Genomic DNA, 111081 nt, shown 5'->3' on the forward strand with positions numbered 1-111081 from the left:
ACCCGGCCCGCAGGGTGGGGATCCCGCGCCGCGTCAGCAGGCGCCCGCGCCGGTGCCCGCCGCTGTTCCGCTCGCGCCCGCACCGCCGTCGCCGCCGCCCGCGCCGCCGTGGTTGCAGCGCCTCTCCACCCCGCCGCCGATGCCGATGCCCCTTCCCGGGGCGCCGACGGCGGACTGGACCGGGTTGTGGGGGATCGCCGGATTGCTGCTGATTCCCGCCGCGGGCGCGGCGTTGGGCTACCGGCAGGCACGCGCCGCGCAGATGGCCGACCGGATACACCGGCCCTGAGTTCAGCCGCGCAGGTCCTTGCGCAGAATCTTGCCCGACGCCGACTTGGGCACCGCGTCGATGAACGCCACCTGACGCACCTTCTTGTACGGGGCGACCTGAGCGGCGACGAACGCCATCACCTCGTCCTCGGTCAGCTGTGCGCCGGACTGCTTGACCACGAACGCCTTCGGCACCTCCTCGCCGTCGGCGTCCGTCACCCCGATCACCGCCGCGTCGGCGATTGCGGGATGTCCCAGCAGCAACGCCTCGAGTTCGGCGGGCGGCACCTGATAGCCCTTGTACTTGATCAGCTCCTTGAGCCGGTCGACGATGTACACGCAGCCGTTCGCGTCGATCTGCGCCAGATCACCGGTGTGCAACCAGCCCTCGTCATCGACGGTCTGCCGGGTGGCCTCCTCGTTGTTCAGGTAACCCGCCATCACGTTGGGCCCCTTGAACCAGAGTTCGCCGGTCTTGCTGAGACCCTCTGCGGGCGGGGCGATTTCGTTACCGGTCTCGGGGTCGACGAGCTTGGACGCACCGTTGGAGACCGTCCAGCCGACAGAACTCAGCGGTGCGACCATGTTCATCTCCTGCAGCCCGCCGTCGAACGGCGTGATGTGGCTGACCGGGCTGAGCTCACTCATGCCGTAGCCCTGAACGACGGTGCAGCCCAAGCGTTTGGCGACGGCGTGGCCGAGGTCGGCGTCCAGCGGGGCGGCACCCGACATCACGGTGTTCAGCGATGACAGGTCGTAGTCGTCGACGAGCGGATGCTTGGCCAGCGCCACGGCGACCGGCGGCGCGATGAACGCGATCGTGCACTTGTGCTCGTCGATGTTGGCCAGGAACTCCTCGAGGTCGAAGCTGCCCATGACGACCAGCCGGGCGCGGGCATGCAGGGCGGCGTTGAGCAGCACCGTCATTCCGTAGATGTGAAAGAAGGGCAGCACCGCCAGGATCGCGTCGTCGGCGACCATGCCGTGCAGCGGCCGGATCTGGGCGACGTTGGCCACCAGGTTGCGGTGCGTGAGCATCACGCCCTTGGGGATGCCGGTGGTCCCGGAACTGTAGGGCAGCACCGCCAGATGCGACGACGGGGCGAAGCTGACGTCCGGCGCGGGCAGTCCCGGGCCCATCAGATCGGCGGCGTTGGGATGCCCGGTGGCGGCCAGCCCGTCGCCGTCGAGCACGACGACGTTCTCGGGCGGGATGCCCGCCGCCGCGGCACCTTCGACGGCCTGCGCCAGCAGCGGTGTCACGGTGACCAGCATCTTGGCTTTGGAATCGGTGAGCTGCTTGGCGATGTCCTTCGCGGTGAACAGCGCGTTGACGGTGGTGGCCGTCGCGCCGGCGCGCAGGATGCCGTGAAACGCCACGGCGAAGCCGGAACTGTTGGGTGACAGCAACCCGACGACGTCGCCGACACCGATCCCGCGTCCGGCCAGGGCACCGGCGAACGCGTCGACGCGGGCGATCATCTCGCGGTAGCTGGTCTGTCGACCGGACTTGGCGTCGATCAGCGCGGTCCGGTCGAGGTGATCGTCGGAGATGTCACCGAACAGATACTCGTAGACGCTGGTCGAGGGGATGTCGACTTCGGGAAAGGGACTGGCGATACTCAAGGCGTCTCCGATTCAGTGATGATCCACCGCTTACCGGTCAGCCTACGTCGAGGCGCTTGACGAGCTTCTTGGGCGCAACCAGCCGGTACGACGCGTCGATCAGTTCGCGCACCTCGGTCCAGTCGATCTTGCTCGTCGCGGTGAAATCCAGCCCGAGCCAGCCCGACGGCCCCATGTAGGCGGGGTAGAAGAAGCGGGTGTCCTGCTCGAGCGCGCACCGGTCGCTCTCGTCGACCTTGACCAGGATCGAGTGGGGGTACTGGACGTACCGGCCGGTGCCGGTCTTGGCGCTGCCGCCGTACATCGCGAAGATCTTCGGCGCGCAGAACACCGGCCGGCCCCACGAGATCTTCTCGAACGCCTCGGGGAAGCTCAACGCGATCTCGCGCACCTGCGCCAGCCCGAGGTCGTCGTCGCGGAACATGATCGGGTGCGGCATGCAGGTCAGGGTAGCCGCCCCGGGACCGACGCTATGGTCGATTCGGCGGGCGCAAACCAGCCAAAGCGTCGGTCTGGAAGGCGACGGTCGAGCCGGGGCGTCCGGTCACGTCGTGGGCCGCAAACTCTCGACAAGTGTTGCGTTGGCCATGCCTCCGCCCTCACACATCACCTGCAGGCCGTACCGCTGTCGGCTGGCGATCAGATGGTGGACCATCGTCGTCATCAGGCGTGTGCCGGAGGCTCCGAGTGGGTGCCCGAGTGCGATCGCGCCGCCGAGCGGGTTGAGCCTGTCGTCGTCCACCCCTGTCTCGCGCTGCCAGGCCAGCGCCACCGACGCGAACGCCTCGTTGACTTCGAAGTGTCCGATCTCGTCCAGTGAGACGCCGCTGCGCTCGACGATTCGGTTGGTCGCCGGTATCGGACCGGTCAGCATCATCTGCGGATCGTCGCCGACGACGGCGAACGAGTGGAATCGTGCGAGGGGCTCGAGGTTCAGCTCGGCCGCCTTCTGTTCGCTCATGACCAGCATGGCGCTCGCGCCGTCAGACAGCTGAGACGAGTTTCCTGCCGTCACATGCCATTTGATCTGCGGGTAACGCTCGCACATCTCCTCGGAGTGGAACGAGGAACGCAGCTTGGCCAGCCCCGTCGCGGTCGTTTCCGGGCGGATGGTCTCGTCCGACACGATCGGCGCGTTATCCGGCTGGGCGCGCACCGGCACGATCTGACTCCTGAAGGCACCGCGCTCGGCGGCATCGGCGGCGCGCTGATGAGACTGTGCGGCAAAGGCATCGAGGGCTTCGCGGTCGAGGTCCCACTTGGCGGCGATCAGCTCGGCGGCGATGCCCTGCGACACCAGGCCCGGGGCATACCGCTTCTGTACCGACGGGCCGTGCGGATCCTTACCCATCCGCGCGGACCCCATCGGCACCCGGCTCATCGATTCCACGCCACCCACCACGACGATGTCGTAACTGCCCGCGATGATCCCTTGTGCGCCGAAGTGCGCGGCCTGCTGGCTGGAACCGCACCGGCGGTCGATGGTCACCGACGGGACGTGTTCGGGCAACCCGGCGGCCAGCCATGCGAAGCGTCCCGGGCAGCCGCCTTGTTCGGCGGCCTGACTCACACAACCGATGAGCACGTCGTCCACGCTGCCCGGATCGACCGACGGGTTGCGCTCGAACAATCCGCTGAGCACTTGACCGAGCAGTTCGACGGGGTGGATCTCCGAGAGCGCACCGCCTGGCTTGCCCCGGCCGACCGGGGATCGAACCGCGTCCACGATGACCGCGTTGACCATGTAGTTCCTCCTCAATTCAATTACCTACCCGGTAGTATGCACGGCTGCGGTTGGCATTCAAACCTACTGAGTAGTATGGTTCTGCCATGGCTTCCGACGCTGGACCGCCCGCAGCTTCCGTTGTCGACGTATTGGCGCTTGGCGCCCGCGAAATCCACCGTGCATCTTGGGTTTTTACCGGCTTCAACCTGCCCGTCCTCGCGGCACGGGTCGCGCGGCGACGCGTCGACTCGACGTTCGTCCAGCTGCTCGAGGCCGGGGCGGCGCTCGACCGAGACACCGTAGAGCTGGTCACCAGCACCACCGACTTCCACGCCTACGCGGATGTGACGTGCTATCGGGGCGCCACCGCCGATGTCCTGCTCACCCTGATCCCGCGGTGTGACCTGGTCGTCCTCGACGGTGCCACGATCGACCTGAGTGGCCGGACCAATGCCCACGCCATCGGACCCACCGCCCATCCGAAGGTGCGGCTGCCCGGTGGCGGCGGGGCACCGGACGCCGCCGCCCGGGCGACCGACCTTCTCTTCCTCAACGCGAACGACGACGTACACCGCATCTGTGCGGGGGTGGAGCATATTTCCACCAGTCCTGCTGCAGCACAACGGATTCGACTGGTCACGCGGTGGGGTGTACTGCGGCTCGGCGCTGAGCCGGCGATGGAAGCGGTCCTGGACGGCCCCGGGGTCGATGCCGCGCTCACCTACCTCGCCGCCCTCGGAGTGGACACCGCCGCGGCGGCCGAGGCCACCCCGCCAAACGAAGACGAGCGTGCCGACGCCATCGCGGTGCTGCACGAGGCCGCGGCCAAGGGTTACGACATGGCGGCGCGCGCCATCAAAGACCTACCGACTCCGGTTGACCGATGACCGCGGTGAATCCCCCCGTACTGAGCGTCGCGGACGCCGTGCGTGAGCACGTGCGTGACGGATCTTGTGTATACATCGGCAATTTCGGCGCCCAACTCTACGGAGTGGCCCAGGAGATCATCCGGCAGGGCCGACGTGATCTGCACATCATCACGGGATCCGGCGGCATCATGGTCGATCAGCTGCTTGGTGCGGGCGCGGTGTCGGTGGTGACGTTCGCGCACTGCTGGAACGCGATCGGCCCGGCTCCGGCCTGGAACTTCCGTCGGCTCGCCGAGAGCGGCGCGAACCCGGTCCGGCTGCGCGAGGTCAGCCTCGGGATTCTCGGGGCCGCACTACAGGCCGGCGCCTGGCGGGTGCCGTTCGCCCCCGTCGGCATCGCCGCCGACACGGGCTACCGCACTGAGGACTGGACCGCCGGCATGCTGGCGACCGTCGAATCGCCTTTCGGGGCCGCCACCGTGGTCGAGGCGATCGTGCCTGATGTCGCGTTCGTCCACGCCGACCGGGTTGACATCCGCGGCAACGGAATCATCGACGGCCCATACGGCGAGGCCGTCATCGCCGCACACGCCGCGCGCGGGACTGTGCTCGTCGGCGAGGAACTCATCGACCCGGGCACCGCGATCGGGGAGGCCGCGATCCCTGGGGTGCTCGTCTCGGCAATCATCGAGGCGCCCGGTTCGGTGCGGCCCGACGGAACGTCCCGTGGCTATCCGCGCGACGTCGACTCTTTCAAGGCATACAGCGACGCTGCCGCCACCCGGGCCGGCTTCCAAGCATGGATGCAGCGCACGCTCGCGGAGCTGCCATGAACCCCGAATCCTCGTCCATCGCCTCAGGAGGTATTGGTGCACTTCGCGTTATCTGAGGATCAGCTGTTTCTGCAGAAGACTGCCGAAGACGTCAGCAGGCAGCTGTTCGGCGATGAGCAGGTGCGATCAGCGCTGACCGACGACGGCACGCTGCGTTCCCGCGCGTGGTCGGAGTTCGCCCAGCTGGACCTGCTCGGGCTGCTCGTGCCCGAAAGCGCCGACGGTGCAGGTGCATCGCTGACCGACGCATGTGTGGTCGCCGAAGTGCTGGGGCGGCACACCGCGCCGATACCCTACGTCGGGACCGCCGTCGCGGCGGCCGCGCTGCTTGTCCACGGCGGTGGTGACTCCCAGGTACTTGCCGACCTGTGCGCCGGAGCGCCGGTCAGCGTACTACTCGACAATGAACTTGGTTGGCCGACAGGCGAAGCCACCATCTCGCTGGGCTGGGGTCTCGGGGCGCAGGGGGTGGTGATCGTGGCGCCGGACCAGGCCGCGACTGTCGCGCTTACCGGTGTCACGGCGATCGACGCCGCTGACCCGCTGCAGCCGCTTTACGCGATCGACGGCGTCTCGACGATGCGCGGCGAGAGTGAGGGGCTGCGCCGGGCACGCGCGATGGCCTGGGTCGGTGCGGCGGCCACCCTGACCGGGCTGGCCGACGGTGCGCTGCGCCAGGCCGTCGAATACGCCAAGCAACGTGAACAATACGGCCGACCGATCGGCTCGTTTCAGGCCATCCAGCACATCTGCGCCGATATGCTCGTCGCCGTCGAAACCGCCCGCTCGGTCACCTACGGCGCGTCGTGGGAGGTCGAACACGCCCCGATCGCTCAAGCTGAACGCGCCGGCGCGGCCGCGAAGGCACACGCCGCCTCTGCCGCGCTGCGCACGTGCGAGAACGGGATTCAGGTGCTCGGCGGAATCGGCGTGACCTGGGAACACGATGCGCACCTGCGGCTGCGCACCGCCCACACCTTCGCCGACGCATTCGGCTCGGTCACCACCCCGCTGGCGCTGCTGGCCAAATCCGCTTTCGACGCCGCAGCTTTCGAGCCCGACACCAACTGACCGAGGAACTTCATGGACCTGCTTGACACTCCGGCCGAAGCCGACTTCCGCAACCGCCTGCGGGATTGGTTGCGCGACAACGTCCCCGATGCTCCCGAACCACCCGCGCTGGCCGATCGCTGGCCGATCATGCGCGCGTTTCAGAAGAAGATGTACCAGGGTGGCTATGTCGCGCTGTCTTGGCCCAAGGAATACGGCGGGCAGGGACTCGGGCTGATGGAAGAGGCGATCCTCAGCCAGGAGCTCGGCCGCACGAAAGCACCGACCACGCTGCCGATTTCGCATCTTGGGCGACCACTGCTCAGCCACGGTACCGAGGCGCAGCGTAAGCGGTATCTGCCCCCGTTGCTGGCCTGCGACGAGATCTGGTGCCAGGGCTTCTCGGAGCCGGGTGCCGGCTCGGACCTGGCGTCGCTGCGCACCCGGGCGATCCGCAGCGGTGACGAGTACATCGTCACCGGCCACAAAACCTGGACCAGCCTGGGCGCCTACGCCGACTTCTGCCTGCTGTTGGCTCGCACTGACGACAAAGTGGCTCGGCACCGTGGGATTTCAGCCTTCATCCTGCCGCTCGACCTGCCGGGAGTAGAGGTCCGTCCGATAGTTCTCGCTAACGGTGACGAGGAGTTCGCCGAGCTCCACCTCGACGGGGTACGCATTCCGGCCGAGAACATGCTGGGTGCGTCGACCGACGGGTGGAAGATCGCGATGGAGGTCGTCTCCTACGAACGCGGCGCTGTCGATATCGGCTACCTCTCCAAATTCGAGCACGCCTTCGCCGAACTTGTCGATCAACTGCGCGAGCGCCGCGATGAGCCGGCCGTGCAGCAGACGCTCGGCCGTATCGCGGCGAACCTTGAGGTGCTGCGCATGCACAGCCTGCGCAGCCTCAGCGCACGGGTCTGTGGCGGCGCACCGGGCCCGGAAAGCTCCATCGACAAGCTGTTGATGACCGAGGTCGAGCAGCATCTGATGGGCGCGAGCCTGCAGCTGCTGAGCGACCGGACGACCCGACCCCATGCCGAATGGTTCGACCGTTACCTATACGCAAGGGCGGGCAGCATTTACGGCGGCTCGGCGCAGATCCAGAAGAACATCCTGGCGCAGCGAATGCTCGGCCTACCGAAGGAGGCGATGGCGTGACGGCGGCGCTGCTGCCGCCGCCGGCTCCCGAGGCGGCCGCCCCTGAACTGCGCGCGCAGGTCCGCGACTTCCTGGCCGCCGAACGTGACGCCGGCACATTCACCCCGCGCTGCGACGCCTGGTTGGCGGGCTGGGATCCGGAGTTCAGCCGTAAACTGGCCGAACGCGGATGGCTCGGAATGACGTTGCCCAAGGCCTACGGCGGACACGAACGCTCAACGCTGGAACGCTACGCCGTGACCGAAGAGTTGCTTGCCGCGGGCGCTCCGGTGGCCGCGCACTGGATCGCCGACCGTCAGATCGGGCCGTCGCTGCTGCGCTATGGCACCGAGGAACAACGTCAGCGCTACCTGCCCGCGATCGCGCGCGGTGAGTGCTTTTTCGCCATTGGGATGAGTGAACCCGACTCGGGTTCTGATCTGGCGTCGGTGCGCACCAAGGCCACTCGGGTCGACGGCGGATGGCGCCTGGACGGCACCAAGGTGTGGACTAGCGGCGCCCACCACGCCCATGCATTCTTCGTGCTCGCCCGCAGCACACCGCTGGCCGAAGCCCCGAACCGGCACGCCGGACTGTCGCAGTTCGTGGTGCCGCTGGACTCCCCGGGCGTCGAGATCCGTCCGATCCCACTGCTCACCGGCGAACGCCACTTCAACGAGGTCCACCTCGACGGTGTTTTCGTACCCGACGCTATGGTGCTGGGCGCCATCGGTGCCGGCTGGCATCAGGTCACCTCCGAATTGGCGTTCGAACGCAGTGGTCCCGAACGGTTCCTGTCCACGTATCCGGTGCTCACCGCACTGGTCGACGCGCTGAGCCAACGATCCGGCCCGGAGCACAGCATCGCACTCGGCGGTCTGATCGCGCGGTTATGGACGCTGCGGCGGATGTCGCTGGCGATCGCCGCCTCGCTCGCCGACGGGGTGGCACAAGAAGTACCCGCCGCGCTCGTCAAGGACCTGGGCACCCGGTTCGAGAACGAGGTGGTCAACGCCGCACAACTCTTGCTCGCCGTCGAACCCGACCCGGCCGCGGACGGGGTGGCGCGGCTGCTCGCCGAGGCCGTGTTGCACGCGCCCGGCTTCACGATTCGCGGTGGAACCAGCGAGGTGTTGCGCTCGATGGTGGCGCGGGGAATGGGGTTACGTTGATGGATGGCGGCACCGGAGACGTCGACAACGTCCAGCTGCGCGAGCTCGGCACGGTCGTCGAGGAGCTGCTCGCCGAACGGGGTGACCCGCCCGACCAGCAAGGCTACGACCACTCGCTGTGGAATGACCTCGTGCACAACGGGTTTGCCCACGTCGGCATCCCGGAGAGCGCAGGTGGCAGCGGCGGTGGGCCGCTGGAGGCGGCGGTGGTGTTGCGCGCGGTAGGACGGCAAGCTGCCGCGGTGCCGCTGGCCGACGCTGTGCTGGCCGGTTGGCTGTTGGCCGCCTGTGGCCGCGATATCCCCGACGGGCTCGCCGTTTTCGCGAACGGAGAGCTGACGACGGTCGACGATGGCGACGGCACACGGGTGACCGGACGGCTGGTCCGGGTCGCCGGTGGCCGCGATTGCCACACCGTCATCGCGTTCGCTGAGACCGGTCGTGTTGGATCCGAAGTGGTGGTGGCGATCCCGATGGAAGCGTGCTCCATCATCACTGGCCGCAATCTGGCCGGCGAACCCCGTGACGACCTCATCGTCGATACGGTGCTGTCGCCGTCCGCCGTGAGCCCCGCGCCCAGTGGCGCTGTTGCCGAATTGCGGCTTCGCGGGGCGCTGTCCCGCGCGGTGTTGTCGGCGGGGGCGATGGCCGGCCTGGTCGACACGACCGTGCGGTACGTGCTGGAGCGCCAGCAGTTCGGGCGTCCACTGGCGGCGTTCCAGTCCGTGCAACAGAGTGTGGCGCTGCTCGCCGCCGAGGCGGCCGCGGCCCAGGCTGCCGCCGATGCCGCCGTCCGCATCGGTGTCGAACACGGGTTCAGCTCGCCCACAGCGAAATTCGCGATCGCCGCGGCAAAGGTCCGGACCGCAGAGGCCGCAACCGCAGGTGCCGCGGCCGCTCATCAGCTGCACGGTGCCATCGGCATGACGCTCGAACATCCGCTACGTCGCCTGACCGCCCGACTGTGGTCTTGGCGCACCGAGTGGGGTGGGCAGCAGGAGTGGGCCGAGTATCTCGGCCGAACCGCGACGGTGGCCGGCGGCGTCGGCCTGTGGGCTGCGCTGACCGATGCGTGACCGCGACCGAGCGTCGAACCGAGGAGGAGATATGGAAACCCCGACTCTATCGATGAGGGACAAAGTCGTGCTTGTCACCGGCGGTAGCCGGGGACTCGGACGCGCGATGACTTTGGGATTCGCGCGCGCGGGCGCCGACGTCATCATCGCGAGCCGGAAGCTCGACAGCTGTGCGGACCTCGCGGCCGAGGTGGTGCAGACGACCGGGCGTCGCGCCGTACCCATCGCCGCCAACGTCGGCCGCTGGGAGGATTGTGACGCGTTGTATGAGGCTGCTTACCAAGCGTTTCCGCGAGTGGACGTCTTGGTGAACAACGCCGGGATGTCCCCGCTGTACGACAGACCTAGCGAGGTCACCGAGACCCTCTACGACAAGGTGCTCGGCGTCAACCTGCGCGGGCCGTTCCGGCTCACCGCGCTGTTCGGCGAGCGGATGATGACTGACGGTGGCGGATCGGTCATCAACATCTCGAGTGTCTCTGGCGTCAACCCCGGCGCCAACGTCATTCCCTACGGCGCGGCGAAGGCGGGCCTCAACTCGATCACGGTGTCGTTCGCGCGCGCGTACGGCCCGCAGGTCCGAGTCAACTGCATCATGGTCGGTCGGTTCCGCACCGATGTCAGCAAACACTGGGACGAAGCCGCCACCGCAGCCGAAGTCGAGCAGTACGCGCTGAGACGGGTTGGTGAGCCCGACGAGGTGGTCGGTACGGCACTGTATTTAGCTTCCGACGCCAGCAGTTACACCACCGGCGCGATCCTGCGAGTCGACGGCGGGACCCCGTACTGACCCACCCGGGAAAGGATTACAGCATGGCAAGTGCTATCGAAGAAACCTACGACGTCATCGTCGCCGGCTCCGGGGCGGGGGGTATGACCGCCGCATTGACGTCGGCGCTGCGCGGGCTGTCGGTGGTGGTGCTCGAGGCAACCGAGTATTTCGGCGGCGCGACGGCGGTCTCCGGCGGGGCGATCTGGTTGCCCGCCAACCGGTACTCCATCTCGCGGGGTATTTCCGACACGGTGGCGGACGGGCGTGCGTATCTCGCGGCGACCGTTGGTGATACCGTCAGTGAGGTCCGCCGCGACGCTTACCTCCGCGACGGGATGGCCATGGTCGACGAGTTCGACGCGGCGACCAAATGGATTCGCTGGAGCCCGGATTCGATTCCTGACTACCGGCCCGAACAGCCGGGTGGCCGACCTGAAGGCAGATCCATCGAGGCGCAGATGATCGACGGCAAGCTGCTGGGCGCCGAACTGGGTCGACTGCGCCCGCCGTCACCAGCGATGGCGGTCAAGGGCCTGACCGTGACCGCCGAGGACTTCGTCTCACTTAACATGATGATGCGCACCAAGGCCGGCCGGATCAAGGTGCTGCAGGTGGTCCGGCGCTCTTTGGTCGCCCGGCTACGCGGACAGCGGCTGCTCAGCATCGGCCAGGCGCTGGCGACCCGGTTGCGGCTGGCCCTGCGCGATGAGCACGTCCCGGTCTGCTACTCCGCGCCGCTGCAGAATGTCGTCATCGAAGACGGCAGGGTCGTCGGGGTCCAGACCTGTATCGCAGGGCGGCCCAGGACTATTCGGGCCCGGTGCGGTGTGGTGATCGCGACCGGAAGCTTCAGCAAGAACCAGCGGATGCGGGACAAGTACTTGCCACAGCCGTCCCGTGCCGAATGGAGCCTGGCTCCCGAGGACGGCCAGGACGGATCCGGCATCCTGGCCGGTATCGCTGCCGGAGCCGCGGTGGCGCGGATGGATCGGGCGTGGGGGCTGCCCAACGTCATGGTTCCCGTCCCGGGCGGAGGTCTGCAACCGAGGGTCACGCTGAGTGAACGCGGCCTGCCCGGCACGCTGGTGGTCAACAGCCGGGGCGAGCGCTACGGCAACGAAGCGGTCTCCTACGACGACTTCTGGGACACGATGTATGCCTGCGATGACGGGACGGACGGCGCACGGACCGTTCCGTCCTGGTTGATCTTCGATCAGCGCGCCAAGAACCGTTACATTTTCTTCGGCATCGTTCCACGCCAGCCGTTTCCGCGATCCTGGTATGAGACCGGATATCTGCGGCGCGCGGACGATGTCGCAGCGTTGGCCCGCTCGATCGACGTGCCGGCCGATCGGCTGACGGCGACCATCGAGCGTTTCAATCGGGACGCCGATGCCGGCCGCGACAGCACGTTCGGACGCGGTGAGAGCGCCTACGACCGGTACTACGGCGACCCGACGCAGCCGCACGCCAATCTCGCCCCGCTGGACAAGGGGCCGTTTTACGCGGTGGCGCTGTATCCGGGTGATTTGAGCACCAAGGGCGGCCTGGATATCGACGAATATTCTCGGGTGCTGCGCCCCGATGGCACCGTGATCGACGGACTCTATGCCGCCGGCAACTCGTCGGCTGGGGTGATGGGGGAGACCTACCCCGGCCCCGGTGCGACGATCGGCGCCGCGATGGTGGCCGGCTACGCCGCCGCCAACCACATGGCCACGATCGCGCCCTAGCGCGATCTCGCCGATCAGCCGGTCGGTAACCGCAGCACCCGGCGGGCGATGATGTTGCGCTGAATCTCCGAGGTGCCACCGGCGATGGTCTGGCCCGGTGCGGCGAGTAGCCAATTGCGCCACCGTGTGCACGCCTCGCCGGTGACCAGGTCGGGTCCGAGGGCTTCTTGTGCGAATACCGTGATGTCGCGTTCCAGCTCGGTCGCGGTGAGCTTGAGCAGCGACGTCCGAGAGTCGTCGGTTGAGGTGACTACTGACAGCACGCGAAACCACTGCAGGCGCAACAGCTGGCAGCGGGACCACAGGTCTGTCCAGCGGCGGCGGACGCTGTCAGTCGGCGAAAGGTCGCGGCCCTCGACTACTGACCAAAGCTCGTCGAGCAGCTGTACGAAGCGAACAGCGTTGGCTCCGATCATCATTCGTTCCCGGCCCAATGTCGACATCGCCACCCGCCAGCCGGAACCGACCGCGCCGAGGACATCGTCGGGACCCACCGACACGCCATCGAAGTAGACCTCGTTGAACTTGACCTGTCCGTCCATCTGTCGCAGTGGCCGCACATCGATGCCGGGTCGGTCCATCGGCAGCAGGAAGAATGTCAAGCCGTCGTGCGGGCGATCGCCGGTGCCGGTGCGGGCGAGCAACAGACCGAGATCGGCGTAATGGGCACCAGATGTCCACACCTTCTGGCCATGGACGCGCCACCCGTCTCCGTCGGCCTCCGCGCGTGTCCGCAGCCCGGCCAGGTCCGATCCCGCTTCCGGTTCGGAGAACAGCTGGCACCAGATCTCGTCGGCGCGCAAGATTGGTGGAAGAAATCGCTGCTGTTGGCTTTTGGTGCCGAACTTGATGATCATCGGCCCGGCCAGCTCCGGTCCGAAGAGGTTGATCTGCAACGGCACCCCCGCGCGCGCGGTCTCCTCGGCCCAGATGCCCTGTTCCATCGGGGTGGCTTCGGTACCACCGGCCGATCGGGGCCAGGACAACCCGGCCAAACCGGCGTCCAACAGCGAGCGCTGCCAGGCGCGTGCGGCGGGCAGGTCCTCGCGGGTCGGGGTGGCTCCGTAATCTCGCAGCCCCTCGGGACGCGGCGCGCTGTCCAGCCATGCACATACGCGGGTGCGGAATTTTCGCTCAGACTCCGAGAGGTTGAGATCCATTCTGACATCATACCCCGTAGGATGGTCGTATGGACTTCACCTTTGACGACCAACAGCGCGAACTCGCCGATGTCGCGCGCGACTTCTTCGTCGCCGCCGGGCCGGCCGATCGGGTCGACGCCGGCCCGGCGGCGGCCCGCCTAGCATGGGACAACGCCGTTGCGAGCCTTGGTATTCAGGCTCTCGGCGTACCGGGCGAGCTCGGCGGTCTGAGCGGTGCGGTTGAGCTCGCTGCCGTCTTGGAGGAGTCGGGACGAACGCTGTACCCGGCGCCGTTACTGACATCGGTGGGCTACGCCAACGGCTTGCTGAGCTGTGTCGGGGGCGCGGCTCACGATTTGCTGCGTCAGGTGGTCGACACCGGCCGCGCCGTTGCCGTCGTCGACCATCCGTCGGTTGCGCTCGAGGACGGCGTCGTCGTCGGCGTCGCATCCGCGGTCGTCGACGCCGAAACCGCCGACGAGCTCCTGGTTCTGATCGGCGGGAGCATCGTGCACATCCCCGGGGATGCGCCACGGCTAAGCATCGAGGCCCAGGATGGTATCGACCCCTCGCGGCGGGCCGCCCGGGTGCGCTTCGACGGCGTACCGGCCACCGTTCTCGCCGTCAACGCCGACGAAGCTATCGCCACAGCACGTGCCCGGGCCCAGGGGTTGGCGGCGGTTGAGGCAGTTGGCGGCATCCGGGCAACCCTGGACTCGGTGATCGAACATGTCTCGACCCGAAGGCAATTCGGTGTTCCGGTGGGCTCGTTCCAGGCCGTCCAGCACCGCGCGGTCGACATGCTGCTGGACCTCGACCGCGCCGCCGCGGCGGCCTATCACGCCGCCTGGTGCGCCGACGCGGATCCGGCGAGCCTGGCCTGGGCCGGACCGCTCGCGCTTCGGGCCGCGGCGGCCGGGTACGGAAGGGTTGCCCGAGGCGCGATCCAGCTGTATGGCGGCATCGGGTTTACCTGGGAACACCACGCGCACCGGCACTTTCGTCGGGCGGTGGCGCTCGCAACGCGGTTTGGGGCCGCTGATCAGCAGCTCGACCAGGGGTTCGCCGCGATCAAGGGCTGAGGCCGGCTCGGCTGCAGTGGGGTCGGGACGTCGATTTCGGACCGCGCTTGCTCCCAAACAACCTACTAAGTAGTATCCCCTGTCATGCCTTATAGCCACCTCGCACCCGCACTCCTTGTCACCGGAGATGGCCCCGTGCGGATCCTGACGATGAACCGCCCGGATGACCTCAACTCCTTTGATGACGATCTGCACCGCGCGATGCGTAAGGTGTGGGACGCGCTGATCGACGATGAGGACGCACGCGCGGTCGTTCTGACCGGCGCCGGACGCGCCTTCAGCTCGGGTGGCTACCTGCCCAACTTCGCTCGCAACAACAAGGATGCGGTGGCGCGCCGCAAGGATATTCGCGAGGCCGAACGACTCGCGAAGGCCATGCTCGAATGCGAGCTGCCGGTCGTCGCGGCGGTCAACGGGTTGGCTGTCGGCCTCGGCGGTTCGCTGGCGATGATGTCCGATCTGGTGGTCATGGCAGAAGACGCGTTTATCAGTGATCCACATGTCAGCGTCGGGTTGGTCGCCGGCGACGGTGGCCCGCTGACCTGGCCGTACATGATGAGCCTGCTCAAGGCCAAGGAGTACATCCTGCTCGGTGACCGCATCACCGCCCGCGACGCCGAACGTCTGGGTCTCGCGAACCGAATTACCACCCGGGACAAGGTCGTCGAGGAGGCGCTGGCCCTGGCACACCGGCTGGCCGGCCAGCCGGTTCAGGCGCTGCGCGACACCAAGCGGGCGCTGAACATGCACCTGCTGAACGCGGCGAACCTGATCCTGCCGTTCGCACTGGCAACCGAATCGGAGTCGTTCACCAGCGACGACGTTCGGCGCAGCGTCGAGAAGTTCACCGGCAAGGGAGCTTCCTGAATGGGTGGCACCGGACCCAGCGCGGCCACCGACGACCTGGTCTCTGTTGCCGCCCTTGACGATTGGCTCGGCGAGCGGCTGCCTGGACAGGGTCCGTTGACGGTTGAGCGGGTCACCACCGGCCACTCCAACGAGCTGTTCACGATCAGCCGCGGTGGCCCGACCTGGATGCTGCGTCGCCCACCGCGGGTGGCCAACGCGCCCACGGCGCACGACATGGTGCGTGAGTACCGGGTGCTCGAAGCGCTCGAGGGCACCGATGTGCCCCATGCGACACCGCGGGGCTTGTGTGAAGAAACCGACGTCATCGGGGCCCGGTTCTATCTGATGGACCAAGTGCCCGGTGTGCCGCTGTATCACGAGTTGCCGGCCCAGCTCGCCGAAGAGCGGACCGGGATCGCTTATGCCGCGATCGATGCGCTGGCCGCACTGCACCGGCTGGACTGGCGCGGGGCAGGTCTAGACGGCTTCGGCAAGCCGGACAACTACACCGAACGTCAGGCGGCCCGGTGGACCAGGCAGCTGACGTCCTACGCATTCCGCGAGCTGCCCGAGCTCGGCGAGGTCGCCGGCTGGCTGGAGCAGCATTGTCCCGGTACCCACGGCACCGCCCTGATCCACGGCGACTACGGCCTGCACAACCTTCTTTTCGCCGCGCAGCCGCCGGCCACCGTGTTGGCCATCGTCGACTGGGAGACCGCCACGATCGGCGACCCGCTAGCCGATCTCGGCTATTTCCTCGCCAATTGGCTGGAGCCGCACGAGATGGAGCAGTGGGGTGCCCTGGGATCTCCACACGGCGTCGACGGCAACCCCAGCCGGGGTGAACTCATCGAACGCTACGTCCGCGGCAGCGGAATGGACCTGGTAGCCGATGACTTGATCTGGTTCCGGGTGTTCGGCCAGTTCAAGCTGGCCGTCATCTTCGAAGGCTCTTACGGCCGTTACGTCCGGGGGGAGTCCACCGACTCGTTTTTCGCCACGCTGGAGCACCGCGTGCCGTTGCTCGCGCGTCACGCCCTGGCCATCGCGACGGGCACAGCCTAGAGAAAGAAGGTCTGCCAAATGTGGGATTTCTCAACTGATCTCGAGATCGAGAAGGATCTCGACTGGATCAGGGCGTTTGTCAAGGACGAAATCGAACCGCTTGAGACGCTCGAGTTGGACGACGCCGCAATGGCCAGGGCGATGGAACCGCTCAAACGCGAGGTAAAGGACCGCGGGTTATGGGCGGCGCATCTGCCGCCGGAACTGGGTGGTCAGGGTTTTGGGCAGGTCCGGCTGGCGTTGATCCATGAGGTGCTCGGTCGTTCGCACCTCGCCCCGATCGTATTCGGCAATCAAGCACCCGATTCCGGTAACGCCGAACTGCTGGCGGTGGCGGCCACCGCCGAGCAGAAGGCGGCATGGCTAGATCCGTTGCTAGCCGGTGCGATCCGCAGCTGTTACGCGATGACAGAGCCGGGCGCCGGGGCGGATCCCACCATGCAGACCACCACCGCCCGGCTTGATGGTGACGAGTGGGTGCTCAACGGCCGCAAGTGGTTTGCCTCCAATGCCTCTATCGCCGATATCTTCATCGTGATGGCCGTCACCGATCCGGAGGCGGCCAGACATCAGCGGGCGTCGATGATCCTGGTGCCCGCGGGCACCCCGGGAATGATCGTCGAGCGCGACATCCCGACGATGGAACACCCGTATGAACGCCCGCCCGCATATGGCAACCACTCCGAGGTGGTCTTCGACGGTGCGCGGGTACCGGCTACAAACCTGCTCGGCGAGCGTGGCCGCGGCTTCGCCCTTGCCCAGACCAGGCTCGGACCCGGCCGCATCCACCACTGCATGCGGTGGTTGGGGCAGAGCGAGCGCGCGCTGGAAATGCTTTGCGAACGCGCAGTTTCGCGCACCATGCACGGATCGTTGCTCTCCGAAAAGCAGATGATTCAGGACTGGGTGGCCGAATCGGTGGCAGAACGTCAGGCTGCACGGCTGATGACCCTGCACGCGGCGTGGAAGATCGATACCGAAGGCGTCCGGGGGGCGCTCACCGAGATCGCGATGATCAAGTTCTGGGGCGCCCGGGTGCTCTACAACGTGATCGACCGTGCCATTCAGGTGCACGGCTCGCTGGGGTACAGCTCCGATCTGCCGCTGGAGTTCATGTACCGCCAGGCGCGGGCCGCGCGTTTGTATGACGGACCCGACGAGGTGCACAAGGTAACCGTGGCCCGGCGCACGTTGCGCCAGTTCGAGCCGCGTGAGGTACCCACCGAGCATGTCCCGACCCGGCGTGTCGCGGCGCGCGAGCGGTTCGCCGCGCTACTCGACGCGGCCGCGGCGAACGCCTGACGAGCCACAACAAACAGTAGAGCCGCCCCGGGCTCGGCCCGGGGGCGGCTCTGCTGTCCAACCGCTGGTGGGTCAGCGAGCCTGCCAGACGGGTGCGCGCTTTTCGGCGAACGCCCGAGCGCCTTCGGCGGCGTCGGCCGAGGCGCGCACGGGTGCAACGATCTCCTCCTGGCGTGAAAAGAGTTCCGGTTCGGACCAGTCGACGGACTCGGTGACGACACGCTTGGACGCCCGGGTGGCGAGCGGGCCGTTGGCAGCGACGACGGCGGCCAGTTCGCGGGCCGCGGCACCGGCTTTCCCCGGCGCGGTCAGCAGGTTGACCAGACCTAGCTGGGCGGCGCGGGCAGCATCGATCGGTGCGCCGGTCAGGATCAGCTCCATCGCCAGATGATGGGGGATCCGGCGTGGCAGTCGCACCAGCCCGCCGCCATTGGCGGTGAGTCCGCGGGTGACTTCCGGCAGGCCGAATCGGGCCGCCTCGGACGCCACGATCAGGTCGCACGCCAGCACGATCTCGAAACCGCCGCCGACAGCGGGTCCGTCGACCGCAGCGATCAACGGCTTTTCCGCCGGCTGTTTGACGATGCCGGCGAACCCGCGCGGTTCCGGCCGCGGCACCTCACCGCGCGCGAACGCCTTGAGGTCCATGCCCGCGCAGAACGACGGTCCGTTGGCGGTGATCACCCCCACGCGCAATTCCGGATCTCCATCGAGCCGATCCAGTGCCGCCGAGATTTGCTGAGCCATATCGAGATTGACAGCGTTGCGCGACTCCGGCCGGTTCAGGGTGATGATGAGAATGCCATCGTCGGCCGTGACGAGCACCGGATCGGCTGCCGGGGCGGTGCGATCCGCACTCATCGGGGCGCCATCCGGATCGCACCATCGAGCCGGATGGTTTCGCCGTTGAGCATGTCGTTCTCGACGATATGCATTGCCAGAGCGGCGAACTCGGACGGATCACCCAACCGGCGGGGGTGCGGGACGGCCGCTGCCAGCGACGCCCGGGCGGCGTCCGGGACTCGCGCCAGCAGCGGGGTGTCGAAGATGCCGGGTGCGATGGTGCACACCCGGATCTGCTTCGAGGCCAGGTCGCGGGCGGCCACCACGGTCATGCCGACGATGCCGGCCTTCGAGGAGGCGTAGGCGGTCTGACCGATCTGGCCCTCCCAGGCGGCGACCGAAGCGGTCAGAACGCACACCCCGCGGTCGCCGTGTTCGGACCGCTGCGGTTCGTTTCGAGCCATCGCCGCGGCAACAAGGCGCAACGTGTTGAAGGTGCCGACCAGGTTGATGCTGACGGTATCGACATAGTCCTCCAGGGAGCCGGGCTCGCCGGCACGGTCGAGCACCCGCACCGGCCCACCGCGTCCCGCGCAATGGACCAGGGTGCGCAGCGGCGCGAGATCCACAGCGGTGTCCACCGCCGCCTGGACCTGCTCGGCGTCGGTGACGTCGGCCGCGACGAAGGTGGACTTTCCGCCAAGCTCGCCCGCCACAGCTGCGGCCGCGCTGGTGGGCAGGTCGACTATCACGACGTGCGCGCCGGCCTCTGCGAGTCGCTGAGCGCTCGCCCTTCCCAGACCGGACGCGCCCCCGGTGACGATGGCGCTGGAGCCTTCGATGTGCATTTTGGTTCTCTCCTTCTGTGTGGTGCGCTCTACGCATTGATTCAGCCGACAGCACTATGAACCTACTGAGTAGTATGTCATGCAGACTCGTCCGCCCACACAACGAGGCTGCCCGGACCCTAGGGTGCGGGATGGCTACCGCGGATGCGGGATGGTTACCGCGGACGGCGGCTAAACCTCGGCTAAACCCCGTCGGGTGTGCGTGGAGCGAGGCCGTTGATGACGAACTCGGCGAGCGAGGAGGCGATGGTGCGCTTCTCCTCCTCGGTGCGCGCGGTTCGCGGGCTATACCACATGCTCATCCAGTTCAGGGTGCCGAGCACGGCCTTGGCCATCAGGTCGGAGTCTTTGGCCCCGAACTCGCCGGATTTCATCCCCTCGGCGATGACTTGCTCGAACTGCGATTCGTATTTGCGTCGCAGCTCGAGGATTTCGTTGATGTCTCGCTGACGCGTGCGACCCTCGCTCGCCAGGCTCATCTCGAGGTGTCGAGCGGCAAGCCCCATGAAAGTTGGCTCGGACATCATCAGCATGGCGTGTGCCTCCGCCATTTTGCGTAACTTGCCGGTCGCGGATGTCTCGCCCGCCACCGCTTCATCGATGGCGCGAAACGAGAGCTCGATCGCGCGCTTGTGGATGCCGACGAAGATCTCGCCCTTAGTACGGAAGTAGTGATAGACGCGGCCTTTGGTCGCGTTGAGCCGATCGGCGATGTCGTCGATGGAGGTGGCGGCGTAGCCGCGGGCGGTGAATGCATCGGCGGCGGCGATCAACACTTCGTTCCGACTGGCGATCTGTCGGGCGGTCAGCTGGCGCATCAGAACCCAGCGCTCCCTTCGGGGTCGATGGTTCGGAGCACGTAAATCGTGCCAAAGTAATGAGCTACTACTGGGTAGGTGCCTGATCACTGTACCGCCTGGCTGGGCACTTGGGCTGGAGGACTTGATGTGACCTAGCCCGTGGCGCGGTCGAAAGGTGGCGGGTGTTGCGGGTGGGCGCCGGGATGAACACCTCAGCATCATACTTGGTAGTATGCATCTGCGACCTCGGCGCAGAGGTCACGGAAGGAGCGACACATGACAGGTCGGGTGCAGGGCAAGGTTGCCTTTATCACCGGAGCCGGGCACGGGCAGGGGCGCTCGCATGCGGTGCGACTGGCCGAAGAAGGCGCCGACATCGTGCTCGTCGACGCATGCACGACGATCAACGAGGCGGTCACCTATCCGATGGCCACCACCGAAGAACTGGAATACACGGCCAAGCTGGTCGAGAAGACCGGTCGCCGGGTACAGAGCCACGTGGCCGACGTCCGCGACTTCCAGGCGCTGAAGGCGGCCGCCGACGCCGCGGTCTCCGAATTCGGCGCGATTGACATCCTGTGCGCCAACGCCGGAATCATCTCCTGGCACTGGTCGTGGGAAATCCCCGAAGACGCCTGGGATGACATCATCGACGTCAACCTCAAGGGCGTATGGAACAGCGCTCGCGCAGTGATCCCGCACATGATGAAGGGCCGCCGCGGCGGGTCGATCATCGCCACCAGTTCTGCCGGCGGTATTCGCGGCCTGCCGTACACCTCCCACTACTCGGCCAGCAAGTTCGGCGTGGTCGGGCTCGCCAAGGCGCTCGCGAATGAGTTGGGCCAGTACAACATTCGGGTCAACACCGTGCATCCCGGAACGGTGTTGGGCGAGGGCGACTTCGTCAGTTCGATGGGCACGCAGGACAAGGTGCCGTGGCAGTTCTTCGCTGACTTCCCCGAGTACGCTCCTAATCCCGGTCACATGCGCGATCCGCAAGCTGGCGAGGAGATGCGCCACGCCCCCCGCCCCGGCGTCCATCCCAACGCGATCTCCGAGGCGGTGCTGTGGCTGGCGTCGGATGCGGCCCAACACGTCACCGGCGTTGCACTTCCGGTCGATGACGGTCAGGTGAACCGGCAGTGACGCAGGGAGTTAACGCGACCGACAACTCGCGTCCGCTGGTCTCCGAGATCTATCTGGGCACGCGATGGCTTGGCACCGGCTCCGGGGGCGTCCACCAGCACATCAATCCGGCCACCGGTCGCCCGCAGGCCGATGTCCCGCTGGCCGGCCGCGCCGAGATCGACGAGGCGGTCGCGGTCGCGCAGACGGCTTTCCGGAAGTGGCGCCAGTGGCGGCCCGAAGACCGCCGCAGGCTCCTCACCCGCATCGCCGCGCGCATCCGCGAACACGAGGACGAACTCGCCGTCATGCAGGCGATGGAAAATGGCCTGCCGGTGTCGGCCGCCAAGGCGGTCTTGGTCCCGCACGGCGCGAACTGGTTCGAGAATGCGGCGGGTTGGGCCGACAAGCTCGAGGGCACGGTCGTCCCCACTGCGCCCGGGGAGACCATGGACCTGACCCTGATGGAACCCATCGGGGTCGTCGCGGTGATCCTGACCTGGAACGCCCCGATCGGTGGCTGGGGCATGTGCGTGGCCCCGCCGCTGGCCGCGGGCTGTTGCGTGATCCTCAAACCCTCCGAGCTCGCCCCGTTCACATCGACCTTCATCGCCCGGTTGTGCGAGGAGGAGGGTATGCCCCCGGGCGTCATCACCGTGTTGCCGGGCGGTCCGGAGGCGGGGGCGGCCCTGGTCGAACACCCCGGGGTCCGCAAGATCAGTTTCACCGGTGGCGGACCGACCGGTCGCCGCATCGCCGCGGCGTGCGGTGCGCAGCTCAAGCCGGTCCTGCTCGAACTCGGCGGTAAGTCCGCCAACATCGTTTTCCCGGACGCCGACCTGGCCAAGGCCGTCGAGACCGCGGCATCGGTCGTCTTCTCGGCGGGGCAGGCCTGTACCCTGCCGACGCGCGCCATTGTGCACGAGTCGATCTACGACGAGTTCACCGCGATGCTGGCCGGAGCGCTGGCTCAGGTACAGGTCGGTGACCCGCTCGATCCGACGACGGCGATGGGACCGGTGATCAGTGCCGCGGCCAGCGACCGCATCCTCGGCATGGTGAACCATGCCACCCGCGACACTGGCGCTGAATTATTGGCCGGCGGCAACCGCAAGGGCGACGAGCTCGCGGCTGGGTACTTCATCGAGCCCACCCTGCTGGGCAACGTCGCCCCGGACAGCGAGGTCGCTCAGGATGAGGTGTTCGGTCCGGTGACCGCAGCCATCCGGTTCTCCGACGAAGACGAGGCGGTGGCCGTCGCCAACGGCACCCCCTACGGTCTGGCCGGATACCTGCACACCCGCGACCTGGCCCGCGCCCTGCGCGTGGCGTCCGCACTCGAATCCGGCACCGTGGCCGTCAACGGCGCTGGTGCGCCGGCCGGTCCGGGCGCACCGTTCGGCGGGGTGAAGGAGAGCGGGTACGGCCGGGAAGGGGGCAGGCTGGGCGTTGCGGAATTCCTCCAGCACAAGACCGTGTCGATTGCACTGTCCTGATTCCGCATGCGCGGCCCCGCCAGGGACAACGACGTTTATGGCGGGGGCCGCCCCTTCCTGGAGAAGCGATGACCCAAACATGCTCTGCCGCCGCGTCTTTGACCGTCGGCCTGGCGTTGCAGCTCACCGACCAGTCGATCGGCCCGGCCGACGCCGCTCGCGAGGCAGAGCAGCGCGGGTTCGGCTCGATCTGGATCGGCGAGCACACTCATCTGCCGACCGACACCGTGCACCGTTACACCCAGGGCCGGTTCAGTGGACACAGCCGACCCGAGGGCCACGTCCCAGAGGTCTACAAGCGGTTCATCGACCCGTACATCGGCCTTACCGCGGCCGCTGCCGCCACGACCAGTTTGCGGTTGGGGACCCTGGTTGCGTTACCCGCAGAACACAACCCGCTGATCCTGTCGAAGGTGATCAGCACCCTCGACATGGTGTCCGGCGGCCGTTTCGAATGGGGGATCGGGTTTGGCTGGAACCCCCTCGAAACCGCGAACAACGGCGTCGCCTTCGCCGACCGCCGCGCAGTATTGCGGGAGAAAGTCCTCGCGATGCGGCGGCTGTGGACCGAGGAGGTTGCGTCATTCGACGGCACGCACGTCCAGTTCGGCCCCACATGGTCTTGGCCGAAGCCGATGCGCCCACCGGCGGTGCTGCTCGGGGCGAAGCTCACCGCGTCGAACATCCGGTTCATTGTCGAGTTCGCTGACGGCTGCCTTCCCGTTCGAGCTATGGGCGAGCAGACGCTGGCCGAGGACCTCGATCGGCTCCGGTGTGAGTGGGAGGCGGCCGGCCGGGAGCCCGGGGCGCTGTCGGTAAGCCTGGTGGAGGCGACGGGGCTGGCCGGGGGGCGGCGCTCCCTCGACAACTTCCGCAGCGGGCTGCCCTCGGCGGGGACGGTCGAGCGCTACCGCTCGCTCGGCGTCGGGCGATTGCTGCTCGGCGTGCCTACCGGGGACCTCGACACGTACCGTCGCGCGCTCGACGCGATTGTGGCGGCGCGGCGGGACTGGCCCGTCACCTCGGCGGCCTACCCGATCGGTTGACGGCGGTCCGACCGGAATCAAGCAATCTTTACACCAGTCCGCCACGTCATGGTTGACGTGAGGCAGCAAATACTAAAAAGCGAGTTGAGAAGATACTACCGAGTATGATATTAATGATCGTATGGCTAAGTTATCGCGGGGGATCGGCGGGCTCTCGGTGAGTCTCGCGGACGAGCAATGAGCCGGCTCCTGGAAGGCGTGCGCGTCCTGGAATGCGGCGTGCTGCTCAACTGCGACACCGTCGGCATGCGGCTCGCGGACATGGGGGCCGATGTGATCAAGATCGAGCAGCCACCCGTGGGTGACTATCTGCGCGACATCAACGGCGTCCTCGCCCCCCGCCGGAGCCCGGTGCACCTGCACGTCAACCGCGGTAAGCGGTCGATTGCGCTGGACCTCACCGATGGGAACGACCTTGGCACCTTCTGGCGTCTGCTGGATACCGCGGACGTCTTCGTCGACGGTCTGACCGCCGGTACCGCGGACCGGCTCGGGATCGGCTACGCCGTTCAGCGTGCTCGGAGACCGTCGATCGTCTACTGCCAGTACACCGGATTCGGTGCGAGCGGACCGTACAGCACGGTGCCGACCCACGGTCAGATGATGGACGCGCTCGGCGCCGGTCAGCCCCGCGCGCTCGACGTGGACGGCTTCATGGGCCCACTCACCACTGGCGGGCCCAACGGGCGCTCCGGCGGTGAAGGCACCGCGGCCGGCGCGATGTACGCGACGACTCACATCCTGGCCGGGATCATCCAGCGGGAGCGGACGGGGGAGGGCTGCTATATCGACGTGGCCGCTAGCGACGCCGTCGTCGCCCAGGCGTGGGGCACCGTCGCGAGCGCGCTCAACGCGCACCGGGTGATCGACCCGGAGAACGTTCCCGAACAGCAGCAGGCGGTGTACCGCGGCGCGAAGTACCAGTTCTACGAGACCGCGGATGAGTTGGTGGTGCTGTTCTGTGCCATCGAGCACAGGTTCTGGGACGCCTTCTGTCGAGCGACCGGCCGAGTCGACCTGCTTCCCCGAAAAAACGAATCCACGCCAGTCGATTTCGGTCCTGACGAGCAGTTGCGGCGCGATCTGCAGGACCTGTTCCGGACCCGGACCCAAGCCGAGTGGATGGAAATCGCAGTGGCACAGCGGATTCCAATTGGTCCAGCTCCGCGCGATTTCGACGAGATGCGCCGCGACCCGCACGTCGCGCATCGGGGAATTGTGTTCGAGGCGGTCGACCCGGTTGCTGGCCCGTTCACCTGCACCGGGGAGGGCGCGATCGTGGCCGGACAACCGTTTGTCGCTGCCCCTGCCCCCGCCTACGACCAGCACGGTGACGAGATCCGCCGGGAACTCGACAGTGTGGAAGTCTCCACGCGGTGATGTCCACCGCCAGAAAGGAGTGCAAGATGATGTTGCGCCGAAACGATATGACTCGAACGGCGGTGGGGTGATGGCAATCAACTTTCCCCACACCAAGATTCCCACGGGCTGGTACCAGGTCGGCTGGTCGTTTGAATTCCCGCTCGGTGAGGTCCGCCCGCTACGCTGCTTCGGCACCGATCTGGTCGGCTACCGCGGCACGTCTGGCAAGATCGTCGTGCTCAACGCGCACTGCCTGCACATGGGAGCGCATCTAGGCCACGGCGGTGTGGTGGTCGACGACGACATCCAGTGCCCATTCCACGGCTGGCGCTGGAACGCCGAAGGGCGCAACACCCACATCCCCGATGGTTCCCCCCCAAAGCGGGGACACACCATGCGGTGCTGGTCGGTGACCGAAAATTGCGGCGTTGTCTTCGTGTGGTACGACGTCGACGGTAAAGAGCCCACTTGGGAGGTTCCCGAACTGGTCGACGATCCCGATGAGTTCTATCCGATCGACCGCGCATCCCGGCATTGGCAGGTGCGGGTCCATCCCCAGATGGTGGCCGAGAACGCCATCGACAGCGGGCACTTCTCCTATGTTCACCGAGCGGGCTCCAATCCGGTCATTCTGGATATGGACGACCGCGGACCGATCCTGCACGTGTCGCAGAAGATGGAGTTCGGCAGCAACAAGAAGTCGACCTGGCTGACCCCGGATGGGCCGATCACCGGGTCGCTGGAGATCGATCTGATGGGAATAGGCTTGTCGCGAACGCTTTTCGCCGGCGCTGACAACGCCTACACCCTGGTCGGGGTCACTCCGGTAGACGGCGAGGTATCCGACTTCCGAATGACCACGTGGGCTCCGCGCACGGCCGAGAGTGACGAACCCGACGATTTTGCGCAGCGCCGGATCAACGAGCAGTTCACCCAGGCCCAGCGCGACTTCCCGATCTGGGAGAACATGATCTATATCGACAAGCCACCCCTGACGCGGACCGAGACCCGGCCGTACCGGACATTCCATGAGTGGGCCGAACGCCTCTATCCCCAGGGTGACCGGCTGGAGGCCGCCGAGTAGCGCTGAGCCCGTTCCTATTTCGGTCTAGTGAACTTTCTGCCACCGATCCACGGCAGCCGCTGCGGAACTATGGAGTCATAGGAGACGAAGATGCCTAACCAAGCCACCGCCGTCGTCGACTCGATGATTGCCGCTTTGCTCGCAGGCGATCTTGTCGGTATGACCGCGAACTTTCATCCGGAAATCACCCTGCGCGAAGCGGATTGTCTGCCCTACCCGGGTGTCTTCACGGGCATAAAGGCGTTCCGCGAGGATCTGCTCGGCAAGCTATTGGCTGGCCTCGATCTGGAGGTCGAAGAGCGGGAGGTGCTCGACGCCGGCAACGGCATCGTCGTCGTGCGGATGTGCGGGCAGTTCACTTCCAAGCACACCGGGCGGTCCGTTCAGATGCCGATGGTGGAGATCTACCAGGTGGTCGACGGAAAGATTGTCGACGTCGACATCTACTACAAGGATGCTGCGGCGATCAGCAAGCTGTACTGGGAACGGTGACAAGCTAGTTGCGTTGAGCGGCGGCCAGCCGCCGGGCGAACTCCGTCGAGTGCAGCGACACGGCCTGCGGTCCGAGTTGGACATCGACCGCCAGTGCGTGTTGCTCGGTGTCGATGACGCCGGGGTTGGCCGTCGCCCGCATGGATGCCTTCGTCGCGATCACCACTTCGCGCGGTGCTTGGGCCGGGCCGGCGGCCAATTCCCTTGCCGCAGCGACCGAGTCGTCGGATACGGCGAGTGCCAGTCCGAAGCGCACCGCTGCGTCCGCATCGAAGCGCATACCGAACAGCATTGATGCCCGCGCCGCCTGCGGTCCGACTGCCCTCTGCAACATCCAGGTGGCCCTGCCGCTGGGATGGATTCCAAGTTGCTGAAAGCGCGGGTCGAAAGCGCGGAAGGGCCGGCGATGCGGACGTCGGCTGCCTGCGCGAGGTTCAGCCCGGCGCCCGCCGCCGGCCCGTTGGCCGTGGCAATCGTCGGTAGCCAGCAGTGGGCGACGGCGATGAAGCCGTCGTAAAGGCGCGTGAGTCCGCCTCTGCGCCTTCTACTGCAGCACGAAGCGCCGCTGACATCTCGAAGGTGACGGCATTGCGGCGCTGTGGGTCGTTGACCGTGATGAGAGCGATGTGTTCATCGACGACCGTTAAAACGGTATCAGGCACAGTGCTGACCTAACCCTTTGGTTATCAAGGTATTTCATCCGGAGTGATATCCGCGATTCTCAATCAGATGTCAGCTGCTCAGGCCCCTGCCGAGGTGTGGTCACCGCTCCAACGTGAGGCCCGCGGCTTCGCGATCCCAGGTCTGTGGCGTTAGCCCGCGTTCGCGGAGCTGGAACTTCTGCACTCGACCGGTCGGTGTGTGCGGAAGCTCGGTAACGAACTCGACATAGCGAGGAACCATGAAGTAGGGGGCGCGATCGTTGACGAACCGCAGAAGTTCCTCTGGGGACACCTGGTGTCCGTCCCGGACGATGACGCAGATTTTTACCTCGTCCTCCCGGTCGTGATCGGCCGACTGCACGCCGTGCGCGGCGACTTCGGCGACCGCGGGATGGCGGCCGATGAGTTCTTCGAGCTCCAACGAAGGGATGTTGCGGCCCTTGTAACGCATGTAGTCACCCGCGCGATCGACGAAGAACAGTTCGCCGTTCTCGTTGAAGCGTCCTAGATCGCTGGTGTGGTACCAGCCGTCACGCCAAGCCTTCGCGGTGCCCGCCTCGTTGTGGTAGTAGCCCCGGAACATGATGTTGGGCTGTCGCGGACGGACGCAGATCTCGCCGACCTCACCGACCGCCGCCGCCTGGTCTTTGTCATCGCGCAGTGTGACGTCGATGTCGTCGCGCGGGAAGCCCTCGCCGGCGAGGTCGCCCTGACGGTCGGGGTCTGACACACACACCGGCATGATTTCGCTCTGACCGTAGCCACGCCAGATCCGTTCGAGCCCGAAACGCTTGCGGAACGGCTCGCTGACGTCGGCCGGCAACGGGAGCAGCCCCGCCACCCGGGCCGGATTGTCGGCGTCATCGTCGCGCTCGTCCTGCTGCCACAGGAACATATGCATCGACCCGAGCGTGAGCAATTGCGTTGCACCATAGCGGCGCACCCGATCCCAGAACCGAGAGACCGAGAACTCTTTGTCGATGGCGATCGGCAGTCCGGTGTACATCGCCTGGAAGACGTTCAGCGACCAGCCTCCGGAGTTGAAAAGCGGGACGCAGCAGTAGAAGACGTCGTCGGATCTGACGTCGCGCGCTCTGGTGAATATCCGGGCGGCGGCATACCACGCCCCGAAGGGCTGCATGACTCCCTTGGAACGTCCCGTGGTACCGGAGGTCCACATCACCGACGAGATGGTGGCGGCATCGGCGGAAGTGTTCGGCTCCTTGCCGGAGCCGGCAGCGAGCTCGGACATCAATATCGATCGAGGCCGCAGCACTTCATCGGGAACGGCTTCGACGTCACCGTTGACCACGACCCGTTCGAAACGCCGGGCCAGGCCGTCCTCGGTGGCGCGCCCCAGCAGCGACTCATCGACGAGCAGCACTTTCGCGCCGCCGTCTTCGAAGGTGCGAGACAACCATTCGCCCCGATAGCTGGTGTTGCTGGGCACCCACATCGCACCGAGCTTGTTGACCGCCAGTGCGCTGAAGACGAACTCCAGGCTGTTGTCCATCAGCATTGACACCGGGTCGCCGGGTCCGACGCCGAGTGCGCGCAGCGAGTTCGCATAGCGGTTTACCGTGTCGTTGACCTCGGCGTAGCTGTACCGCCGATCATCGCAGGCCAGAAATGGCGCATCGCCGACTGCATCCGCTTGCAGTGCCAATGCGCGTCCGGCAGCGACATTTTCGGACTTAGAGTCGTCAATCCAGTGCATGCTTATCACCGTCTAATCAAAGAATCGCTCGGTCTTTCGGCAAGGCTGCCGTTTCGACCCGGTCGTTCGGCCGGGGTTTGTCGGGCCCCGGGTGTCGGATAGCCGACACCCGGGGGTAATTCGGCGCTTTTCAGCGAATGGTGCCCAGCGCCGAGCTGGCTTGGGCCTAGTCCGCCCAGTACCGGATGGCGCGTTCCGGACAGTTCAAGGCGGCGGCAATGACCTTGTCCTCGAGCCCCTCGGGCACCGGCGTGTCCTCGGTGTATGACAGGCCGGTCTGCGGATGACTGAGGAAAATCTCCGGTAGTGCCCGATGGCACAGCGCATGGCCCTGGCATACCGACTGATCGACCTCGACGTACAACTTACCCACTTCGGTGGTGGCTTCCATGGCTAACTTCTGTGTCCCTTCCTCGGCGCTGAGTTGGCGTCGCCAACCCGCAGTCTGGCATGTGCTCGTTGACTGCTCACCAAATGAGCTCAAGATTCTTCAGGCTCCGAGAAACGCCCACTTCCCATGGCGTCGGCGAACCGGGACGGATGGAGAACTTCGGAATACGGCGGAACCACTCTTCCAGGGAGGTCTGGATCAACAGGCGGGCGACATTCGACCCGATGCATCGGTGTACACCCATGCCGAATGCTATGTGTCGGTTGGGAAAGCGGTCCAACACGAACTCCTCGGCATTGGGAAACTCCGCCTCGTCGCGGTTGGCCGCCGCCCAAACCAGCGCGACTGGGCACTTCGCCGGTATCTGTTGCCCTGCCACCGTCACTGCCTGGGTTGTGGTGCGCTTTTCGGCTTGAGTCGGCCCGAGGTAGCGGAGCAGCTCTTCCATCGCCAGCGGTATCTTCGCCGGGTCTTCGGCCAGCTGCGTCTGGATCTCGGGCCGTTGCGCGAGGAACCAAAACATCCCGCTCAAAGCCGCGCCAACGGTGGGCGGACCGGCGTTGAACTGCAGCAGCATCGTATTGAGTATTTCGGTCTCGGTTAGTTTGCGACCGTTGATCTCGGCATTAAGCAGGTATGTCGGGATATCGTCGGCGGGGTTCTCGCGGCGGTGGGCGAGCACCTTCTTCGAGTACTCGATGATCAGGCCGGCGATGCGAGCGGACGGCTCGCCGATACCGTGGATGAACGTCTGCACCGAGTTGCGCAGGTTCTGGGGCCAGTCGTCGGGCCCTTCCGGATCGAGCTTGACGCCCTCGAGTGGAGTGCCCATCCACGGAGACCGGTACATCCCAACGATCGGATAGAGGTAGGCGTAGTCATTGACGAACTCACACGAGTCGCCCGTGGCGATGGAGTCGATGATGTCGCGGGCGATGCCTCGCAGCTCCGCTTCCATCTCGTTGGTCTTCTTCGGGGTGAACAACGGAGCGAGGATTTTCCGATACTCCTGCAGTTGCGGTGGGTCGTACTCGATCGGGATGAACCGTTCGGGGTTGCCGGTGGCCGGTATCGTGATCCCGCCGGCGGAACTGAAGGTCTGCCAGTCGCGTGCTGCCGCGTGCACATCCTCGTAGCGGGCAAGCGCATAGAACCCGCCCTCCTGCCTCTCGCTGTACGTGACACCTGCATCCCTCAGTGCCCGATACATCGGGAAGGGATCCTGCAATGCGTCATGGTCAGCGGGGTCGTAATCCAACGGCGAGACAGCTGATGCGGTCATCAGATGCTACTCCTAGTTCTCAGATGGGGCGGGGCCGACAGTGTTGACCCGCCCGAACGGTCTGTCATGCAGCGGACCTGTCAGCCGGTCCATCCGTCTGGACCCGGGGACGAAGTTATCATACTGAGTAGTACGGCGCTAGAGAATCGACTTACTGGGGCGGATCGCATCCAACATGCGGACCATGATGGTGCTCGATGCGATTGAGATCGCCCGCTGGCCAGGTGAAATATGTTGACCGCTTGATATGTCACTCCGACGCCGGGTCCCGATTCATCGCTATTCGCTACGGTGAACGCCTTGCCGAGATTGGCGCGGCGCCCTCTGTTGGATCCGCCGGAGACAGCTTCGACAACGGCCTCGCGGAGCCGATGAACGGATACTGCAAGTGCGGGCTGATCTACGGATCAGCCCGCACCCGCCCTGGAAGACCGTCGAGGATGCCGAATTGGCCATCCCGAGCTGGGCGCACCGGCACAACACGGCTCGGCTCGTCCACTACCAGAGTGGCATCGCCAATATGAAGAAGATCCCAGCCGGGATATGTCGCGGACCGATGCTGATGAGCGCCTGAGTCGCTCGCGCAACAGCAGGCCGATCTCGGCTAGCGGCGAATCGGTTGAGACGTACTACTCGGTATGATAACTTGCCTCACGAATGTGACGCAGCGAACAGCCATCGGAACCGACTACGACAGCTATCAGGAAATTCGGACATCGGTCGGCTACTGGCCGGCTGGGCGACATCGTATGTCGCCCAAGGCATTCGAGTAATCGAATCCATTTACGAAGCAGTTGGAAGAAGGGAACGCGTTAGTGGCCATTTTCGGCAGCCGGGGGGTTCGGTCCTCTGACGCCGTCCTCGCCGAGTCCGCTCCCGGCTCGGCCGGCACCTCGGGCGGAGATGGCGACAACCAATCGGGGCCCGGGTTATCGACGTCGTCTGTCGATACCGCGCCGGCGCCACTCGCCGCGCGGCTGGTCGGAGACCGACAGATCTTGACCAGGTTCGGCGCCACGCGGTCGGCCAAACCGTTTCGGGCCTTGGGCGAATTCTTCGCGATGTCGTTGGACACGCTGGTGCTGATTCCCAGGAAGCCGTTCGCCTGGCGGGAGTTCTTCCTGCAGTCGTGGTTCGTGGCGCGGGTGTCGATGCTGCCCACCGTCATGTTGGCGATCCCGTTCACCGTGCTGTTGATCTTCACGTTCAACATCATGCTGGTGGAGATGGGTGCCGCCGACTTCTCCGGCACCGGCGCCGCCTACGGGACGGTGACCCAGCTTGGCCCGGTGGTAACGGTTCTCGTGGTGGCCGGTGCCGGTGCGACCGCGATGTGCTCGGACTTGGGCGCTCGCACCATCCGAGAGGAACTCGATGCGCTGCGGGTGATGGGTATCAACCCGATCCAGCGGTTGGTGGTACCTCGTGTGCTGGCGGCGACTTTTGTTGCGACACTGCTGTCCTCGGTGGTGATCCTGGTCGGCATCACCGGCAGCTTCTTCTTCTCGGTCTACGTTCAGCACGTCACTCCGGGGGCCTTCGCCGGCGGAATGACTCTGATCACCGGGCCGGGAGATGTCATCGTGTCGTTGATCAAGGCCGGGTTGTTCGGGTTGGCGGCCGGGCTGATCGCCTGCTACAAGGGCATATCCGTCGGTGGCGGCCCTGCCGGTGTCGGCAATGCGGTCAACGAGACCGTCGTGTTCACCTTCATGGCGCTGTTCGCGATCAACATCATCGCGACATACGTCGGGTTGCAGGTGACACTATGACCGTCGCACACGGACCCTTCGCGCGGGTGCGCCGCTGGAGTCAGGGCTGGGCTGACGGGTTGGTCCGGACCGGTGCCCAGGCTCGCTTCTATGCCGAAACCATTCGGTCCATCGGGAACGCATTCGTCCACTACAAGGTGGAGATGATGCGACTGATCGCCCAGATGAGCTTGGGCACAGGGGCGTTGGCGATGATCGGCGGAACGGTGGTGGTGGTCGGGTTCTTGACCGTGACCACCGGCGCGCTGGTAGCGGTACAGGGTTATAGCCAGTTCGCCGACGTCGGCGTGGAAGCCCTGGTCGGTTTCGCATCGGCGTATTTCAATGTCCGCTTGTTGGCGCCGTTGACCGCGGGGATCGCGCTGGCCGCCACGATCGGCGCGGGCGCCACCGCCCAGATGGGTGCGATGAGGATCAACGAGGAGATCGATGCGCTTGAGGTCATCGGGATCCGGTCGATCGCGTACCTGGCGTCCAACCGGGTGGTGGCCGGGGTGATCGTGGTCATCCCGTTGTATTGCGTAGCGGTCATCATGTCGTTTTTGGCCGCCCGCACCGGTACCACCCTGATCTATGGTCAATCCAGTGGCGTCTACGACCACTACTTCAACACCTTCCTGAATCCGCTTGACCTAATTCGATCGTTCGTGCTGGCCATCGCGATGGCGATCGTCATCATGCTGGTGCATACCTATTACGGGTACAACGCATCCGGTGGACCGGCGGGAGTGGGCGAGGCGGTCGGCAGGGCGGTGCGAACCTCGCTGATCAGCACGGCGTTCTTCACCATGTTCATTTCACTGGCCCTCTACGGGCAGTCCGGCAACTTCAATCTCTCAGGGTAACGGCGTGGAACGAAGAAATGGCGATAAGCGCATCCACCTGATGTGGTGGGCGGTAGCGATGTTCGTCGTGATCACGGCGTTCGTGCTGGTCTCGTCGGCGGTGTTCGCCGGGACGTTTCGGTCCTTCGTACCGGTGACGATGACCTCGGATCGTGCCGGTTTGGTGATGGAATCGGGCGCCAAGGTGAAAATGCGTGGCGTCGAGGTCGGACGAGTCGCTCAGATCCGCGGGCACCATCAGGCCGCGCAGCTGATGCTGGAGGTGTTTCCCGATCAGGTCCAACACATCCCGGCCAATGTCCAGGCCGAGATTCGGGCCACCACGGCGTTCGGCGCCAAGTATGTCGACCTGATCTATCCGGATGATCCAAGCCCACAGCGTCTTTCGGCTGGAGCGGTGTTGAAGTCGAGAAATGTCAGCACCGAGGTCAACACGGTGTTCGAGAATGTCCTGGCCGTTCTCGACCGAATCGACCCGTCGAAACTGAACGCGGTGCTCACCGCGGTGGCAGACGGGGTGCGTGGCCAGGGTGAGCGCATGGGTCAGGCCACCACCGACGCCAACCAGGTGCTGCTGGCGTGGAACGACCGAGCCGACACCGTACATCGGAACTGGCGTTCGTTCACCGCGTTCAACGAAGCCTATGCCGCTGCGGCCCAGGACATCCTGCGCATCCTGGACGCCGCCAGCACTACCAGCACCACCCTCAGCGATCATGCCTCGGGGTTGGACGCGATGTTGCTCAGCGTCATCGGGATGACCGACAGCGGTATCGCTTTGTTCGCACCGAACATGGCCAACCTGAAGCATGGTCTCAACGTGCTCGAACCCACGAGCAACCTGTTGATGAAGTACAACCCGGTGTACACGTGCACGCTCACCGGCGCCGTCTTCTTCCTCGAGGACATGGGCGGTTACGCCGCGGTCGGCGGTAACGGTAAGAGTGTGATTGCCGACGCCGGTCTACTTTTCGGCGACGAACCATACAAGTATCCTCAGCATCTGCCCATCACCGGCGCGAAGGGCGGCCCGGGCGGGAAACCGGGTTGCGGATCGCTTCCGGACGCCACTAAGAACTTCCCGGTGCGGGCGCTGGTCACCAACACCGGTTGGGGTACCGGATTGGACTGGCGGCCAAACCCGGGGATCGGCTTTCCCGGCTGGGCGAATTATTTCCCGGTCACCCGCGCAGTGCCCGAGCCGCCGAGTATTCGGAATTACCATGGTGGCCCGGCAATTGGTCCCGTGCCATATCCAGGAGCGCCTCCATACGGTGCCGATCTTTATGCCGATGACGGCACGCCGCTTTGGCCGGGCCTACCGCCGGCACCGCCACCGTCGGACCAACCCCGGCCCGATCCCAACGACCTGCCGCCGGGTGCCGAGCCGTTTGTGCCCGGTTCCGTCCGCGGCGATACCGACTCCGTTACGGCCCCTCCGTCACCGAATCCATGAACGACGATCCGAGAAAGCAACCGTGAGAGACAACCTGACTGGCGCTTTGTGGCGCCTGGGCATCTTCGTGATGGTGTGCGTGTTGGCCGTCTTTGTGACCCTGATGGTGTTCGCGCAGTTGCGATTCCAGAAAGAGGCCGTCTACAGGGCGGAGTTCACCAACGTCAGCATGCTGGAGAGCGGTGACTTCGTGCGGATCGCCGGGGTGGAAGTGGGCAAGGTCAAGAGCGTCACTATCGGCCGCGACGCCGTTGCCACTGTGGAGTTCAGCGCAGACGACAGCGTGCTGCTGACCCAGGGCACCAGGGCGGCCATCCGATATGCCAACCTGATCGGCGACCGCTACTTGGAGTTGTTGGAGGGGGCAGGCAGCGCAGAGCGGCTGGGCCCAGGAGACACCATCCCGGTGGAGCGGACCGCGCCGGCCTTGGATCTGGATTCATTGATCGGTGGCTTCCGACCGCTGTTTCGGGCACTCGATCCCGAACAGGTCAATCTGCTATCCGACCAGCTTATCCGGGCCTTCCAGGACCAAGGCGCCACCATCGGGTCCTTCCTCAACCAGGCGGCAGCGTTCACCAACACACTGGCAGACCGAGATCAGCTGATAGGTCAGGTGATCGCCAACCTCAGCACCGTGCTGGCATCGCTCGGCGACGAAAGCGAGCAACTCGACAAAGCCGTCAGTTCGCTCTCGGAGCTGATGACCGGACTGGAGGCGCGCAAGGGCGTACTGGCCGAGGGGTTGGCCCAAATCAGTACGAATACCGGAGTTCTTGCCCCGTTCCTCCAAGAGGTCCGTGCGCCGCTGCCGAAGGCGGTCCAGCAGACCGACCGCGTCACAACGCTTGTGGTAAGCGACCACGAGTACGTCGACAACCTGCTCGCAACGCTGCCGGACGCCTACCGGGCGCTCGGCCGGCCCGGTCTCTATGGCGATTTCTTCAGCTACTACATCTGCGACTTGGTGCTCAAACTCAACGGTAAGGGCGGTAACCCGGTGTATGTGAAGATCGTCGGCCAATCGTCAGGGCGGTGCACACCGAAGTGAAATCATTCTCCGAACGCAACGTCGTCGTCATCGGCCTAATCGGCATCGCAGTGATGGCGGTTACCGTAGTGCTTGCCGTGCAGTTCAAGAAGCTGCCGTTTGTGACGTCCTACCACGAACATTCGGCCTATTTCGCCGACGCCAGTGGTCTGCCGTCCGGTGCCGAGGTGCTGGTGTCCGGGTTCGAGGTGGGGGAGGTGACCGGCATCAGACTCGACGGAACGCAAGTCCTGGTCACCTTCGGAGTTGACAAGAATATTCACCTGGGCGAACTGACCGAAGCGGCCATCAAGACCAAGAGCCTATTGGGCGCAAAGGTTTTGGAGGTCACCCCACGCGGGGAGGCCGAACTATCGCAGCCGATTCCGGCCGAGCGCACCGTTCCTGCTTACCAGTTACCTGATGCGCTCGGTGATTTGGCGGACACCATCAGCGGTCTGAACACCGACCGGCTCAACGAGTCGTTGACCACGCTGGCCGAAACCTTCAAGGACACCCCGGCGGATCTACGGCTGGCCGTCGAGGGCGTGGCGCGCTTCTCGCGAACTATCAACGAGCGCGACGACGAACTGCGTGCCCTGCTGGCCAATGCGAACAAGGCCACCACGGTCCTAGCGAAACGCGGCGACCAGATCACCGGACTGGTTCACCACACCAACGCGCTGTTGACGGCCCTGAGAACACAGAAGGTCGCGCTAGACCAACTGGGCCGCAACGTGTCGGCGGTATCGCAGCAACTGTCGGGCCTGATCGCCGAAAACCGCGCCGAACTGCGTCCCGCCCTCGAGAAGCTCAACGGCGTCCTCGCGATCGTCGAGAACCGTAAGGCAGAGCTGCAGGAGTCGATCAAACTGGCTAACGCCTATGGCATGTCACAGGGCGAAGCGGTGTCTTCGGGTCCTTTCTACAAGGCCTATCTGGCAAACCTGCTGCCGGGGCAGTTCCTTCAACCGTTCATCGAGGCCGCGTTCTCGGATCTGGGGCTCGACCCCGCGGTGCTGTTGCCGACCGAGCTGACCGATCCGCAGGTCGGCCAGCCCGCGACGCCACCGTTGCCGGTGCCGTATCCCCGCACTGGGCAGGGTGGGGAACCGAAGCTGACGCTGCCCGATGCCATCACTGGGAAGCCGGGCGATCCGCGCTATCCGTACCGCGAACCGCTGCCTGCCCCAGCGCCGGGCAGCCCACCGCCTGGGCCCCCCGCGCCGACCAGCGTGGCGCCGACGACCACCCACCCACCGGTGTATGTGGAGGCACCGAATGAGGCGAGGCCGGATTCCGAACCGGTGACGCGGGAGGATGGACAGTGACCGCTGCAAAACTCCGCATAGCGTGCGGCGTGGCTTTGGTGGCGACCTTGATCGCCGGAATGGTTGTGGTGGTCGTGCCGGCGTTGCAGGCGACCAACCGCATACATCTGACCGCCTACTTCGACAACAGCAACGGCATTTTCCCTGGCGACGACGTGATGATCCTCGGGGTAGCGGTGGGCAAGATCACGGCCGTCGAACCGCAACCCGAGCGGGCCAAGATCACCTTCTGGGTGGGCGATCAGCATCCCCTGCCCGCCGATGTGAAGGCGGTGATCCTGTCGCCGAAGTTGATCACCTCCCGGGCCATCCAACTCACCCCCGTGTACAGCGGCGGACCGAGGATGGGTGATGGCGAGGTGATACCGCAGGACCGCACCGCAGTGCCGGTGGAATGGGACGACTTTCGGGTTCAGCTGGAGAAGCTCAGCGACAGCCTCCAGCCGGTCGGGCCGGGCGAAGCCAGCCCGCTGGGAGCGTTCATCAATACCACGGCGGCGAACCTGCGTGGTCAGGGTCCGGCCATCCGAGAGTCGATAATTGAGTTGTCCCAGATGGTTTCGGCACTAGGAGATCACAGTGGCGATCTGTTCTCCAGCGTTCGGAACCTCTCCATACTGGTCACTGCGCTGCATGACAGTGCCGACATTCTGCGCCAGCTCAACCACAATCTGGCATCGGTGAGTGGTGTGCTAAGCAACGACGGCAGCGAACTCGGCGCAGCTTTCCGAGATCTCGATGTCGTGACCGCGGACCTGGGATCGTTCGTCGGCGAGAATCAGGACACACTCGGAACCACCGGGGACAAGCTGGCCAGCGTCACGCAGACGCTGTTCGAGAGCCTCGACGACATCAAACAGACACTGCACACCGCGCCGCACATCGTCGCGAACTTCAACAATATCTACGAACCCGCGCACGGGTCGCTTTCCGGTGCCCTGGCGGTTAACAACTTCGCCAACCCGATTCAGTTTTTGTGCGGGGCTATTCAGGCCGCCTCGCGATTAGGGGCTGAACAGGCCGCCAAGCTCTGCGTGCAGTATCTGGCGCCGATCGTGAAGAACCGCCAGTTCAACTTCCCGCCGATCGGCCTGAACCCATTCGTCAATGCGGCTGCGCGACCCAACGAGCTCACCTACAGCGAAGACTGGCTGCGGCCCGACTATATTCCGCCGCCGACATCAGAGCCCGCAGCCGTGCCCGCTGAGCCACCGCCTGCGCCACCGGGACCGGCGCTGGCCGCAGAGCGTCCCGCGAGCACGGACCCGGCAGACGGCCTCCCCGGGATGATGGTGCCGACCGGAGCCGGGTCATGATCGCGACTCGTCTGGCGGTCACCCTGGTCGGCCTGGTGCTGGTGTCGGGTTGCACTTGGCAGGGGGTGAACTCGCTGCCCCTGCCCGGCACCGAGGGCAAGGGCCCCGGTTCCTACGAGGTGCAGGCTCAACTGCCGAACGTGCAGAACATAGAACGGAACTCGCGAGTGCGGGTCGGCGATGTGACGGTGGGCAATGTCACCAAGGTGGAGCGGCAGGGCTGGCACGCGCTGCTCACCATGACCCTCAATGGCGATGTTGAGCTGCCGGCCAACGTGACCGCCACGATCGGTCAGACCAGCCTATTGGGCACGCTGCACGTCGAACTGGCCCCGCCGGTGGGCGTCGCACCGGAAGGCAAGTTGCACGACGGATCGGTGATTCCGCTATCCGCCGGACGCGGTTATCCGTCTACCGAGCAGACGCTTTCGGCGATATCGATGTTGCTCAACGGCGGCGGGGTGGGCCAGATCCAGGACATCACCAAGGCGTTCTCCACCGCATTCAGCGGCCGCGAGGAGGACCTGCGCAGTTTCATCGAACAGATTGACCGGTTTGCCACAGATCTCAATGGCCAAAAACAGGACATCATCGCCGCTGCCGACAGCTTCGATGCCCTGTTGGAAAAGTTTGCAGCACAAAAACCCGTTCTGGACAGGGCGCTACGGACGATTCCGGACGCGCTGGCGGTGATCAACGAGGAACGCGATCAGCTGGTTCAGGCGACTGTGCAGGCCGGCGAGTTCAGCAAGTTGGGCGGCGATCTGGCCAACCAGAGCAAGGATGCGGTCGTCCAAGAGCTGAAGAACTTTGGTCCGGTGCTGGAATCGTTGGCCAATGCGGGCCCGGACATGACCCGCGCGCTTTCCTTGCTGCTGACCTTCCCCTGGCCGAAGGAAACGATTCACAACTGGTTCCGCGGCGACTACGCCAACATGACCGGTGTATTCGACCTGACCCTCAGCCGCCTGGACTCCGGTTTCCTGACCGGTACCCGGTGGGAAGGTCAACTCACCGAGCTCGAGATGCAGTGGGGGCGAACCGTCGGACAGGTGCCCAGCCCATCGACCGCCGGCAACCCGCTGGTGGCTCCCTACCGTACCGATCAAGGGCCCTAAGATGCTGCACAAGCGAATCAAGACTCAGCTCGCAATTTTCGCCGCGGTCGCGCTTGTCGGCGGGGCGGTGATGATATTCGGCTACCTCAAGGCCCCGGCACTGCTCGGTGTCGGCCGTTACACCGTGACGGTGCAGTTGCCGGCGGCGGCGGGACTGTACGAGAACGGCAACGTGAGCTACCGAGGCACGACCGTCGGACGCGTCGTAGACGTGCGTCTCACCCCCGCCGGTGTCGATGCGGTGCTCTCGCTGGAATCGGGCGTCGAGATCCCGTCGGATCTCGACGCCGAGGTGCACAGCGCGTCGGCGATGGGTGAGCAGTACGTCGCGTTGCTGCCGCGCAACGGGAACCCGCCGGCGCTGAAGGACGGCGACGTCATCGCGATGGACCGCACCTCGGTGCCGCCGGACATCAACCGCCTGCTGGACGTGACCAACCGAGGCCTGGCTGCGATTCCGCGTGACAACCTCAAGACCGCCCTCGACGAGGCGTATATCGCGGTGGGTGGCCTGGGCCCGGAGATCCGTAGGTTTGTCCAGGGTTCGACCCAGTTGGCCATTGACGCCCGGGCGAATCTCGATCCTCTGATCGCGCTGATCGATCAGACCCAGCCGGTGCTCGATTCTCAAGCCGAGACCTCCGACGCGATCCGCGCCTGGGCCGCCAACATCGCCGAGGTGACCGAGGACCTGCGGACCCACGACGCATCGATCGCCAGCTTCTATGAGCGAGCCCCGGAGGTCGATACCATACGAAACCTGTTGGACCGGTTCAAACCAACCGTGCCAATCATCGCGGCCAACATGGTGAGCCTGGGCGACGTGGCGCTCACCTATCAGGATTCGATAGAGCAGCTTCTCGTGCTGCTGCCCCAAGGCATCGGTCTGCTGCAGGGCATGATGACGCCCTCCTTCAACGTCGATCAGCCGTACAAGGGCATCACCATGGACTTCAACCTCAACCTGAACCTGCCGCCGGCCTGCACCACCGGATTCTTGCCGGCGTCGCAGCGGCGAAGCCACGCCGCGGTAGACGTCCCGAACCGGCCGGAAGGCGACCTGTATTGCCGGGTCCCCCAGGACGCGATGTTCAACGTGCGCGGGGCGCGTAACTATCCCTGCGTCACCCGGCCCGGTAAGCGCGCGCCGACGGTGAAGATGTGCGAAAGCGACGAGGAATACGTGCCACTCAACGAGGGATACAACTGGAAGGGCGACCCCAACGCCACCACGACCGGTCAGGACATTCCCCAACTGCCCCCGGGATCCTCCGATGTCGACGCCGGATCGCCGCCTGATGCGTCGGTGGATGAAGCCTCGCCCCCGGTACCCATCGCCGCGGCACAGTACGACCCCCAGACGGGCACCTACATAGGTCCGGACGGTCAGGTCTACCGCCAAGCCAACCTAGGCCAATCTCATCAGGGGCAGACATGGCAGAACATGCTGATTCCCCCTACGGAGAACTGAGCATGCCGACCGACGCTGGTGGGCGCGGCGACCGCGGTGAAAGCGTTACCGGACAGCGCCGTTCGGACGTGCGAGCAGCGCTTTTTATCGGGCTGGCCGCGCTCGTCCTGCTGTCCGGGTTGGCCGGGTGGCTGGGGTACCACGCCCACGAATCACGACAGGCGCAAGCTGAACGAAGTCTGTTCCTGGATGCTGGACGTCAAACGGCGTTGCACCTCACCAGCATCGACCATGCCCAGGTCGAGTCCGATGTACAACGCATCCTCGACTCGGCGGCCGGTGCCTTCTACGACGACTTCCAGGGCCGCTCGGCGGCTTTCATCGAAGTGGTGAAGAAGGCGCAGTCGAAATCACGGGGCCGCATCACCGAGTCCGCCCTGGAATCGACGGTCGGCGACCAAGCCCAGGTGCTGGTAGCGGTGACGGTGAACACCACCGTGCCCGATACCGAACGGCAGGAACCGCGATTGTGGCGGATGCGGCTGACGGTTCAAAAGACCGGCGAAACCGCCAAGGTGTCCGACGTGGAGTTCGTATCGTGACCTCGACCCTGACCGAAGAAGCAGGCTCGGAATGTGTCGACGACCCGGCCGACAACGACCGGATAACCCGACGCAGGCGCGGCATTCAGTGGAGTCGGGTAGTCGCGTACGGAGTGGTCCCGGGTCTGGTGATGGTATCGGCGCTCGGGGCCGGTTACGCGAAGTGGCTGAATGCCTCGGCCTCCTTCAGCCCATCGGCCCGCGTCGAATCGGTGCAGGCCGCCACCGACGGGACGAACGCGATCTTGTCCTATCGCTTCGACACCGTCGAACAGGATCTGGCCGCCGCCACCGACCGGTTGACCGGCGACTTCAAGGACTCCTACACCTCGCTGATCAACGAGGTGGTGATCCCTGGAGCCGAGGAACAGAAAATCTCGGCAACCACCCGCATAGCTGCGGCGGCTCCGGTCTCGGTATCCGCGAACCATGCCGTGGTCTTGGTCTTCGTCAACCAAACCACCACCATCGGTACCGATCCCCCCACCGACACCCCCTCGTCTGTACGGGTGAGCCTCGACAACATCGACGGACGCTGGCTCATCTCCGGATTCGAACCGGTCTGAGGTGACGAAAATGACCCGTCGAACTTCATCCCACCGCAGCATCGACCCCGAGCGAGGCGTCGTGAGTCCAAATCGGAACCGGATATCCGCGGTTGTTGTGGCTTGCCTAGTGGGCGTTGGCGCCATCGTCGCGGCGCCGGAAGCCCGGGGCGACAACAAGCGACTCAACCGAGCCGTCATTCAAAACGTTTACACCATTCAGCAACAGGCGGGTTGCACCACCAAGATCATGGACCATCCCCAGTTGCGGCTGGCCGCCCAATGGCACGCCAACGATGTACTGCGCAACCGTAACGTCAACCACGACATCGGCTCTGACGGTTCTACTCCGCAGGACCGGGCCAACGCCGCCGGGTTTCGGGGACGTGTCGCGCAGACAGTGGCCATCAACCCTGCGCTGGCGATCAACAACATGGACGTCTTGCGGCAGTGGTACTTCAACCCCGCCACCCTCTCGATCATTCAAGACTGCGCCCACACCGCCATCGGGGTGTGGTCGGAGAACAGCTGGGACCGTTCGGTCCTAGTGGCTGTCTACGGTCAGCCAGAGTGACGTCGCCGGTTCGGGTCGGCGGGCAACTGCCGACCAGCGTGCGACCGTACGTCAAGGAACGTTGCGTTGATGACAGGGAAGCGAATGGCTGACCAAGTGGCGGAGGCGAATTCAGCCCAGCATCAGGCGGACGGGCGGCACCGCTCCCGAGACCTTCGGGTGGTCAAGGTGATCGTGGAGACCGACGATGCATCGTCGTTCGTTCTGGAACCTCCCGCCGGCGACGACGCGTTCACGCAGTACCGCCCGGGCCAGTACCTCACGGTCAAGGTTCCCAGCGAACAGACCGGCTCGGTCGCGCGGTGCTACTCGTTGTCTTCGGCCCCGCACGACCCCGCTGAACTTATGGTCACGGTTAAACGAACCGAATCAGGGTATGCATCGAACTGGTTGTGCGACAACGTTGTTTCCGGCACCATGCTGACTGTGCTGCCGCCCAGCGGCCGGTTCGTACCAGACTCGCTCGACAGCGATCTGCTGTTGTTCGCCGGCGGCAGTGGCATCACACCTCTCTACTCCATCGTCCGCTCGGTGCTGGCCAAGGGGGCCGGTGCCATCACGCTCTTCTACGCCAACCGCCACGAACGGTCGGTGATCTTCGCCCGTCAGATCGATGAGCTGATGCGACGTCACCCCGACCGGTTGGAGGTGATCCACTGGCTGGAGTCGGTGCAAGGCCTTCCCGACGCCGGGGCTATCCGTGAACTGGCGGGGCGCCGCGGCGGACACCAGGCTTTTGTGTGTGGACCAACGCCTTTCATGGATGGCGTCACCGAAGCGCTGCAGGCCGCGGGGATGGCACACCGACAGATCCACCGCGAAGTATTCGCCTCGTTGAGCGGGAATCCGTTCGAGGAGTCGGGCCGCCCGGCGGTCGCAACAGGGATCGTCGATAAGCAGTGCGGGGTACCAACCGAAGTGGAGCTTGACGGGGAAACGCACAAGGTGCTGTGGCCGCGGGACCGAACCTTGGTCGACGTTCTGCGTGCCAAGGGCGTGGACGTGCCCTTCTTGTGCCTCGAGGGTAAGTGCGGCTCATGCCAAGCCGTGCTCGAGGAGGGAAACGTGTCCATGCGTCGCAACGAGATCTTCGATGACCAGGACGTCGCTGAGGGCTACGTGCTCACCTGTCAGGCGGTACCCGAAGGTGACGGACCGATCCGCGTCGTGTTCTAGTAGGCCGCTGAATTAGTGGCTTTGGCGGCTCGGGGAAGCCCATCGCGATCTCGCGCACCTGCGCCAACCCGAGGTCGTCGTCGCGGAACGTGATCGGGTGCGGCATGCAGGGTAGCCGCCCCGGGCGTGAGCTGGCATCGCGCGACACCGACGCAATGGTCGATTCGGCGGGGGCAAATCAGCCAAAGCGTCGGTCTGGAAGGCGCTGGAAGGCGGCGGTCGAACCCGCGGAGCCGCGCGGGCGATGTCGGCCGTCTGCATTAGCCTGCGAGGGTGAGCACGAAGGCGAACCCGGATCCCGAGACGACGCTGGCCGAGCAGGTCGAGGACGCCGACGCCGATGTGCGGCGCCGCTGGCAGGAACTCGCCGAGGAGGTGCGTGAGCACCAGTTCCGCTATTACATCCGCGACGCGCCGATCATCTCCGACGCCGAGTTCGACGAGCTGTTCCGGGAGCTGGAGGCGCTGGAGGAGGAGCATCCGGAGCTGCGCACCCCCGACTCGCCGACGCAGCTGGTCGGCGGCGCAGGTTTCGCCACCGACTTCACCCCCGTCGAGCACCTGGAGCGGATGCTCAGCCTGGACAACGTCTTCACCCCGGAGGAACTGGCCGCCTGGTTCGCGCGGATCAAGGGTGAGATCGGCGAGGACGCGCACTTTATGTGCGAGCTCAAGATCGACGGGGTGGCGTTGTCGCTGGTGTACCGCGACGGCCGGCTGGTTCGCGCGGTTACCCGCGGCGACGGCCGCACCGGCGAGGACGTCACCCTCAACGCCCGGACCATCGGCGACGTTCCCGAAAAGCTCACGAGCGCCAAGGAATTCCCGCTGCCGAGCGTGCTGGAGGTGCGCGGCGAGGTGTTCTTCCGGATCGCCGACTTCGAAGAGCTCAACGCGGGCCTGGTCGCCGTGGGGAAGCCGCCGTTCGCCAACCCCAGAAACAGCGCCGCCGGGTCGCTTCGGCAGAAGAACCCGGCCGTGACGGCGCGTCGCAAGCTGCGGATGATCTGCCACGGCATCGGTCACGTCGAGGGTTTTCGCCCGACGTCGCTGTCCGAGGCCTACCGCGCGCTGGGCGCTTGGGGGTTGCCGGCTCCCGAGCGCGCCTCGCGGGTGCAGGGTATGGACGCCGTCACCGAGGTCATCGCGTACTGGGGCGAACACCGCCACGAAATCGATCACGAGATCGACGGTGTGGTGGTCAAAGTCGACGAAGTGGCGCTGCAGCGCCGGCTCGGTTCGACCTCGCGGGCGCCGCGGTGGGCGGTCGCCTACAAGTATCCGCCCGAGGAGGCGCAGACCAAGCTGCTCGACATCAAGGTCAACGTGGGCCGGACCGGCCGGGTGACGCCGTACGCCTGGATGGAACCGGTCAAGATCGCCGGCTCGACGGTCAGTCAGGCCACGCTGCACAACGCCTCGGAGGTCAAACGCAAGGGGGTGTTGATCGGCGACACCGTGGTGATCCGCAAAGCCGGCGACGTGATCCCGGAGGTGCTGGGCCCGGTCGTCGATCTGCGCGACGGCTCCGAGCGCGAATTCGTCATGCCCACAACGTGTCCGGAGTGTGGCACCAAGCTCGCCCCGGCCAAGGAGGGTGACGCCGACATCCGCTGTCCCAACACCCGGTCCTGTCCGGCGCAACTGCGCGAGCGGGTGTTTCACCTCGCCAGCCGCGGCGCGCTGGACATCGAGGGGCTGGGCTATGAAGCGGCCGTCGCGCTGCTGCAGAGCGGTGTGATCACCGACGAAGGCGACCTGTTCAGCCTCGGCAGCGAAGACCTGTTGCGCACCGAGCTTTTCCGGACCAAGGACGGCAAATTGTCGGCCAACGGCAAGCGGTTGCTGGTGAACCTGCACGAGGCCAAGTCCCGTCCGCTGTGGCGGGTTCTGGTCGCGCTGTCCATTCGGCATGTGGGCCCGACGGCGGCACGCGCGCTGGCCACCGAGTTCGGCAGCCTGGAGGCGATCATGGAGGCCTCGGAGGAACGGCTGGCCGCGGTCGAGGGCGTCGGCCCGACGATCGCCGCGGCGATCACCGAATGGTTCAAGGTCGACTGGCACCGCGCGATCGTGGACAAGTGGCGGGCCGCGGGGGTGCGGATGGCCGACGAACGCGACGAGAGCATCGAGCGGAACCTCGAGGGGTTGTCGATCGTCGTCACCGGGTCGCTGAGCGGGTTCTCGCGCGACGAGGCCAAAGAAGCCATCGTCGCGCGCGGCGGCAAAGCGGCCGGGTCGGTGTCGAAGAAGACCGCCTACGTGGTGGTCGGCGATTCACCGGGCTCCAAGTACGACAAGGCCGTCGAACTCGGCGTGCCGATCCTCGACGAGGACGGTTTCCGGCGGCTGCTGGACGGCGGCCCCGACGCCGTCTGACCCGTTTTTCTGTGCCGAAAGGGACAAACGGGCGGGAAAGTGCGAGACGAATTCGCCATTTCATTTCTCGGCGCGGGGGGCGGGGCGACCGCGGGCGTTTGTCATCGCCGCTCACCGGGCACCCGGATGGGCGAGCGACAAGGAGTGTCTGATGGCAATCTGCGATACCTGCGGCAACGAGTACGACAAAGCGTTCACTGTCACGTGGGGCGACGGTGAGAGCGCGACGTTCGACAGCATCGAATGCGCCGCCGCGAAACTCGCGCCCGAATGCGCCCACTGCGGCTGCCGGATTCTCGGCCACGGCGTCGAAACCCCGGAGGCGATCTTCTGTTGCGCCCACTGCGCGCGCAAGGACACCAGCGCCGACGTCAATGACCGCTATCCGGTCCCGGCGGGCGGCTGACGCTCACCGGTAGCCCTTGCGCATGTCGTCGACGATGCGCGGGTGGTCCAGTGTCGACGGCTCCAGCCACTGCGGGCGGATGTCGCCGCCGAACACCGTGGCGGCGTCGAGCACCTGCTGATCGAGGAATCGCAGCAGCGGCGCGTCCACGGGGATCGTCGGCGCCGGCGGGGCGGGGCCGCGGCGGGCCAGCACCATTCCCCAGTCGCCGAACGTCGGGACGTGCACGTGATAGGGCGTGACGGCGTATCCGGCCGCGCCGATCGTGGAGACCGTGCGCCAGAACGCCGTTGGGGTCGCGAACGGGCTGCCGGCCTGCACCGTCATCAGGCCTCCGTCGGCCAGCACCCGGCGGATCAGCGCGTAGAACTCCACCGAGTACAACCGGCCCAGGACCGGGGTGTCCGGATCGGGCAGGTCGACGATGACCGCGTCGAAACCTCCCCGCGGCGTGAGGTCGGGCGGCGGCTCGCGCAGCCAGCGCATCGCGTCGTCGATGACGACCTTCACGCGCGGGTCGTCGAGCGCGCCGGCGTTCACCTCGCGCAGCGTGGTGCGCGCCAGCTGCACCACCGCGGGATCCAACTCGACCTGCACGATGGTCTCGACGCCGGGCTGGCGTAGCACTTCGCGGGCGGCCAGGCCGTCACCGCCGCCGAGGATCAGGACCGAGCCCGCTCCGTCACCGAGCGCCGGATAGACGATACTCTCGGTGTAGCGGTATTCGTCGCGGCTCGAAAACTGAAGTCCGCCATCGAGATACAGCCGGATATCCCCGCCGCGGCGGGTCACGACGATCTCCTGGTATGGCGAGCGTTCGAGCGCGACGATCGGATCGGCGTACAGCCGTTGACGTGTCGACGTCTCGATGCCGTCGGCGCGCACCAGGAGCGTCACCAGTAACGCCAGGGCGGCAGCCAAAACGGTCAACGCCGTGGCGAATTCGCGTGCGCTGACGATGCGGCGCAGCAGGAACACCGCCACCACCGCCGCGGCGACCACGTTGATGATGCCGGTGGCCGCGGCACCGCGGATCATGCCCAGCTGCGGCAACAGGATGAACGGCCAGATGAGGCCGCCGATCAGCGCGCCGAAATAGTCGGCGGCGTTCAGGTTGGCCAGCACCCGTCCGGTGTCGGCCGCGCCGGATATCCGGCCGCGCTGCAGCAGCGTCATCAGCAGCGGCACCTCGGCGCCCACCAGACTGCCGATCAGCAGGGTGCCCACCACCAGCACCCACACCGAACCGCCGATGAATGCGAACGCCACATACAGCGCTGCCGCGGAAAGCCCGCCGATCACCGCCAACAACGTCTCGACGGCGATGAACGTGATGGCCGCTCGGCCCAGGAACGGTTTGACCAGCAGCGCCCCCGCCCCGAGCGCGGCGACGTAGCCCGCCACGATCAGCGACATCGCGACGATGCCGCCGCCGTGCAGGCTGGCCGACAGCGTCAGCAGCGCCAGTTCGTAGACGAGGCCGCACGCCGCGCACGCCGCCACCGCCGCGAGCAGAACCGCCCGCCAGCGCGTCGTCGAACCGGCCTGCGGCGCCGGATCGGGTGCGGACTCGGTCGCCGTCATGACAACGCGGCGGCGTTCACCCCTCCCACGGCCAGCAGCGTCACGGCGGTGGCGATGGCCGCGGGATGTAGTCGTTCATCGGCGATGAGATCGCGGAAGCGCCCCGGCACGACGACTTCGAGCACGACGAGCGCCAGCCCCTGCAGCACCACACCGACCAGTCCGTAGACCGCGGCGTCCACCAGCCCCTGGCCCAACTCGTTGGAGCTGCTCACGATCGCGGTGGCGACCACGGTGGCCAGCGCGGCGTACATGCCGCAGGCGACGGCGACGGCGTTGGGCCGCCGCTCGACGAACACCATGTGCCGCAGGTTCCCGGGCGTCAGCAGATCCACCATGAGGAATCCGGCGCCCAGCACGACGACGCCGACCGCGAAGTACAACAGCGCGGCAATGACGTTCTGCGCCAGGTTCTCACCGCTGATGGTGCCGAATTCGACGACGGCTGCTCGTATTTCGAGGTTCATCAAATCTCCTTACTGATCAGCGTTGGTGCGGGCGTCATTTCGACCCACCCGGGCCGCCAGGGCTACCGCCCGCACCGCCCGCCGGGGACCCGGGGAAGAACCCGGGCCCCAGGAAGATGAAACCGCCGTGGCTGTAGCGGGCGTTGACGTCCTCGACACGAATCGTGCACGGGCGGTTGCCGTCTGGTCCGACGATCACGATGTCGTCGTTGTAGCGCAGGTACTCCGAGCCGCGGTCGGTGGCGCGGGCCTCCGGGCTCTTGTAGTTCGCCAAACGGTCGGCCACTTCGGCGGGTGAGCCCGTGCATTCGTAGTTCGTGGCCTGTGCGCCATGCGAATACGCGGGGTAGTTCTCGGCCACATGGGTTCGGATGTCGGGCAGCATCGAGATGCCGAGGATCAGGCAGACGATGCCGCCGAGGCCCAGACCGCCGGCGAGCCAGAACAGGGCGGTGCGGCTCACGGCTGCCACCGACTGTTCGTCTGCACGACCGTGCCGCCACCGGTGGGGTGCGGATACAAATGCCAGGTGCGCCAGCGCCACCCGTCGCCGTCGGGTTCGGCGGCCAGCGCCGTCAGCGCGGCGTCGTCGCCGGGAAATGCGCCTCCGAGCCAGCCGGTGCGCTCCGCGCAGCGTGCCCGCAGCAGTCGCGCCAGCGCACGGAAACTCGTCTCATCGCGCGTCTCGTGCCGCGATTCGAGCAGGTAGCCGGGCGCGACGGCACGACCCGGCAACGGCGTGGGAGCCGCGGCGGTACACGAAACCTCCTCGGAGAACGAGGATTTCGCATGGGCAACGGTGACGACGTGGGAGGCGCCGAGCACCCCGAGGACGAGTTCACCGCCGCCGGGGTGGGCCAACCGGCAAACGGCAAGCGGCGACGGTGCGGCAGCGTTGAGTACCAGCCGCAGCCCGGCCCCGGAGACGTCGGCTGGGCTGACGGCCAGGCGGTGCAGGGGCAACGAGGTTCCTAAGCGCTCGGCGGCGGGGCCGGATAGACGGTCAATTCACCTGGCTGCACGGGCTTTCCGGCGGAGACCTCCCACGGCATGTCCGCCGCCCACCGCTCGAACCCCAGGAACGACGTCTCACCGGCGTCGGCGTAGTCGACGAATTCCATTTCGCCGCCGGCGGGCAGGCCCGTGGTGCCCTCGGTGGTGAACGACGCGCGTCCCCGCTCGATCTCCCGGTAGGAGACGCCGTCCACCTCGAGCGGGCCGTCGGGGGCGAGCGTGAGGTCCTTGCGCCGCTGCCACATCACCAGTTCCAGCCGGCCCTCATCCTCTTCCACGCTGAACCACACCGGTTCGCCACCGCCCTCGAGCAGATGCTCCCACCAGACGAACGGGCCTTGCCGCAGCGTGACCGAACCGCGCACGACGTAGTCCAGACCGCCGTGGGAGACGATCGCGCCCGGCCCAAGCTGGCGGGGGCCGAACTGCGGCATGGCCGCGGCGAACTCGAGCGGATCCTGGCGGGCTGTGCCGGTTTCGGTGTTCTTCGGGCGACGCAGCGCCACGATCAGCACGATGACCGCCGCGGCGAGCAAGACGATGGCGAGCACGATCAGCAGCGTGTCCACGCGGAACCCTTCCGTACGGCGTGCGGCGGTGCGTCAAGCGGATATCAGCCCACGTTAACAGCCGATGACGCGCGCCGACTCAGCGCAGAATCGTCGCGACGATGCCCGCCAGATAGCCCAGCCGCGCCACCTCCGACGGCCGGAACTGCGGTCCGCCCGGCCGCCCGACCACCAGCGCGGTGCGGGGGTCGCCGAGCGGGGCGGCGGCCAGCGTGGTGTTCATCTCACGCAGCAGGCTGGGCACCCAGTCGGCGGCCCCGTCCAACGCCTCGGCGCGCTCGAGCGGCAGCCATGGCGTCTCGACCGTCGGCGTTTCGGGTGCTCCCGCGCTTCCGACGACGCGCTGCGGTCCCGATTCGGCCAGCCGGATCACCGACGCCCACCCGACCCGCAGCACCCGGGGCGCCTCGTCGACGAGCACCTGCAGCTTGGTCTTGGCGGGCGCCGCCGCGACGTGGTCGATGAGCTCCAGCTCGCGGTGGGCCTCCAGCAGCCCGGTGTGCGGACGAACGGAGTCGACGTGCACGCCGTCGATCTTCTCGGCGGCGGTGATCAGCATGTCGGGCATCGACCCGCGTGGCAGCTCGACGACCAGATCGTCGATCGCGATCCCCGACCCGCGTTCGACCACGTCGAGCGACAGAATGTCAGCGCCCACCGAGCCGAGCGCCACGGCGAGCCCGCCGAGGCTGCCCGGGCGGTCCTCCAGCTGGACCCGTAGCAGATACGAAGGCACGCGCACACTGTTACACAGCCTCGGGTCCTCGGCATTCCGGAGTTGGCCCGTGCGCGGGTCAGAGATCGTAGGCGAGCGGGTGACTCGGTTGGTACAGCAGGATCGGGTCGGCGCCCGGCACTTCGAGTTGGACGCCGCGACCGAAACCCATGTCCTCGACCTCGCCCGAGAACTTCGCCCCCTTCGCGGACAGGTCTGTGACGGTTTGATGGATGTCGTCGCACATCAGCGCAATCATGTGGTGCCTCGGGTGCGAGTACGACCCACCCTCGTAAGTGCCGGATGTCGGGTGCACGCCCAGCTCGCCGGGGCCGGTCTTGAAGATGAGCCAGCCCGGTCCGGACCCGGAGTCCTCGACGTACCGCAGCCCGAGGACATCGCGCAGGAACGCGCGGGTCGCGGGTGCGTCGTCGGAGTAGATCAGCGTGTGGATTGACGTGATCACGAGGCAAAGCTAGCCACCGCGACGCGACGGACGCCACCAGTCCGTCACCCATTAGGCTTGCAAGTCGTGTCGAAGATCTCTCGAGACGAGGTGGCTCACCTCGCGCGCCTGGCCCGGCTGGCCCTGACCGATGACGAGCTGGACAGCTTCGCCGGTCAGTTGGACGCCATCATCGGCCACGTCAGCCAGATCCAGGCCGTCGACGTCACCGGCGTCGCAGCCACGGACAACCCGCTCAAGGACGTCAACGTGTTTCGGCCCGACGAGGTTCAGCCGTCGCTGAGCCAGGGGGAGGCCCTGGCGGCGGCGCCCAACGCCGTCGACGGCCGGTTCGGCGTGCCGCGCATCCTCGGGGAGCCCGAATGAACGAGCTGATCCGGATGGACGCGGCGACGCTGGCCGACAAGATCGCGACCAAGGAGGTGTCCTCGGCGGAGGTCACCCGGGCCTGCCTCGATCAGATCGCCGCCACCGACGAGCGCTACCACGCGTTCCTGTACGTCGCGGAGAACCGCGCGCTGGCCGCGGCGGCGCGCGTCGACGCCGCGGTGGCCGCCGGGGAGGACCTGCCGTCCCCGCTGGCCGGGGTCCCGGTGGCGTTGAAGGACGTGTTCACCACGACCGACATGCCCACCACCTGCGGGTCCAAGATCCTGGAGGGCTGGCAGTCGCCGTACGACGCGACGGTGACGATGCGGCTGCGCGCGGCGGGCATCCCGATCCTGGGCAAGACCAACATGGACGAGTTCGCGATGGGCAGCTCCACCGAGAACTCCGCCTACGGCCCGACCCGCAACCCGTGGAACGTCGAGCGGGTGCCGGGGGGATCCGGTGGCGGCAGCGCGGCGGCGCTCGCGGCTTTTCAGGCGCCGCTGGCCATCGGCACCGACACCGGCGGGTCGATCCGTCAGCCCGCGGCGCTGACCGCGACCGTCGGGGTGAAGCCGACGTACGGGACGGTGTCGCGGTACGGGCTGGTGGCGTGCGCGTCGTCGCTCGATCAGGGTGGGCCGTGCGCGCGCACCGTCCTTGACACCGCGCTGCTGCATCAGCTGATCGCCGGGCACGACCGGCGCGACTCCACGTCCCTCGACGCCGAGATTCCCGACGTGGTGGGCGCGGCGCGCGCCGGCGCGAGCGGTGACCTCAAGGGCGTGCGGATCGGCGTGGTGCGCCAGCTGCGCGGCGACGGCTATCAGCCCGGGGTGCTGGAGTCGTTCAACGCCGCGGTGAGTCAGCTGACCGAGCTGGGTGCCGAGGTGACCGAGGTGGACTGCCCGCACCTCGACTACTCGCTGTCGTCCTACTACCTGATCCTGCCCTCGGAGGTGTCGTCGAACCTCGCGCGGTTCGACGGCATGCGTTACGGCGTGCGGGTCGGCGACGACGGCACACACAGCGCCGAAGAGGTCATGGCGTTGACGCGCGCGGCGGGCTTCGGCCCGGAAGTCAAGCGGCGCATCATGATCGGTACCTACGCGCTGTCGGCGGGCTACTACGACGCCTACTACAACCACGCGCAGAAGGTGCGCACGTTGATCGCCCGCGACCTCGACGAGGCCTACCAGCGCGTCGACGTGCTGATCTCGCCGACGACCCCGACCACCGCGTTCGGTCTGGGGGAGAAGGTCGACGACCCGCTGGCGATGTATCTGTTCGATCTGTGCACGCTGCCGCTGAACCTCGCGGGCCACTGCGGGATGTCGGTGCCCTCGGGGCTGTCCTCCGACGACAACCTGCCCGTCGGGCTGCAGATCATGGCGCCCGCGCTGGCCGACGACCGGCTCTACCGCGTCGGCGCCGCGTACGAGGCCGCGCGGGGCCCGTTGCCGTCGGCCATCTAACGCCGAGCGCACGGCAGTTGTACGCAAACGTCGAGTAGGGGCGCAAACAACCGTCCGCTCGGGGAGGATAGGAACCATGCGGATCGGAGTTCTCACTGGCGGTGGCGACTGTCCCGGGTTGAACGCGGTGATCCGGGCGGTCGTGCGCACCTGCGACGTGCGGTACGGATCCTCCGTCGTCGGATTTCAGGACGGTTGGCGCGGCCTGCTGGAGAACCGGCGCGTCCAGCTGGCCAACGACGACCGCAACGATCGGCTGCTGGCCAAGGGCGGCACCATCCTGGGCACCGCCCGGGTGCATCCCGAGAAGTTGCGCGCCGGGCTGGACCAGATCAAGCAGACGCTCGACGACAACGGCATCGACGTGCTCATCCCGATCGGCGGCGAAGGGACGCTCACGGCGGCGCACTGGCTGTCCGAGGAGAACGTGCCGGTGGTCGGTGTCCCCAAGACCATCGACAACGACATCGACTGCACCGACGTGACATTCGGCCACGACACCGCGCTCGGCGTCGCCAGCGAGGCCATCGACCGGCTGCACAGCACCGCCGAATCGCATCAGCGCGTGATGCTGGTCGAGGTGATGGGTCGGCACGCCGGCTGGATCGCGCTCAACGCGGGCCTGGCCTCGGGGGCGCACATGACGCTGATCCCCGAGCAACCCTTCGACGTCGAGGAGGTCTGCCGGCTGATCAAAGCCCGCTTCGTGCGGGGCGATTCGCACTTCATCTGCGTGGTCGCCGAGGGCGCCAAACCCGCCGAGGGCACGATGCAGCTGCGCGAGGGCGGACTCGACGAGTTCGGCCACGAGCGGTTTACCGGCGTCGCGCAACAACTGGGTGTCGAGGTCGAGAAGCGCATCAACAAAGAGGTGCGGGTGACCGTGCTGGGACATGTGCAGCGCGGTGGCACGCCGACGCCGTTCGACCGCGTGCTGGCCACCCGCTTCGGCGTCAACGCCGCCGACGCCGCGCACGCGGGCGAGTACGGGATGATGGTCTCGCTGCGCGGCCAGGAGATCGGCCGGGTTCCGCTCGCCGACGCCACCCGCAGACTGAAGCTGGTGCCGCAGAGCCGATATGACGACGCCGCGGAGTTCTTCGGCTGAGTCCCTGCCGGGTCGCGCCGATGGATCAGGCGCTCGTGACGGCTTCGCGGCGGATCATCTGCCACATCGTGGGCACCTGCTCGGTGGTGGAGACGACGACGGTCTTTTTCGCGGTGGTCGTGTCGGCGGCGAGCCGCGTCACATAGTCGGCCAGGTCGATACGCGCGGTGAACGCGCCCACCGGATTCACTTCTCCGGCAACGTAATTGGTCGGTACCGGAAGATCGAACAGCCCCGACGGCCGCACCACCGTCCAATCGAGTCCGCTGTGGGTCACGATGTCCTCCATGCGGCGCTGATCGTCGTAGGTGCTCTTGCCGATGGTGCGGGTGATGATGGGTTCGACGATCCGCAACGCGAATGGGGGATCGACACGGCCGGGGTAGTGGTGGGCGCCCGTCGAACTCACCACGACCAGCCGCCGCACCCTGCTGGCGTGCATGGCCGCGACGATGTTCTCGACGCCGACGGAGTACGTGTCGATCGGTCGCAGGCTGAACGGCACACCCAGGCTCGACACCACCGCGTCGGTCCCGGCGACGACGTCGGCGACCGCCGCGGCGTCTTTCGCGTCGGCGCCCGCCACGGTCAGTCGGTCGTCGGTGAGCGGGAAGTCGCGCGGTCGCCGCGTGACCGCGACGGCCGAGTGGCCTGCCTCGAGCACCCGTTGGGTCACCAGTCGGCCGGTCGGGCCGTTGGCCCCGAAGATCGCGATGTGCATAGCGCTCCTAACTAGTCATTGTCTGTGATTATCACCGTAGGTGACTATCACCGTGAGTGCTAGTGTCTGCGCATGGACGAGCGCTCGAGGGGCATCGGCGCACTACACGAACGCATCCCGTTCCTGCTTTCTCAGCTCGGCGTCTACCTCGCCGAGGACTTCGTGCGCCGGCTGGAACCGTTCGGTGTCGAGCCTCGGACCTACGCGGTGCTCAAGGCGCTGTCCGCCGACGACGGCCAGTCTCAGCGCCAGCTGTCCGCGCAGCTCGGTATTCACCGCAACGTGATGGTGACGGTGGTGGACAGGCTGGAGGAGCAGGGCCTGGTGAAGCGGATGCCGCACCCGGGCGATCGCCGGGCGTTCGCCGTGACGCTGACCGACAAGGCCCGCGAGCTGCTACCGGAACTCGACGCGGTGGGCCGCGCGCAGGAGGACGAGATCACCGCGACGTTGACGGCGGCCGAGCGCGAGGATGTGCTGCAGCTGCTGCAGCGGATGTCCGCGGCAGCGGGCCTGATTCCCGGCGTGCACCCAAAACTGGGCTGACCGGCCCCCCACTAGACTCGCTGCCATGACTGTCGCCGCTTCCGAACTGCTCGATTACGACGACGTGATTGCCCGCTACGAGCCGGTGCTCGGCCTCGAGGTGCACGTCGAGTTGTCGACGGCGACGAAGATGTTCTGCGGCTGCGCCAACAGGTTCGGCGCCGAACCCAACACCCAGGTGTGCCCGGTGTGCCTGGGGCTACCCGGCTCGCTGCCCGTGCTCAACCAGCAGGCCGTCGAATCGGCGATCCGCATCGGGTTGGCCCTCAACTGCGAGATCGTGCCGTGGTGCCGGTTCGCCCGGAAGAACTACTTCTATCCGGACATGCCCAAGAACTATCAGATCAGCCAGTACGACGAGCCGATCGCGATCAACGGCCATCTCGACGTCCCGCTCGACGACGGCAGCACCTGGCGGGTCGACATCGAACGTGCGCACATGGAAGAGGACACCGGCAAGCTGACCCACATCGGCAGCGACACCGGCCGCATCGAAGGTGCAACCACGTCGTTGATCGACTACAACCGGTCCGGCGTGCCGCTGATCGAGATCGTCACCAAACCGATCGAGGGTGCCGGCGCCCGCGCCCCCGAGATCGCCCGCGCCTACGTGACCGCTCTGCGAGACCTGTTGCGCGGCCTGGGTGTATCGGATGTGCGCATGGATCAGGGTTCGATGCGCTGTGACTCCAACGTCTCGTTGAAGCCGATCGGGCAGGCCGAGTTCGGTACCCGCACCGAGACCAAGAACGTCAACTCGTTGAAGAGCGTCGAGGTGGCGGTCCGCTACGAGATGCGCCGTCAGGCAGCGGTTCTCGAATCGGGCGGTCGAGTCATCCAGGAAACCAGGCACTTTCACGAGGACGGCTACACCTCGCCCGGCCGCAGCAAGGAGACCGCGCAGGACTACCGGTACTTCCCCGAGCCCGACCTGGAGCCGGTGGCGCCCGACGCCGAACTCGTCGAGCGGCTGCGCAAGACCATCCCCGAGCTTCCCTGGGTGACGCGCAAGCGCATCCAGGAGGAGTGGGGGGTCTCCGACGAGGTGATGCGCGACCTGGTCAACATCGGCGCGCTCGACCTGATCGCGGCCACCGTCGAACAGGGCGCGTCCAGCGAGGCCGCCAGGGCGTGGTGGGGCAACTTCCTGGTACAGAAGGCCAATGAAGATGGGGTGGCCGTGTCCGACTTGCCGATCACGCCCGCGCAGGTGGCCGCGGTGGTCAAGCTCGTCGATGACGGCAAGCTGTCGAACAAGCTGGCCCGTGAGGTGGTCGAGGGTGTGCTCGCCGGCGAGGGCGAACCCGAGCAGGTCATGGCCGACCGTGGCCTCGAGGTCGTGCGCGACGACTCCGCGTTGCAGGCCGCCGTCGACGAGGCGCTGGCCGCCAACCCCGACGTCGTCGAGAAGATCCGCGGCGGCAAGGTGCAGGCAGCGGGTGCGATCGTCGGCGCCGTCATGAAGGCCACCAAGGGCCAGGCCGACGCGGCCCGCGTCCGCGAGCTGGTTCTCGCCGCCTGCAGCTAGCGATTTCGCGGCCGGCCTAGTCGGCGCGAATGATGCTGTCCCAGGACGCGATTGCGGCCTCGGCGATGGCCGCGATCTTGGTTTGATCCGCGCCGTCGCGGGCCTGAATCGCCATTCCGTGGTTGACGGTGTTGTAGAACGCAGCGACCGTTGCGGCGTCGGTGCCGGCGGGCACGTCGCCGTCGGCGATCCCGCGCTCGATGCGGGCGCGAAACGCGTCCTCGGTCGCGATCCGCAACTCCGCAAGGTGCTCGTGTATCGAGCGGGTGCGTTCGGTGCAGGTGGTGGCGGCCAGCACGATCATGCAGCCGCGTGGTTTGTCGGGATCGCAGAACACCGCCGCGTGGTGTCGCAGCACCGCTGCGATGGCCTCCTGAGCGGTGGGCCTGTCGCGCAACTCGGCGGCCGCGGTGGCACCCAGGGTTTGGTCATAATGCGCCACGGCCTCGCGAAACAGCTGCTCTTTGGAGCCGAACGCCGCATACAAGCTCGGTGAGTTGATCCCCATCGAAGCGGTCAGGTCGCTCATCGACGCACCCTCATAGCCGTGTTGCCAGAACGCCTCCATGGCGTGTTCCAGGGCCTCGGTGCGATCGAACGTGCGGGGTCTGCCGCGTGACGCCATGCCGCACCACCTTTCTGTATCGAACGATATAAAACTCTTGACAAGTATACGAAGCGCAATCAATTATGTATCGAACGTTACAGAAAAGAGAGGGCGATGGCAGGTTTAACGGGAAGAACGGCCTTGGTCACAGGCGGAAGCAGGGGGATCGGGGCCGCCATCGCGACCCGGCTCGGCGAGCTGGGCGCGGACGTCGCCGTCACCTATGCCCGATCCGAGCGTCGGGCCCAGGAGGTGGTCGACGGTCTCGCCTCACGCGGTGTTCGCGGCCTGGCGATAAGGGCCGACAGCGCCTCGGCCGACGACGTGGTGGCGGCCGTCGAGCAGACCGGCACCGCGTTCGGCCGGCTCGACATCCTGGTCAACAACGCCGGAGTGTTTCCTTTCGGACCGATCGACACGGTGTCGGTCGAGGAGGTCGACCGCACGCTGGCCATCCACGCCCGCGCGGTGTATCTCGCCAGCCAAGCCGCGGTGCGACACATGCCTGATGGCGGCCGCATCATCAGCATCGGAAGCAATCTGGCTGAGCGAGTGCCATTTCCGGGTGTCACGTTGTATTCGATGAGCAAGGCCGCGCTCATCGGGTTCACCAAGGGCCTGGCGCGCGACCTCGGGAGCCGGAACATCACGGTCAACCTCGTACAGCCCGGTTCCACCGACACCGACATGAATCCCGCCGACGCCGCCGGAGCCGACGAACAACGCGCGTTGAGTGCCCTCGGCCGGTATGCCGCAGCCGCAGATGTCGCGGACTCGGTCGCGTTCCTGGCGAGTGCCGGCGCATCCAATATCACCGGCGCGGTGCTGACCGTCGACGGTGGAACGAACGCCTGACCGTGATGGCGTGGCCGATATTGGTTGTCGCCGGGCTGCTCGAGATCGTCTGGGCCATCGCGCTCAAACAGTCCGAGGGTTTCGCCCGGCTATGGCCCAGCGTGATCGGCGTTGTCGCGGCGCTGCTGAGCTTCATCCTGCTCACCGTGGCGCTTCGCCACCTGCCCGCAGGCACTGGCTACGCGGTCTGGGTGGGCATCGGCGCGGTGGGCGTGGCGATGGCGGGGATCGTGCTGCTGGGTGAGTCGCTGAGTGTGGCCCGGGTGGCGTTTCTCGCCGTGATCGTCGTCGGCATCATCGGTTTGCGTCTGGTCGAGGGCTGAAAGACGTTGCAGCGCTGCGCGATCAGGTGTTGTCCGCGTTGCGGCGCGGGAACCCGCCGCCCTGCGGGAACAACGGGAAGACGACGTCGTCGAGCTTCTCCGCGCCGCCTGCGGTCTTGTTGACCGTCGCGCCCCACACGTTGCCGTCCGGTGCCAGCGCCAGCGCCCACGCGTGCCCGTGCTGGTCCTGCCGCACCACCTCGGGATCGCCGGTGACCGCGCCGGTGTCCGGGGCCATCCGGACCGCGACGGTCTGCTTGGTGTTGACGAGGTTCACCAGCACGGTGCCGTCCAGCGCCGCGCACCCCGCCACGCCGGGGCGGTCCGGCCACGTCCACACCGTCGAGATCTTGGAGTCCTTGGTGATGCGCTGCAGCCGATCCGCAGTCGGGGTGCGGTCGGTGACGTAGAGCGAGCCGTCGGAGTGGTCGATGCACATCCCGCCGGCCGAACCCATGCCCGACAGCGCGGTCGTCGTCGGCGCCTGGTCGACGGTCGTGGGCTGCTCGATGCGCAACACCTTGCCCGCCATCGACGCCGGGTTGGCCGCGTCGGCCGGGTTTCCGGCGTCTCCGGTCTGCACGAGCAACGTGGTGGGGCTGGTGAAGATCAGCGAGCCCGTGTTGCCGACCGCGCCCTTGGGGATGCCGGTGAGGATCGGCTTGGGAATGTCGCCGTCGGCGATGCGGATCACCCGGTTGTCGGTGGGCGTGCTGACGTAGGCATACATCAGCCGGTCCTGGCTGTACGTCGGCGACAACGCGATGTCCATCAACCCGCCGTCACCGGACCCGTCCACCGGGAGGGTGGCCTTGACCTTCGGTTCGGCCCGCACCGACACCTCTTTCACAGCGCCGGTGGTGCGTTCGGCCACCAGCGCGGACTGGCTGTCGGGCAGCATGATCAGACCGCTGGTGCTCTCCAGGCAGCCCTGCATGACCCCGGGGGCCGGGCAGGCCTTCGGGAACGGTTTCGGCGGCAGCGGCGGCGGAGGCGTCGGCGTGGTCGTCGGCCCCGGCGCCAGCTCCGGCTCGGTGGTGAACGGCTGCGACTGCGCCTCGTCGAACCGGGCGCAGCCGGACCCGACCAGCAACGCCGCGCACACGACGGCGACCACACCTCGCATCGGCGCGCGCAGTTTCATGCGAGCCAGGTTACGGATCATTCGCCGATCCGCGCCACGCACACCGGTCGGTGCGGCGGTGCGAACGCGGCGAATAAGCGCCGAAAGCACCGCGCCAATCCCCGGTTCGGTGGTGGCTAGCACTTACTCTGGGCAACGTGACCAGTCAACCCCAAGACCCACGCGCCTGGCAGCGGCCCGACGACGCGGCTGGGCGGCCCGTGTCGGCGAGCCTGGTCGACCCCGAAGACGATCTGCCGTCAGCCAACTACGCAGGGGATTTCGAAACCACCACGATCCCGCACTACGACTCGGGCGGCTCGGCGTCGGTGACCCCGGGCTTCGCGCTGCTCAACGACCCCGAACCGCTTCCGTATGTGCAGCCCGGGGGTCGGCATGCGGCCCCGTATTCACCCGAACCGGCCGCGGTGGAGCCCGGGGTGTCCGGTCCCGGCGACCGTCGGGGCACCCAGGACCTCGGCCTGCTGCTGCTGCGGGTTGCGGTGGGCGTGCTGTTCATCACGCACGGACTGCAGAAGGCGTTCGGGCTGTGGGACGGCCCCGGCCTGGACGGCTGGAAGGACGAACTGGCCACGCTCGGCTTCCAGTACCCCGACATCCTGACCTACGTGTCCACCTTCGGTCAGATCGCCGTCGGGGTGCTGCTGGTGCTCGGCTTGTTCACCCCGGTCGCGGCGGCCGCTGCGCTGGCCTATCTGGTCACCGGGGTGCTGGCCGAGGCGATGGTCGCCCACGAAGAGGCCCGGCTGGCGGCGTTCCTCACCGACGGCCACGAGTACCAGGTGTTCGTCGGCGTCGCCGTCGCGGTCATCATCCTGGCCGGCCCCGGCAGATACGGCCTCGACGCCGCACGCGGTTGGGCGCGACGGCCGTTCGTCGGGTCATTCGTCGCGCTGATCCTGGGGGCCGGCGCCGGCATCGCGATCTGGGTGCTGCTCAACGGCGGCAACCCGCTGGCCTAGCGCCTACTCGTAAGGGTTGGGAACGCGACCCCCGCTCGCCGCGGTCAGCCGCGGCAGCGTCGCGAACGTCACCGCGGGCAGCCGGACCTTCCTGCCGTCCTTGAGTTCGGCGTAGGCCGACGTGCCCTTGCCGAACTGCAGCCCGGCGATGTCGTCCCAGCGGATGGTCTCGCTGTCCAGAAACGTCCGCGCGGTCACGGTGTCGCGGTCGGCCACCGTCCGGCACCGGACGATGTATGCCGACAACAGCACGGGAATGACGAACAGCACCGGCGTCCAGCTGGGACCGGCCATCACGATCGCCAGCAGGCCCAGCGCCAGGAACCCGACCGCCAGATGGGCCATCGGAGAGATCCGGATGACGACGGGGTTCTGCGCGGCGGGGGAGCTCACCAGGCCATCTTCGCACCATCGGGGTCAGGCGCTTCAACGTGACGACCCTCGCGGGGCCCGAATTTGACCTGTGACCAGTGCAGAGGCTACCGTCGACGGTTATGCAGGCCCCGGGATTGCTCGTAGTAATTGGGAAGCGCGTCGATGCCGCGCTTGCCCGCTGCCGGGCATAGCAACCAGCATCGACGCGCGACCCTCGTACAGCAGCCCAGCTGGCGGGGGTTTTTTCTTGCCCGATCACCGATTTGAGACCCTAGACACAGATCCGCACAGGATTTAGGAGAAAGACAGACACCGTGAGCGCAACCACCACGCGGGCACCGGAGAAGTCGGCGACCACGCCCGACGGCGGGGCCGCCGCTGCCGCCGCCGCGAAACCTGCCGCCAAGACCGCCGCTGCCTCGGTCGAACGCATTGAGCCACAACAGCTCACCGGAGCGCAGGCCGTGATCCGGGCCCTGGAGGTGCTCGACGTCGATGTCGTCTTCGGTATTCCGGGCGGCGCCGTGTTGCCGGTCTATGACCCGCTTTTCGACTCGCAGAAGCTGCGCCACGTGTTGGTCCGCCACGAGCAGGGGGCGGGTCACGCCGCCAGCGGATACGCGCACGCCACCGGCAAGGTCGGGGTGTGCATGGCGACCTCGGGTCCCGGCGCGACGAACCTGGTCACTCCGCTGGCCGACGCGCACATGGACTCCATTCCCGTGGTGGCGATCACCGGTCAGGTCGGGCGCGGGCTGATCGGCACCGACGCGTTCCAGGAAGCAGACATCTCCGGCATCACGATGCCGATCACCAAGCACAACTTCCTGGTCCGCAACGGCGATGACATCCCGCGGGTGATCGCCGAGGCGTTCCACATCGCCTCGTCGGGCCGCCCGGGTCCGGTGCTCGTCGACATCCCCAAGGATGTGCTGCAGGGCCAGTGCACGTTCAGCTGGCCGCCGCAGCTGGACCTGCCCGGGTACAAGCCCAACACCAAGCCGCACAGCCGCCAGGTGCGTGAGGCGGCCAAGCTGATCGCCGCCGCGCGCAAGCCGGTGCTCTACGTCGGCGGTGGCGTGATCCGCGGCGAGGCCAGCGAGGAGCTGCGCCAGCTGGCCGAGCTGACCGGCATCCCGGTGGTCACCACGCTGATGGCGCGCGGGGCGTTTCCCGACAGCCATCCGCAGAACATGGGCATGCCCGGTATGCACGGCACCGTGTCCGCGGTGGCCGCGCTCCAGCGCAGCGACCTGCTGATCGCGCTGGGCACCCGCTTCGACGACCGGGTGACGGGCAAGCTGGATTCGTTTGCGCCGGAGGCCAAGGTCATTCACGCCGACATCGACCCCGCCGAGATCGGCAAGAACCGCCACGCCGACGTGCCGATCGTCGGTGACGTCAAGAACGTGATCACCGATCTGATCGAGGCGCTGCGCCGCGACGGTGCGCTGGGGAACATCGAGATCGACAACTGGATGGAGTATCTGCGCGGCGTGCAAGCGACCTACCCGCTGAGCTACGGCCCGCAGAGCGACGGCAGCCTGTCGCCGGAGTACGTGATCGAAACGCTGGGCAAGATGGCGGGTCCCGACGCCGTGTATGTGGCAGGCGTTGGGCAGCACCAGATGTGGGCCGCGCAGTTCATCTCCTACGAGAAGCCCAAGACCTGGTTGAACTCCGGCGGTCTGGGCACCATGGGTTTCGCGGTCCCCGCCGCGATGGGCGCCAAGTTCGGCAGGCCCGAGGCCGAGGTGTGGGCCATCGACGGTGACGGCTGCTTCCAGATGACCAACCAGGAGTTGGCCACCTGCGCGGTCGAGGGGGCGCCGATCAAGGTGGCGGTGATCAACAACGGCAACCTCGGCATGGTCCGGCAGTGGCAGACGCTGTTCTACGAAGAGCGGTACAGCCAAACGGATCTGGCCACTCACTCGCGGCGGATCCCGGATTTCGTGAAGCTGGCAGAGGCGCTCGGTTGCGTCGGACTGCGTTGTGAGCGTGCCGAGGACGTCGAGGCCGTCATCAAGCAGGCGCGGGAGATCAACGACCGCCCGGTGGTCATCGACTTCGTCGTCGGCGCCGACGCCCAGGTGTGGCCGATGGTCGCCGCGGGCACCAGCAACGACGAGATCCAGGCCGCCCGGGGTATCCGCCCGCTGTTCGACGACCCGGAAGAGGGGCACGCCTGATGAGCGCCAAGACGCACACGCTGTCGGTGCTCGTCGAGGACAAACCCGGTGTGCTGGCCAGGGTGGCGTCGCTGTTCTCCCGGCGTGGCTTCAACATTCAGTCGTTGGCGGTCGGTGCCACCGAGCACAAGGACATGTCCCGGATGACGATCGTCGTCAGCGTCGAAGAGGCGCCGCTCGAGCAGATCACCAAACAGCTCAACAAGCTGGTCAACGTGATCAAGATCGTCGAACAGGATGAGGACAACTCGGTCGCGCGCGAGCTGGCGCTGATCAAGGTCCGCGCCGACGCGACCACCCGCGGGCAGGTCATCGAGGCGGTGAACCTGTTCCGCGCCAAGGTCGTCGACGTGTCGACCGAGTCCCTGACCGTCGAGGCCACCGGCACCCAGGACAAACTGGATGCGCTGTTGCGCGTACTGGAGCCCTACGGGATCCGTGAACTCGTGCAGTCCGGGATTGTGTCGCTGTCGCGCGGACCGCGTGGCATCGGCACCGTGAAATAGGCACCGTGAAGTAGCCGAAAACCGAAGACAGGAAAGAAGATTAACTGTGGCAGTTGAGATGTTCTATGACGACGATGCCGATCTTTCGATCATTCAGGGGCGCAAGGTCGGCGTCATCGGCTACGGCAGCCAGGGGCATGCGCACTCGCTGAGCCTGCGCGACTCTGGTGTGCAGGTGAAGGTGGGTCTCAAGGAGGGCTCGAAATCCCGCGAGAAGGTCACCGAGCAGGGGCTGGAGGTGGAGACGCCAGCCGAGGTGGCCAAGTGGGCCGACGTCATCATGCTGCTGGCGCCCGACACCGCCCAGGCGGACATCTTCAAGAACGACATCGAGCCCAACCTGCAGGACGGCAACGCACTGTTCTTCGGCCACGGCCTCAACATCCACTTCGGCCTCATCAAGCCGCCGGCCAACGTCACCATCGGCATGGTGGCCCCGAAGGGCCCCGGCCACCTGGTGCGCCGCCAGTTCGTCGACGGCAAGGGCGTGCCGTGTCTCGTCGCCGTCGAGCAGGATCCCAAAGGGGAGGGCGAGGCGCTCGTGCTCTCATATGCCAAGGGCATCGGCGGCACCCGGGCCGGCGTCATCAAGACCACGTTCAAGGACGAGACCGAGACCGACCTGTTCGGTGAGCAGGCCGTGTTGTGCGGTGGCACAGAGGAACTCGTCAAGACCGGTTTCGATGTGATGGTCGAGGCCGGTTACGCGCCCGAGCTGGCGTACTTCGAGGTGCTGCACGAGCTGAAGCTCATCGTCGACCTGATGTACGAGGGTGGCATCGCGCGGATGAACTACTCGGTGTCCGACACCGCAGAGTTCGGCGGCTATCTGTCCGGGCCGCGGGTGATCGACGCCGACACCAAGAGCCGCATGAAGCAGATCCTGGCCGAGATCCAGGACGGCAGCTTCGTCAAGAAGCTGGTCGCCAACGTCGAAGGCGGCAACAAGGAACTCGAGCGGCTGCGCAAGGAGAACGCCGAGCATCCCATCGAGGTCGTCGGCAAGAAGCTGCGCGACTTGATGAGCTGGGTGGACCGCCCGCTGACCGACACCGCCTGATCCTCGGCGATGTGTGTGCGTTCAGGCGCGCTCAGCGCACAGAACGCACACAAATCGCTGGGTTACGGAGCCAGGTTCGGCAGCGTCGTGATGCCGAACTCGCGCCGCAGCGCGGTGCGCGCCGCGTAGAAGCCCGACATGCCGTGCACTCCGCCGCCGGGCGGGGTGGCCGAGGAACACAGATACGCCTTGGGAATCGGCGTGCTCCACGGGTTCAGCCGCGGCGTCGGGCCGGCCAGCGCATGCATGAGCGTGTTGCCGCCCACCCCGATGTCGCCGCCGACGAGGTTGACGTTGTGGTCCGCCAGCCGTGCCGCGGGAATCGAGCGTGCGGCCACGACGATGTCGCGGAACCCCGGTGCGAACCGCTCGAAGATCCTCGTCACCGTTTCGGTCTGGTCGACGTCCGATCCCGACGGCACGTGCGCGTAGGTCCACAGCGGACGACGGCCCTGCGCGTCGATGCGGGACGGATCGGCCAGATGCGGCAACGCCGCGAGCACCATCGGCCATTGCGCATGGCGGCCCGCGGCAACCTCGCGTTCCGCGTGCGCGGCCTGCTCGCGGGTGCCGCCCATGTGCAACGTCGGTGCGCCGGCCAGCCGCGGATCGGTCCATGGAATCTCGTCGGAGACCACGAAATCCACCTTGGCCACGCCCGGGCCGAATCGGTAGCGTTGCAGCGCTTTGCGATACCCAGCGGGCAGCTTGCCGCGGTAGATGTCCAACAACGCCGTCGGGGCGGTGTCGTAGAAGACCACCCCCTCGGGCGGCTCGGTGATGTGTTCGCCCGCGACGATCGATCCGCCGTGCGCACGCAGGTCGGCGATCAGGGCGTCGGCGATGGCCTGGCTTCCGCCGACCGGGATCGGCCAGCCCACGGTGTGGGCGAGCGTCGCCAGCATCAACCCGCCGCCGGCCGACACCAGCGACGGCATCCGGGAAATGACATGAGCGGCAACACCGGTGAACAACGCACGGGCGTCGACCCCGGACAGGGTGCGCCATGCCGGGGTGCCCTGTTCGAGTAGGCGCAGGCCCACCTGCACCGCAGCGATCGGATCGCGGGGGATCGACCGCTTGTCGCCGAGCAGCAGCTGCAGCACGGCGTCGTCGCGGTCGACCAACGGGCCCAGCAGCCGCCGCCACGACTGCCCGTGCTCGAGCTCGGCGCAGGTGCGGTCGAGGTCGTGATAGCCGATCGCTGAGGGTCGGCCCGGCAATGGGTTGGCATACGAGATCTCGGGCACCTGCAACGCCACGCCCCGCGCCGGCAGGTCGAACTCCGCGAGGAAGGGCGAGGCCAGCGCCAGCGGATGCACCGCCGAGCAGATGTCGTGGGCGACCTCGGAGAACTCCGGGTCGGGCAGGGTGCGTGCACCGCCGCCGAGGGTGGGCTGTGCCTCGAAAACCTGTACCGACAGCCCGGCTCTGGCGCAGATGACGGCGGCGGCCAGTCCGTTGGGTCCACTGCCGACGACGCTGACATCCACGCTGGTGATTCTCCCGCCCGCCGCTCGGTCTTCGAAGCCCATTAGTCTGACCGGGTGAGTCTGCCCGTTGTATTGATCGCCGACAAGTTGGCTGAATCCACCGTCGCCGCCCTGGGTGACCAGGTAGAAGTCCGCTGGGTCGACGGCCCGGACCGAGGGAAGCTGCTGGCCGCGGTGCCGGATGCCGATGCGCTGCTGGTGCGCTCGGCGACCACCGTCGACGCCGAGGTGCTGGCCGCAGCGCCCAAACTCAAGATCGTCGCGCGAGCCGGTGTCGGCCTCGACAACGTCGACGTCGACGCCGCCACCGCGCGCGGGGTGCTGGTCGTCAACGCGCCGACCTCCAACATCCACAGCGCCGCCGAACATGCGCTGGCGTTGATGCTGGCCGCGGCCCGCCAGATCCCGGCAGCCGACGCGTCGCTGCGTGCACGCACCTGGAAGCGCTCGTCGTTCTCCGGCGTCGAGATCTACGGCAAGACCGTCGGCGTCGTCGGCCTCGGGCGCATCGGCCAGCTGGTGGCCCAGCGGCTCGCCGCCTTCGGCACCCACCTGATCGCCTACGACCCCTACGTGTCGGCGGCGCGCGCCGCGCAGCTCGGCATCGAACTCCTCACGCTCGACGAACTGCTCGCCCGCGCCGACTTCATCTCCGTGCATCTGCCCAAGACCCCGGAGACCGCGGGCCTGATCGGCAAGGAGGCGCTGGCCAAGACGAAACCGGGGGTGGTCATCGTCAACGCCGCGCGCGGTGGGTTGGTGGACGAGGACGCGCTGGCCGAGGCGGTGCGTTCCGGACACGTGCGGGCCGCGGGCATCGACGTGTTCGCCAAGGAGCCCACGACCGACAGCCCGCTGTTCGATCTGCCCGAGGTCGTCGTCACCCCACACCTGGGTGCGTCCACCGTCGAAGCGCAGGACCGCGCGGGCACCGACGTCGCCGCGAGCGTGAAGCTCGCGCTGGCCGGTGAGTTCGTGCCCGACGCCGTCAACGTCGGCGGCGGGGTCGTCGGCGAGGAGGTCGCGCCGTGGCTGGATCTGGTGCGCAAACTGGGTCTGCTCGTCGGAGTGCTGAGCGACGAGCTGCCCGCGTCGCTGTCGGTGCAGGTGCGCGGTGAGCTGGCCTCCGAAGATGTTGAGGTGCTTCGCCTTTCGGCCCTGCGAGGGTTCTTCTCCGCCGTCATCGAGGACCCGGTGACGTTCGTCAACGCCCCGGCGATCGCCGCCGAACGCGGTGTGCAGGCCGACATCAGCACCGCCACCGAGAGCCCCAGCCACCGCAGCGTGGTCGACGTGCGGGCGGTGTACTCCGACGGGACCACCGCCAACGTCGCGGGCACGCTGACCGAGCCGGAACTGGTGGAGAAGATCGTCCAGATCAACGGCCGCAACTTCGATCTGCGCGCCGAGGGCGTGTACCTGATCGTCAACTACATCGACCGTCCTGGCACGCTCGGCAAGATCGGCACCCTGCTCGGCGCCGCCGACATCAACATCCACGCCGCCCAACTCAGCGAGGACAGCGAAGGTCCCGGCGCGACGATCCTGCTGCGCATCGACCGCGACGTGCCCGCCGAGGTCCGCACCGAGATCGCCGAGGCGGTCGGCGCGATGCTGCTGGAAGTGGTGGATCTGTCATGAAACTGGCGATCATTGCCGGTGACGGTATCGGCCCCGAGGTGGTCGGCGAGGCGGTCAAGGTTCTCGACGCGGTGCTGCCCGGTGTGCAGAAGACGACCTACGACCTGGGTGCGCGGCGTTATCACGCCAGCGGTGAGGTGCTGCCGGATTCGGTGCTCGACGAACTACGCGGCCACGACGCGATTCTGCTCGGCGCCATCGGCGACCCGTCGGTGCCCAGCGGTCTGCTCGAACGTGGTCTGCTGCTGCGCATCCGCTTCGAGCTCGACCACCACATCAACCTGCGTCCGGCCCGGTTGTACCCCGGGGTGAACAGCCCGCTGGCCGGTAACCCCGACATCGACTTCGTGGTCGTGCGCGAGGGCACCGAAGGCCCGTACACCGGCACCGGTGGCGCGATCCGCGTCGGCACGCCAAACGAAGTCGCCACCGAGGTCAGCGTCAACACCGCGTTCGGCGTGCGCCGGGTGGTGAAGGACGCGTTCGACCGGGCGCAGCGGCGTCGCAAGCATCTGACGTTGGTGCACAAGAACAATGTGCTGACCTACGCCGGGGCGCTGTGGTGGCGCACCGTGCAGGAGGTGTCCGCCGACTACCCGGACGTCGAAATCGCCTACCAGCACGTCGACGCCGCCACCATCCACATGGTCACCGACCCCGGCCGGTTCGACGTGATCGTCACCGACAACCTCTTCGGCGACATCATCACCGACCTCGCGGCCGCGGTGTGCGGGGGAATCGGGTTGGCGGCGAGCGGCAACATCGACGCGACCCGCACGAACCCGTCGATGTTCGAGCCCGTGCACGGCAGCGCGCCCGACATCGCCGGCCAGGGGATCGCCGACCCGACGGCGGCCGTCATGTCGGTCGCGCTGCTGCTGTCCCATGTCGGTGAGCACGACGCCGCCGCCCGCGTCGACAAGGCCGTCGAGCATCATCTGGCCACGCGCGGTAACGACAAGCTGTCCACCACGCAGATCGGCGACCGGATCGCGGCGTCGCTGTAATTTCTTCGCCACTCTTGCGCCGAGATCTGCGCCCGGGTCGTTGCGACGTCGAAAGCGCGACCCTGCCGCAGAAATGGGCGATCAGTCAACGCGCTGCTTCTCCGCCGGCACGACCGGTACCGCGACCAACGGAAACAGTGCGCAGACCGCGAACGCCGCGGAATAGCCGACCATTCCGATCAACCCGCCGAACAGCGGGGCCGCGACAGCGCTGGCCAGATGCTGGCTGGTGTTCTGGGTGCCCAACGCGCGTCCGCTCCAGAACGGGCCGGCGATCTCGGCGATCGCGGTGAACGCCAACCCGTTGTCGGACACGGTGATCACCGCCGCAACCACCATCAACGCCACGCTCGTCGGTGAATCGAGCCAGTCCGTCAACGCGAACAGTCCCATCGTGACGGCGGCCGCCAGCGCGATCGCACGGATCGGGCGCAGCCGCGAGCCCAGCAGATCCGACCACCGGCCCGCCGCGACACGACCGCCGGCACCGAGCACCTGCGCCACCGTGACCATCGCGCCTGCCGACTGCGCCGACCATCCGCGCTCGGTCATCAGCCACACCAACGTGAACGTCCACAGCACCGCCTGCGGCACGACCAGCAGCACGGACACCGCGTGGATGCGCCACAGCAGGCCCGACTCGCGGTAGGGGTTGACCAGCACCTCGTGAGCCGCCTCCGCGCGCGCAGGCCGGGGCGGGTCGACGACAGCCACCGCGCACACCACCGCCGAAACCCCGCACACCGCAGCGGGAAACAACAGCGCCGCGGATACCCCGTAGTTCTCCGCGATGCGTGGAATCACCAACGCGCCCAACGCGACTCCCAGCGGCGTCGCGGCCTGCCGGATCCCCATCACCAGTCCGCGCTGGTTGGGCGGAAACCACCCGACCACCAGTCGCCCGCTGGCCGAGTTGCTGCTTGCCGCGGCCATACCGCCCAGAAACAGGAATGCCCCGACCGCCCACAGCGACTCCACCGCGGCGGCACCCACCGTCGCGGCCGCGATCAACGCCGAACCCACTGCGAGCACAAAACGTTCGCCGATCCGGTCGACGACGTACCCCCACGCGATCAGCGTGACGACCAGACCGAAGCCGGCCATCGAGGACAACAACCCCGCCGATGCGAGGTCGAGGCCACGCTCGGACTGCAGCGTCGGAATCAGAAACGCCACACCGTTGATGAACACGTTGGCGCTCGTAGTCGCCGCCAGTGCGATCGCCAACATCGACCAGCGCAGCGCGGTGCTGGTCGATTCGTCGGTCACCGGGCCATGGTTGCACGACCTCTCACATCGCTGAATTCGTATTTCACAATGTGGACTTTCGGCGCCGCGGGAGCGGCCGCATCCCGCGATGACCGCGGCCGTTAGGCTGGCAGCCATGCGCCTTGGCCGTATCGCGAGCCCCGACGGAGTGGCCTTCGTCACCATTGAGGGCCCGACCGACGACCCGACCCAGGCTGTCGCCCGCGAGATCGCCGAACACCCGTTCGGCACGCCGAACTTCACCGGGAGACAGTGGCCGCTGGCCGACGTGCGCCTGCTCGCACCGATCCTGGCCACCAAGGTGGTGTGCGTGGGCAAGAACTACGCCGCGCACGTCGAGGAGATGGGGGGCGACAGCGGCACGTTCGACGATCCGGTGATCTTCATGAAACCCAACACCGCGATCATCGGGCCCAACGTGCCGATTCAGCTGCCCGCCGACGCCAACCCGGTGCACTTCGAGGGCGAGCTGGCGGTGGTGATCGGGCGGCCCTGCAAGGACGTGCCCGCGGCGCGCGCCGCCGACAACATCCTCGGCTACACGATCGCCAACGACGTGTCGGCCAGGGACCAGCAGAAGAAAGACGGTCAGTGGACCCGCGCCAAGGGGCACGACACCTTCTGCCCGGTCGGGCCGTGGATCGTCACCGACCTCGACCCCTCCGACCTGGCCATCCGCACCGAGGTCAACGGCCAGACCAAACAAGACAGCCGCACGTCGCTGATGATTCACGACGTCGGGGAGATCGTGGAATTCATCTCGCACGTGATGACGCTGCTGCCCGGTGACCTGCTGTTGACCGGCACGCCCGAGGGCGTCGGCCCCATCGAGGACGGCGACATCGTCAGCATCACCATCGAAGGTCTCGGAACCCTGACCAATCCTGTTGTCCGCAAAGGAAAGTCATGACCGTACGAGTACGGTTCTGCCCGTCGCCGACCGGCACCCCGCACGTCGGGCTGATCCGCACCGCGCTGTTCAACTGGGCGTACGCCCGACACACCGGTGGCACCTTCGTGTTCCGGCTGGAGGACACCGACGCCCAACGCGACAGCGAGGAAAGCTATCTGGCGCTGCTGGATGCCCTGAACTGGCTGGGGTTGAACTACGACGAGGGCCCCGACATCGGTGGGCCCTACGGCCCCTACCGGCAGTCCGAGCGTGGCGACATCTACCGCGACGTGCTGAGCCGCCTGCTGGAGGCGGGGGAGGTGTACGAGGCCTTCTCCACCGCCGAGGAAGTCGAGGCACGCCATGTGGCGGCCGGGCGAAACCCCAAGCTGGGCTACGACAACTTCGACCGTGACCTCACCGAGGCGCAGCGGGCGGCGTTTCTCGCCGAGGGCCGCAGGCCGGTGCTGCGGCTGCGAATGCCCGACGAGGACATCACTTGGCACGACATGGTGCGCGGGGAGACCACCTTCGCCGCAGGTAGCGTGCCCGACTTCGCGTTGACCCGGGCCAGCGGAGATCCGCTGTACACGTTGGTCAATCCCGTCGACGACGCGCTGATGAAGATCACCCATGTGCTGCGCGGGGACGACCTGCTGCCGTCCACGCCGCGCCAGATCGCTCTCTACCGCGCGTTGATCCGGATCGGGGTGGCCGAACGGATCCCCGAGTTCGCGCACCTGCCAACCGTTCTGGGGGAGGGCAACAAGAAGCTGTCCAAGCGCGATCCGCAGTCCAACCTGTTCGTGCACCGTGAACGCGGGTTCATCCCGGAGGGGCTGCTGAACTATCTGGCGTTGCTGGGCTGGGGGATCGCCGACGACCGCGACCTTTTCACGCTCGACGAGATGGTGGCCGCCTTCGACGTCGTCGACGTCAACGCCAACCCCGCCCGCTTCGACCAGAAGAAGGCCGACGCGATCAACGCCGAACACATCCGGATGCTCAGCGCCGAGGAGTTCACCGCGCGGCTGTCGGCCTACTTCGCCGAGCACGGGTACGACACCGGCCTCGACGAGAAGCGGTTCGCCGAGGCAGCGGATCTGGTGCAGACCCGCATCGTGGTCCTCGGCGATGCGTGGGACCTGCTGAAGTTCCTCAACGACGACGAGTTCAGGCTCGATGAGAAGGCCGCGGCCAAGGAGCTGAAGCCGGCGGCCGTCCCGGTGCTGGACGCGGCGCTGGCCGCGCTGGACGGGCTCGCCGAATGGAACACCGCGGCGATCGAAGCAGCGCTGAAGGATTCGCTGTTGGAGAAGCTGGGGCTCAAACCTCGCAAAGCGTTCGGGCCGATCCGCGTCGCCGCCACCGGCGCCACGGTCAGCCCGCCGCTGTTCGAGTCGCTGGACCTGCTGGGTCGTGATCGCACGCTGCGCCGACTGCGCGCCGGGCGCGAACACGCGGCGGCGGCAGAGGCCTGAGAAGGCGCTTGCGAATCTTTGGTAGTCTGCACGTCGGTCGACACAAGAGGCGCCTCATCCCGGCGCACTCCGTGGACGGCCGGAATAATAGCCTGTGACCAGCGGTTATAGGCTGCCAGTGGGGTATGGTGTAATTGGCAACACAGCTGATTCTGGTTCAGCCATTCTAGGTTCGAGTCCTGGTACCCCAGCAAGCCAGCGTGATTAGGCCGACATCGGCCGCTGAGCTATGCTGGCCATCCGGATGCTGTTCTGGCCCCCGTCGTCTAGCGGCCTAGGACGCCGCCCTCTCACGGCGGTAGCGTGGGTTCGAATCCCATCGGGGGTACAAACCAGCCGGCGAGCAGACGCAAACACCCCCAAATTCGTGTGGAAATGGGGGTTTTTGCGTCTGCTCGCGCCTGGGTGGCCCGGCTCGATTCACAGCCGCCGGGTGAGCGCTTCCGCCGCGGCAAGCAGGTCGGCGGCCCACCGTGCGCCCGGCCGTCGGCCCATCCGGTCGATCGGCCCCGACACCGACACCGCCGCGATCACCGTGCCGCGCCCGTCGCGCACCGGCGCTGAGACGCTCGCCACCCCCGGTTCGCGTTCGGCGGCGCTCTGCGCCCAGCCGCGTTTGCGTACCTCGGCGAGCGTGCGGTCGGTGAACTTGGCGGTGGGCAGTACGGCCTGCTGTGTCGCCGCGTCCGCATAGGCCAGCAGCACCTTGGCCCCCGAACCGGCCGTCATCGGCAGGCGCGTGCCGACCGGCACCGTATCGCGAAGCCCGGCAGGCGGTTCCAGGGCGGCCACGCAGATCCGAGTGGTGCCCTCGCGGCGATAAAGCTGCACGCTCTCGCCGGTGATCTCGCGCAGCCGCGGCAGCACCGCCGCGCCCGCCGTCAGCAAGGGATCGTGGACCTGGCCGGCCAGTTCGGTCAGCGCGGGACCCAGCCGCCAGCGACCGTCGCCGTTGCGGGCGAGCAGGCGATGAGTCTCGAGGCCCGCGGCCAACCGGTGCGCGGTGGCCCGGGGAAGTCCTGTGCGCTCGCACAGTTCGGCCAGACCACAAGGCGACTCGGCCACCGCGTGCAGGACGCCCACGGCTTTGTCGAGCACCCCGATGCCGCTATCCTGTCTCATAGGAAGATACTAGCGTCCCAGATTGTGAGATAGTCAAGATGCCTACCACGACCAAGCCGCGCACTCTGGCGGAGAAAGTGTGGGCCGACCACGTCGTCGCCGAGGGTGCGGGCGAGGGAGCGGCACGCGAACCGGACCTGATCTACATCGACCTCCACCTGGTGCACGAAGTGACCAGCCCGCAGGCGTTCGACGGGCTGCGACTCAGCGGGCGCACCGTGCGCCGGCCCGATCTGACGATCGCGACCGAGGACCACAACGTGCCGACGATCGACATCGACAAGCCGATCGCCGATCCGATCTCCCGCACTCAGGTCGAAACGCTGCGCCGCAACTGCGCGGAGTTCGGCATCCGGTTGCATCCGATGGGCGACGCCGAACAGGGCATCGTGCACATCATCGGGCCGCAGCTGGGATTGACCCAGCCCGGGATGACGGTCGTGTGCGGCGACAGTCACACCTCGACGCACGGTGCGTTCGGCGCGTTGGCGATGGGCATCGGCACCTCCGAAGTCGAACATGTGCTCGCGACGCAGACCCTGCCGCTGCGCCCGTTCAAGACGATGGCGGTCAACGTCGACGGTGAACTGCCGCCCGGGGTCAGCGCGAAGGACATCATCCTGGCGGTGATCGCGAAGATCGGAACCGGCGGAGGGCAGGGCCACGTCATCGAATACCGGGGCAGCGCCATCGAATCGCTGTCGATGGAGGGCCGAATGACGATCTGCAACATGAGCATCGAGGCCGGTGCGCGGGCGGGCATGGTGGCACCCGACGAGACGACGTTCGAATTCCTGGGGGGTCGTCCGCACGCCCCCAAGGGCGCACAGTGGGATGAGGCGGTCGAGGCGTGGCGCCAACTGCGCACCGACGACGGCGCCGAATTCGACACCGAGGTCTACATCGACGCCTCGAGCCTGAGCCCGTTCGTCACCTGGGGCACCAACCCTGGGCAGGGCGTGCCGTTGTCGGGTTACGTGCCCGATCCCGAGCTGATGCTCGACGACGGGGAGCGTCAGGCGGCCGAAAAGGCATTGGCTTATATGGACCTTCGACCCGGGATCGCGATGCGGGACATCGCCGTCGACACCGTGTTCGTCGGGTCGTGCACCAACGGCCGGATCGAAGACCTGCGGGTGGTGGCCGATGTGCTCAAGGGCCGCAAGGTCGCCGACGGGGTACGGATGCTCATCGTGCCGGGTTCGATGCGGGTGCGCGCGCAAGCCGAATCCGAGGGGCTCGGCGAGATCTTCACCGCCGCCGGAGCGGAGTGGCGGCAGGCGGGTTGCTCGATGTGCCTGGGGATGAATCCCGACCAGTTGTCACCGGGCCAACGGTGCGCATCGACGTCGAACCGCAACTTCGAAGGCAGGCAAGGTAAAGGGGGCCGGACTCACCTGGTGTCACCGGCGGTCGCCGCCGCCACCGCCGTGCGCGGCACCTTGTCCTCTCCCGCCGACCTGCCCGACGCCACGACTCGGCAGAGGAGCTGACATGGAAGCCTTTCGCACTCACACCGGCATCGGGGTGCCGCTGCGCCGGTCCAATGTGGACACCGACCAGATCATCCCCGCGGCCTATCTGAAGCGGGTCACCCGAACGGGTTTCGAGGACGGGTTGTTCGCGGCCTGGCGCAACGATCCGTCTTTCGTGCTGAACCTGCCGCCGTTCGACAAGGGATCGGTTTTGGTCGCCGGCCCCGATTTCGGCACCGGTTCATCTCGCGAGCATGCGGTCTGGGCGCTCATGGACTACGGCTTCCGGGTCGTTATCTCGTCTCGCTTCGCAGACATATTTCGGGGCAATGCGGGTAAGGCGGGGCTCCTTGCGGCAGAAATTTCTCAGGATGATGTTGAGCTGTTGTGGAAGCTGATCGAGCAGCAGCCAGGGCTGGAAATCACTGTGAATCTTCAAGATCGGAATATCGTCGCTGGAACGGTTATGGTGCCGTTCACGATTGACGATTACACCGCCTGGCGACTGCTCGAGGGACTCGACGATATAGGCCTTACGCTGCGGAAATGCGACGATATCGAATCGTATGAAGCGCGTCGGCCGGCCTGGAAACCGCGCACCCTGCCGGCGTGACAGCCGGCCCGGGCGAGCCGAAATCGCCGTCTCCGAACCCGTTCTTCGGCCGCCCAGCAGGAGTTCAAGGGCGGCAAGAAAGTTCGCCAGTTTCGCTTGAAATTGCGCGTGGCTCTTGGAAATCAGTGGGTAATGGGTTTACCGTGTCCTCTAGTCGGTCCAAGGAGGGCCACTGGTTTCGGAGGTTTGCATGAATAAAGCGGAGCTCATCGACGTTCTCACGGAGAAACTGGGCACCGATCGTCGGCAGGCAACCGCTGCGGTGGAAAATGTCGTCGACACCATCGTGCGTGCGGTTCACCGCGGGGACAGCGTCACCATCACCGGCTTCGGCGTTTTCGAACAGCGCCGTCGCGCCGCTCGTGTCGCACGCAACCCGCGCACGGGCGAGACCGTACGCGTCAAGCCCACTTCGGTGCCGGCGTTCCGGCCGGGCGCGCAGTTCAAAGCGGTTGTCTCTGGAGCGCAGCGTCTCCCGGCAGAAGGACCTGCGGTGAAGCGCGGCGTGACGGCGACCACGGCCCGCAAGGCCGCGAAGAAGACGGCCAAGAAGGCCGCCAAGAAGTCGCCGGCGAAGAAGGCCGCCACCAAGCGGACTGCTGCGAAGAAGACCGCGAAGAAGGCACCGGCGAAGAAGGCCGCGACCAAGCGGACTGCTGCCAAGAAGACCGCGAAGAAGTCGCCGGCGAAGAAGACCGCGAAGAAGTCGCCGGCGAAGAAGGCCGCGACCAAGCGGACTGCTGCCAAGAAGACCGCGAAGAAGGCTCCGGCGAAGAAAGCCGCAGCCAAGCGCGGCCGCAGGTAAGTTCACAACCGGATACGCCGTGGGTCAACGCGACCCACGGCGTATCTGCGTGACCTGAGTAGCTCGACTAACTTCGGCGTCGGGGGGAACCGCTACTTCTTGTTGGCAAGCGGGCTTTCGATGTGATCCGCGGCGATCAACTTGCCGTCGGCAATCGACATGACCCAGGTGCTGCCCTTGCGGTTGCGCGACTTGTCCGGGCGCACGCCGTCGCGTTCGCACCACCATTGGATCAAGTCCGGAATCACCTTGCCCTGCGTGCAGATCACCGGGACGCCGTCGCCGCCGGCGATTTCGAGGACCCGGCGCCGAGCGGCCTTCCGGTCCTCTGAATACGCTTCCTCGGTCAACGACGGTTCGCCGTGGATGGTCGTCTCCAGCTCCTCGGCCAGCGGCTCCAATGTCTGTTCGCAGCGCACCCGGTCAGCGGCATAGAGGGTATCGGCGCCGAAAGCCAACAGCACGCCGACGAGCGATTCGGCCTGGGCGCGGCCCCGCTTGTCCAGCGGGCGTTCTCGGTCGTCACCCTTATAGCGCGACTTGCTCCCCGCGGTGCCGTGCCGGACGATCAGCACGGTCTTGGTGTCGACGGGAAGCTTCATGAAGCGGCGCAGCACTTTTCGGTCGTGCGGGTACTCCAGTTGTTTCATCGCCTCGGTAACGGGTAACCATTTCAGTTCGTCGACTTCGGCGTTGGGGCTGAAGTCGCCGCCGACCCTGCGCGCCGCCCAGTAGCGCACCTTCTTGATGCCCTCCTCGACGGGATAGCTCACCGCGGCGAGGCGTCGGCCCAGATGCGCGGTGTACCCGGTCTCCTCGGCGACCTCACGCACCGCGGTCACCGGTTCGGTCTCGCCGGGGTCGACCTTGCCCTTGGGTAACGACCAGTCGTCGTAGCGGGGACGGTGAACGATCGCGACCTCCGGCGCGGCCGGGTCCCCGTCGGGACGCCACAGCACAGCGCCCGCGGCATACACCGTCTTCTCGTCCCGGACGACGTCAGAGGTCTCCTTCGGCACGTCAACTCCTGCAGTTCAATCCGGCCGGCGCCAAACGCCGCATCATCGCCTCACGGGTGCCGGCGACGCTCCATCAACGACACCTGATGGTCGCGCACGGTCTCGCCGTCCTGCGGCGAGGCCGTCCATTTACCGTCCATCCCCAACTCCCAGCAGCGGGTGGCGGGGTCCATGGCGGACTCGAATATCTCGTCCAGCTGCGCCTTCAGACGCGGATCCGTCACCTGTGCCATCACTTCCACCCGCCGGTCGAGATTACGATGCATCATGTCGGCGCTGCCGATCCAGAACTCGTCGATGGCGTTGAAGTGAATAATCCGCGAGTGCTCGAGGAAGCGGCCGAGGATCGAGCGCACCACGATGTTCTCGGAGTATCCCGGCGCTTGCGGCCGTAGCGCGCAGATACCACGCACCACGACCTCCACGCGCACACCGGACTGCGACGCTCGATAGAGCGCATCGATGACCTGCTCGTCGACCAATGCGTTGGCCTTCAGCCGGATCCGGCCTTCGGCCCCGTCCAGGGTGGCGGCGATTTCGCGTTCGATGCGTTCGATGATGCCCTTGCGCACTCCGTACGGGGCGACCAGCAGGTTGCGGTACGACTCCTTGCGGGAGTAGCCGGTCAGCGAGTTGAACAGGTCGGTCAGGTCCGCGCCGATGTCGGGTGCGGCGGTCAGAAGGCCGATGTCCTCGTACAACCGCGCCGTCTTGCTGTTGTAGTTGCCGGTGCCGATGTGGCAGTAGCGCCGGATCGTCGAACCCTCCCGGCGCACCACGAGTGCGGTCTTGCAATGGGTTTTGAGCCCGACGAGCCCGTACACCACGTGCACCCCCGCCTGTTCCAGCGTGCGGGCCCACTTGATGTTGGCCTGTTCGTCGAAGCGCGCCTTGATCTCGACCAGCGCCACCACCTGCTTACCGGCCTCGGCGGCATCGATGAGCGAGTTGACGATCGGCGAGTCGCCCGAGGTGCGGTACAACGTCTGCTTGATCGCCAAGACGTTGGGGTCCGCGGCGGCCTGCTCGATAAACCGTTGCACCGTCGTGGAGAACGAATCGTAGGGGTGATGCACGAGCACATCGCCGTCGCGCAGCGCCGCGAAGATGCTCTTGGGCGTCTCACGTTCGCCGAACGCCGGCGGAGTCGCGGGCACGAACGGGCGGTCCTTGAGGGCGGGGCGGTCCAGGTTGTAGATCTGCCACAGCGCGGAGAGATCCAGCAGGCCCGGCACTTCGATGACGTCGCCGGTGTCCACCTCGAGTTCACGCAGCAGCAGCTCGAGCATGCCCTCGGTCATGTCGTCGGAAACTTCCAGGCGCACCGGGGAACCGAAGCGCCGCCGCGCCAGTTCCCGTTCGAGCGCCTGCAGCAGGTCCTCGTCGCGGTCCTCCTCGACCTCGAAGTCGGCGTTGCGGGTGATGCGGAACGCGTGGTGCTCAACGACCTCCATGCCGGGGAAGAGCACCGGAAGAAACGCCGCGATCAGCTCCTCCATCGGAAGGAACCGGGTGACCGAAGAATTGCCTTCGCGAGCGCTGAGCTCGACGAACCGGTCCACGTTGTCGGGCACCTTGATTCGGGCGAAATGCTGGCCGCCGTTCTCAGGGTGCTTGACGGTGATCGCCAAATTCAGGCTCAGCCCGCTCACGAACGGGAACGGGTGGGCCGGATCGACCGCCAACGGGGTCAGCACGGGGAACACCTGTTCGTGAAAGTAGGTGGACAGGCGCGTGCGTTCGTCCTCGTCGAGTTCGGACCACGTCACGATGATGATGCCTTCGTCGGCCAGCGCGGGCCGCACCGAGTCGAGGAAGACGCGCGCATGGTGGGCCGCGATCTGTTGGGTGCGTTCGCTGATCCGGCGCAGTTGCTCCCTCGGGGACAGGCCGTCGGCCGAACGCACAGACAGCCCCATCTCGTGGCGGCGTTTGAGGCCCGCGACACGCACCATGTAGAACTCGTCGAGGTTCGAGGCGAAGATCGCGAGAAACTTGGCCCGCTCCAGCAAGGGCAGCGAGGTGTCGGCGGCGAGCGCCAGCACGCGCGCGTTGAAATCCAGCCAACTCAGTTCACGGTTGAGATAGCGATCCTCGGGGAGCGCATCCTCCACCGTCGGCGCCGTCGCCGCCGGCGGTGCTTTGGGCGCCGAATCCGCCGTGGACAGCCTGTCACGTCGCGCCGATGACCCATCCGTCGGCGCCGCCCGAGTGGCGCTGGACGTCGCCGGCGCGTTCTCGGTGCGTAGCTGGGTTTCGGCTTCCGTCATTCCTCGATGATCCCTTATCGACCGGTGATCATGCCACCGTCAACGGGCGCTGCGGCGTCAGCGCGGTGAACCGATGGCGGCCGCGGTCGCCGCGCCGACCCCGAGACGACGCGCGGCCAGCAGATCGTCGGGGGTGTCGATGTCGCAACGCAGGCCGGGCCACGCCCCGGTCAGCTCGATCGCACCGGAGTTGCGATGGTGCTGAGCCGAATCAGGTCCGAACCGAGGTAGCAACGCCACCCCGAACGCGAGCAGCGCCGCGGTGCCGGTGCCATGCCGGTCGCCGACGAAACTGCGCCGGTACCTACGCCCGGCGTTGATCGCATCCGCCAACTCTCGCGGCTGCAACGAAGGCAGATCACCTTGCAGCACAACGATATTGGGTGTCTCGTCGCGCACCGCGGCCTCTGCCACCGATATCGCGTTGTTCAACGGGTCGCGGTGCCCTTCAGGGGTCGGATCGGTCAGCACGCGCGCGCCGAGTTGGCGGGCGGCGTCCGCGGCGCCCTCATCGGGGGTGACGACGGTGACCGTGCGCACCGCGGGCACGGCCGATGCGGCGGTGATCGTGTCGATCAACATCGCCAGCACCACGTTCTCCCGGGTGCTCGCGGAGAACACCGGGGCCAGCCGGGTCTTGGCGGCGCCGAGTCGCTTGACAGCGATCACCAGTCCGATGTCGCCCTCGAGTGACCCGCTCATGAGCGTCATCCTGCCAGCCGATCCCGCCGCGCTAGGGTGAAGGCGTGGTCAAGGCAGCGGTGATGGGTGCCGGTGCATGGGGGACGGCGCTGGCCAAGGTGCTGGCCGACGCCGGCACCGACGTGAGGTTGTGGACCCGTCGTCCAGAGCTGGCCGACGAGATCAACAACACCCACCGCAACACCGCATATCTCGGTGACGTCGCGTTGCCTCCGTCGATTCGCGCGACCAGCGACCCCGCCGATGCCCTTTTCGGGGCATGCACCGTGCTGCTGGCGGTTCCGGCGCAGACCCTGCGCACCAACCTCGAGCAGTGGAAGAACGCGATCGGCGACGACGTGACGCTGGTGAGCCTGGCCAAGGGCATCGAATTGGACACGTTGATGCGCATGAGCCAGGTGATCGTGCAAGTCACCGGAGCCGACCCGGCCCGCGTCGCGGTGGTCACCGGTCCGAACCTGGCCAGCGAGATCGCCGAGGAGCAACCGGCCGCCACCGTGGTGGCCTGCAGCGACTCCGGGCGCGCGGTCACGTTGCAGCGCGCCATGTCCACCGGCTACTTCCGGCCCTACACCAACGCCGACGTCATCGGCGCCGAGGTCGGCGGTGCCTGCAAGAACGTCATCGCGCTGGCAGCGGGAATGGCCGCCGGGGTGGGGCTGGGGGAGAACACCGCGGCGGCCATCATCACCCGCGGCCTCGCCGAAATCATGCGCCTCGGAATAGCGTTGGGCGCCAAGCCGGCCACGCTGGCGGGGCTGGCCGGGATCGGAGACCTGGTCGCCACGTGTATCTCACCGCACTCGCGCAACCGTTCCTTCGGCTACCATCTCGGCCGCGGCGGCACGATGGAATCCGCGATGCAGGCCGCCGGCGGTCAGGTCGCCGAAGGTGTCGCCTCGTGTCGGGCGGTGCTTTCGCTGGCCCAGAGCTACGACGTGGAGATGCCGCTCACCGACGCCGTCGTGCGGGTTTGCCACAAGGGATTGTCCGTCGACGAGGCGGTCGCCCTGCTGCTCGGGCGTAGCACGAAGCCGGAGTGAGCGGATGGACGCCCAATACGGGGACTCCACCCGCAGCGTCAAAGCCGTTGGTACAGAGCCTGTTCCAGGGAATCCCGTGATGCCGTCTCCGGTTCCGGCCGCTGCCTACCACCTCTCACCCGACGAAACCGAGGCGCTGGATTTCTACGGCCGCAACTCCAACCCGACATGGCGTCGCCTCGAGGCGGCGTTGGCCGAACTCGAAGGCGCCGCAACGGCGTTGACGTTCGGGTCCGGGATGGCCGCGATCACCTCGGTGTTGCGTGTGCTGGCCAAACGGGGCACGAAGCTGATCGTCCCGGCTGACGGCTACTATCAAGTGCGTCGGTACGCCGCCGAATACCTTGCACCGCAAGGAGTCACGGTGGTAGAGGCGGCGAGCGCCGCAATGTGCGACGCGTCGAAGGACGCCGACGTCGTGCTCGCGGAGACGCCGACGAATCCGGGGCTCGACGTCGTCGACCTGCATCAGCTGGCGATGCACTGCCGAAGCCGCGGCGCCACGCTCGTGGTCGACAACACCACCGCGACTCCGCTGGGCCAGCAACCGCTGTCGCTGGGCGCTGACCTGGTGGTGGCCAGCGCCACGAAAGGGCTGTCCGGACACAGCGATCTGGTCGCGGGCTACGTCGCGGGCAGCCACCCCGAGTTGATGGAGGCCGTGGCGCGGGAGCGCTTGTTGGCCGGGCCGATCCTCGGGGCGTTCGAGGCGTGGTTGGTGCTGCGCGGTCTGGGCAGCGCGGGCCTGCGGTTCGAACGCCAGTCCCAGAACGCCCAGGCGCTGGCGGTGATGCTGCGCAGCCACCCCGCTGTGCGATCGGTGCGCTACCCCGGGCTGCCCGACGACCCGTCGCACCGGATCGCCTCCCAGCAGATGAAACGGTTCGGGGGGCTCGTCGGCGTCGAACTCGACAGCGCCGAGGCGGTGCACGCGCTGGTGCAGCGCAGCGCGCTGTTGATCTCGTCGACCAGCTTCGGTGGAATCCACACGTCGGTCGACCGCCGTGCCCGCTGGGGCGACTCGGTCAGTGAAGGCTTCGCGCGCATCTCGCTGGGCATCGAGGACATCGACGATCTCATCGCCGACGTCGAGCAGGCGCTGGGGTGAAACCGCACGTCGTCGCGGTCGGGATCCGCGTTTCGGGTCAGGACGGTAGCCTCTCTAGGTTGTGACTGCCCACAGTGACTCCGGCTCGGGGCGCATCCGGGTCGCCGTCGTCTACGGCGGACGCAGCTCCGAGCACGCAATTTCATGTGTCTCCGCGGGCAGCATCCTGCGCAATCTCGATCCCGCCCGCTTCGACGTGGTGGCCGTCGGCATCACCCCCGAGGGGGCATGGGTGCTCACCGACGCCCAGCCCGATACCTTGGCGATCGTCGACGGCCGGCTGCCGGAGGTGACCAAGGCGTCGGGCACCGAGCTGGCGCTGGCGACCGATCCAGGCCGTCGCGGCCAGCTGGTGTCGTTCGGGCAGGGCGCCGGGGAGCTGCTGGCCGCGGTGGATGTGGTGTTCCCGGTGCTGCACGGGCCATACGGCGAGGACGGCACCATCCAAGGCCTGCTCGAGCTGGCCGGCGTGCCCTACGTCGGGGCCGGGGTGTTGGCCAGCGCGGCGGGCATGGACAAGGAGTTCACCAAGAAACTGCTGGCCTCGGCGGGACTGCCGATCGGCGACCACGCGGTGCTGCGCCCGCGCGACGAGACGCTGGAGCTCGAGGTGCGTGAACGGCTCGGGTTACCCGTCTTCGTCAAACCGGCGCGGGGCGGCTCCTCGATCGGCGTCAGCCGGGTGACGGCGTGGGATCAGCTGCCTGAAGCGATTTCACAGGCACGCCGCCACGACCCCAAGGTGATCGTCGAGGCCGCGATACCGGGGCGCGAATTGGAATGCGGGGTCCTGGAATTCCCGGACGGCCGGGTGGAAGCCAGCGCGGTCGGCGAGATCCGCGTGGTCGCCGCACAGAGCGGCGAGGACGGCTTCTATGACTTCGCGACGAAGTATCTCGAAGACGCCGCCGAGCTCGACGTGCCCGCCAAGATCGACGACGAGACCGCGGATACGGTGCGCGCCTTGGCGATTCGCGCCTTCCATGCCGTCGGCTGCCAGGGCCTGGCGCGCGTCGACTTCTTCTTGACCGAGGACGGCCCGGTGATCAACGAGATCAACACCATGCCGGGCTTCACCACGATCTCCATGTATCCGCGGATGTGGGCCGCCAGCGGCGTGGACTATCCGACGTTGCTGACCACCATGGTCGAAACGGCCCTCGCGCGCGGCGCCGGGCTGCGCTGACACGTTTCCCTCGCTTCAGGCGACCGGCGCCGGGTCAATGGGTTTGGCAGGCAGGGTTTTCGCGATCACCTCCGAGATCTCCTGGATCGGTGTTGGCCCTGAATCCGGCGGCAGGGTGAGCGCGATGTAGACCGGCCGATCGACGGCATACCAGGTGCTGCGGCCCTGCTCGGAGACCTGAAACCAGCTCACGGCGTCCACCACCTGCAGCGGGGTGCCCACCACGAAGTCGGCGGGCCGGAGCAGCCCGCAGCGCAGGATGATCGCCTCGCGCTCGGGATCCGTCCGCCATGCGGCCGCCCCGGGAGGCGCGGGATCAGCGACACGGGCACGGTCGAAGTCGCCGAGCTTGTCGGGCAGCGCGGAGATGAGCGCGTCGCAGTCCTCGCTCTGGGCGTGCGGAGCGGGAACCGCCACGATCCCGACGACCTGTTGCTCCGCGGGGGTTTGGCGCACCGCCGCGATCACCAAGATCGCGATCGCCGCGCCCACCGCCACCACAACCGCCGCGATCAGCAGTGCGCGCGGCGGACCGTCTCGGTCCTCTGCATCCACAGCCCAACTCTATGACCACATAGACTCCACGCCGCAGGGTCCGATCCGCCCCAGATCCGTCAGGGAGGTGACATGGCGACCGATGATCCCGCCGAGAGCCTGACGGGGCTCGGCGAGTTCGCCGTGATCGACCGGCTGGTCGCCGATCGCGATCAACCGCCTGCGGTGGCGCTCGGCCCCGGCGACGACGCGGCGGTGCTGTACGCCCCCGACGGCAAGACCGTGGTGTCCACCGACATGCTCGTCGCCCAACGGCACTTCCGGCTCGACTGGTCGTCGCCGCACGACATCGGGCGAAAGGCGATCGCTCAGAACGCCGCCGACATCGAGGCGATGGGGGCACGGGCCACCGCGTTCGTCGTCGCGTTCGGGGCGCCGGGGGGCACCCCGGCGGCGCAGGCACTGGAACTGGCCGACGGGATGTGGCACGAGGCCAAGCTGATGGACGCCGGGATCGTCGGCGGGGATCTGGTGAGTGCTCCGCAATGGGTGATCTCGGTGACCGCGTTAGGCGACCTCGACGGCCGTCGGCCGGTGACCCGCGGCGGCGCCCAGGCCGGCGACACCGTGGCGGTGGCGGGCACGCTGGGCCGCTCAGCGGCCGGATATGCGTTGTGGCACAACGGTATCGGTGGATTCGATGAATTGCGGCGACGTCATCTGGTGCCCGAGCCCCCGTACGGGCAGGGGCGCGCCGCCGCCGACGGTGGCGCCACCGCGATGACCGACGTGTCCGATGGACTGCTGGCCGATCTGGGGCACATCGCCGAAGCCTCCTCTGTGGTCATCGACGTGTCGACCGACCTGCTGGGCGCCGATCACGACGCGGTGGCCGCCGCGGCCGCGGCCGTCGGGACCGACGCGTGGGAGTGGGTGCTCGGCGGCGGGGAGGATCATCCGCTGGTCGCGGCGTTCGCCGCCTCGCCGCCTGAGGGCTGGCGGGTGATCGGACGGGTGCAGGAGGGGCCGCCGCGGGTGTTGGTCGACGGCGCCCGATGGCGGGGAGATCCCGGCTGGCAGTCGTTCGACTAGTTAGGGTGACGGATCGTGACGGTGTACGCGATCGCTCAACTGAAGTTCACGGATCGAAACGCCTACGACCGGTACCAGGCGCGTTTCATGGAGGTGTTCCGCCAGCACGCCGGGACGCTGCTCGCCGCGGACGAAGCTCCCCAGGTGGTGGAAGGCCAGTCGGATCGAGAGAAGGTGGTTCTGATGTCGTTTCCCGACGAAGCGTCATTTCGTAGCTGGGCGGAATCGCCTGAGTACCAAGAGATCTCCAAAGACCGTCGGGCAGGAGCGGACACTGTGGTGCAGCTGATCAAGGGGATTTCGTGACCGCGCGACCATTGCGTGAACTCGTCGAGGAAGGCTGGGCCGCTGCGCTGGAGCCGGTGGCGCCGCAGGTCGCGCAGATGGGCGAATTTCTGCGCGCGGAATTGGCCGCGGGCAACGGCTACCTGCCGGCCGGCCAGAATGTGTTGCGGGCCTTCACTTTCCCGTTCGAGCGCGTCAAGGTGCTCATCGTCGGCCAGGATCCCTATCCGACCCCCGGCCACGCGGTCGGGTTGAGCTTCTCGGTGGCTGCAGACGTGCGCCCGCTGCCGCGGAGCCTGGAGAACATCTTCACCGAATACGGCAAGGATCTCGGTTATCCGCCGCCGGCAACGGGCGATCTCACGCCGTGGGCCGAGCGCGGGGTGATGCTGCTCAACCGGGTGTTGACCGTGCGCCCCGGCAGCCCTGCGTCGCATCGGGGCAAGGGTTGGGAAGCGGTCACCGAGTGTGCGATCAGGGCGCTGATCGCACGTCGGCAGCCGCTGGTGGCGGTGCTGTGGGGCCGCGACGCGTCCACGCTGAAGCCGATGCTCGAGGGCAGCGACTGTGTGTCGATCGAGTCGCCACACCCGTCGCCGCTGTCGGCGTCGCGCGGGTTCTTCGGGTCGCGGCCGTTCAGCCGGGCCAACGAGTTGCTCGAGAAACTGGGTGCGGACCCGATCGACTGGCACCTGCCCTAGCCCCGCGCGTCCCTTCGCCCCGCGTCGAGATCGACGTTTCGGTGCGTTTTACTCGCACTTTCCCGCCCGTATGTCCCTTTGGGCGTCTACGTGCTGGGCGTTTACGTGCCCGGGATCGGCGGGGGTGACGGAATCGGCGGCGGTGACGGGATGTCGGGCACCGGAATCTCGATGGTGCCGTCGCCCTCGGTGGGACCGGCAGGCGGCGCGGGCGCTGGCTCGGTCGTCACCGTCGGCTCGACCGTCGGCGCAACGGTGGTCTCGACCGTCGTCTCGACCGTCGTGGTCTCCGAGGTCGTCGTCGTGGTAGTGGTCTCGGAATCGCCGGACTCGTCTCCGCCGCAGGCCGTCAACAACGACGCCACCGCGATTCCGGAGGCCAGCACCAACAGTTTCGGGCTTGATGTTCCACGTGAGGTCATGGAGCAACGGCTTACCCGGCACCGCACCGCTCAAACGCCCGCGAGATCAGGGCGCCGGGGTCATCGTCACCTCGGGCACATCGATGTTCGGCGACGGAATCTCGATGGTGTTGTCGCCCTCGGTGGTTGTCGGCGCCTCGGTGGTGGTGGTTGTCGTCGTTTCCTCGGTGTCGGTGGTTTCGGCGCCGCTACATGCGGCCAGCAGCCATCCAGCGGCCAGCGCGCCGGCGAGGGTGACGAGTGCGGGGCGGGCGATTCCAGCGTGCATGTGCGTGACCATTCCTTCTGACCAGGCCCGGTGCCCGGCCTCGCGGTCAGCGGTACCCGACCGCTTCGCCGCTAAACTTCGCCGCTAAACGTCGCCGCGGTCAGTCGCGGTCAGCCGCGGGCGACCTTTCCGGCCTTGATGCACGACGTGCACGCGTTGATGCGCTTCTTGTTACCGCCCGGACCGGCAGCGTGCACGGTCTGGATGTTCGGATCCCACCGACGGCTGGTCCGGCGATGGGAGTGCGACACCGACTTTCCGAAGCCGGGGCCCTTCCCGCAGATATCGCAGACGGCAGCCATATGTAGAACTCCTCGAAGTCAGTACTTGGGGGTCAGAACCTCTTCCGCCGCGCAACGACGGGCCGACCCGACAACCTGATCAGGATACCGGCAGCCGCAGTGATCACCAAAATGCGCGCCGATCCGCCTCGAACGTGGGCTTGTGCAGGTAAACACGCGCGTAACTCGCACACAAGCCCACGTTCGACCCGCCGGAGCGCACGATCCACAAGCGCGAACGTCGAAACCGCGCTGTCAGCCGGAGTGATTAGGCTGACGCCCACGGCGGCGCCCGCGCATGGGGCCATCTGGCGGGAGGTGAGGATGTCAACTCGACGGCTTGACGCCTCCGCGCTGCGCGGGTGGGCGCACGCCGCCGTCGGCGACCTCATCAGCCACACCGACGAGATCAACCGGCTCAACGTGTTCCCGGTCGCCGACGCCGACACCGGCACGAACATGCTGTTCACCATGCGTTCTGCGTGGGCCCAGGCCGATGCCCTTCCCGACACCGACGACGTCGCGCAGGTGGCCGCCGCGCTGGCCCGCGGCGCCCTGTACGGCGCCCGCGGTAACTCCGGGGTCATCCTGTCGCAGATCCTGCGCGGGCTGGCCGACGTCACCGCCGAAGCGGCCGCCGAGCGGAAAGCGGTGCTGGACGACGTCGACGGCGCCGTGCTGGCCTCGGCGCTTCGCCGCGCGGTCACCCTCGTCGTCGCCTCGATCGGCCAACCCGTTCCCGGCACCATCTTCTCCGTGCTCCGAGACGCCGCGAACGCCGCCGAGCAGGCCGTTTCCGACGGTGCGCCGCTCGCCGATGTGCTGGTGACCGTGGTCGACGCCGCGGCCGTCGCCCTGGACAAGACACCTGGGCAGCTCACCGTGTTGGCCGAGGCCGGCGTGGTGGACGCCGGCGGGCGCGGCCTGCTGGTACTGCTGGACGCGATGCGCGCGACGGTGACCGGCCACGCACCCATCCGGCAGCAGTATGTGCCGACGCCGCTGCACACCCCCGATCGCGCCGTCGCCGCCGACGCCCCCGCACCCCCGCAGTTCGAGGTGATGTACCTGCTCACCGGATGTGACGCCGGCGGGGTGGACAAGCTGCGCGACGAGCTGGAGGGCCTGGGTGAGTCGGTGGCCATCGCCGCGGCCGGTGTCGACGGGCAGTACTCGGTGCACGCCCATGTCGACGACGCCGGTGCGGCCGTCGAGGCCGGCCTGGCCGTGGGCAGCCCGAGCCGCATCCAGGTCACGTCGCTCACCCGCACCGGCGGTGCCCACCCGGCCGGCGGGTGGGCCCACAGTAGGGCGGTCCTCTCGGTCGTCGACGGGGTCGGGGCGCAGGAACTGTTCGCAGGCGAGGGCTCGCACGTCTTGCGCGTGCAGCCGGACACCCCGGTCAGCGCCAAACAGCTGCTGCACGCGCTGGTCGACGCGGGGGCGGCCCAGGTCATGGTGCTGCCCAACGGTTACGTCGCCGCCGAGGAACTGGTCGCCGGGTGCACGGCCGCGATCGGGTGGGGGATCGACGTGGTGCCGGTGCCCGCGGCGTCGATGGTGCAGGGGCTGGCCGCGCTGGCCGTCCACGACGCCGAGCGGCAAGCGGTCGACGACGGCTACACGATGGCCCGCGCCGCGGCCGGGGCCCGGCACGGTTCGGTTCGGGTCGCCACCGAGGAGGCGTTGACCTGGGCGGGGATGTGCAAACCGGGGGACGGGTTGGGCATTTCGGGTGACGAGGTGCTGGTCGTCGGCGAGGACATCACCGCCGCGGGCGCCGGGTTGATCGACCTGCTGCTGGCCGCCGGCGGTGAACTGGTCACCGTGCTCACCGGCGTCGGCGTCGACGGCAGCGTCGCCGCGGCACTGCACGAGCACGTGCACCGCAACCACCTCGGGATCGAGCTGGTCATCTACCACACCGACCACCGCGGCGATGCGCTGCTGATCGGGGTGGAGTAGCGGTGGCCACCCTGAGCGATCGACTCGACTACATCGTCGGCAAGAAAGCCGCCGAACCGTTGGAGGAACATTTCGGCATCCGCACCGTCAACGATCTGCTGCGCCACTATCCGCGCAAGTACAGCGACGGCATGACGGTCTTACAGGAGGGCGAGGAGCTCCGCGAAGGCGAGCACGTCACGTTCGTCGACACCATCACCGACACGAAAGTCGGTGAGATGAAGCCGCAGTTCGACAAGAAGACCGGGAAGATGCGCAAGCGCAAGTGGTTGCGCGTCACCCTTGGGGATCGGCGGTCGCCGGTCACCGCGACGTTCTTCAACGCCGACTGGATGCTCGAGGACCTCGTCGTCGGGACGCGGCTGATGCTGTCGGGGGAGGTCAAATACTTCAGGCGCACACTGCAACTGACCCATCCGGCGTTCCTGGTGCTGGAATCACCCAAGGGCAAGACGTTCGGCACCAAGTCGCTGAAGGCCATCGCCTCGGCGTCGGGCGCCGTCGGCGACGACGTGTTGTCGGCGTTCGAGCGTGAGTTCTTCCCGATCTACCCCGCCAACAGGAAGCTGCAGAGCTGGGATATCTACGCATGCGTGCGCCAGGTGCTCGACGTGCTCGACCCGATCGAAGAGCCGCTGCCGAAAAGCTTTCTGCGACAACATGATCTGATCACCGAAGACCGGGCACTACGGGCCATCCACATCGCCGAGAACAAGGTCGAACGCGAGCAGGCCCAACGCAGGCTCACCTATGACGAAGCCATCGGCCTGCAATGGGCGCTGGTGAAGCGGCGATACAGCGAGCTGAGCGAATCGGGGCCGGTGGCGCCGTTGCGCGACGACGGCCTGGTGGCCGCCCTGCGCGCCCGGCTGCCGTTCGAATTGACCGCCGGCCAAACCGAGGTGCTCGACGTCATCTCCGCCGAGCTGGCTTCGAGTCGGCCGATGAACCGCATGCTGCAAGGCGAGGTGGGTTCGGGCAAGACGATCGTCAGCGTGCTGGCGATGTTGCAGATGGTCGACGCGGGCTACCAGTGCGCCCTGCTGGCACCGACGGAAGTCCTTGCCGCCCAACATGACCGCTCGGTACGCGACGTTCTCGGGCCGCTTGCGATGGCGGGTCAGCTCGGTGGTGAGGAGGGCGCGACCCGGGTGGCGTTGTTGACCGGATCGATGTCGGCGGCCCGCAAGCGCGCCGTGCGCGACGAGGTCGCCAGCGGCGAGGCCGGCATCGTCATCGGCACGCACGCGCTACTGCAGGACGCCGTCGAATTCCACCGGCTCGGCATGGTGGTCGTCGACGAGCAACACCGGTTCGGGGTGGAGCAGCGAGATCGCTTGCGCAGCAAGGCACCCGAGGGTGTGACACCGCACCTACTGGTGATGACGGCGACGCCGATCCCGCGCACCGTCGCCCTCACCCATTACGGCGACCTGGAGATCTCGACGCTGCGCGAGCTTCCGCGGGGAAGACAACCGATTTCCACCAACACCATCTTCATCACCAAGCACCGGTCCTGGCTGGACCGGGCCTGGCAACGCATCACCGAGGAGGTCCGTGCGGGACGACAGGCCTACGTGGTCGCCTCGCGCATCGACGCCGACGACAAACCCGCCGAGGACACCGACGACGACGAGAAACGCGGTGCCCCGCCCCCGGTCACTGTCATCGAGCTGTTCGAGGGGCTGCGCCGCGGCCCGCTGGCGGGACTTCGGCTGGGCCTGATGCACGGCAGGTTGCCCGCCGACGAAAAGGACGCGGTGATGGAGGCGTTCCGGGCGGGCGAGATCGACGTGCTGGTGTGCACCACGGTCATTGAGGTGGGCGTCGACGTGCCCAATGCGACGGTGATGCTGGTGATGGACGCGGACAGGTTCGGCATCAGCCAACTGCACCAGTTGCGCGGACGCATCGGCCGCGGTGAGCACCCCAGCCTGTGCCTGCTGGCCACCAACCTTCTCGAGAACTCGAAGGCCGGTGCACGACTGAAGGCCGTCGCCTCCACATTGGACGGATTCGAGCTCGCCGACCTGGACCTCAAAGAGCGCCAAGAGGGAGATGTGCTGGGGCTCAGCCAATCCGGCCGAGCGATCACGCTGAGATTCTTGTCGCTGCTGGACCATCTGGAGATCATTCTGGCCGCGCGTGAGTTCTGCCAGTCGATGCATGAGAAGGACCCCGACGATCCCGGATTAGCGATGCTGGCGGCCCCGTTCGTCGACACCGATCGCGTCGAGTTCCTCGACAAAGCATGAACCGCAAGCGATTTCTGTGGCTGGCCGCGATCGTCGCGCTGGCGGTGCTCGTCGCGGTGCAGACCACGACGTCGGCAGGGCAGCGGACGCCGTCGGCCGCGCAGGCCGGGGTGCCCACGGTGGCACCCGGCGACGACGTGCTGGCGGGCGTCCCGGTGGTGCCGCAACGGGTGCGCGGCCACGACTACCGGCGCGCCGCGTTCGGCGAGAGCTGGACCGACGACACCACCGCGCCCGGCGGTCGCAACGGCTGTGACACCCGCAACGACATTCTCGACCGCGACCTCGCCGACAAGACGTACGTATCGATCGAGCGGTGCCCCACCGCTGTCGCCACCGGCACCCTTTTCGACCCGTACACCAATGCCGTCATCGCATTCACCCGCGGCGCCGGCGTCGGGGCGTCGGTCCAGATCGACCACCTCGTGCCGCTGGCGCTGGCCTGGGATCTCGGTGCCCGTGACTGGCCGGAGGAGATGCGGGTGCGCTTCGCCAACGATCCGGCCAACCTGCTCGCCGTCGCCGGGGAACCCAACCAGGACAAGGGCGACCAGGAGCCCGCCGACTGGATGCCGCCGAACCGGGCGTTTCACTGCCAGTACGCGATGCAGTTCATCGAAGTGCTGCGCGGCTACCGGCTGCCGATCGACGCGCCGTCGGCGACGGTGTTGCGCGACGCCGCGTCGACCTGCCCCACGGGTTGAGCGCGAACGGATACAAACTCGTACGAATCAGGCCGTGGCGACACGACTTTGCGTCTGCCCTGGCCGGAAAACCTACTCGCCCTTGTACGTCTCGGGGTCCGGGCGGAACCGGGTGCCGTCGTCGAGCGCGTTGAGCGAGGCCATCTGCTCGTCGGTGAGCTCGAAGTCGAACACCTCGAGATTCGACTTCATCCGCTCCGGCGACGTCGACCGCACGACAACGGCGTTGCCCAGCTGCAGGTTCCACCGCAGCAACACCTGCGCCGGCGTCTTGCCTTGCGCCTGCGCCACCGAGGTGACCGCCTCGTGCTCCAGCAGCCGGCCGACCCCCAGCGGGCTGTAGGCCTGGGTGAGGATGCCGTAGCCGGCGTTGACCGCGCGCAACTCGGCCTGGTTCAGCAACGGGTGCAGCTCGATCTGGTTGACCGCCGGGGTGAAGAAGGACAGGTCGATGATGTCGGCAAGGTGTTCGGCGTGAAAGTTGCTCACCCCGATCGACTTGGCCTCGCCGACCTCCTTGCGCTTCATCAGCCCGCCCCAGCTGTCGACATACTTGCCGTGCTCACCGGCCGGCCAGTGAATCAGGTACAGGTCGACGTAGTCCATGCCGAGCCGCTGCAGGCTGGCCTTCAGCGCGTCCTGTGACGACTGGAAGCCGAGATCGGCGGTGGCCAGCTTGGTGGTGATGAAGATTTCCTCGCGGGGCACCCCCGATGCCCTCACCGCGCGGCCGACGGCCTCCTCGTTGCCATAGGAGGCGGCCGTGTCGATGAGCCGGTAGCCGGCCTCGAGGGCCGCCAAGACCGCTTGCTCCGCCTCGGTGTCCGACAGTTCCCCGACGCCGAGGCCGATCACCGGAATCGTGTTGTCGTCGTTGAGCGTGACGGTCGGAACCGCCGTCGCCCCGTCCGATGGGGTCATGTCACCTATCCTGTGAAGTTGAATGTGCGGGGGTCGGGCCCCAGCCGCGTGCCGTCACCGAGCGAAGAGACGGACGCCATGTCCTGCTCGCTCAGTTCAAAGTCGAACACGTCGAAGTTGCTCACAATTCTCGCTGGGGTCACCGATTTCGGGATGACTATATTGCCGAGTTGGATATGCCACCTAATCAGTACCTGCGCAGGCGTTTTCCCGTGCGCCTCCGCGACGGCCGTCACGGCCGGGTTCGTCAACAGTGAACCCTGCCCCAGCGGGCTCCATGCCTCGGTGGCGATGCCCAGCTGAGCGTGCAATTCCCGCAGCTCATGCTGTTGCAGCCGGGGATGCAGCTCGATCTGGTTGACGGCGGGCACGATTCCGGTGCCGTCGATCAGCTTGCGCAGATGCTCGGGTTCGAAGTTGCTGACCCCGATCGACCGGATGCGACCCTGGTCACGCAGGTGCGCGAACGCCTTGAAGGTGTCGACGTAGGCGTCCTTGGCGGGTACCGGCCAGTGGATCAGGTAGAGGTCGAGGTAGTCCATCCCCAGCCGCTGCATGCTGGCGTCAAACGCCTTCAGCGTGCTGTCGTAGCCCTGATCGGCGTTCCACAACTTGGTGGTCACGAAGACGTCCTCGCGGGCCAGCCCCGATTTGGCGACCGCCTGGCCGACCTCGCGCTCGTTGCCATACGCTGCGGCCGTGTCGATGTGTCGATACCCGGCATCCAACGCCGTCGCCGCCGCACGCTCGGTGTCCTCGGGCGGCGTCTGCCAAACACCCAGCCCGGCCTGAGGGATCGAATTACCGTCGTTCAGCTCGATCGAAGGAGACGCCATGGTTCAAAGTCTGCCAGGCGCGGCTTTGCGAAGCGCAAGCCGCAAGGACACCATCGTCAACACCGCCGCCGGCCTCACCCTGCGCGCGCTTCCCCACATTCCCGACCCGGTCAAGCGGGCGCTGCTCGGCGGACGTTCGATCACCATCGACGGGAACACGCTGGACACCACGCTGCAGCTGATGCTGGTCGGGCAGAAGGCCGCCGGCATCGACGGCCTGGTGTCCAGCGACGACGTCGACATCGCGCGCCGGCAGCTGGAGACCCTGTCCGCGAGCTTCCGACAGAACATCCCGGTGGCCGGGGTCAGCGATCTTTCGATCCCCGGCCCGGCCGGTGACATCGCCGCGCGGCACTACCGGCCCGACGCCGAGAACGCCCCGCTGCTGGTCTTCTACCACGGCGGCGGCCAGGTGATCGGCAGCCTCGAAACCCACGACGACCTGTGCCGCCACCTCTGCCGCGTCGGCCACGTGCACGTGCTGTCGGTGGATTACCGGTTGGCGCCGGAGCACAAGGCCCCGGCGGGCACCGACGACGCGTACGCCGCGTTCGCTTGGGCACTCGAGAACGCCGCCGGACTCGGCGCGGATCCCCGGCGGGTCGCGGTCGGCGGCGACAGCGCCGGCGGCAACCAGGCCGCGCTGGTCTGCCTGCGGGCCCGCGCCGAGGGCACGCGGTTACCGGTGCTGCAGCTGCTGTTCTACCCGGTCACCGACTACAGCAGCGAAACCCGGTCCAAGACCCTGTTCGCCGAGGGCTTCTTCCTGACCAAGCGGGATCTGGACTGGTTCCACGCCCACTACCTCGACGGCGCGGCGGTGGAGCCGGCTGACCCGCGGGTGTCACCGCTGCGCGCCGAGGACCTGTCCGGTCTGCCGCCGGCGCTGGTGCTGACGGCCGGGTTCGATCCGCTGCGCGACGAGGGCAGGCAATACGCCGAGGCGATGCGCGCGGCCGGCGTCGCCGTCGACTACCGCGAGTTCGGGTCGCTGGTGCACGCCTTCGCGAACTTCTTTCCGCTCGGCGGGGACAGCACGACCGCGATGGCCGAGAGCATCTCGGCGATGCGCGCGCACCTGGCCCGCGTCTGACACCGGCCGGAAGCCCGCCGGTACGCTTACCCCGTGGCCACCAAACCCAAGAAGAACCCGCGCTACGACCTCAAGGCGGCGGACCGCAAGCGCAACCTGGCGATTCAGATCGGGCTGACCGCGGTCGTCGTGATCTTCGCCGTGGCGCTGGTGCTCTACATCGTCATGTCGGCAGAGGACAAACCCGGCGATGGCGAGGTTCAGGCGATCCGGGTGACCTCGAGTGACTTGATCACCCAGGAAGGCTCGTCGGAGCCCAAGGCCGTGGTGTCGCTCTTCGAGGACCTCCTGTGCCCGGCCTGCGGCAACTTCGAGAAGATGTTCGGCCCCACCGTGAGCAAGCTGATCGACAGCGGTGCCATCGCCGCCGACTTCCACATGATCTCGATCCTGGACCGGCAGGGCAACGGCTACTCCACCCGCGCGGCCAACGCGGCCTACTGCGTGGCCGACGAGTCGATCGACGCGTTCCGGCGGTTCCACGCCGCGCTCTACGCCCAGCAGCCCCCCGAGGGCGTCGGCCCGTTCCCCGACAACGCCCGGCTCATCGAGGTGGCCCGGCAGGCCGGCGCGGCAGGCGGTGTCCCAGAATGCATCAACAAGGGCCGCTACAACGACATGGTCAAGGGCATGGCCGCCGCCAGCGGGGTGAAGGCGACGCCGACGATCCGCATCAACGGCGAGGACTACAACCCGACCACACCCGATGCGTTGATCGCCAAGATCGAGGAGATCGTCGGCAACGTGCCCGCCCTGGACGCCGGTGCACCGCCACCCGCGCCCGACCCGACCCCGGTAGTTCCGGCACCGTGACGGTCACCGCGCCGGGCACCGACGCACCGAGCGAACCCGCGGCCGACGCGCCGACGGGGGTGCCGGTCCGGCGGCCCAGCGCGATCTGGCTGCTGATCGCCGGTGTCTTCGGCCTGGCGGCGTCGTTCACGTTGACCGTCGAGAAGATCCAGACGCTGATCGACCCGGACTACGTGCCGACCTGCAGCATCAACCCGGTGCTGTCGTGCGGTTCGGTGATGATCACCCCGCAGGCGTCGCTGTTCGGCTTCCCCAACCCGCTGATCGGCGTCATCGCGTTCACCGTCGTCGTGGTCACCGGTGTCATCGCGCTCGCCCGCGTCGAGCTGCCACGCTGGTACTGGGCCGGTCTGGCGATCGGAACGCTGCTCGGCGCGGCGTTCGTCCACTGGTTGATCTTTCAGAGCCTCTACCGCATCGGGGCGTTGTGCCCGTACTGCATGGTGGTGTGGGCGGTGACGATCCCACTGCTGGTCGTGGCCGCCGCCATCGCCGTGCAGCCTCAACGTGGCGGCGCCGTCGCGCGCGGCCTGTACACCTGGCGCTGGTCGCTGGTGACGTTGTGGTTCACCGCGCTGATCCTGCTGATCCTCGTGCGGTTCTGGAGCTACTGGTCCACGCTCGTTTAGATCCACTGTTTTTCGGACCGGGGTAAGGGTGGCGCGTGATCTCTAAAGTCATCTCTAAAGTCCTTGTGGCCAATCGCGGTGAGATCGCGATCCGGGCGTTTCGTGCCGCGTACGAGCTGGGGATCGCCACCGTCGCGGTGTATCCGTATGAGGACCGGAACTCGTTGCATCGGCTCAAGGCCGACGAGTCGTATCAGATCGGTGAGACCGGGCACCCGGTGCGGGCCTACCTGTCGGTCGACGAGATCGTCCGTGTCGCACGGGGTGCCGGGGCGGACGCGGTGTACCCGGGCTACGGGTTTCTGTCGGAGAACCCGGAGCTGGCCGCGGCGTGCGCGGCGGCGGGTATCACGTTCATCGGCCCGAGCGCCGAGGTGCTGGAGCTGACCGGCAACAAAGCGCGCGCGATCGCGGCGGCCCGGGACGCGGGGCTGCCGGTGCTGGACTCCTCGGCGCCGTCGGCGTCGGCGCAGGAACTGATCGCCGCGGCGGAGGCGATGCGGTTCCCGCTGTTCGTCAAGGCGGTGTCCGGCGGTGGGGGCCGGGGGATGCGCTACGTCGCCGACGCCGACGCGCTGGCCGAGGCGATCGAGGCGGCCTCCCGCGAGGCGGAGTCGGCGTTCGGGGATCCGACGCTGTATCTGGAGCAGGCCGTGGTGAACCCACGCCACATCGAGGTGCAGATCCTGGCCGACACCCATGGCAATGTCATGCATCTGTTCGAGCGTGACTGCAGCGTGCAGCGGCGCCATCAGAAGGTCATCGAGCTCGCGCCGGCGCCCAACCTTTCTGAGGATCTGCGCAGGAGCATGTGCGCGGACGCGGTCGCCTTCGCCCGCCACATCGGCTACAGCTATGCGGGCACGGTCGAGTTCCTGCTCGACGAACGCGGCCACTACGTGTTCATCGAGTGCAACCCGCGCATCCAGGTCGAGCACACCGTGACCGAGGAGATCACCGACGTCGACCTGGTGGCCTCACAACTTCGCATCGCCGATGGCGAGACGCTGGAATCCCTTGGCTTGAACCAGGACACGCTGAGGGTGCGGGGTGCGGCGATGCAGTGCCGGATCACCACCGAGGATCCGGCCAACGGGTTCCGCCCCGACACCGGCCGTATCACCGCGTACCGCTCGCCGGGCGGGGCGGGCATCCGGCTGGACGGCGGTTCGCATCTGGGGGCGGAGATCAGCGCGCATTTCGACTCGATGCTGGTCAAGCTGACCTGCCGGGGCCGGGACCTGCCCGCCGCCGTGGCCAGGGCGCGACGGGCGTTGGCGGAGTTCCGGATTCGCGGGGTGTCGACGAACATCCCGTTCTTGATGGCGGTGGTCAACGACGCCGACTTCCGCGCCGGGCGCATCAACACTTCGTTCATCGATGCGCGACCGTATCTGCTGACCGCGCTGACCCCGGCCGACCGCGGCACCAAGATCCTCAACTATCTGGCCGATGTCACGGTCAACCAACCGCACGGCGCGCGCAGCTCGTCGGTGTATCCGCGCGACAAGCTGCCGCACATCGATCTGGGCGAGCAGACCCCGGACGGGTCCAAGCAACTGCTCAATGAGCTTGGCCCGCAGGGGTTCGCGCGGTGGCTGCGCGACTCCACGTCGCTGCGCGTCACCGACACCACGTTCCGCGACGCCCATCAGTCACTGCTGGCGACGCGCGTGCGCAGCACCGGCCTGTTGGAGGTGGCGCCTTACGTCGCGCGGATGTGCCCGCAGCTGCTGTCGGTGGAGTGCTGGGGCGGCGCGACTTACGATGTGGCGCTTCGGTTCTTGAAGGAAGACCCGTGGGAGCGGCTGGCGGCCTTGCGTGAGGCCATTCCCAACATCTGCCTGCAGATGCTGCTGCGGGGCCGCAACACCGTCGGCTACACGCCGTATCCGGAATCGGTCACCTACGCGTTCGTGGCGGAGGCGACCGCGACCGGGATCGACATCTACCGGATCTTCGATGCGCTCAACAACGTCGAATCGATGCGCCCGGCCATCGACGCGGTCCGTGAGACCGGCACGGCGGTCGCCGAAGTCGCGATGAGCTACACCGGGGATCTGGCCGACCCCGGCGAAAACCTTTACACACTGGACTATTACCTCAAGCTGGCCGAGCAGATCGTGGACGCCGGCGCGCACGTCCTGGCGATCAAGGACATGGCCGGGCTGTTGCGCCCGCACGCCGCGCACACGCTGATCACCGCGCTGCGCAGCCGATTCGACCTACCGGTGCACGTACACACCCACGACACCCCCGGCGGGCAGCTGGCGACGTATCTGGCCGCATGGCAGGCCGGGGCCAACGCGGTCGACGGCGCGGCGGCCCCGCTGGCGGGCACCACCAGCCAGCCGGCGCTGAGTTCGATCGTCGCGGCGGCCGCCCACACCGAACACGACACCGGGCTGTCGCTGTCGGCGGTGTGCGACCTGGAACCGTACTGGGAGGCGCTGCGGAAGGTCTACGCGCCATTCGATGTCGCAGCATCCGGTCCTCCTGCCCCGAGCGGCCGGGTGTATCACCACGAGATCCCCGGCGGCCAGCTGTCAAACCTGCGTCAACAGGCGATCGCGCTGGGCTTCGGTGACCGGTTCGAAGAGATCGAGGCCAATTACGCTGCCGCCGACCGGGTCCTGGGCCGGCTGGTGAAGGTGACCCCGTCCTCGAAAGTGGTCGGCGACCTCGCCCTCGCGCTGCTGGGGGCGGGCATCAGCGCCGAGGAGTTCGCCTCAGACCCGTCGCGGCTGGACATCCCCGACTCCGTGATCGGTTTCTTCCGTGGTGAACTCGGTGATCCGGCGGGCGGATGGCCCGAGCCGTTGCGCAGCAAGGTGCTCGCGGACCGGCCGCCGGCCAAGCCCGCACAGCAGCTCAGCGCGGAGGACCAGGCGGCGCTGTCCCAATCCGGCCCGCGCCGGCAGACCACCCTGAACCGTTTGCTTTTCCCCAGTCCGACAGAGGAATTCGAAGCGCACCGCGAACTCTACGGGGACACCTCGAGCCTCTCTGCCAACCAGTTCTTCTACGGGCTGCGCTCCGGTGAGGAGCACCGCGTCAAGCTCGAGCGCGGCGTGGAACTGCTGATCGGGCTCGAGGCGATCTCCGATCCCGACGAACGCGGGATGCGCACGGTGATGTGCATCATCAACGGCCAGCTCCGCCCGGTCGTGGTGCGCGACCGCAGCATCGCCAGCGACGTCCCGGCCGCCGAGAAAGCCGACCGCGACAATCCCGATCACGTCGCGGCGCCCTTCGCCGGTGTGGTCACCGTCAGCGTCGCCGCCGACGACCAGGTGCAGGCCGGCCAGACCATCGCCACCATCGAAGCGATGAAGATGGAAGCCGCGATCACCGCACCCAAAGCCGGCAAGGTCAGCAGGGTCGCGGTGTCGGCGACCGCCCAGGTCGAGGGCGGTGACCTGCTGGTGGTGGTCAGCTGACCCGCATCATCGCCGGAACCCTGGGTGGGCGCCGAATCACGGTGCCGCGCAGCGGAACTCGTCCGACCACCGACAGGGTGCGGGAGTCGCTGTTCAACGTGCTGGCCGCGCGGATCGACCTCGCCGGCGCATCGGTGCTCGACCTCTACGCGGGCTCGGGCGCGCTCGGGCTCGAGGCGCTGTCGCGCGGGGCGGGCTCGGTGCTGTTCGTGGAGTCCGATCCGCGGGCGGCCGCCGTGATCGCCGAGAACATCGCCGCCCTCGGCGTGACGGGGGCGACGGTGCGGCGCGGAGCCGTCGCCGCGGTGCTGGCGTCGGGCACTCAGCGGCCGGTGGACCTGGTGCTGGCCGATCCGCCCTACGACGTCGACACCGCCGAAATGCGCCGCGTCCTGCAGGCATTGAGCCGCCATGGATGGACCGCGCCCGGCACCGTCGTCGCCGTCGAACGCCACACGTCCGGGCCCGCACTGACCTGGCCCGACGGCTGGGCGCCGTGGAAACCGCGGCGCTACGGCGACACCCGCATCGAAATGGCCGAAGTCACCGCGGACGCGGTCTGATCAGCCCTGCTAGCGTCATCACCCATGAGCGGCGTGGTATGTCCGGGCTCCTTCGACCCGGTGACCCTCGGCCATGTCGACATCTTCGAACGCGCGGCCGCCCAGTTCGACGAGGTCATCATCGCGGTGCTGGTCAACCCGAACAAGAAGGGCATGTTCGACCTCGACGAGCGCATCGCGATGCTCGACGAGTCGACGGCGCACCTGCCCAACGTGCGCGCGGAGGCGGGGGAGGGCCTGGTGGTCGACTTCGTCAAAAAGCACGGGTACACCGCGATCGTCAAGGGTCTGCGCACCGGCACCGACTTCGAATACGAGTTGCAGATGGCGCAGATGAACAAACACATCGCCGGCGTGGACACGTTCTTCGTGGCGACCACACCGCGGTACTCGTTCGTCTCGTCGTCACTGGCCAAAGAGGTCGCGTCGTTGGGCGGCGACGTCAGCGAACTGCTGCCCGAACCGGTCAACCGGCGGCTGCGGGCAAAGCTCAAGGGTTGATCTCCGCGCTCACGGGGTAACCGCAAGGTGGCGCACAGCCCTTCGCGCCCCCACCCATTCATTGAGTACGGAGTTATTGCCATGGTGCAGACGTTTGTCCAGTCGACCGACGATGTCGTGAAGTTTCTGACCGATCAGCACAACCTGATCAAGGACCTGTTCGAAGAGGTGATCAGCGCGTCCGATGACAAAGCCCGCGAGACCGCGTTCGTCGAACTGCGTCAGCTGCTCGCGGTGCACGAGACCGCCGAGGAGATGGTGGTGCACCCGCGTGCGCGCCACGAAATCGCCGACGGCGACGCGATCGTCGACGCCCGCCTCGAAGAGGAGCATGAGGCCAAGGAGCAGCTGTCGGCGCTGGAGAAGATGGATATCGGCTCCAAGGAGTTCCTCGACGCGCTGATGCGGTTCCGCGACGACGTCCTGCACCACGCCGAGCAGGAAGAGCAGCAGGAGTTCAACAAACTGGCGCGTGAGCTCGACGCCGACGCCAAGGAGCGGATGGTCAAGGCCGTGCAGGCCGCCCAGAGCATCGCGCCCACCCGGCCGCACGCCGGGGTGGAGTCGGCCACCGCCAACTTCGCCGTCGGCCCCTTCGCATCGATGCTCGACCGGGCGCGCGACGTCATCTCCGCCGTCCTCCGGTAGCCGGTTTCGGGCGCGAGTGTGGCGTTGTTCGACGCTTTATCGAGGTGAGCGTGCATCAACCCGACATTCGGCGCGTGCGAGACGAGAGGGGCGCTTTGCGACTCGCTGACGTCGTCACTTGTTGACATAATGTCGGGATCAGCAATTCAGACCGGAGTTGCAGCCTGGGGAAGCAGCGACACAGCAAGACGCCCGGAACGCGACACACCGGCGTCGGTAGCTGAGTCACAGGCGTAACACCAGGCACACTGGTAACTGACAACTACGCCTGGAGGGTGTTGCCGTGTACCGAGTTTTTGAAGCGCTCGACGAGCTGAGCGCGATTGTCGAAGAAGCCCGCGGTGTGCCGATGACGGCCGGTTGCGTGGTTCCCCGCGGTGATGTCCTCGAGTTGATCGACGACATCAAGGACGCGATCCCGGGTGAACTCGACGACGCCCAGGACGTCCTCGACGCGCGCGACGGGTTGCTGCGCGAGGCCAAGGAGCAGTCCGACTCGATGGTCGCGACTGCCTCCGCCGAGGCCGACTCCATGATCAACCACTCCCGCGCGGAGGCCGACCGGCTGCTCGCCGACGCCAAGGCCCAGGCCGACCGCATGGTCGCCGAGGCCCGGCAGCACAGCGAGCGCATGGTCACCGAGGCCCGCGAAGAGGCCAGCCGCATCACGGCCACGGCCAAGCGCGAGTACGAGGCCAGCACCGGCCGCGCCAAGACCGAGGCCGACCGGCTGATCGAGAACGGCAACCTCGCCTACGAGAAGGCCGTGCAGGAAGGCATCAAGGAGCAGCAGCGGCTGGTGTCGCAGACCGAGATCGTGCAGACCGCCACGGCCGAGGCCACCCGCCTCATCGACTCGGCACACGCCGAGGCCGATCGCCTGCGCGGCGAGTGCGACATCTACGTCGACAGCAAGCTCGCCGAGTTCGAGGACTTCCTCAACGGCACCCTGCGCTCGGTGGGGCGGGGACGCCATCAGCTGCGCACCGCCGCGGGCACCCACGATTACGTGGCGCGATAGCGGCCGGTAGGCGTCGCCGTAGGATTGAACTATGGCGACGCATGCGAACGCGGCGGCGCACCGACAGTCGCGAACCCCGCTTGTCATCGACGTCTCCCGGCTCGGCCGGCGGCCCGGCTCCATGCTGACGCTTTGCGAGACCGTGGTCGGGCCGTCCCGGATCGGGCTCGAACTGATCGCGATCGACGAAGGTGCGCCGCTGGAATTGGACCTCCGGATCGAATCCGTCTCCGAGGGGGTGCTGGTCACCGGCAGGGTGTCGGCTCCGACCTCGGGCGAATGCGCGCGCTGCCTGACCCCCGTCACGGGAAGCGTGGAGATCGAGCTCACCGAGCTGTTCGCCTATCCGGACAGCGCCACCGACGAGACCACCGAGGCCGACGAGGTCGCGCGGGTCAGCACTGCCGGCGGAGCCGACACCATCAACCTCGAGCAGCCGATCATCGACGCGGTCGGATTGGCGCTGCCGTTCGCGCCGCTGTGTGGTCCCGAGTGCCAGGGCCTGTGCCCGCACTGCGGCGTGGCGTTGGCGACCGCCGAACCGGGACATCACCACGAGCAGATCGACCCGCGGTGGGCCAAGCTCGCAGGCATGTTGGACGAGGACGGATGTGACTGACCGCGAGCCGCTGCTGGAGGCGCTGGGCGTGAAGTTGCCCGACGATCTGCTCACGATGGCGTTGACGCACCGCAGCTACTCATACGAGCACGGCGGGCTGCCCACCAACGAACGGCTGGAGTTCCTCGGCGACGCGGTGCTCGGGTTGACCATCACCGAGGAGCTCTACCACCGTCATCCCGACCGCTCCGAGGGCGATCTGGCCAAGCTGCGCGCCAGCATCGTCAACACCCAGGCGCTGGCCGACGTCGGCCGCCGGCTCTCCGACAGCGGGTTGGGCAGCTACCTGCTGCTGGGTAAGGGCGAGGAGAACTCCGGGGGTGCGAACAAGGCGAGCATCCTGGCGGACGGCGTCGAATCTCTGCTCGGCGCAATCTATGTCGAGCACGGCATCGAGACCGCCCGCGAGGTCATCCTGCGATTATTCGGCGAATTGCTGGACACCGCACCGACATTGGGCGCAGGCCTGGACTGGAAGAGCAGCCTGCAGGAGCTGACCGCGGAGCGGGGGCTGGGGGCGCCGGCCTATGTAGTGACGTCGACGGGCCCGGACCACGACAAGGAATTCACCGCGACGGTGATCGTCGCCGAGACCGAGTACGGAAAGGGCGTCGGCCGCACGAAGAAGGAGGCCGAGCTCAAAGCGGCTGCGGCGACGTGGAATGCGTTGACCGCCGCATCCGATGTAGATGCCTGAGCTTCCCGAGGTCGAGGTCGTCCGGCGTGGATTGGCTGCACACGTCGTCGACAAGACGGTCACCGCGGTGCGCGTCCATCATCCGCGCGCGGTGCGTCGGCACGAGGCAGGTCCCGCCGATCTGACGGCTCGGCTGCTCGGTTCGCGCATCGTCGGCACCGGCCGGCGCGGCAAGTACATGTGGCTGACGTTGGACGACGGGTCGGCGCTGGTGGTGCATCTGGGGATGAGTGGGCAGATGCTGCTGGGGGCGGTGCCCAACGAACGGCACCTGCGCATCGCGGCGCTTCTCGACGACGGCACCGCGCTGAGCTTCGTCGACCAGCGCACGTTCGGCGGGTGGTTGCTCACCGAGACGGTCACCGTCGACGGCAGCGACGTCCCGCTTCCTGTCGCGCACCTCGCCCGTGATCCGCTGGACCCGATGTTCGACCGCGACGGCGTCGTTACGGTGTTGCGGCGCAAGCACTCCGAGATCAAGCGTCAGCTGCTGGATCAGACGGTGGTGTCGGGCATCGGCAATATCTACGCCGACGAGGCGCTGTGGCGCGCGCAGGTGCACGGCGCACGGTTGGCGTCGGCGCTGACCCGCCGGCAGCTCGGCGAGGTGCTCGACGCGGCCGCCGAGGTGATGGCCGAGGCGCTGGAGCAGGGTGGCACGTCGTTCGATGCGTTGTATGTCAACGTCAACGGGGAGTCCGGCTACTTCGATCGGTCGCTGGACGCCTACGGCCGCGAGGGGGAGCCGTGCCGGCGGTGTGGCGCGGTGATGCGGCGGGAGAAGTTCATGAACCGGTCGTCGTTCTACTGTCCGAGATGCCAGCCGCGTCCGCGGGTGCGGCGTCCCTAATTCATTCTCGGCGCCGAGACCGACGATATGGCGGGTTTGACTCGCAATTTTCCGCCAAAGCGTCCCTTTCGGCGAAGATGGCAGGCATGACCGAACTGTGGGTGGAGCGCACCGGTGTGCGCGAATACGTCGGGCGCAGCTCACGCGGCGCGCAGGTGCTCGTCGGCAACGAGGACGTCGACGGCGTCTTCACCCCCGGCGAGCTGCTCAAGATCGCGCTGGCGGCCTGCAGCGGCATGGCCAGCGACGCGCCGCTGCGCCGCCGCCTGGGCGACGACTACAAGACGACGATCCGGGTGTCGGGCGCGGCCGACCGCGATCAGGAGCGATATCCCCTGCTCGAGGAACGCATGGAGCTCGACCTGTCCGGGCTTTCCGACGACGAGCGGGCGCGGGTGCTCACGGTGGTCGAACGCGCGATCGACCAAGTCTGCACCGTCGGTCGTACGCTGAAATCCGGGACCAAAGTGACTTTTGAGGTTCATGATGCAGGAGTTAGCTGAGGTACGCCTGACGGCTTGGGTGCACGGGCACGTGCAGGGCGTCGGGTTCCGGTGGTGGACCCGCGCCCGCGCCCTGGAGCTCGGCCTGACCGGGTACGCGGCGAACAAGCCCGACGGCCGTGTCCAGGTGGTCGCCCAGGGCCCGCGGGAGGCCTGCGAAAAGCTGCTTGAGCTGCTGCAAAGCGGTTCCACCCCCGGTCGGGTGGACAAAGTTGTCGCCGACTGGTCGGAAGTTCGCGACTCGCTCGAAGGCTTCACGGAGCGATAGCCCCCGCGGCGGTAGGGTTTCACGTCGTGCACCTCAAGAGTCTGACGCTCAAGGGCTTCAAGTCCTTTGCTTCGCCCACGACTCTGCGTTTCGAACCGGGCATCACCTGCGTCGTCGGCCCGAACGGCTCGGGCAAGTCCAACGTGGTCGACGCGCTCACCTGGGTGATGGGCGAACAGGGCGCCAAGACGTTGCGCGGCGGAAAGATGGAAGACGTCATCTTCGCCGGCACATCCTCGCGTCCGCCACTCGGCCGTGCCGAGGTGACCGTGACGATCGACAACTCCGACAACTCGCTGCCGATCGAGTACTCCGAGGTCTCGATCACCCGGCGGATGTTCCGCGACGGCGGAAGCGAATACGAGATCAACGGCAGCAGCTGCCGCCTGATGGATGTGCAGGAGCTGCTGTCGGACTCGGGCATCGGCCGCGAGATGCACGTGATCGTCGGGCAGGGCAAGCTCGCCGAGATCCTCGAATCGCGCCCGGAGGACCGCCGCGCGTTCATCGAAGAGGCCGCCGGGGTGCTCAAGCACCGCAAGCGCAAGGAGAAGGCGGTCCGCAAGCTCGACGCGATGGCGGCCAACCTGGCCCGGTTGACCGACCTGACCACCGAGTTGCGCCGCCAGCTCAAACCGCTGGGCAGGCAGGCCGAGATGGCCCGTCGCGCCCAGACCATCCAGGCCGACCTGCGCGATGCCCGGCTGCGGCTGGCCGCCGACGACCTGGTCACCCGCCGCGCCGAGTTCGAGAACACCAACCAGGCCGAGGCCACGCTGCGCCGCGAGCACGACGAGCTGACCGCGCTGCTGGAGGCCAAGAGCGCCGAGCTGGCCGGCCATGAATCGGCGGTCAACAGCCTGTCCGAACGTGCCGAGGCCGCCCAGCAGGCCTGGTTTTCGCTGTCGGCGCTGGCCGAACGGGTGAGCGCGACCGTGCGGATCGCCAGCGAGCGCGCGCAGCATCTCGACATCGAGCCCGAAGCGTCCACCGGCCCCGACCCCGACGCGCTGGAGGCCGAGGCCGAGCAGGTCGCCGCCGAGGAACGCCGGCTGCTCGAGGAGTTGGAGGAGTCACGGGCCACGCTGGAGGCGGCGCGCAGCGAACTCGCCGAGCGGGAGCGGGTGGCCGCCGAGGCCGAACGGGCCCACATGGCCGCCGCGCGCGCCGAGGCCGACCGTCGCGAGGGCGTGGCACGGCTGGCCGGCCAGGTCGACACGATGCGCACCCGGGTGGAGTCGATCGACGAGACCGTCGCCCGGCTCACCGTCAGCATCGAGGAGGCGGCGGCGCGCGCCCAGCAGACGCAGGCCGAGTTCGAGACCGTGCAAGCCCGCGTCGGCGAGCTCGACGCCGGCGAGGTCGGGCTGGACGAACACCACGACCGCACCGTGGCCGCGCTGCGGCTCGCCGACGAACGGGTCACCGAACTGCAGGCCGCCGAACGCGGCGCCGAGCGGCAGGTGGCGTCGTTGCGGGCGCGCATCGAAGCGCTCTCGGTGGGACTGGAGCGCAAGGACGGTGCGGCGTGGCTGCAGAAGAACCGCGGTGACGCAGGGCTTCTCGGGTCCGTCGCCAACCTGCTCAAGGTGCGCGACGGCTACGAGGCGGCGGTGGCCGCGGTGCTCGGCGGTGCAGCCGACGCCGTCGCCGCCGAAAACGCCGGTGCCGCGCGTGCCGCCGTCGCCGCGCTCAAGGAATCCGACGCCGGGCGCGCGGCGATCGTACTCAGCGACTGGCATGTCCACACCCCGCCGCAGGGCGGGTCGCTGCCCCCCGATGCACAGTGGGCGATCGAGCTCGTCGAGGTGCCGGCGCGGCTGCGGGGCGCGATCACCGCGATGCTGGCCGATGTCGCGGTCGTGGCCGATCTGGACGCCGCGCTCGACCTGGTCCGCTCCCGCCCGCAGCTTCGTGCGGTCACCACCGACGGCGATCTCGTCGGCCCCGGCTGGGTCAGCGGCGGCTCCGACCGCAAGCCCAGCACGCTGGAGATCGCCTCGGAGGTCGACAAGGCCCGCGCCGAACTGGCCGAGGCCGAGAACCAGGCGGGTGAGCTGTCGGCGGCATTGGCCGGTGCGCTGGCCGAACAGGCGGCCCGCCGCGACGCCGCCGAGCAGGCGCTGGCCGCGCTCAACGAATCCGACGCGGCGATCTCGGCGATCTACGAGCAGCTGGGCCGACTGGGCCAGGACGCCCGCACCGCCGACGACGAGTGGCAGCGGCTGATCAAGCAGCGCGACGAGCTGGAAGCCAACCGATCGCGCACCGTCGAGGAGCTCGCCGAGCTCGAGCAGCGGCTGCACAACGCGCAGCAGGAGCCGACGTTCGAAGCAGAGCCGGTCAACCGGCAGGAGACGATGGCGGCCGCCGAAGCGGCGCGGGCCGTCGAGGTCGAGGCGCGGCTCGCGGTGCGTACCGCCGAAGAACGTGCCAATGCCGTTCGGGGCAAAGCGGATTCGCTGCGACGAGCGGCGGCTGCCGAGCGGGAGGCACGGGTGCGTGCGCAGCGGGCTCGGGAAGCGCGGGCGCATGCCGCCAAGGTGGCGGCGGCGGTGGCGGAGTCGGCGCGCCTTGTCGCACAACGGCTCAGCTCCGTGGTCGCGGTGGCGTCGCGGGCGCGCGACGCGGTCGCCGAGGAACGCCGGCACCGGTCGACGGCGTTGGCCAAGACCCGCGACGAGGTCAATGAGCTGACCGCGAAGATCAACGCCTTGACCGACGCGCTGCACCGCGACGAAGTCGCCAAAGCCCAAGCGGCCCTGCGCATCGAGCAGCTCGAGGAGCAGATCCTCGAACAGTTCGGCATGGCCAGCGCCGATCTCATCGCCGAGTACGGGCCCGACGTGCCGTTGCCGCCGTCGGAGCTGGAGATGGCCGAGTACGAGCAGGCCCGCGAACGCGGCGAGCAGGTCGTCGCGCCCGCGCCGATGCCGTTCGACCGGCCCACCCAGGAGCGGCGGGCGAAGAAGGCCGAACGCGAGCTCAACGAACTGGGCCGGGTGAACCCGTTGGCGTTGGAGGAGTTCGCCGCGCTGGAGGAACGCTACAACTTCCTGTCCACCCAGCTCGAGGACGTCAAGGCGGCGCGCAAAGACCTGCTCGACGTCATCGACGACGTCGACAACCGCATCCTGCAGGTGTTCACCGAGGCATACACCGACGTGGAACGCGAGTTCCAGCAGGTGTTTTCGGCGCTGTTCCCCGGCGGCGAGGGCAGGCTGCTGCTCACCAACCCCGACGACATGCTGACCACCGGCATCGAGGTCGAGGCCCGCCCGCCGGGCAAGAAGATCAAGCGGCTGTCGCTGCTGTCCGGCGGTGAGAAGTCGCTGACCGCGGTCGCGATGCTGGTCGCGATCTTCCGCGCCCGGCCGTCGCCGTTCTATGTGATGGACGAAGTCGAGGCCGCGCTCGACGACGTGAACCTGCGCCGGCTGCTCGGGCTGTTCGAGCAACTGCGGGCGCAGTCGCAGCTCATCGTCATCACCCACCAGAAGCCGACGATGGAGGTCGCCGACGCGCTGTACGGCGTCACGATGCGCGACGACGGCATCACCCAGGTGATCAGTCAGCGGATGCGCGGACAGGAGTTGGTCGCCGCCACCAATTAGCGGTTTGTGCACGTCTGGGAGCGCTCAGTGGCCGTTGCGAAATGAGCTGTGTCGTTGACTGGGATGTGAGGGTGTGGGTTCGGCCGCCGAGGACGCCCAGGACGCCGCCGAACCCCAGCAGCGCCCGCCGGCCGCGTTGGGAAGTCGGGCAGGGCGGGTGGCGGCGATCAAGAAGGCGATGGAAGAAATCCGGCGTCAGGACGCTCGCGATGCCGAGGCCGACGCTGCTGATATGGCCCGCCAGGAGCAGTATCTGCAGCGAGTCGAATCCGGAGAAACGCTGGCGGGTACCCCGCCGGCGGGTATCGATCAGGTTCGGTTGTGGCGGGCCAGGATTGCCCGTGAACAGCGGCGGCTGGCGCCGCTGATCAACGTGCGCGGGACCGCAGAAGCCAACGCGCGCCGTGATATCCGTAAGAACCTCAGAAAGGCCCAAGCTGGGCTGCAACGCGCCCAACAGGACCAGGCAACCGGGGCGGTCGACCACCGGGGTTCAGCCGCACGCACCCGGGATCGCGACCGGGCTCGACGTGGCCCCAAGGCAGGGCCGGTGGTCAATTTGACCGATCCCCAGGCGCGGTTGATGGTCGAGGGTTCCGGCGGCGGATCGGTCCAGGGCTACAACAGCCAAATCGCGTCATCTGATGATCACTTCGTCATCGGGGTACACCTATCCCAAGACGCCAATGATCTGCATCGTTGGACACCGGCAACAGCCACTCAGCGCAACACAATGCGCACAAATCGCGTCTGAAACAATGGCGGCGTGACAGAGGGTCTGTGGATCGCGATCGCGGTCGTCGTCGTCCTGCTGGTGGCCGCGCTGGTTGTCGGGTTGGTGCGCTACCGGCGGCGACGCGTCAGGCTGTCGGCCCCCGAGACCGCCACACCCCTCGAGCGCGCCGGCGGCTACACCACGTCATCGGGCATCACGTTCTCGAAGTCGGCTCCTGCCGAGCCCGTCGAGCGGATCGACACCACCGGGCTGCCCGGCGTCGGCGACGACGCCACCCTTCCGCGCGACGCGCCGAAGCGCTCGATCGCCGATGTGCAGCTCCCCGAGGCCCCGGTCGAAAAGCCGGCCCCACCGGCGGAGCCGACACCGCCCGCCGAGCCGACGCCGGCC

Annotated in this window: 106 protein-coding genes, 2 tRNA genes and 5 pseudogenes; 79 read left to right on the top strand and 34 right to left on the bottom strand. The window is 67.2% G+C overall.

Going from position 1 to position 111081, the window contains the following annotated elements:
- Positions 1 to 289: pseudogene (locus MELE44368_RS26630) on the top strand (hypothetical protein); the annotation flags it as partial.
- Positions 290 to 291: 2 nt separating this feature from the next.
- Here the strand turns inward: MELE44368_RS26630 and MELE44368_RS13700 are convergent.
- The 3 genes from MELE44368_RS13700 to MELE44368_RS13710 all read right to left on the bottom strand — a co-directional run bounded on the left by MELE44368_RS13700 (position 292) and on the right by MELE44368_RS13710 (position 3640).
- Positions 292 to 1896, bottom strand: a complete 1605-nt coding sequence (locus MELE44368_RS13700) for a 4-coumarate--CoA ligase family protein (RefSeq protein WP_128108999.1) — start codon at positions 1894 to 1896, stop codon at positions 292 to 294.
- Positions 1897 to 1933: 37 nt separating this feature from the next.
- Positions 1934 to 2335 (bottom strand): MmcQ/YjbR family DNA-binding protein, encoded by a 402-nt coding sequence (locus tag MELE44368_RS13705; protein ID WP_128109000.1) that lies wholly within the window; start codon positions 2333 to 2335, stop codon positions 1934 to 1936.
- Positions 2336 to 2440: 105 nt separating this feature from the next.
- Positions 2441 to 3640 carry a thiolase family protein gene (locus tag MELE44368_RS13710; protein WP_128109001.1) on the bottom strand — a complete coding sequence of 400 codons (1200 nt, stop codon included), beginning with the start codon at positions 3638 to 3640 and terminating at the stop codon, positions 2441 to 2443.
- An 86-nt stretch (positions 3641 to 3726) separates the two neighbouring features.
- Between MELE44368_RS13710 and MELE44368_RS13715 the strand changes: the two genes are divergently transcribed.
- From MELE44368_RS13715 to MELE44368_RS13750, 8 genes are read left to right on the top strand one after another with little or no spacing between them, the layout of a single operon-like run.
- Entirely contained in the window at positions 3727 to 4509 is a 783-nt protein-coding gene (locus tag MELE44368_RS13715; RefSeq protein ID WP_128109002.1) for a co-chaperone HscB, read from the top strand.
- Entirely contained in the window at positions 4506 to 5324 is an 819-nt protein-coding gene (locus tag MELE44368_RS13720) for a CoA transferase subunit A (protein WP_128109003.1), read from the top strand. The genes MELE44368_RS13715 and MELE44368_RS13720 overlap by 4 nt, the downstream gene beginning before the upstream one ends.
- A gap of 36 nt (positions 5325 to 5360) precedes the next feature.
- A complete protein-coding gene (locus MELE44368_RS13725; protein ID WP_164890107.1) occupies positions 5361 to 6395 on the top strand; it encodes an acyl-CoA dehydrogenase family protein in 1035 nt (344 codons plus the stop codon).
- Between the two features lie 12 nt (positions 6396 to 6407).
- The gene (locus MELE44368_RS13730; protein ID WP_128109005.1) at positions 6408 to 7538 is read left to right on the top strand and encodes an acyl-CoA dehydrogenase family protein; all 1131 of its coding nucleotides are present in this window, start codon (positions 6408 to 6410) and stop codon (positions 7536 to 7538) included.
- Complete coding sequence (locus MELE44368_RS13735; RefSeq protein WP_241566615.1) at positions 7535 to 8689, top strand: acyl-CoA dehydrogenase family protein; 1155 nt, start codon at positions 7535 to 7537, stop codon at positions 8687 to 8689. Before MELE44368_RS13730 ends, MELE44368_RS13735 begins: the two co-directional genes overlap by 4 nt.
- Positions 8689 to 9765 (top strand): acyl-CoA dehydrogenase family protein, encoded by a 1077-nt coding sequence (locus tag MELE44368_RS13740; protein WP_128109007.1) that lies wholly within the window; start codon positions 8689 to 8691, stop codon positions 9763 to 9765. The genes MELE44368_RS13735 and MELE44368_RS13740 overlap by 1 nt, the downstream gene beginning before the upstream one ends.
- Positions 9766 to 9817: 52 nt before the next feature.
- Positions 9818 to 10555, top strand: coding sequence for an SDR family NAD(P)-dependent oxidoreductase (locus MELE44368_RS13745; RefSeq protein ID WP_241566616.1), 738 nt, complete (start codon positions 9818 to 9820; stop codon positions 10553 to 10555).
- Positions 10556 to 10578: 23 nt separating this feature from the next.
- On the top strand, positions 10579 to 12270 hold the full coding sequence (locus MELE44368_RS13750) for an FAD-dependent oxidoreductase (protein WP_128109009.1): 1692 nt from the start codon (positions 10579 to 10581) through the stop codon (positions 12268 to 12270).
- A gap of 14 nt (positions 12271 to 12284) precedes the next feature.
- On the opposite strand, the gene MELE44368_RS13755 is transcribed toward MELE44368_RS13750, so the two are convergent.
- Positions 12285 to 13430 carry an acyl-CoA dehydrogenase family protein gene (locus MELE44368_RS13755; protein ID WP_128109010.1) on the bottom strand — a complete coding sequence of 382 codons (1146 nt, stop codon included), beginning with the start codon at positions 13428 to 13430 and terminating at the stop codon, positions 12285 to 12287.
- Positions 13431 to 13459: 29 nt separating this feature from the next.
- Here MELE44368_RS13755 and MELE44368_RS13760 point away from each other — a divergent pair, with 29 nt between their 5' ends.
- From MELE44368_RS13760 to MELE44368_RS13775, 4 genes are all read left to right on the top strand, one after another.
- Positions 13460 to 14494: an acyl-CoA dehydrogenase family protein gene (locus MELE44368_RS13760; protein WP_128109011.1), complete on the top strand. Its 1035-nt coding sequence runs from the start codon at positions 13460 to 13462 to the stop codon at positions 14492 to 14494.
- Between the two features lie 84 nt (positions 14495 to 14578).
- The gene (locus tag MELE44368_RS13765; protein ID WP_128109012.1) at positions 14579 to 15361 is read left to right on the top strand and encodes an enoyl-CoA hydratase/isomerase family protein; all 783 of its coding nucleotides are present in this window, start codon (positions 14579 to 14581) and stop codon (positions 15359 to 15361) included.
- On the top strand, positions 15362 to 16408 hold the full coding sequence (locus MELE44368_RS13770) for a phosphotransferase family protein (RefSeq protein WP_128109013.1): 1047 nt from the start codon (positions 15362 to 15364) through the stop codon (positions 16406 to 16408).
- A gap of 18 nt (positions 16409 to 16426) precedes the next feature.
- Complete coding sequence (locus MELE44368_RS13775) at positions 16427 to 17710, top strand: acyl-CoA dehydrogenase family protein (RefSeq protein ID WP_128109014.1); 1284 nt, start codon at positions 16427 to 16429, stop codon at positions 17708 to 17710.
- 72 nt (positions 17711 to 17782) lie between these two features.
- On the opposite strand, the gene MELE44368_RS13780 is transcribed toward MELE44368_RS13775, so the two are convergent.
- The 3 genes from MELE44368_RS13780 to MELE44368_RS13790 all read right to left on the bottom strand — a co-directional run bounded on the left by MELE44368_RS13780 (position 17783) and on the right by MELE44368_RS13790 (position 20159).
- A complete protein-coding gene (locus MELE44368_RS13780) occupies positions 17783 to 18571 on the bottom strand; it encodes a crotonase/enoyl-CoA hydratase family protein (RefSeq protein ID WP_128109015.1) in 789 nt (262 codons plus the stop codon).
- Positions 18568 to 19341, bottom strand: a complete 774-nt coding sequence (locus tag MELE44368_RS13785; protein ID WP_128109016.1) for an SDR family NAD(P)-dependent oxidoreductase — start codon at positions 19339 to 19341, stop codon at positions 18568 to 18570. Before MELE44368_RS13785 ends, MELE44368_RS13780 begins: the two co-directional genes overlap by 4 nt.
- A 182-nt stretch (positions 19342 to 19523) precedes the next feature.
- The gene (locus MELE44368_RS13790) at positions 19524 to 20159 is read right to left on the bottom strand and encodes a TetR/AcrR family transcriptional regulator (protein ID WP_241566617.1); all 636 of its coding nucleotides are present in this window, start codon (positions 20157 to 20159) and stop codon (positions 19524 to 19526) included.
- Positions 20160 to 20417: 258 nt separating this feature from the next.
- Here MELE44368_RS13790 and MELE44368_RS13795 point away from each other — a divergent pair, with 258 nt between their 5' ends.
- From MELE44368_RS13795 to MELE44368_RS13820, 6 genes are all read left to right on the top strand, one after another.
- Positions 20418 to 21287, top strand: coding sequence for a mycofactocin-coupled SDR family oxidoreductase (locus tag MELE44368_RS13795; RefSeq protein ID WP_128109017.1), 870 nt, complete (start codon positions 20418 to 20420; stop codon positions 21285 to 21287).
- A complete protein-coding gene (locus MELE44368_RS13800; RefSeq protein ID WP_241566618.1) occupies positions 21284 to 22762 on the top strand; it encodes an aldehyde dehydrogenase family protein in 1479 nt (492 codons plus the stop codon). Before MELE44368_RS13795 ends, MELE44368_RS13800 begins: the two co-directional genes overlap by 4 nt.
- Positions 22763 to 22830: 68 nt before the next feature.
- A complete protein-coding gene (locus tag MELE44368_RS13805; RefSeq protein WP_128109018.1) occupies positions 22831 to 23808 on the top strand; it encodes a TIGR03619 family F420-dependent LLM class oxidoreductase in 978 nt (325 codons plus the stop codon).
- Positions 23809 to 23985: 177 nt separating this feature from the next.
- Entirely contained in the window at positions 23986 to 25188 is a 1203-nt protein-coding gene (locus MELE44368_RS13810; protein WP_128109019.1) for a CaiB/BaiF CoA transferase family protein, read from the top strand.
- Between the two features lie 70 nt (positions 25189 to 25258).
- Positions 25259 to 26254, top strand: coding sequence for a Rieske 2Fe-2S domain-containing protein (locus tag MELE44368_RS13815; RefSeq protein ID WP_128109020.1), 996 nt, complete (start codon positions 25259 to 25261; stop codon positions 26252 to 26254).
- A gap of 90 nt (positions 26255 to 26344) precedes the next feature.
- Positions 26345 to 26746 carry a nuclear transport factor 2 family protein gene (locus MELE44368_RS13820; protein WP_128109021.1) on the top strand — a complete coding sequence of 134 codons (402 nt, stop codon included), beginning with the start codon at positions 26345 to 26347 and terminating at the stop codon, positions 26744 to 26746.
- Positions 26747 to 26750: 4 nt separating this feature from the next.
- Here MELE44368_RS13820 and MELE44368_RS13825 read toward each other — a convergent pair.
- The 4 genes and pseudogenes from MELE44368_RS13825 to MELE44368_RS13840 all read right to left on the bottom strand — a co-directional run bounded on the left by MELE44368_RS13825 (position 26751) and on the right by MELE44368_RS13840 (position 30798).
- Positions 26751 to 27250, bottom strand: a pseudogene (locus MELE44368_RS13825) (enoyl-CoA hydratase-related protein).
- Between the two features lie 258 nt (positions 27251 to 27508).
- Positions 27509 to 29125: an AMP-binding protein gene (locus MELE44368_RS13830; RefSeq protein ID WP_128109022.1), complete on the bottom strand. Its 1617-nt coding sequence runs from the start codon at positions 29123 to 29125 to the stop codon at positions 27509 to 27511.
- Positions 29126 to 29291: 166 nt separating this feature from the next.
- Complete coding sequence (locus tag MELE44368_RS13835) at positions 29292 to 29516, bottom strand: ferredoxin (protein WP_128109023.1); 225 nt, start codon at positions 29514 to 29516, stop codon at positions 29292 to 29294.
- 76 nt (positions 29517 to 29592) lie between these two features.
- The gene (locus MELE44368_RS13840; protein WP_128109024.1) at positions 29593 to 30798 is read right to left on the bottom strand and encodes a cytochrome P450; all 1206 of its coding nucleotides are present in this window, start codon (positions 30796 to 30798) and stop codon (positions 29593 to 29595) included.
- 160 nt (positions 30799 to 30958) lie between these two features.
- On the opposite strand from MELE44368_RS13840, the pseudogene MELE44368_RS27125 reads away from it, so the two are divergent.
- The 15 genes and pseudogenes from MELE44368_RS27125 to MELE44368_RS13920 form a co-directional block, all read left to right on the top strand.
- Positions 30959 to 31300 (top strand): annotated as a pseudogene (locus tag MELE44368_RS27125) (IS3 family transposase); the annotation flags it as partial.
- Between the two features lie 559 nt (positions 31301 to 31859).
- A complete protein-coding gene (locus tag MELE44368_RS13850) occupies positions 31860 to 32570 on the top strand; it encodes an MlaE family ABC transporter permease (protein WP_128109087.1) in 711 nt (236 codons plus the stop codon).
- Positions 32567 to 33415 carry an ABC transporter permease gene (locus tag MELE44368_RS13855; protein ID WP_128109026.1) on the top strand — a complete coding sequence of 283 codons (849 nt, stop codon included), beginning with the start codon at positions 32567 to 32569 and terminating at the stop codon, positions 33413 to 33415. The genes MELE44368_RS13850 and MELE44368_RS13855 overlap by 4 nt, the downstream gene beginning before the upstream one ends.
- Before the next feature lie 40 nt (positions 33416 to 33455).
- Positions 33456 to 34851, top strand: a pseudogene (locus MELE44368_RS13860) (MCE family protein); the annotation flags it as partial.
- Between the two features lie 42 nt (positions 34852 to 34893).
- On the top strand, positions 34894 to 35922 hold the full coding sequence (locus MELE44368_RS13865) for an MCE family protein (RefSeq protein WP_128109027.1): 1029 nt from the start codon (positions 34894 to 34896) through the stop codon (positions 35920 to 35922).
- Positions 35907 to 37232, top strand: a complete 1326-nt coding sequence (locus MELE44368_RS13870) for an MCE family protein (RefSeq protein ID WP_264032342.1) — start codon at positions 35907 to 35909, stop codon at positions 37230 to 37232. Before MELE44368_RS13865 ends, MELE44368_RS13870 begins: the two co-directional genes overlap by 16 nt.
- On the top strand, positions 37229 to 38548 hold the full coding sequence (locus tag MELE44368_RS13875) for an MCE family protein (protein WP_128109028.1): 1320 nt from the start codon (positions 37229 to 37231) through the stop codon (positions 38546 to 38548). Before MELE44368_RS13870 ends, MELE44368_RS13875 begins: the two co-directional genes overlap by 4 nt.
- Positions 38545 to 39666, top strand: coding sequence for an MCE family protein (locus tag MELE44368_RS13880; RefSeq protein WP_128109029.1), 1122 nt, complete (start codon positions 38545 to 38547; stop codon positions 39664 to 39666). Before MELE44368_RS13875 ends, MELE44368_RS13880 begins: the two co-directional genes overlap by 4 nt.
- A gap of 1 nt (position 39667) precedes the next feature.
- Positions 39668 to 41137, top strand: a complete 1470-nt coding sequence (locus MELE44368_RS13885; RefSeq protein WP_128109030.1) for an MCE family protein — start codon at positions 39668 to 39670, stop codon at positions 41135 to 41137.
- Positions 41138 to 41139: 2 nt separating this feature from the next.
- Positions 41140 to 41679: an Rv1363c family protein gene (locus tag MELE44368_RS13890; RefSeq protein WP_128109031.1), complete on the top strand. Its 540-nt coding sequence runs from the start codon at positions 41140 to 41142 to the stop codon at positions 41677 to 41679.
- A gap of 83 nt (positions 41680 to 41762) precedes the next feature.
- Positions 41763 to 42245 carry an Rv1363c family protein gene (locus MELE44368_RS13895; RefSeq protein WP_128109090.1) on the top strand — a complete coding sequence of 161 codons (483 nt, stop codon included), beginning with the start codon at positions 41763 to 41765 and terminating at the stop codon, positions 42243 to 42245.
- A gap of 97 nt (positions 42246 to 42342) precedes the next feature.
- Positions 42343 to 42798, top strand: a complete 456-nt coding sequence (locus tag MELE44368_RS13900; RefSeq protein ID WP_128109091.1) for a CAP domain-containing protein — start codon at positions 42343 to 42345, stop codon at positions 42796 to 42798.
- Between the two features lie 84 nt (positions 42799 to 42882).
- Positions 42883 to 43974: a ferredoxin--NADP reductase gene (locus MELE44368_RS13905; RefSeq protein ID WP_128109032.1), complete on the top strand. Its 1092-nt coding sequence runs from the start codon at positions 42883 to 42885 to the stop codon at positions 43972 to 43974.
- A gap of 273 nt (positions 43975 to 44247) precedes the next feature.
- Positions 44248 to 46353 carry an NAD-dependent DNA ligase LigA gene (gene ligA / locus MELE44368_RS13915; RefSeq protein WP_128109033.1) on the top strand — a complete coding sequence of 702 codons (2106 nt, stop codon included), beginning with the start codon at positions 44248 to 44250 and terminating at the stop codon, positions 46351 to 46353.
- 151 nt (positions 46354 to 46504) lie between these two features.
- Positions 46505 to 46759, top strand: coding sequence for a metallothionein (locus MELE44368_RS13920; protein WP_046754627.1), 255 nt, complete (start codon positions 46505 to 46507; stop codon positions 46757 to 46759).
- A 3-nt stretch (positions 46760 to 46762) separates the two neighbouring features.
- On the opposite strand, the gene MELE44368_RS13925 is transcribed toward MELE44368_RS13920, so the two are convergent.
- The 7 genes from MELE44368_RS13925 to MELE44368_RS13955 all read right to left on the bottom strand — a co-directional run bounded on the left by MELE44368_RS13925 (position 46763) and on the right by MELE44368_RS13955 (position 51574).
- Positions 46763 to 48343, bottom strand: coding sequence for a polyamine aminopropyltransferase (locus MELE44368_RS13925; protein ID WP_128109034.1), 1581 nt, complete (start codon positions 48341 to 48343; stop codon positions 46763 to 46765).
- Complete coding sequence (locus MELE44368_RS13930) at positions 48340 to 48810, bottom strand: DUF350 domain-containing protein (RefSeq protein ID WP_128109035.1); 471 nt, start codon at positions 48808 to 48810, stop codon at positions 48340 to 48342. Before MELE44368_RS13930 ends, MELE44368_RS13925 begins: the two co-directional genes overlap by 4 nt.
- 34 nt (positions 48811 to 48844) lie before the next feature.
- Positions 48845 to 49273 (bottom strand): DUF4247 domain-containing protein, encoded by a 429-nt coding sequence (locus tag MELE44368_RS13935; protein WP_128109036.1) that lies wholly within the window; start codon positions 49271 to 49273, stop codon positions 48845 to 48847.
- Positions 49270 to 49773, bottom strand: coding sequence for a DUF2617 family protein (locus tag MELE44368_RS13940; RefSeq protein WP_128109037.1), 504 nt, complete (start codon positions 49771 to 49773; stop codon positions 49270 to 49272). Before MELE44368_RS13940 ends, MELE44368_RS13935 begins: the two co-directional genes overlap by 4 nt.
- Before the next feature lie 8 nt (positions 49774 to 49781).
- Positions 49782 to 50393, bottom strand: coding sequence for a DUF4178 domain-containing protein (locus MELE44368_RS13945; RefSeq protein WP_128109038.1), 612 nt, complete (start codon positions 50391 to 50393; stop codon positions 49782 to 49784).
- A gap of 79 nt (positions 50394 to 50472) precedes the next feature.
- Positions 50473 to 51129 carry an ACT domain-containing protein gene (locus tag MELE44368_RS13950; protein WP_128109039.1) on the bottom strand — a complete coding sequence of 219 codons (657 nt, stop codon included), beginning with the start codon at positions 51127 to 51129 and terminating at the stop codon, positions 50473 to 50475.
- 58 nt (positions 51130 to 51187) lie between these two features.
- Positions 51188 to 51574: a VOC family protein gene (locus MELE44368_RS13955; RefSeq protein ID WP_128109040.1), complete on the bottom strand. Its 387-nt coding sequence runs from the start codon at positions 51572 to 51574 to the stop codon at positions 51188 to 51190.
- A 66-nt stretch (positions 51575 to 51640) separates the two neighbouring features.
- Between MELE44368_RS13955 and gatC the strand changes: the two genes are divergently transcribed.
- From gatC to MELE44368_RS13970, 3 genes are all read left to right on the top strand, one after another.
- Positions 51641 to 51940, top strand: coding sequence for an Asp-tRNA(Asn)/Glu-tRNA(Gln) amidotransferase subunit GatC (gatC, locus tag MELE44368_RS13960; RefSeq protein ID WP_128109041.1), 300 nt, complete (start codon positions 51641 to 51643; stop codon positions 51938 to 51940).
- On the top strand, positions 51937 to 53418 hold the full coding sequence (gene gatA / locus MELE44368_RS13965) for an Asp-tRNA(Asn)/Glu-tRNA(Gln) amidotransferase subunit GatA (RefSeq protein WP_128109042.1): 1482 nt from the start codon (positions 51937 to 51939) through the stop codon (positions 53416 to 53418). The genes gatC and gatA overlap by 4 nt, the downstream gene beginning before the upstream one ends.
- A gap of 76 nt (positions 53419 to 53494) precedes the next feature.
- Entirely contained in the window at positions 53495 to 54526 is a 1032-nt protein-coding gene (locus MELE44368_RS13970; protein WP_046751350.1) for an ATP-dependent 6-phosphofructokinase, read from the top strand.
- A gap of 25 nt (positions 54527 to 54551) precedes the next feature.
- Here MELE44368_RS13970 and MELE44368_RS13975 read toward each other — a convergent pair whose 3' ends face one another.
- Entirely contained in the window at positions 54552 to 55247 is a 696-nt protein-coding gene (locus tag MELE44368_RS13975; protein ID WP_046751349.1) for an NAD(P)-dependent oxidoreductase, read from the bottom strand.
- Between the two features lie 72 nt (positions 55248 to 55319).
- Between MELE44368_RS13975 and MELE44368_RS13980 the strand changes: the two genes are divergently transcribed.
- The gene (locus MELE44368_RS13980) at positions 55320 to 55793 is read left to right on the top strand and encodes a MarR family winged helix-turn-helix transcriptional regulator (protein ID WP_128109043.1); all 474 of its coding nucleotides are present in this window, start codon (positions 55320 to 55322) and stop codon (positions 55791 to 55793) included.
- A 25-nt stretch (positions 55794 to 55818) separates the two neighbouring features.
- Positions 55819 to 57321, top strand: a complete 1503-nt coding sequence (gene gatB / locus MELE44368_RS13985; protein ID WP_064927513.1) for an Asp-tRNA(Asn)/Glu-tRNA(Gln) amidotransferase subunit GatB — start codon at positions 55819 to 55821, stop codon at positions 57319 to 57321.
- A 16-nt stretch (positions 57322 to 57337) separates the two neighbouring features.
- On the opposite strand, the gene MELE44368_RS13990 is transcribed toward gatB, so the two are convergent.
- Complete coding sequence (locus MELE44368_RS13990) at positions 57338 to 57946, bottom strand: TetR/AcrR family transcriptional regulator (RefSeq protein ID WP_128109044.1); 609 nt, start codon at positions 57944 to 57946, stop codon at positions 57338 to 57340.
- A 123-nt stretch (positions 57947 to 58069) separates the two neighbouring features.
- On the opposite strand from MELE44368_RS13990, the gene MELE44368_RS13995 reads away from it, so the two are divergent.
- Positions 58070 to 58783: an SDR family oxidoreductase gene (locus MELE44368_RS13995; protein ID WP_306439149.1), complete on the top strand. Its 714-nt coding sequence runs from the start codon at positions 58070 to 58072 to the stop codon at positions 58781 to 58783.
- A gap of 5 nt (positions 58784 to 58788) precedes the next feature.
- Entirely contained in the window at positions 58789 to 59106 is a 318-nt protein-coding gene (gene sugE, locus MELE44368_RS14000) for a quaternary ammonium compound efflux SMR transporter SugE (protein WP_046751357.1), read from the top strand.
- A 22-nt stretch (positions 59107 to 59128) separates the two neighbouring features.
- Here the strand turns inward: sugE and MELE44368_RS14005 are convergent, their stop codons facing one another.
- The gene (locus MELE44368_RS14005; protein WP_120308886.1) at positions 59129 to 60250 is read right to left on the bottom strand and encodes a PQQ-dependent sugar dehydrogenase; all 1122 of its coding nucleotides are present in this window, start codon (positions 60248 to 60250) and stop codon (positions 59129 to 59131) included.
- Positions 60251 to 60387: 137 nt separating this feature from the next.
- Here MELE44368_RS14005 and MELE44368_RS14010 point away from each other — a divergent pair, with 137 nt between their 5' ends.
- On the top strand, positions 60388 to 61212 hold the full coding sequence (locus tag MELE44368_RS14010; protein WP_064892778.1) for a DoxX family protein: 825 nt from the start codon (positions 60388 to 60390) through the stop codon (positions 61210 to 61212).
- A 3-nt stretch (positions 61213 to 61215) separates the two neighbouring features.
- On the opposite strand, the gene MELE44368_RS14015 is transcribed toward MELE44368_RS14010, so the two are convergent.
- The gene (locus MELE44368_RS14015; protein WP_128109092.1) at positions 61216 to 61557 is read right to left on the bottom strand and encodes a PH domain-containing protein; all 342 of its coding nucleotides are present in this window, start codon (positions 61555 to 61557) and stop codon (positions 61216 to 61218) included.
- A gap of 344 nt (positions 61558 to 61901) precedes the next feature.
- Between MELE44368_RS14015 and MELE44368_RS14020 the strand changes: the two genes are divergently transcribed.
- The 3 genes from MELE44368_RS14020 to ilvC are packed head-to-tail and all read left to right on the top strand — an operon-like array spanning position 61902 to position 65345.
- Positions 61902 to 63779, top strand: a complete 1878-nt coding sequence (locus tag MELE44368_RS14020) for an acetolactate synthase large subunit (protein WP_128109045.1) — start codon at positions 61902 to 61904, stop codon at positions 63777 to 63779.
- Complete coding sequence (gene ilvN / locus MELE44368_RS14025; protein ID WP_046751341.1) at positions 63779 to 64285, top strand: acetolactate synthase small subunit; 507 nt, start codon at positions 63779 to 63781, stop codon at positions 64283 to 64285. Before MELE44368_RS14020 ends, ilvN begins: the two co-directional genes overlap by 1 nt.
- Positions 64286 to 64343: 58 nt before the next feature.
- On the top strand, positions 64344 to 65345 hold the full coding sequence (gene ilvC / locus MELE44368_RS14030; RefSeq protein WP_206613768.1) for a ketol-acid reductoisomerase: 1002 nt from the start codon (positions 64344 to 64346) through the stop codon (positions 65343 to 65345).
- Between the two features lie 62 nt (positions 65346 to 65407).
- Here ilvC and MELE44368_RS14035 read toward each other — a convergent pair whose 3' ends face one another.
- Positions 65408 to 66838, bottom strand: a complete 1431-nt coding sequence (locus tag MELE44368_RS14035) for a phytoene desaturase family protein (RefSeq protein ID WP_128109047.1) — start codon at positions 66836 to 66838, stop codon at positions 65408 to 65410.
- Positions 66839 to 66892: 54 nt separating this feature from the next.
- Between MELE44368_RS14035 and serA the strand changes: the two genes are divergently transcribed.
- The gene (gene serA, locus MELE44368_RS14040) at positions 66893 to 68479 is read left to right on the top strand and encodes a phosphoglycerate dehydrogenase (RefSeq protein WP_128109048.1); all 1587 of its coding nucleotides are present in this window, start codon (positions 66893 to 66895) and stop codon (positions 68477 to 68479) included.
- Positions 68476 to 69486, top strand: a complete 1011-nt coding sequence (locus tag MELE44368_RS14045; protein ID WP_128109049.1) for a 3-isopropylmalate dehydrogenase — start codon at positions 68476 to 68478, stop codon at positions 69484 to 69486. The genes serA and MELE44368_RS14045 overlap by 4 nt, the downstream gene beginning before the upstream one ends.
- A gap of 81 nt (positions 69487 to 69567) precedes the next feature.
- Here the strand turns inward: MELE44368_RS14045 and MELE44368_RS14050 are convergent, their stop codons facing one another.
- A complete protein-coding gene (locus MELE44368_RS14050; RefSeq protein ID WP_164890108.1) occupies positions 69568 to 70716 on the bottom strand; it encodes an MFS transporter in 1149 nt (382 codons plus the stop codon).
- Between the two features lie 154 nt (positions 70717 to 70870).
- Here MELE44368_RS14050 and MELE44368_RS14055 point away from each other — a divergent pair, with 154 nt between their 5' ends.
- From MELE44368_RS14055 to MELE44368_RS14070, 4 genes are all read left to right on the top strand, one after another.
- Positions 70871 to 71665 (top strand): fumarylacetoacetate hydrolase family protein, encoded by a 795-nt coding sequence (locus tag MELE44368_RS14055; RefSeq protein WP_128109051.1) that lies wholly within the window; start codon positions 70871 to 70873, stop codon positions 71663 to 71665.
- The gene (gene gltX / locus MELE44368_RS14060) at positions 71662 to 73128 is read left to right on the top strand and encodes a glutamate--tRNA ligase (RefSeq protein WP_128109052.1); all 1467 of its coding nucleotides are present in this window, start codon (positions 71662 to 71664) and stop codon (positions 73126 to 73128) included. The genes MELE44368_RS14055 and gltX overlap by 4 nt, the downstream gene beginning before the upstream one ends.
- A gap of 119 nt (positions 73129 to 73247) precedes the next feature.
- A tRNA-Gln gene (locus MELE44368_RS14065) sits at positions 73248 to 73319 on the top strand.
- Between the two features lie 64 nt (positions 73320 to 73383).
- Positions 73384 to 73456: transfer RNA gene (locus MELE44368_RS14070), tRNA-Glu, on the top strand.
- Positions 73457 to 73548: 92 nt separating this feature from the next.
- On the opposite strand, the gene MELE44368_RS14075 is transcribed toward MELE44368_RS14070, so the two are convergent.
- Positions 73549 to 74250 carry an IclR family transcriptional regulator gene (locus MELE44368_RS14075; protein WP_128109053.1) on the bottom strand — a complete coding sequence of 234 codons (702 nt, stop codon included), beginning with the start codon at positions 74248 to 74250 and terminating at the stop codon, positions 73549 to 73551.
- Positions 74251 to 74288: 38 nt separating this feature from the next.
- Between MELE44368_RS14075 and leuC the strand changes: the two genes are divergently transcribed.
- The 3 genes from leuC (at position 74289) to MELE44368_RS14090 (ending at position 77143) form a co-directional block, all read left to right on the top strand.
- A complete protein-coding gene (gene leuC / locus MELE44368_RS14080) occupies positions 74289 to 75743 on the top strand; it encodes a 3-isopropylmalate dehydratase large subunit (protein ID WP_128109054.1) in 1455 nt (484 codons plus the stop codon).
- A gap of 1 nt (position 75744) precedes the next feature.
- Complete coding sequence (gene leuD / locus MELE44368_RS14085; protein WP_128109055.1) at positions 75745 to 76338, top strand: 3-isopropylmalate dehydratase small subunit; 594 nt, start codon at positions 75745 to 75747, stop codon at positions 76336 to 76338.
- 190 nt (positions 76339 to 76528) lie between these two features.
- The gene (locus MELE44368_RS14090; protein ID WP_046751332.1) at positions 76529 to 77143 is read left to right on the top strand and encodes an HU family DNA-binding protein; all 615 of its coding nucleotides are present in this window, start codon (positions 76529 to 76531) and stop codon (positions 77141 to 77143) included.
- 92 nt (positions 77144 to 77235) lie between these two features.
- Here the strand turns inward: MELE44368_RS14090 and mutT1 are convergent, their stop codons facing one another.
- The 3 genes from mutT1 to cofC are packed head-to-tail and all read right to left on the bottom strand — an operon-like array spanning position 77236 to position 81134.
- Complete coding sequence (gene mutT1, locus MELE44368_RS14095) at positions 77236 to 78162, bottom strand: 8-oxo-(d)GTP phosphatase MutT1 (RefSeq protein WP_128109056.1); 927 nt, start codon at positions 78160 to 78162, stop codon at positions 77236 to 77238.
- A gap of 50 nt (positions 78163 to 78212) precedes the next feature.
- On the bottom strand, positions 78213 to 80432 hold the full coding sequence (locus tag MELE44368_RS14100) for an RNA degradosome polyphosphate kinase (protein WP_128109057.1): 2220 nt from the start codon (positions 80430 to 80432) through the stop codon (positions 78213 to 78215).
- A gap of 57 nt (positions 80433 to 80489) precedes the next feature.
- Positions 80490 to 81134, bottom strand: a complete 645-nt coding sequence (gene cofC / locus MELE44368_RS14105; RefSeq protein WP_128109058.1) for a 2-phospho-L-lactate guanylyltransferase — start codon at positions 81132 to 81134, stop codon at positions 80490 to 80492.
- A 44-nt stretch (positions 81135 to 81178) separates the two neighbouring features.
- On the opposite strand from cofC, the gene MELE44368_RS14110 reads away from it, so the two are divergent.
- From MELE44368_RS14110 to MELE44368_RS14120, 3 genes are all read left to right on the top strand, one after another.
- Entirely contained in the window at positions 81179 to 82177 is a 999-nt protein-coding gene (locus MELE44368_RS14110) for an NAD(P)H-dependent glycerol-3-phosphate dehydrogenase (RefSeq protein ID WP_082933052.1), read from the top strand.
- 4 nt (positions 82178 to 82181) lie between these two features.
- Entirely contained in the window at positions 82182 to 83285 is a 1104-nt protein-coding gene (locus MELE44368_RS14115) for a cystathionine gamma-lyase (protein WP_046751328.1), read from the top strand.
- 61 nt (positions 83286 to 83346) lie between these two features.
- Positions 83347 to 84471, top strand: coding sequence for a D-alanine--D-alanine ligase family protein (locus tag MELE44368_RS14120; RefSeq protein WP_128109059.1), 1125 nt, complete (start codon positions 83347 to 83349; stop codon positions 84469 to 84471).
- A gap of 15 nt (positions 84472 to 84486) precedes the next feature.
- Here the strand turns inward: MELE44368_RS14120 and MELE44368_RS14125 are convergent, their stop codons facing one another.
- Positions 84487 to 85026, bottom strand: a complete 540-nt coding sequence (locus MELE44368_RS14125; RefSeq protein ID WP_128109060.1) for a DUF3515 domain-containing protein — start codon at positions 85024 to 85026, stop codon at positions 84487 to 84489.
- 72 nt (positions 85027 to 85098) lie between these two features.
- Here MELE44368_RS14125 and MELE44368_RS14130 point away from each other — a divergent pair, with 72 nt between their 5' ends.
- From MELE44368_RS14130 to MELE44368_RS14140, 3 genes are read left to right on the top strand one after another with little or no spacing between them, the layout of a single operon-like run.
- Positions 85099 to 86058 carry a thiamine-phosphate kinase gene (locus MELE44368_RS14130; RefSeq protein ID WP_128109061.1) on the top strand — a complete coding sequence of 320 codons (960 nt, stop codon included), beginning with the start codon at positions 85099 to 85101 and terminating at the stop codon, positions 86056 to 86058.
- Between the two features lie 15 nt (positions 86059 to 86073).
- Positions 86074 to 86364 (top strand): DUF1330 domain-containing protein, encoded by a 291-nt coding sequence (locus MELE44368_RS14135; RefSeq protein ID WP_046751324.1) that lies wholly within the window; start codon positions 86074 to 86076, stop codon positions 86362 to 86364.
- Positions 86361 to 87044 carry a uracil-DNA glycosylase gene (locus MELE44368_RS14140; protein WP_128109062.1) on the top strand — a complete coding sequence of 228 codons (684 nt, stop codon included), beginning with the start codon at positions 86361 to 86363 and terminating at the stop codon, positions 87042 to 87044. The genes MELE44368_RS14135 and MELE44368_RS14140 overlap by 4 nt, the downstream gene beginning before the upstream one ends.
- 101 nt (positions 87045 to 87145) lie before the next feature.
- On the opposite strand, the gene MELE44368_RS14145 is transcribed toward MELE44368_RS14140, so the two are convergent.
- The 3 genes from MELE44368_RS14145 to rpmB form a co-directional block, all read right to left on the bottom strand.
- Entirely contained in the window at positions 87146 to 87466 is a 321-nt protein-coding gene (locus tag MELE44368_RS14145) for a hypothetical protein (protein WP_128109063.1), read from the bottom strand.
- A gap of 46 nt (positions 87467 to 87512) precedes the next feature.
- Complete coding sequence (locus MELE44368_RS14150) at positions 87513 to 87734, bottom strand: hypothetical protein (protein WP_128109064.1); 222 nt, start codon at positions 87732 to 87734, stop codon at positions 87513 to 87515.
- Between the two features lie 110 nt (positions 87735 to 87844).
- Positions 87845 to 88036 (bottom strand): 50S ribosomal protein L28, encoded by a 192-nt coding sequence (rpmB, locus tag MELE44368_RS14155; RefSeq protein WP_128109065.1) that lies wholly within the window; start codon positions 88034 to 88036, stop codon positions 87845 to 87847.
- A gap of 303 nt (positions 88037 to 88339) precedes the next feature.
- Here rpmB and MELE44368_RS14160 point away from each other — a divergent pair, with 303 nt between their 5' ends.
- From MELE44368_RS14160 to MELE44368_RS14170, 3 genes are read left to right on the top strand one after another with little or no spacing between them, the layout of a single operon-like run.
- Positions 88340 to 89980: a fatty acid kinase ATP-binding subunit FakA gene (locus MELE44368_RS14160; RefSeq protein ID WP_128109066.1), complete on the top strand. Its 1641-nt coding sequence runs from the start codon at positions 88340 to 88342 to the stop codon at positions 89978 to 89980.
- 2 nt (positions 89981 to 89982) lie between these two features.
- Entirely contained in the window at positions 89983 to 92235 is a 2253-nt protein-coding gene (gene recG, locus MELE44368_RS14165) for an ATP-dependent DNA helicase RecG (protein ID WP_128109067.1), read from the top strand.
- Positions 92232 to 92939, top strand: coding sequence for an HNH endonuclease family protein (locus MELE44368_RS14170; protein ID WP_128109068.1), 708 nt, complete (start codon positions 92232 to 92234; stop codon positions 92937 to 92939). The genes recG and MELE44368_RS14170 overlap by 4 nt, the downstream gene beginning before the upstream one ends.
- A 72-nt stretch (positions 92940 to 93011) precedes the next feature.
- Here MELE44368_RS14170 and MELE44368_RS14175 read toward each other — a convergent pair whose 3' ends face one another.
- Together MELE44368_RS14175 and MELE44368_RS14180 are read right to left on the bottom strand one after the other, a co-directional pair.
- Positions 93012 to 93860: an aldo/keto reductase gene (locus MELE44368_RS14175; protein ID WP_128109069.1), complete on the bottom strand. Its 849-nt coding sequence runs from the start codon at positions 93858 to 93860 to the stop codon at positions 93012 to 93014.
- Positions 93861 to 93865: 5 nt separating this feature from the next.
- Positions 93866 to 94696, bottom strand: a complete 831-nt coding sequence (locus MELE44368_RS14180; RefSeq protein ID WP_128109070.1) for an aldo/keto reductase — start codon at positions 94694 to 94696, stop codon at positions 93866 to 93868.
- Here MELE44368_RS14180 and MELE44368_RS14185 point away from each other — a divergent pair.
- The 16 genes and pseudogenes from MELE44368_RS14185 to MELE44368_RS14260 form a co-directional block, all read left to right on the top strand.
- Complete coding sequence (locus MELE44368_RS14185; protein WP_128109071.1) at positions 94695 to 95789, top strand: alpha/beta hydrolase; 1095 nt, start codon at positions 94695 to 94697, stop codon at positions 95787 to 95789. The genes MELE44368_RS14180 and MELE44368_RS14185 overlap by 2 nt on opposite strands.
- Before the next feature lie 33 nt (positions 95790 to 95822).
- The gene (locus tag MELE44368_RS14190) at positions 95823 to 96602 is read left to right on the top strand and encodes a DsbA family protein (RefSeq protein ID WP_128109072.1); all 780 of its coding nucleotides are present in this window, start codon (positions 95823 to 95825) and stop codon (positions 96600 to 96602) included.
- On the top strand, positions 96599 to 97231 hold the full coding sequence (locus MELE44368_RS14195; protein ID WP_128109073.1) for a vitamin K epoxide reductase family protein: 633 nt from the start codon (positions 96599 to 96601) through the stop codon (positions 97229 to 97231). Before MELE44368_RS14190 ends, MELE44368_RS14195 begins: the two co-directional genes overlap by 4 nt.
- Before the next feature lie 38 nt (positions 97232 to 97269).
- Positions 97270 to 100671, top strand: a complete 3402-nt coding sequence (locus MELE44368_RS14200) for a pyruvate carboxylase (RefSeq protein WP_128109093.1) — start codon at positions 97270 to 97272, stop codon at positions 100669 to 100671.
- Positions 100668 to 101234 carry a 16S rRNA (guanine(966)-N(2))-methyltransferase RsmD gene (gene rsmD, locus MELE44368_RS14205; protein WP_128109074.1) on the top strand — a complete coding sequence of 189 codons (567 nt, stop codon included), beginning with the start codon at positions 100668 to 100670 and terminating at the stop codon, positions 101232 to 101234. Before MELE44368_RS14200 ends, rsmD begins: the two co-directional genes overlap by 4 nt.
- A gap of 24 nt (positions 101235 to 101258) precedes the next feature.
- Positions 101259 to 101735, top strand: a complete 477-nt coding sequence (gene coaD / locus MELE44368_RS14210) for a pantetheine-phosphate adenylyltransferase (protein WP_128109075.1) — start codon at positions 101259 to 101261, stop codon at positions 101733 to 101735.
- 81 nt (positions 101736 to 101816) lie between these two features.
- Entirely contained in the window at positions 101817 to 102383 is a 567-nt protein-coding gene (locus MELE44368_RS14215; RefSeq protein WP_128109076.1) for a hemerythrin domain-containing protein, read from the top strand.
- Positions 102384 to 102666: 283 nt separating this feature from the next.
- The gene (gene sepIVA, locus MELE44368_RS14220) at positions 102667 to 103404 is read left to right on the top strand and encodes a cell division protein SepIVA (protein ID WP_128109077.1); all 738 of its coding nucleotides are present in this window, start codon (positions 102667 to 102669) and stop codon (positions 103402 to 103404) included.
- A 31-nt stretch (positions 103405 to 103435) separates the two neighbouring features.
- Entirely contained in the window at positions 103436 to 104023 is a 588-nt protein-coding gene (locus MELE44368_RS14225) for a YceD family protein (RefSeq protein ID WP_128109078.1), read from the top strand.
- Positions 104016 to 104720, top strand: a complete 705-nt coding sequence (gene rnc, locus MELE44368_RS14230) for a ribonuclease III (protein WP_128109079.1) — start codon at positions 104016 to 104018, stop codon at positions 104718 to 104720. Before MELE44368_RS14225 ends, rnc begins: the two co-directional genes overlap by 8 nt.
- Positions 104713 to 105570, top strand: coding sequence for a DNA-formamidopyrimidine glycosylase (gene mutM, locus MELE44368_RS14235; RefSeq protein WP_128109080.1), 858 nt, complete (start codon positions 104713 to 104715; stop codon positions 105568 to 105570). Before rnc ends, mutM begins: the two co-directional genes overlap by 8 nt.
- Before the next feature lie 86 nt (positions 105571 to 105656).
- Positions 105657 to 106073: an OsmC family protein gene (locus MELE44368_RS14240; protein WP_128109081.1), complete on the top strand. Its 417-nt coding sequence runs from the start codon at positions 105657 to 105659 to the stop codon at positions 106071 to 106073.
- Complete coding sequence (locus tag MELE44368_RS14245) at positions 106057 to 106341, top strand: acylphosphatase (RefSeq protein ID WP_128109082.1); 285 nt, start codon at positions 106057 to 106059, stop codon at positions 106339 to 106341. Before MELE44368_RS14240 ends, MELE44368_RS14245 begins: the two co-directional genes overlap by 17 nt.
- A gap of 26 nt (positions 106342 to 106367) precedes the next feature.
- Entirely contained in the window at positions 106368 to 109955 is a 3588-nt protein-coding gene (gene smc / locus MELE44368_RS14250; RefSeq protein ID WP_128109083.1) for a chromosome segregation protein SMC, read from the top strand.
- A gap of 157 nt (positions 109956 to 110112) precedes the next feature.
- Complete coding sequence (locus MELE44368_RS14255) at positions 110113 to 110709, top strand: hypothetical protein (RefSeq protein ID WP_128109084.1); 597 nt, start codon at positions 110113 to 110115, stop codon at positions 110707 to 110709.
- A 12-nt stretch (positions 110710 to 110721) separates the two neighbouring features.
- A pseudogene (locus MELE44368_RS14260) lies at positions 110722 to 111081 on the top strand (signal recognition particle-docking protein FtsY); the annotation flags it as partial.

The sequence above is a fragment of the Mycolicibacterium elephantis DSM 44368 genome (assembly GCF_004014805.1).
GTDB lineage: Bacteria > Actinomycetota > Actinomycetes > Mycobacteriales > Mycobacteriaceae > Mycobacterium > Mycobacterium elephantis.

What these genes read in the sequence shown, in the direction of transcription:
- MELE44368_RS13990 (WP_128109044.1), bottom strand. Translation starts at nt 57,946, where the DNA reads ATGGCGTCACGCGGCAGACCCCGCACGTTCGATCGCACCGAGGCCCTG.
- MELE44368_RS14075 (WP_128109053.1), bottom strand. Translation starts at nt 74,250, where the DNA reads ATGAGACAGGATAGCGGCATCGGGGTGCTCGACAAAGCCGTGGGCGTC.
- MELE44368_RS14005 (WP_120308886.1), bottom strand. Translation starts at nt 60,250, where the DNA reads ATGAAACTGCGCGCGCCGATGCGAGGTGTGGTCGCCGTCGTGTGCGCG.
- gatB (WP_064927513.1), top strand. Translation starts at nt 55,819, where the DNA reads ATGACTGTCGCCGCTTCCGAACTGCTCGATTACGACGACGTGATTGCC.
- rpmB (WP_128109065.1), bottom strand. Translation starts at nt 88,036, where the DNA reads ATGGCTGCCGTCTGCGATATCTGCGGGAAGGGCCCCGGCTTCGGAAAG.
- MELE44368_RS13785 (WP_128109016.1), bottom strand. Translation starts at nt 19,341, where the DNA reads ATGCACATCGAAGGCTCCAGCGCCATCGTCACCGGGGGCGCGTCCGGT.
- MELE44368_RS13855 (WP_128109026.1), top strand. Translation starts at nt 32,567, where the DNA reads ATGACCGTCGCACACGGACCCTTCGCGCGGGTGCGCCGCTGGAGTCAG.
- MELE44368_RS14175 (WP_128109069.1), bottom strand. Translation starts at nt 93,860, where the DNA reads ATGACCCCATCGGACGGGGCGACGGCGGTTCCGACCGTCACGCTCAAC.
- MELE44368_RS13930 (WP_128109035.1), bottom strand. Translation starts at nt 48,810, where the DNA reads ATGAACCTCGAAATACGAGCAGCCGTCGTCGAATTCGGCACCATCAGC.
- MELE44368_RS13975 (WP_046751349.1), bottom strand. Translation starts at nt 55,247, where the DNA reads ATGCACATCGCGATCTTCGGGGCCAACGGCCCGACCGGCCGACTGGTG.
- MELE44368_RS14045 (WP_128109049.1), top strand. Translation starts at nt 68,476, where the DNA reads ATGAAACTGGCGATCATTGCCGGTGACGGTATCGGCCCCGAGGTGGTC.
- MELE44368_RS13925 (WP_128109034.1), bottom strand. Translation starts at nt 48,343, where the DNA reads ATGACGGCGACCGAGTCCGCACCCGATCCGGCGCCGCAGGCCGGTTCG.
- ilvC (WP_206613768.1), top strand. Translation starts at nt 64,344, where the DNA reads ATGTTCTATGACGACGATGCCGATCTTTCGATCATTCAGGGGCGCAAG.
- MELE44368_RS14100 (WP_128109057.1), bottom strand. Translation starts at nt 80,432, where the DNA reads ATGACGGAAGCCGAAACCCAGCTACGCACCGAGAACGCGCCGGCGACG.
- MELE44368_RS14150 (WP_128109064.1), bottom strand. Translation starts at nt 87,734, where the DNA reads ATGCACGCTGGAATCGCCCGCCCCGCACTCGTCACCCTCGCCGGCGCG.
- MELE44368_RS13765 (WP_128109012.1), top strand. Translation starts at nt 14,579, where the DNA reads ATGCCTTATAGCCACCTCGCACCCGCACTCCTTGTCACCGGAGATGGC.
- sugE (WP_046751357.1), top strand. Translation starts at nt 58,789, where the DNA reads ATGGCGTGGCCGATATTGGTTGTCGCCGGGCTGCTCGAGATCGTCTGG.
- MELE44368_RS13770 (WP_128109013.1), top strand. Translation starts at nt 15,362, where the DNA reads ATGGGTGGCACCGGACCCAGCGCGGCCACCGACGACCTGGTCTCTGTT.
- MELE44368_RS14090 (WP_046751332.1), top strand. Translation starts at nt 76,529, where the DNA reads ATGAATAAAGCGGAGCTCATCGACGTTCTCACGGAGAAACTGGGCACC.
- MELE44368_RS14240 (WP_128109081.1), top strand. Translation starts at nt 105,657, where the DNA reads ATGACCGAACTGTGGGTGGAGCGCACCGGTGTGCGCGAATACGTCGGG.
- MELE44368_RS14050 (WP_164890108.1), bottom strand. Translation starts at nt 70,716, where the DNA reads ATGTTGGCGATCGCACTGGCGGCGACTACGAGCGCCAACGTGTTCATC.
- MELE44368_RS13730 (WP_128109005.1), top strand. Translation starts at nt 6,408, where the DNA reads ATGGACCTGCTTGACACTCCGGCCGAAGCCGACTTCCGCAACCGCCTG.
- leuD (WP_128109055.1), top strand. Translation starts at nt 75,745, where the DNA reads ATGGAAGCCTTTCGCACTCACACCGGCATCGGGGTGCCGCTGCGCCGG.
- MELE44368_RS13750 (WP_128109009.1), top strand. Translation starts at nt 10,579, where the DNA reads ATGGCAAGTGCTATCGAAGAAACCTACGACGTCATCGTCGCCGGCTCC.
- MELE44368_RS13815 (WP_128109020.1), top strand. Translation starts at nt 25,259, where the DNA reads ATGGCAATCAACTTTCCCCACACCAAGATTCCCACGGGCTGGTACCAG.
- MELE44368_RS13885 (WP_128109030.1), top strand. Translation starts at nt 39,668, where the DNA reads ATGCTGCACAAGCGAATCAAGACTCAGCTCGCAATTTTCGCCGCGGTC.
- MELE44368_RS13880 (WP_128109029.1), top strand. Translation starts at nt 38,545, where the DNA reads ATGATCGCGACTCGTCTGGCGGTCACCCTGGTCGGCCTGGTGCTGGTG.
- MELE44368_RS13835 (WP_128109023.1), bottom strand. Translation starts at nt 29,516, where the DNA reads ATGGAAGCCACCACCGAAGTGGGTAAGTTGTACGTCGAGGTCGATCAG.
- MELE44368_RS13795 (WP_128109017.1), top strand. Translation starts at nt 20,418, where the DNA reads ATGACAGGTCGGGTGCAGGGCAAGGTTGCCTTTATCACCGGAGCCGGG.
- ilvN (WP_046751341.1), top strand. Translation starts at nt 63,779, where the DNA reads ATGAGCGCCAAGACGCACACGCTGTCGGTGCTCGTCGAGGACAAACCC.
- MELE44368_RS13890 (WP_128109031.1), top strand. Translation starts at nt 41,140, where the DNA reads ATGCCGACCGACGCTGGTGGGCGCGGCGACCGCGGTGAAAGCGTTACC.
- gltX (WP_128109052.1), top strand. Translation starts at nt 71,662, where the DNA reads ATGACCGTACGAGTACGGTTCTGCCCGTCGCCGACCGGCACCCCGCAC.
- MELE44368_RS13920 (WP_046754627.1), top strand. Translation starts at nt 46,505, where the DNA reads ATGGCAATCTGCGATACCTGCGGCAACGAGTACGACAAAGCGTTCACT.
- MELE44368_RS13970 (WP_046751350.1), top strand. Translation starts at nt 53,495, where the DNA reads ATGCGGATCGGAGTTCTCACTGGCGGTGGCGACTGTCCCGGGTTGAAC.
- MELE44368_RS13780 (WP_128109015.1), bottom strand. Translation starts at nt 18,571, where the DNA reads ATGAGTGCGGATCGCACCGCCCCGGCAGCCGATCCGGTGCTCGTCACG.
- MELE44368_RS13745 (WP_241566616.1), top strand. Translation starts at nt 9,818, where the DNA reads ATGAGGGACAAAGTCGTGCTTGTCACCGGCGGTAGCCGGGGACTCGGA.
- gatA (WP_128109042.1), top strand. Translation starts at nt 51,937, where the DNA reads ATGAACGAGCTGATCCGGATGGACGCGGCGACGCTGGCCGACAAGATC.
- MELE44368_RS13775 (WP_128109014.1), top strand. Translation starts at nt 16,427, where the DNA reads ATGTGGGATTTCTCAACTGATCTCGAGATCGAGAAGGATCTCGACTGG.
- cofC (WP_128109058.1), bottom strand. Translation starts at nt 81,134, where the DNA reads ATGAGCGGGTCACTCGAGGGCGACATCGGACTGGTGATCGCTGTCAAG.
- MELE44368_RS14130 (WP_128109061.1), top strand. Translation starts at nt 85,099, where the DNA reads ATGGCGACCGATGATCCCGCCGAGAGCCTGACGGGGCTCGGCGAGTTC.
- MELE44368_RS14145 (WP_128109063.1), bottom strand. Translation starts at nt 87,466, where the DNA reads ATGACCTCACGTGGAACATCAAGCCCGAAACTGTTGGTGCTGGCCTCC.
- MELE44368_RS13840 (WP_128109024.1), bottom strand. Translation starts at nt 30,798, where the DNA reads ATGACCGCATCAGCTGTCTCGCCGTTGGATTACGACCCCGCTGACCAT.
- MELE44368_RS14185 (WP_128109071.1), top strand. Translation starts at nt 94,695, where the DNA reads ATGGTTCAAAGTCTGCCAGGCGCGGCTTTGCGAAGCGCAAGCCGCAAG.
- leuC (WP_128109054.1), top strand. Translation starts at nt 74,289, where the DNA reads ATGCCTACCACGACCAAGCCGCGCACTCTGGCGGAGAAAGTGTGGGCC.
- MELE44368_RS14055 (WP_128109051.1), top strand. Translation starts at nt 70,871, where the DNA reads ATGCGCCTTGGCCGTATCGCGAGCCCCGACGGAGTGGCCTTCGTCACC.
- MELE44368_RS13715 (WP_128109002.1), top strand. Translation starts at nt 3,727, where the DNA reads ATGGCTTCCGACGCTGGACCGCCCGCAGCTTCCGTTGTCGACGTATTG.
- MELE44368_RS13810 (WP_128109019.1), top strand. Translation starts at nt 23,986, where the DNA reads ATGAGCCGGCTCCTGGAAGGCGTGCGCGTCCTGGAATGCGGCGTGCTG.
- MELE44368_RS14245 (WP_128109082.1), top strand. Translation starts at nt 106,057, where the DNA reads ATGCAGGAGTTAGCTGAGGTACGCCTGACGGCTTGGGTGCACGGGCAC.
- MELE44368_RS13705 (WP_128109000.1), bottom strand. Translation starts at nt 2,335, where the DNA reads ATGCCGCACCCGATCATGTTCCGCGACGACGACCTCGGGCTGGCGCAG.
- MELE44368_RS14180 (WP_128109070.1), bottom strand. Translation starts at nt 94,696, where the DNA reads ATGGCGTCTCCTTCGATCGAGCTGAACGACGGTAATTCGATCCCTCAG.
- MELE44368_RS14215 (WP_128109076.1), top strand. Translation starts at nt 101,817, where the DNA reads ATGGTGCAGACGTTTGTCCAGTCGACCGACGATGTCGTGAAGTTTCTG.
- MELE44368_RS14170 (WP_128109068.1), top strand. Translation starts at nt 92,232, where the DNA reads ATGAACCGCAAGCGATTTCTGTGGCTGGCCGCGATCGTCGCGCTGGCG.
- MELE44368_RS13720 (WP_128109003.1), top strand. Translation starts at nt 4,506, where the DNA reads ATGACCGCGGTGAATCCCCCCGTACTGAGCGTCGCGGACGCCGTGCGT.
- MELE44368_RS13830 (WP_128109022.1), bottom strand. Translation starts at nt 29,125, where the DNA reads ATGCACTGGATTGACGACTCTAAGTCCGAAAATGTCGCTGCCGGACGC.
- MELE44368_RS13850 (WP_128109087.1), top strand. Translation starts at nt 31,860, where the DNA reads ATGTCGTTGGACACGCTGGTGCTGATTCCCAGGAAGCCGTTCGCCTGG.
- MELE44368_RS13905 (WP_128109032.1), top strand. Translation starts at nt 42,883, where the DNA reads ATGGCTGACCAAGTGGCGGAGGCGAATTCAGCCCAGCATCAGGCGGAC.
- MELE44368_RS13740 (WP_128109007.1), top strand. Translation starts at nt 8,689, where the DNA reads ATGGATGGCGGCACCGGAGACGTCGACAACGTCCAGCTGCGCGAGCTC.
- MELE44368_RS14015 (WP_128109092.1), bottom strand. Translation starts at nt 61,557, where the DNA reads ATGGCCCATCTGGCGGTCGGGTTCCTGGCGCTGGGCCTGCTGGCGATC.
- MELE44368_RS14225 (WP_128109078.1), top strand. Translation starts at nt 103,436, where the DNA reads ATGGCGACGCATGCGAACGCGGCGGCGCACCGACAGTCGCGAACCCCG.
- MELE44368_RS14160 (WP_128109066.1), top strand. Translation starts at nt 88,340, where the DNA reads ATGTCAACTCGACGGCTTGACGCCTCCGCGCTGCGCGGGTGGGCGCAC.
- MELE44368_RS14115 (WP_046751328.1), top strand. Translation starts at nt 82,182, where the DNA reads ATGGACGCCCAATACGGGGACTCCACCCGCAGCGTCAAAGCCGTTGGT.
- MELE44368_RS13755 (WP_128109010.1), bottom strand. Translation starts at nt 13,430, where the DNA reads ATGGATCTCAACCTCTCGGAGTCTGAGCGAAAATTCCGCACCCGCGTA.
- coaD (WP_128109075.1), top strand. Translation starts at nt 101,259, where the DNA reads ATGAGCGGCGTGGTATGTCCGGGCTCCTTCGACCCGGTGACCCTCGGC.
- MELE44368_RS13790 (WP_241566617.1), bottom strand. Translation starts at nt 20,159, where the DNA reads ATGCGCCAGCTGACCGCCCGACAGATCGCCAGTCGGAACGAAGTGTTG.
- MELE44368_RS13760 (WP_128109011.1), top strand. Translation starts at nt 13,460, where the DNA reads ATGGACTTCACCTTTGACGACCAACAGCGCGAACTCGCCGATGTCGCG.
- MELE44368_RS13980 (WP_128109043.1), top strand. Translation starts at nt 55,320, where the DNA reads ATGGACGAGCGCTCGAGGGGCATCGGCGCACTACACGAACGCATCCCG.
- MELE44368_RS13710 (WP_128109001.1), bottom strand. Translation starts at nt 3,640, where the DNA reads ATGGTCAACGCGGTCATCGTGGACGCGGTTCGATCCCCGGTCGGCCGG.
- MELE44368_RS13805 (WP_128109018.1), top strand. Translation starts at nt 22,831, where the DNA reads ATGACCCAAACATGCTCTGCCGCCGCGTCTTTGACCGTCGGCCTGGCG.
- MELE44368_RS13820 (WP_128109021.1), top strand. Translation starts at nt 26,345, where the DNA reads ATGCCTAACCAAGCCACCGCCGTCGTCGACTCGATGATTGCCGCTTTG.
- mutM (WP_128109080.1), top strand. Translation starts at nt 104,713, where the DNA reads ATGCCTGAGCTTCCCGAGGTCGAGGTCGTCCGGCGTGGATTGGCTGCA.